General features: G+C 63.8%; 115 protein-coding genes and 1 tRNA gene (2 of these 116 cut by a window edge). 59 read left to right on the forward strand and 57 right to left on the reverse strand.

Annotated features, from left to right (window positions below; genetic code table 11):
• The 6 genes from BM136_RS17115 to BM136_RS17140 all read left to right on the forward strand — a co-directional run.
• Positions 1 to 1,720, forward strand: partial view of an MMPL family transporter gene (locus tag BM136_RS17115; RefSeq protein ID WP_092973380.1) — the 3' portion only. 701 nt of this gene lie to the left of the window's left edge; the window shows 1,720 of its 2,421 coding nt (coding positions 702-2,421); its start codon lies off the left edge, out of view; it ends in the stop codon at positions 1,718 to 1,720.
• Positions 1,717 to 2,580, forward strand: a complete 864-nt coding sequence (locus tag BM136_RS17120; RefSeq protein WP_092973382.1) for a polysaccharide deacetylase family protein — start codon at positions 1,717 to 1,719, stop codon at positions 2,578 to 2,580. Before BM136_RS17115 ends, BM136_RS17120 begins: the two co-directional genes overlap by 4 nt.
• 72 nt (positions 2,581 to 2,652) lie before the next feature.
• Entirely contained in the window at positions 2,653 to 3,870 is a 1,218-nt protein-coding gene (locus BM136_RS17125) for a beta-ketoacyl-[acyl-carrier-protein] synthase family protein (RefSeq protein WP_092973384.1), read from the forward strand.
• Positions 3,867 to 4,670 carry a beta-ketoacyl synthase chain length factor gene (locus tag BM136_RS17130; RefSeq protein ID WP_092973386.1) on the forward strand — a complete coding sequence of 268 codons (804 nt, stop codon included), beginning with the start codon at positions 3,867 to 3,869 and terminating at the stop codon, positions 4,668 to 4,670. Before BM136_RS17125 ends, BM136_RS17130 begins: the two co-directional genes overlap by 4 nt.
• On the forward strand, positions 4,667 to 5,128 hold the full coding sequence (locus BM136_RS17135; protein WP_092973388.1) for a hotdog family protein: 462 nt from the start codon (positions 4,667 to 4,669) through the stop codon (positions 5,126 to 5,128). The genes BM136_RS17130 and BM136_RS17135 overlap by 4 nt, the downstream gene beginning before the upstream one ends.
• A 23-nt stretch (positions 5,129 to 5,151) precedes the next feature.
• Entirely contained in the window at positions 5,152 to 5,412 is a 261-nt protein-coding gene (locus BM136_RS17140; protein ID WP_024976699.1) for a hypothetical protein, read from the forward strand.
• An 87-nt stretch (positions 5,413 to 5,499) separates the two neighbouring features.
• Here BM136_RS17140 and BM136_RS17145 read toward each other — a convergent pair whose 3' ends face one another.
• Entirely contained in the window at positions 5,500 to 6,060 is a 561-nt protein-coding gene (locus BM136_RS17145) for a single-stranded DNA-binding protein (RefSeq protein WP_092973390.1), read from the reverse strand.
• A 50-nt stretch (positions 6,061 to 6,110) separates the two neighbouring features.
• Positions 6,111 to 7,274, reverse strand: coding sequence for an MFS transporter (locus BM136_RS17150; RefSeq protein WP_175537167.1), 1,164 nt, complete (start codon positions 7,272 to 7,274; stop codon positions 6,111 to 6,113).
• Between the two features lie 242 nt (positions 7,275 to 7,516).
• Here BM136_RS17150 and uvrA point away from each other — a divergent pair, with 242 nt between their 5' ends.
• On the forward strand, positions 7,517 to 10,381 hold the full coding sequence (gene uvrA / locus BM136_RS17155; protein WP_092973394.1) for an excinuclease ABC subunit UvrA: 2,865 nt from the start codon (positions 7,517 to 7,519) through the stop codon (positions 10,379 to 10,381).
• A 64-nt stretch (positions 10,382 to 10,445) separates the two neighbouring features.
• On the opposite strand, the gene BM136_RS17160 is transcribed toward uvrA, so the two are convergent.
• The 3 genes from BM136_RS17160 to BM136_RS17170 form a co-directional block, all read right to left on the reverse strand.
• Complete coding sequence (locus BM136_RS17160) at positions 10,446 to 12,122, reverse strand: Na/Pi cotransporter family protein (RefSeq protein WP_092973396.1); 1,677 nt, start codon at positions 12,120 to 12,122, stop codon at positions 10,446 to 10,448.
• Positions 12,123 to 12,141: 19 nt separating this feature from the next.
• Complete coding sequence (locus BM136_RS17165; RefSeq protein WP_092973398.1) at positions 12,142 to 12,762, reverse strand: LysE family translocator; 621 nt, start codon at positions 12,760 to 12,762, stop codon at positions 12,142 to 12,144.
• 127 nt (positions 12,763 to 12,889) lie between these two features.
• A complete protein-coding gene (locus BM136_RS17170; RefSeq protein ID WP_175537157.1) occupies positions 12,890 to 13,498 on the reverse strand; it encodes an adenine phosphoribosyltransferase in 609 nt (202 codons plus the stop codon).
• 107 nt (positions 13,499 to 13,605) lie between these two features.
• On the opposite strand from BM136_RS17170, the gene BM136_RS17175 reads away from it, so the two are divergent.
• Positions 13,606 to 14,184: a DJ-1/PfpI family protein gene (locus BM136_RS17175; protein ID WP_092973400.1), complete on the forward strand. Its 579-nt coding sequence runs from the start codon at positions 13,606 to 13,608 to the stop codon at positions 14,182 to 14,184.
• A 41-nt stretch (positions 14,185 to 14,225) separates the two neighbouring features.
• Positions 14,226 to 14,630: a ribbon-helix-helix domain-containing protein gene (locus BM136_RS17180; RefSeq protein ID WP_092973402.1), complete on the forward strand. Its 405-nt coding sequence runs from the start codon at positions 14,226 to 14,228 to the stop codon at positions 14,628 to 14,630.
• Between the two features lie 9 nt (positions 14,631 to 14,639).
• Here BM136_RS17180 and BM136_RS17185 read toward each other — a convergent pair whose 3' ends face one another.
• Positions 14,640 to 16,619 carry a monovalent cation:proton antiporter family protein gene (locus BM136_RS17185; RefSeq protein ID WP_092973773.1) on the reverse strand — a complete coding sequence of 660 codons (1,980 nt, stop codon included), beginning with the start codon at positions 16,617 to 16,619 and terminating at the stop codon, positions 14,640 to 14,642.
• A gap of 310 nt (positions 16,620 to 16,929) precedes the next feature.
• Between BM136_RS17185 and BM136_RS17190 the strand changes: the two genes are divergently transcribed.
• The 12 genes from BM136_RS17190 (at position 16,930) to BM136_RS17245 (ending at position 26,752) form a co-directional block, all read left to right on the forward strand.
• Entirely contained in the window at positions 16,930 to 17,913 is a 984-nt protein-coding gene (locus tag BM136_RS17190) for a KpsF/GutQ family sugar-phosphate isomerase (RefSeq protein ID WP_092973404.1), read from the forward strand.
• A 16-nt stretch (positions 17,914 to 17,929) separates the two neighbouring features.
• Positions 17,930 to 18,514 (forward strand): KdsC family phosphatase, encoded by a 585-nt coding sequence (locus BM136_RS17195; protein WP_092973406.1) that lies wholly within the window; start codon positions 17,930 to 17,932, stop codon positions 18,512 to 18,514.
• A 4-nt stretch (positions 18,515 to 18,518) separates the two neighbouring features.
• Positions 18,519 to 19,151 (forward strand): LPS export ABC transporter periplasmic protein LptC, encoded by a 633-nt coding sequence (gene lptC / locus BM136_RS17200; RefSeq protein ID WP_092973408.1) that lies wholly within the window; start codon positions 18,519 to 18,521, stop codon positions 19,149 to 19,151.
• 59 nt (positions 19,152 to 19,210) lie between these two features.
• Entirely contained in the window at positions 19,211 to 19,798 is a 588-nt protein-coding gene (lptA, locus tag BM136_RS17205) for a lipopolysaccharide transport periplasmic protein LptA (RefSeq protein WP_092973410.1), read from the forward strand.
• A 30-nt stretch (positions 19,799 to 19,828) separates the two neighbouring features.
• Complete coding sequence (lptB, locus tag BM136_RS17210; protein ID WP_004633384.1) at positions 19,829 to 20,617, forward strand: LPS export ABC transporter ATP-binding protein; 789 nt, start codon at positions 19,829 to 19,831, stop codon at positions 20,615 to 20,617.
• Positions 20,618 to 20,713: 96 nt separating this feature from the next.
• On the forward strand, positions 20,714 to 22,225 hold the full coding sequence (locus BM136_RS17215) for an RNA polymerase factor sigma-54 (RefSeq protein WP_092973412.1): 1,512 nt from the start codon (positions 20,714 to 20,716) through the stop codon (positions 22,223 to 22,225).
• A 50-nt stretch (positions 22,226 to 22,275) separates the two neighbouring features.
• Positions 22,276 to 22,629, forward strand: coding sequence for a ribosome hibernation-promoting factor, HPF/YfiA family (gene raiA, locus BM136_RS17220; protein WP_004633388.1), 354 nt, complete (start codon positions 22,276 to 22,278; stop codon positions 22,627 to 22,629).
• 345 nt (positions 22,630 to 22,974) lie between these two features.
• On the forward strand, positions 22,975 to 23,430 hold the full coding sequence (ptsN, locus tag BM136_RS17225) for a PTS IIA-like nitrogen regulatory protein PtsN (RefSeq protein WP_012761097.1): 456 nt from the start codon (positions 22,975 to 22,977) through the stop codon (positions 23,428 to 23,430).
• 73 nt (positions 23,431 to 23,503) lie between these two features.
• A complete protein-coding gene (gene hprK / locus BM136_RS17230; protein ID WP_004633393.1) occupies positions 23,504 to 24,478 on the forward strand; it encodes an HPr(Ser) kinase/phosphatase in 975 nt (324 codons plus the stop codon).
• A 186-nt stretch (positions 24,479 to 24,664) separates the two neighbouring features.
• Positions 24,665 to 25,006, forward strand: coding sequence for a PsiF family protein (locus BM136_RS17235; protein WP_027678303.1), 342 nt, complete (start codon positions 24,665 to 24,667; stop codon positions 25,004 to 25,006).
• Positions 25,007 to 25,100: 94 nt separating this feature from the next.
• Positions 25,101 to 25,994: an RNase adapter RapZ gene (rapZ, locus tag BM136_RS17240; protein WP_027678304.1), complete on the forward strand. Its 894-nt coding sequence runs from the start codon at positions 25,101 to 25,103 to the stop codon at positions 25,992 to 25,994.
• A gap of 104 nt (positions 25,995 to 26,098) precedes the next feature.
• Complete coding sequence (locus tag BM136_RS17245) at positions 26,099 to 26,752, forward strand: LON peptidase substrate-binding domain-containing protein (protein ID WP_092973414.1); 654 nt, start codon at positions 26,099 to 26,101, stop codon at positions 26,750 to 26,752.
• A gap of 30 nt (positions 26,753 to 26,782) precedes the next feature.
• Here BM136_RS17245 and mutY read toward each other — a convergent pair whose 3' ends face one another.
• The 3 genes from mutY to mutM form a co-directional block, all read right to left on the reverse strand.
• A complete protein-coding gene (gene mutY, locus BM136_RS17250; protein WP_092973416.1) occupies positions 26,783 to 27,931 on the reverse strand; it encodes an A/G-specific adenine glycosylase in 1,149 nt (382 codons plus the stop codon).
• 103 nt (positions 27,932 to 28,034) lie between these two features.
• Positions 28,035 to 29,978 carry a dynamin-like GTPase family protein gene (locus BM136_RS17255; RefSeq protein WP_092973418.1) on the reverse strand — a complete coding sequence of 648 codons (1,944 nt, stop codon included), beginning with the start codon at positions 29,976 to 29,978 and terminating at the stop codon, positions 28,035 to 28,037.
• A gap of 287 nt (positions 29,979 to 30,265) precedes the next feature.
• Positions 30,266 to 31,147, reverse strand: a complete 882-nt coding sequence (mutM, locus tag BM136_RS17260) for a bifunctional DNA-formamidopyrimidine glycosylase/DNA-(apurinic or apyrimidinic site) lyase (protein WP_092973420.1) — start codon at positions 31,145 to 31,147, stop codon at positions 30,266 to 30,268.
• A gap of 101 nt (positions 31,148 to 31,248) precedes the next feature.
• Here mutM and BM136_RS17265 point away from each other — a divergent pair, with 101 nt between their 5' ends.
• The 8 genes from BM136_RS17265 (at position 31,249) to BM136_RS17300 (ending at position 38,076) form a co-directional block, all read left to right on the forward strand.
• Positions 31,249 to 33,186, forward strand: a complete 1,938-nt coding sequence (locus BM136_RS17265) for a tetratricopeptide repeat protein (RefSeq protein ID WP_092973422.1) — start codon at positions 31,249 to 31,251, stop codon at positions 33,184 to 33,186.
• Positions 33,186 to 33,809, forward strand: coding sequence for a lipoprotein insertase outer membrane protein LolB (lolB, locus tag BM136_RS17270; protein WP_092973424.1), 624 nt, complete (start codon positions 33,186 to 33,188; stop codon positions 33,807 to 33,809). The genes BM136_RS17265 and lolB overlap by 1 nt, the downstream gene beginning before the upstream one ends.
• Positions 33,810 to 33,823: 14 nt before the next feature.
• Positions 33,824 to 34,693: a 4-(cytidine 5'-diphospho)-2-C-methyl-D-erythritol kinase gene (gene ispE, locus BM136_RS17275; protein WP_092973426.1), complete on the forward strand. Its 870-nt coding sequence runs from the start codon at positions 33,824 to 33,826 to the stop codon at positions 34,691 to 34,693.
• Between the two features lie 50 nt (positions 34,694 to 34,743).
• Positions 34,744 to 34,820 (forward strand) — tRNA-Gln (locus BM136_RS17280).
• 82 nt (positions 34,821 to 34,902) lie between these two features.
• Positions 34,903 to 35,853 carry a ribose-phosphate pyrophosphokinase gene (locus BM136_RS17285; RefSeq protein WP_004633415.1) on the forward strand — a complete coding sequence of 317 codons (951 nt, stop codon included), beginning with the start codon at positions 34,903 to 34,905 and terminating at the stop codon, positions 35,851 to 35,853.
• Between the two features lie 152 nt (positions 35,854 to 36,005).
• Entirely contained in the window at positions 36,006 to 36,632 is a 627-nt protein-coding gene (locus BM136_RS17290) for a 50S ribosomal protein L25/general stress protein Ctc (RefSeq protein WP_004633417.1), read from the forward strand.
• A 169-nt stretch (positions 36,633 to 36,801) separates the two neighbouring features.
• Positions 36,802 to 37,404 (forward strand): aminoacyl-tRNA hydrolase, encoded by a 603-nt coding sequence (gene pth, locus BM136_RS17295; RefSeq protein ID WP_092973428.1) that lies wholly within the window; start codon positions 36,802 to 36,804, stop codon positions 37,402 to 37,404.
• A 24-nt stretch (positions 37,405 to 37,428) separates the two neighbouring features.
• A complete protein-coding gene (locus tag BM136_RS17300; RefSeq protein WP_092973430.1) occupies positions 37,429 to 38,076 on the forward strand; it encodes a DUF4124 domain-containing protein in 648 nt (215 codons plus the stop codon).
• A 66-nt stretch (positions 38,077 to 38,142) separates the two neighbouring features.
• Here BM136_RS17300 and BM136_RS17305 read toward each other — a convergent pair whose 3' ends face one another.
• The 5 genes from BM136_RS17305 to BM136_RS17325 form a co-directional block, all read right to left on the reverse strand.
• Entirely contained in the window at positions 38,143 to 38,406 is a 264-nt protein-coding gene (locus BM136_RS17305) for a YfhL family 4Fe-4S dicluster ferredoxin (RefSeq protein ID WP_004633424.1), read from the reverse strand.
• Positions 38,407 to 38,456: 50 nt separating this feature from the next.
• Entirely contained in the window at positions 38,457 to 38,960 is a 504-nt protein-coding gene (coaD, locus tag BM136_RS17310) for a pantetheine-phosphate adenylyltransferase (protein ID WP_004633426.1), read from the reverse strand.
• A 197-nt stretch (positions 38,961 to 39,157) separates the two neighbouring features.
• Positions 39,158 to 39,808, reverse strand: a complete 651-nt coding sequence (rsmD, locus tag BM136_RS17315) for a 16S rRNA (guanine(966)-N(2))-methyltransferase RsmD (protein ID WP_092973432.1) — start codon at positions 39,806 to 39,808, stop codon at positions 39,158 to 39,160.
• Positions 39,809 to 39,884: 76 nt separating this feature from the next.
• On the reverse strand, positions 39,885 to 41,237 hold the full coding sequence (locus BM136_RS17320) for a M16 family metallopeptidase (RefSeq protein ID WP_092973434.1): 1,353 nt from the start codon (positions 41,235 to 41,237) through the stop codon (positions 39,885 to 39,887).
• Positions 41,237 to 42,733 (reverse strand): M16 family metallopeptidase, encoded by a 1,497-nt coding sequence (locus tag BM136_RS17325; RefSeq protein WP_175537158.1) that lies wholly within the window; start codon positions 42,731 to 42,733, stop codon positions 41,237 to 41,239. The genes BM136_RS17320 and BM136_RS17325 overlap by 1 nt, the downstream gene beginning before the upstream one ends.
• Positions 42,734 to 42,793: 60 nt before the next feature.
• Here BM136_RS17325 and ftsY point away from each other — a divergent pair, with 60 nt between their 5' ends.
• Positions 42,794 to 43,978: a signal recognition particle-docking protein FtsY gene (gene ftsY / locus BM136_RS17330; RefSeq protein WP_092973438.1), complete on the forward strand. Its 1,185-nt coding sequence runs from the start codon at positions 42,794 to 42,796 to the stop codon at positions 43,976 to 43,978.
• Positions 43,979 to 44,058: 80 nt separating this feature from the next.
• Here ftsY and maiA read toward each other — a convergent pair whose 3' ends face one another.
• Positions 44,059 to 44,709: a maleylacetoacetate isomerase gene (maiA, locus tag BM136_RS17335; RefSeq protein ID WP_092973440.1), complete on the reverse strand. Its 651-nt coding sequence runs from the start codon at positions 44,707 to 44,709 to the stop codon at positions 44,059 to 44,061.
• A 26-nt stretch (positions 44,710 to 44,735) separates the two neighbouring features.
• Positions 44,736 to 45,437: a fumarylacetoacetate hydrolase family protein gene (locus BM136_RS17340; RefSeq protein WP_092973442.1), complete on the reverse strand. Its 702-nt coding sequence runs from the start codon at positions 45,435 to 45,437 to the stop codon at positions 44,736 to 44,738.
• Between the two features lie 148 nt (positions 45,438 to 45,585).
• On the opposite strand from BM136_RS17340, the gene BM136_RS17345 reads away from it, so the two are divergent.
• From BM136_RS17345 to ybiB, 7 genes are all read left to right on the forward strand, one after another.
• Entirely contained in the window at positions 45,586 to 46,224 is a 639-nt protein-coding gene (locus BM136_RS17345) for an ANTAR domain-containing response regulator (protein WP_092973443.1), read from the forward strand.
• Between the two features lie 446 nt (positions 46,225 to 46,670).
• Positions 46,671 to 47,951 carry a CmpA/NrtA family ABC transporter substrate-binding protein gene (locus BM136_RS17350; RefSeq protein ID WP_092973445.1) on the forward strand — a complete coding sequence of 427 codons (1,281 nt, stop codon included), beginning with the start codon at positions 46,671 to 46,673 and terminating at the stop codon, positions 47,949 to 47,951.
• Between the two features lie 53 nt (positions 47,952 to 48,004).
• Positions 48,005 to 48,856, forward strand: a complete 852-nt coding sequence (ntrB, locus tag BM136_RS17355; RefSeq protein ID WP_092973447.1) for a nitrate ABC transporter permease — start codon at positions 48,005 to 48,007, stop codon at positions 48,854 to 48,856.
• Positions 48,857 to 48,875: 19 nt separating this feature from the next.
• A complete protein-coding gene (locus BM136_RS17360) occupies positions 48,876 to 49,679 on the forward strand; it encodes an ABC transporter ATP-binding protein (protein ID WP_092973449.1) in 804 nt (267 codons plus the stop codon).
• Positions 49,680 to 50,148: 469 nt separating this feature from the next.
• On the forward strand, positions 50,149 to 50,739 hold the full coding sequence (locus tag BM136_RS17370; RefSeq protein ID WP_092973451.1) for a Crp/Fnr family transcriptional regulator: 591 nt from the start codon (positions 50,149 to 50,151) through the stop codon (positions 50,737 to 50,739).
• A 102-nt stretch (positions 50,740 to 50,841) separates the two neighbouring features.
• Positions 50,842 to 51,246 (forward strand): VOC family protein, encoded by a 405-nt coding sequence (locus tag BM136_RS17375; RefSeq protein ID WP_092973453.1) that lies wholly within the window; start codon positions 50,842 to 50,844, stop codon positions 51,244 to 51,246.
• 369 nt (positions 51,247 to 51,615) lie between these two features.
• A complete protein-coding gene (ybiB, locus tag BM136_RS17380) occupies positions 51,616 to 52,626 on the forward strand; it encodes a DNA-binding protein YbiB (RefSeq protein ID WP_092973455.1) in 1,011 nt (336 codons plus the stop codon).
• A 14-nt stretch (positions 52,627 to 52,640) separates the two neighbouring features.
• Here ybiB and BM136_RS17385 read toward each other — a convergent pair whose 3' ends face one another.
• Together BM136_RS17385 and BM136_RS17390 are read right to left on the reverse strand one after the other, a co-directional pair.
• Positions 52,641 to 53,510 (reverse strand): pirin family protein, encoded by an 870-nt coding sequence (locus BM136_RS17385; protein WP_092973457.1) that lies wholly within the window; start codon positions 53,508 to 53,510, stop codon positions 52,641 to 52,643.
• Positions 53,511 to 53,523: 13 nt separating this feature from the next.
• Positions 53,524 to 53,928 carry an OsmC family protein gene (locus BM136_RS17390; RefSeq protein WP_092973459.1) on the reverse strand — a complete coding sequence of 135 codons (405 nt, stop codon included), beginning with the start codon at positions 53,926 to 53,928 and terminating at the stop codon, positions 53,524 to 53,526.
• A 241-nt stretch (positions 53,929 to 54,169) separates the two neighbouring features.
• On the opposite strand from BM136_RS17390, the gene BM136_RS17395 reads away from it, so the two are divergent.
• Together BM136_RS17395 and rpoH are read left to right on the forward strand one after the other, a co-directional pair.
• On the forward strand, positions 54,170 to 57,088 hold the full coding sequence (locus BM136_RS17395) for a sensor domain-containing diguanylate cyclase (protein WP_092973461.1): 2,919 nt from the start codon (positions 54,170 to 54,172) through the stop codon (positions 57,086 to 57,088).
• 199 nt (positions 57,089 to 57,287) lie between these two features.
• Entirely contained in the window at positions 57,288 to 58,217 is a 930-nt protein-coding gene (gene rpoH / locus BM136_RS17400; RefSeq protein ID WP_092973463.1) for an RNA polymerase sigma factor RpoH, read from the forward strand.
• A gap of 68 nt (positions 58,218 to 58,285) precedes the next feature.
• Here rpoH and BM136_RS17405 read toward each other — a convergent pair whose 3' ends face one another.
• The 5 genes from BM136_RS17405 to BM136_RS17425 all read right to left on the reverse strand — a co-directional run bounded on the left by BM136_RS17405 (position 58,286) and on the right by BM136_RS17425 (position 62,497).
• Positions 58,286 to 58,891 (reverse strand): SCO family protein, encoded by a 606-nt coding sequence (locus tag BM136_RS17405; protein WP_092973776.1) that lies wholly within the window; start codon positions 58,889 to 58,891, stop codon positions 58,286 to 58,288.
• 69 nt (positions 58,892 to 58,960) lie between these two features.
• The gene (cyoE, locus tag BM136_RS17410) at positions 58,961 to 59,902 is read right to left on the reverse strand and encodes a heme o synthase (protein ID WP_092973465.1); all 942 of its coding nucleotides are present in this window, start codon (positions 59,900 to 59,902) and stop codon (positions 58,961 to 58,963) included.
• Between the two features lie 20 nt (positions 59,903 to 59,922).
• Positions 59,923 to 61,014 carry a COX15/CtaA family protein gene (locus BM136_RS17415; RefSeq protein ID WP_092973467.1) on the reverse strand — a complete coding sequence of 364 codons (1,092 nt, stop codon included), beginning with the start codon at positions 61,012 to 61,014 and terminating at the stop codon, positions 59,923 to 59,925.
• 3 nt (positions 61,015 to 61,017) lie between these two features.
• Complete coding sequence (locus BM136_RS17420) at positions 61,018 to 61,674, reverse strand: SCO family protein (RefSeq protein WP_092973469.1); 657 nt, start codon at positions 61,672 to 61,674, stop codon at positions 61,018 to 61,020.
• A gap of 52 nt (positions 61,675 to 61,726) precedes the next feature.
• Positions 61,727 to 62,497, reverse strand: coding sequence for an SURF1 family protein (locus BM136_RS17425; RefSeq protein ID WP_092973471.1), 771 nt, complete (start codon positions 62,495 to 62,497; stop codon positions 61,727 to 61,729).
• A gap of 69 nt (positions 62,498 to 62,566) precedes the next feature.
• Here BM136_RS17425 and BM136_RS17430 point away from each other — a divergent pair, with 69 nt between their 5' ends.
• Positions 62,567 to 62,776: a twin transmembrane helix small protein gene (locus BM136_RS17430; protein WP_024976747.1), complete on the forward strand. Its 210-nt coding sequence runs from the start codon at positions 62,567 to 62,569 to the stop codon at positions 62,774 to 62,776.
• A 126-nt stretch (positions 62,777 to 62,902) separates the two neighbouring features.
• Here the strand turns inward: BM136_RS17430 and BM136_RS17435 are convergent, their stop codons facing one another.
• The 8 genes from BM136_RS17435 to BM136_RS17465 form a co-directional block, all read right to left on the reverse strand.
• On the reverse strand, positions 62,903 to 63,763 hold the full coding sequence (locus tag BM136_RS17435; RefSeq protein ID WP_012761058.1) for a cytochrome c oxidase subunit 3: 861 nt from the start codon (positions 63,761 to 63,763) through the stop codon (positions 62,903 to 62,905).
• A gap of 90 nt (positions 63,764 to 63,853) precedes the next feature.
• A complete protein-coding gene (locus BM136_RS17440; RefSeq protein WP_024976749.1) occupies positions 63,854 to 64,066 on the reverse strand; it encodes a DUF2970 domain-containing protein in 213 nt (70 codons plus the stop codon).
• A gap of 4 nt (positions 64,067 to 64,070) precedes the next feature.
• On the reverse strand, positions 64,071 to 64,679 hold the full coding sequence (locus BM136_RS17445; protein WP_092973473.1) for a cytochrome c oxidase assembly protein: 609 nt from the start codon (positions 64,677 to 64,679) through the stop codon (positions 64,071 to 64,073).
• Between the two features lie 49 nt (positions 64,680 to 64,728).
• Positions 64,729 to 64,860 (reverse strand): cytochrome oxidase small assembly protein, encoded by a 132-nt coding sequence (locus tag BM136_RS25510; protein WP_009277177.1) that lies wholly within the window; start codon positions 64,858 to 64,860, stop codon positions 64,729 to 64,731.
• A 61-nt stretch (positions 64,861 to 64,921) separates the two neighbouring features.
• Positions 64,922 to 66,526, reverse strand: a complete 1,605-nt coding sequence (gene ctaD, locus BM136_RS17450) for a cytochrome c oxidase subunit I (RefSeq protein WP_092973475.1) — start codon at positions 66,524 to 66,526, stop codon at positions 64,922 to 64,924.
• 41 nt (positions 66,527 to 66,567) lie between these two features.
• Positions 66,568 to 67,824 carry a cytochrome c oxidase subunit II gene (gene coxB, locus BM136_RS17455; RefSeq protein WP_092973477.1) on the reverse strand — a complete coding sequence of 419 codons (1,257 nt, stop codon included), beginning with the start codon at positions 67,822 to 67,824 and terminating at the stop codon, positions 66,568 to 66,570.
• Positions 67,825 to 67,952: 128 nt separating this feature from the next.
• Positions 67,953 to 68,069 carry a DUF2244 domain-containing protein gene (locus BM136_RS25705; RefSeq protein ID WP_302848169.1) on the reverse strand — a complete coding sequence of 39 codons (117 nt, stop codon included), beginning with the start codon at positions 68,067 to 68,069 and terminating at the stop codon, positions 67,953 to 67,955.
• A gap of 382 nt (positions 68,070 to 68,451) precedes the next feature.
• Positions 68,452 to 69,393 (reverse strand): methyltransferase domain-containing protein, encoded by a 942-nt coding sequence (locus BM136_RS17465; protein ID WP_092973481.1) that lies wholly within the window; start codon positions 69,391 to 69,393, stop codon positions 68,452 to 68,454.
• Between the two features lie 108 nt (positions 69,394 to 69,501).
• Between BM136_RS17465 and BM136_RS17470 the strand changes: the two genes are divergently transcribed.
• Together BM136_RS17470 and trmL are read left to right on the forward strand one after the other, a co-directional pair.
• Positions 69,502 to 70,224, forward strand: a complete 723-nt coding sequence (locus BM136_RS17470; protein ID WP_092973483.1) for a ComF family protein — start codon at positions 69,502 to 69,504, stop codon at positions 70,222 to 70,224.
• A 111-nt stretch (positions 70,225 to 70,335) separates the two neighbouring features.
• Positions 70,336 to 70,806 carry a tRNA (uridine(34)/cytosine(34)/5-carboxymethylaminomethyluridine(34)-2'-O)-methyltransferase TrmL gene (trmL, locus tag BM136_RS17475; protein ID WP_092973485.1) on the forward strand — a complete coding sequence of 157 codons (471 nt, stop codon included), beginning with the start codon at positions 70,336 to 70,338 and terminating at the stop codon, positions 70,804 to 70,806.
• Positions 70,807 to 70,839: 33 nt separating this feature from the next.
• Here trmL and BM136_RS17480 read toward each other — a convergent pair whose 3' ends face one another.
• From BM136_RS17480 to BM136_RS17495, 4 genes are all read right to left on the reverse strand, one after another.
• On the reverse strand, positions 70,840 to 71,856 hold the full coding sequence (locus BM136_RS17480; protein ID WP_092973779.1) for an NAD(P)H-dependent glycerol-3-phosphate dehydrogenase: 1,017 nt from the start codon (positions 71,854 to 71,856) through the stop codon (positions 70,840 to 70,842).
• A 107-nt stretch (positions 71,857 to 71,963) separates the two neighbouring features.
• Positions 71,964 to 72,482, reverse strand: a complete 519-nt coding sequence (gene secB / locus BM136_RS17485; protein WP_024973710.1) for a protein-export chaperone SecB — start codon at positions 72,480 to 72,482, stop codon at positions 71,964 to 71,966.
• A 173-nt stretch (positions 72,483 to 72,655) separates the two neighbouring features.
• On the reverse strand, positions 72,656 to 72,913 hold the full coding sequence (gene grxC / locus BM136_RS17490; RefSeq protein ID WP_004633497.1) for a glutaredoxin 3: 258 nt from the start codon (positions 72,911 to 72,913) through the stop codon (positions 72,656 to 72,658).
• Between the two features lie 18 nt (positions 72,914 to 72,931).
• A complete protein-coding gene (locus tag BM136_RS17495; protein WP_092973487.1) occupies positions 72,932 to 73,354 on the reverse strand; it encodes a rhodanese-like domain-containing protein in 423 nt (140 codons plus the stop codon).
• Between the two features lie 174 nt (positions 73,355 to 73,528).
• Here BM136_RS17495 and gpmA point away from each other — a divergent pair, with 174 nt between their 5' ends.
• The 3 genes from gpmA to BM136_RS17510 all read left to right on the forward strand — a co-directional run bounded on the left by gpmA (position 73,529) and on the right by BM136_RS17510 (position 76,829).
• Positions 73,529 to 74,275: a 2,3-diphosphoglycerate-dependent phosphoglycerate mutase gene (gpmA, locus tag BM136_RS17500; protein WP_024976760.1), complete on the forward strand. Its 747-nt coding sequence runs from the start codon at positions 73,529 to 73,531 to the stop codon at positions 74,273 to 74,275.
• A 118-nt stretch (positions 74,276 to 74,393) separates the two neighbouring features.
• Positions 74,394 to 76,010: a S41 family peptidase gene (locus BM136_RS17505; protein WP_092973488.1), complete on the forward strand. Its 1,617-nt coding sequence runs from the start codon at positions 74,394 to 74,396 to the stop codon at positions 76,008 to 76,010.
• A 69-nt stretch (positions 76,011 to 76,079) separates the two neighbouring features.
• Positions 76,080 to 76,829, forward strand: a complete 750-nt coding sequence (locus tag BM136_RS17510; RefSeq protein ID WP_092973490.1) for a HesA/MoeB/ThiF family protein — start codon at positions 76,080 to 76,082, stop codon at positions 76,827 to 76,829.
• 66 nt (positions 76,830 to 76,895) lie between these two features.
• On the opposite strand, the gene bfr is transcribed toward BM136_RS17510, so the two are convergent.
• The 11 genes from bfr to BM136_RS25415 form a co-directional block, all read right to left on the reverse strand.
• Positions 76,896 to 77,375 carry a bacterioferritin gene (gene bfr / locus BM136_RS17515; RefSeq protein WP_004637092.1) on the reverse strand — a complete coding sequence of 160 codons (480 nt, stop codon included), beginning with the start codon at positions 77,373 to 77,375 and terminating at the stop codon, positions 76,896 to 76,898.
• A gap of 150 nt (positions 77,376 to 77,525) precedes the next feature.
• The gene (locus BM136_RS17520; protein ID WP_092973492.1) at positions 77,526 to 77,801 is read right to left on the reverse strand and encodes a (2Fe-2S)-binding protein; all 276 of its coding nucleotides are present in this window, start codon (positions 77,799 to 77,801) and stop codon (positions 77,526 to 77,528) included.
• 228 nt (positions 77,802 to 78,029) lie between these two features.
• Positions 78,030 to 79,781 (reverse strand): phosphoenolpyruvate--protein phosphotransferase, encoded by a 1,752-nt coding sequence (ptsP, locus tag BM136_RS17525; RefSeq protein WP_092973494.1) that lies wholly within the window; start codon positions 79,779 to 79,781, stop codon positions 78,030 to 78,032.
• 46 nt (positions 79,782 to 79,827) lie between these two features.
• Positions 79,828 to 80,097, reverse strand: a complete 270-nt coding sequence (locus BM136_RS17530) for an HPr family phosphocarrier protein (protein WP_004637085.1) — start codon at positions 80,095 to 80,097, stop codon at positions 79,828 to 79,830.
• On the reverse strand, positions 80,066 to 80,521 hold the full coding sequence (locus BM136_RS17535) for a PTS sugar transporter subunit IIA (RefSeq protein ID WP_027678360.1): 456 nt from the start codon (positions 80,519 to 80,521) through the stop codon (positions 80,066 to 80,068). The genes BM136_RS17530 and BM136_RS17535 overlap by 32 nt, the downstream gene beginning before the upstream one ends.
• Before the next feature lie 119 nt (positions 80,522 to 80,640).
• Complete coding sequence (gene gshB / locus BM136_RS17540; protein ID WP_092973496.1) at positions 80,641 to 81,612, reverse strand: glutathione synthase; 972 nt, start codon at positions 81,610 to 81,612, stop codon at positions 80,641 to 80,643.
• Between the two features lie 31 nt (positions 81,613 to 81,643).
• The gene (gshA, locus tag BM136_RS17545; protein WP_092973498.1) at positions 81,644 to 82,939 is read right to left on the reverse strand and encodes a glutamate--cysteine ligase; all 1,296 of its coding nucleotides are present in this window, start codon (positions 82,937 to 82,939) and stop codon (positions 81,644 to 81,646) included.
• Between the two features lie 367 nt (positions 82,940 to 83,306).
• Positions 83,307 to 84,854, reverse strand: a complete 1,548-nt coding sequence (locus BM136_RS17550; protein ID WP_092973500.1) for an ammonium transporter — start codon at positions 84,852 to 84,854, stop codon at positions 83,307 to 83,309.
• A 30-nt stretch (positions 84,855 to 84,884) separates the two neighbouring features.
• Positions 84,885 to 85,223 (reverse strand): P-II family nitrogen regulator, encoded by a 339-nt coding sequence (locus tag BM136_RS17555; RefSeq protein WP_027678364.1) that lies wholly within the window; start codon positions 85,221 to 85,223, stop codon positions 84,885 to 84,887.
• Positions 85,224 to 85,269: 46 nt separating this feature from the next.
• Complete coding sequence (locus tag BM136_RS17560) at positions 85,270 to 86,085, reverse strand: TorF family putative porin (RefSeq protein WP_092973503.1); 816 nt, start codon at positions 86,083 to 86,085, stop codon at positions 85,270 to 85,272.
• 383 nt (positions 86,086 to 86,468) lie between these two features.
• Entirely contained in the window at positions 86,469 to 86,606 is a 138-nt protein-coding gene (locus BM136_RS25415; protein ID WP_175537159.1) for a hypothetical protein, read from the reverse strand.
• Between the two features lie 12 nt (positions 86,607 to 86,618).
• Between BM136_RS25415 and BM136_RS17565 the strand changes: the two genes are divergently transcribed.
• The 3 genes from BM136_RS17565 (at position 86,619) to BM136_RS17575 (ending at position 89,304) form a co-directional block, all read left to right on the forward strand.
• The gene (locus BM136_RS17565) at positions 86,619 to 86,876 is read left to right on the forward strand and encodes an accessory factor UbiK family protein (protein WP_004637064.1); all 258 of its coding nucleotides are present in this window, start codon (positions 86,619 to 86,621) and stop codon (positions 86,874 to 86,876) included.
• A 168-nt stretch (positions 86,877 to 87,044) separates the two neighbouring features.
• Positions 87,045 to 87,557 carry a DUF1269 domain-containing protein gene (locus BM136_RS17570; RefSeq protein WP_092973505.1) on the forward strand — a complete coding sequence of 171 codons (513 nt, stop codon included), beginning with the start codon at positions 87,045 to 87,047 and terminating at the stop codon, positions 87,555 to 87,557.
• Positions 87,558 to 87,771: 214 nt separating this feature from the next.
• A complete protein-coding gene (locus tag BM136_RS17575) occupies positions 87,772 to 89,304 on the forward strand; it encodes a YifB family Mg chelatase-like AAA ATPase (protein ID WP_092973507.1) in 1,533 nt (510 codons plus the stop codon).
• A 64-nt stretch (positions 89,305 to 89,368) separates the two neighbouring features.
• Here BM136_RS17575 and BM136_RS17580 read toward each other — a convergent pair whose 3' ends face one another.
• Entirely contained in the window at positions 89,369 to 90,022 is a 654-nt protein-coding gene (locus tag BM136_RS17580; RefSeq protein ID WP_092973509.1) for a LysE family transporter, read from the reverse strand.
• Positions 90,023 to 90,118: 96 nt separating this feature from the next.
• On the reverse strand, positions 90,119 to 90,688 hold the full coding sequence (locus BM136_RS17585) for a hypothetical protein (RefSeq protein ID WP_092973511.1): 570 nt from the start codon (positions 90,686 to 90,688) through the stop codon (positions 90,119 to 90,121).
• A gap of 86 nt (positions 90,689 to 90,774) precedes the next feature.
• On the opposite strand from BM136_RS17585, the gene BM136_RS17590 reads away from it, so the two are divergent.
• The 3 genes from BM136_RS17590 (at position 90,775) to BM136_RS17600 (ending at position 92,827) form a co-directional block, all read left to right on the forward strand.
• Positions 90,775 to 91,290: an O-acetyl-ADP-ribose deacetylase gene (locus BM136_RS17590; protein ID WP_092973513.1), complete on the forward strand. Its 516-nt coding sequence runs from the start codon at positions 90,775 to 90,777 to the stop codon at positions 91,288 to 91,290.
• Between the two features lie 101 nt (positions 91,291 to 91,391).
• On the forward strand, positions 91,392 to 91,946 hold the full coding sequence (locus BM136_RS17595) for a TlpA disulfide reductase family protein (RefSeq protein ID WP_092973515.1): 555 nt from the start codon (positions 91,392 to 91,394) through the stop codon (positions 91,944 to 91,946).
• 143 nt (positions 91,947 to 92,089) lie between these two features.
• A complete protein-coding gene (locus BM136_RS17600; protein WP_092973517.1) occupies positions 92,090 to 92,827 on the forward strand; it encodes a DUF2278 family protein in 738 nt (245 codons plus the stop codon).
• Between the two features lie 57 nt (positions 92,828 to 92,884).
• On the opposite strand, the gene BM136_RS17605 is transcribed toward BM136_RS17600, so the two are convergent.
• The 3 genes from BM136_RS17605 to BM136_RS17615 form a co-directional block, all read right to left on the reverse strand.
• The gene (locus BM136_RS17605; protein WP_092973519.1) at positions 92,885 to 94,201 is read right to left on the reverse strand and encodes a sigma-54-dependent transcriptional regulator; all 1,317 of its coding nucleotides are present in this window, start codon (positions 94,199 to 94,201) and stop codon (positions 92,885 to 92,887) included.
• A gap of 25 nt (positions 94,202 to 94,226) precedes the next feature.
• Positions 94,227 to 96,245 carry a sensor histidine kinase gene (locus BM136_RS17610; RefSeq protein ID WP_092973521.1) on the reverse strand — a complete coding sequence of 673 codons (2,019 nt, stop codon included), beginning with the start codon at positions 96,243 to 96,245 and terminating at the stop codon, positions 94,227 to 94,229.
• A 95-nt stretch (positions 96,246 to 96,340) separates the two neighbouring features.
• Positions 96,341 to 97,630, reverse strand: coding sequence for a dicarboxylate/amino acid:cation symporter (locus BM136_RS17615; RefSeq protein ID WP_092973523.1), 1,290 nt, complete (start codon positions 97,628 to 97,630; stop codon positions 96,341 to 96,343).
• A gap of 450 nt (positions 97,631 to 98,080) precedes the next feature.
• Between BM136_RS17615 and BM136_RS17620 the strand changes: the two genes are divergently transcribed.
• The 4 genes from BM136_RS17620 to BM136_RS17635 all read left to right on the forward strand — a co-directional run bounded on the left by BM136_RS17620 (position 98,081) and on the right by BM136_RS17635 (position 100,697).
• Positions 98,081 to 98,410: a (2Fe-2S) ferredoxin domain-containing protein gene (locus BM136_RS17620; RefSeq protein ID WP_092973525.1), complete on the forward strand. Its 330-nt coding sequence runs from the start codon at positions 98,081 to 98,083 to the stop codon at positions 98,408 to 98,410.
• Positions 98,411 to 98,443: 33 nt separating this feature from the next.
• On the forward strand, positions 98,444 to 99,091 hold the full coding sequence (locus tag BM136_RS17625; protein WP_092973527.1) for an alpha/beta hydrolase: 648 nt from the start codon (positions 98,444 to 98,446) through the stop codon (positions 99,089 to 99,091).
• Between the two features lie 83 nt (positions 99,092 to 99,174).
• A complete protein-coding gene (locus BM136_RS17630) occupies positions 99,175 to 100,377 on the forward strand; it encodes a D-alanyl-D-alanine carboxypeptidase family protein (RefSeq protein ID WP_092973529.1) in 1,203 nt (400 codons plus the stop codon).
• 20 nt (positions 100,378 to 100,397) lie between these two features.
• Positions 100,398 to 100,697 carry a YbeD family protein gene (locus tag BM136_RS17635; protein WP_092973531.1) on the forward strand — a complete coding sequence of 100 codons (300 nt, stop codon included), beginning with the start codon at positions 100,398 to 100,400 and terminating at the stop codon, positions 100,695 to 100,697.
• 71 nt (positions 100,698 to 100,768) lie between these two features.
• Here the strand turns inward: BM136_RS17635 and BM136_RS17640 are convergent, their stop codons facing one another.
• A complete protein-coding gene (locus tag BM136_RS17640; RefSeq protein ID WP_092973781.1) occupies positions 100,769 to 101,731 on the reverse strand; it encodes a transcriptional regulator GcvA in 963 nt (320 codons plus the stop codon).
• Between the two features lie 150 nt (positions 101,732 to 101,881).
• On the opposite strand from BM136_RS17640, the gene BM136_RS17645 reads away from it, so the two are divergent.
• The 3 genes from BM136_RS17645 to lipA all read left to right on the forward strand — a co-directional run bounded on the left by BM136_RS17645 (position 101,882) and on the right by lipA (position 104,134).
• A complete protein-coding gene (locus BM136_RS17645) occupies positions 101,882 to 102,241 on the forward strand; it encodes a DUF2917 domain-containing protein (protein WP_092973533.1) in 360 nt (119 codons plus the stop codon).
• Positions 102,242 to 102,400: 159 nt separating this feature from the next.
• The gene (lipB, locus tag BM136_RS17650; protein ID WP_092973535.1) at positions 102,401 to 103,090 is read left to right on the forward strand and encodes a lipoyl(octanoyl) transferase LipB; all 690 of its coding nucleotides are present in this window, start codon (positions 102,401 to 102,403) and stop codon (positions 103,088 to 103,090) included.
• 42 nt (positions 103,091 to 103,132) lie between these two features.
• The gene (gene lipA, locus BM136_RS17655; RefSeq protein WP_092973537.1) at positions 103,133 to 104,134 is read left to right on the forward strand and encodes a lipoyl synthase; all 1,002 of its coding nucleotides are present in this window, start codon (positions 103,133 to 103,135) and stop codon (positions 104,132 to 104,134) included.
• A 78-nt stretch (positions 104,135 to 104,212) separates the two neighbouring features.
• On the opposite strand, the gene BM136_RS17660 is transcribed toward lipA, so the two are convergent.
• The 5 genes from BM136_RS17660 to BM136_RS17680 all read right to left on the reverse strand — a co-directional run bounded on the left by BM136_RS17660 (position 104,213) and on the right by BM136_RS17680 (position 109,327).
• Positions 104,213 to 104,641, reverse strand: coding sequence for a hypothetical protein (locus BM136_RS17660; RefSeq protein WP_092973539.1), 429 nt, complete (start codon positions 104,639 to 104,641; stop codon positions 104,213 to 104,215).
• Between the two features lie 246 nt (positions 104,642 to 104,887).
• A complete protein-coding gene (locus tag BM136_RS17665) occupies positions 104,888 to 105,190 on the reverse strand; it encodes a CBU_0592 family membrane protein (protein WP_092973541.1) in 303 nt (100 codons plus the stop codon).
• A gap of 65 nt (positions 105,191 to 105,255) precedes the next feature.
• Positions 105,256 to 106,065, reverse strand: coding sequence for a TorF family putative porin (locus tag BM136_RS17670; protein WP_092973543.1), 810 nt, complete (start codon positions 106,063 to 106,065; stop codon positions 105,256 to 105,258).
• The gene (gene betA / locus BM136_RS17675) at positions 106,065 to 107,786 is read right to left on the reverse strand and encodes a choline dehydrogenase (protein WP_092973545.1); all 1,722 of its coding nucleotides are present in this window, start codon (positions 107,784 to 107,786) and stop codon (positions 106,065 to 106,067) included. Before betA ends, BM136_RS17670 begins: the two co-directional genes overlap by 1 nt.
• A gap of 17 nt (positions 107,787 to 107,803) precedes the next feature.
• On the reverse strand, positions 107,804 to 109,327 hold the full coding sequence (locus BM136_RS17680) for an aldehyde dehydrogenase family protein (RefSeq protein ID WP_254775693.1): 1,524 nt from the start codon (positions 109,325 to 109,327) through the stop codon (positions 107,804 to 107,806).
• A gap of 269 nt (positions 109,328 to 109,596) precedes the next feature.
• Between BM136_RS17680 and BM136_RS17685 the strand changes: the two genes are divergently transcribed.
• Positions 109,597 to 110,799, forward strand: the 5' portion of a protein-coding gene (locus BM136_RS17685; protein ID WP_175537160.1) for a helix-turn-helix domain-containing protein. Its footprint extends 243 nt past the window's final position; 1,203 of the gene's 1,446 nt are visible here — the first part of the coding sequence; it begins with the start codon at positions 109,597 to 109,599; its stop codon lies beyond the right edge, outside the window.

A 110,799-nucleotide genomic window follows, 5' to 3' on the forward strand; every position in this document is an offset into this window, starting at 1 on the left:
GACCGGCCCAGGCGTGTTTTCCGTTGAATCGCGCGACACCATCAAGCGCGACGTCGAACGGCTTTCCACCGTCAGCCTCGTGCTCGTGGTGGCGCTGCTGCTGACGGTGTACCGCTCGCCGCGCACGGTGTTGCTGGGATTGCTGCCGGTGCTGTCCGGCGTGGCGGCCGGCGTGGCAGCGGTCAGCCTCACGTTTGGGGCCGTGCACGGGCTCACTCTCGGATTCGGCACCACGCTCATCGGCGAGGCGGTCGACTATTCGATCTACCTTTTCGTGCAATCTTCCCGCCTGCGTGGCGCCACCCCCGACGACAGTCTGCGAGCATGGATCACCACGTACTGGCCGATCATCCGCCTGGGTGTGCTGACCTCCGTATGCGGCTTTGCGTCGATGCTGTTCTCAGGCTTTCCGGGGCTCGTGCAGTTAGGGCTGTATTCGATTGTCGGGTTGGTGACGGCGGCACTTGTCACGCGCTACGTGCTGCCGCATCTGCGTGGTGCAGAAGTGGCGACGCGGGATGTGTCGCGTGTGGGGGCGTGGCTCGCACGGGCCACGCATGCTGCGCCACGTCTGCGCTGGGTGTTGGCGATGGTGCTCGTGGGCGCATGTGCGGCGCTCGCGCTGCATCGCGATGGCCTGTGGAGCCGCGAACTCGCTGCGCTGAGCCCCGTGCCCGCGAAAAGCCAGGCGCTCGACGCCAGTCTGCGCGCCGACGTGGGGGCGCCCGACGTGCGCTATCTGGTGGTGATTCCGGCCGCGACCGAGCAGGCCGCGCTTGAAGGCGCCGAAAAGGTCGCCGCGCAACTGCAACCGTTGGTGGACAGCGGCGTGCTGGCCGGCGTCGAGAACCCTGCGCGCTATCTGCCGAGTGATGCTACGCAGCGCGCGCGCCTCGCAAGCCTGCCCCCTGCGGATGCACTGGCCGCCCGCATGCGCAGCGCCGTTGAAGATCAGCCGATCCGCGTGAAGCCTGATCTCTTCGCCCCGTTTATCGCCGATGTGGACGCGGCACGCACCCAGCCCCTATTGCGGCGCGCAGACCTGAAGGGCACATCGATGGCATTGGCGGTGGACGCACTGCTGACAGAACGCGCCGGCCAATGGAGCGCCATGCTGCCATTGCGCGCACCATCAGCCGCGCCGGCCGCCACGAAGAACGCACTCAACTCATCCAGCCTGGATGCCGCGCCGATTCGTGCCGCCGTCGAGCATGCGGCCGTGCCGGGCGCGCTCTTCGTCGACATGAAGGCCGAGGCTGATCGGCTGTACGTGAACTACGTGCGGGAAGACCTTCGCCTGTCGCTGGCCGGTTTCGCGGCGATCGCCTTGCTGCTGCTCGTGGCGTTACGCTCACCGCAGCGGACGCTCCGCGCGTTGGCGCCCCTGGTGGCGGCGGTGCTGGTGGTGACGGCCGGCTTTGCGCTGGCACGCGTGCCGCTGACCATCCTGCATCTGGTGGGCATGCTGCTGATCGTGGCGGTGGGATCGAACTACGCGCTGTTCTTCAATCAACGCACGCAGACCATTGCGCCGCAGACGCTGGTGTCATTGCTGGTGGCCAATCTGGCGACGGTGGCCGGCTTCGGCCTGCTGGCATTCTCGCGGGTGCCGATGTTGGAAACGTTCGGGTTGACCGTCGGGCCCGGCGCCATGCTCGCGCTGGTGTTTGCTGCCATCCTCGCGCCACGCGCCGATCACGAACAGCACGCTGCAGCATGAACACGCCGATCACCCCACCACTTGGTACCGCCCGCCGCTGGACGCCGACGCCGCTGATCAGCGGCGCCCTGGCGCTGCACGCGGGCGTGGCGGTTGCCGTTGCGGCCGCCCCCTCAACATGGCCATGGGCGGGCTGCAGCGTCATCGCCTCGCATCTGGTGCTGATGGCCGGCGGTCTGTGGCCGCGCAGCAGCTGGCTCGGCCCGAACTGGACGCATCTGCCCGCCACGGCCGGCCAGCAGATCGCGTTGACTATCGACGACGGTCCTGACCCCGATGTCACGCCACGCGTGCTGGACGTGCTCGACCAGCACGGCGCCAAAGCCACCTTCTTCTGCATCGGCGAATTGGCGCAGCGACACCCGCGCTGCGTCGAGGCCATCGTCGCGCGTGGGCATGCGGTGGAAAACCACAGTCAGCGCCATCGGCATACGTTCTCGCTGCAGGGGCCGGGCGCGTTGCGGCGCGAGATTGCCGCCGCGCAGGACACGCTCGCGCAGATCACCGGCACGCGCCCGCTGTTTTTTCGGGCGCCGGCCGGACTGCGCAATCCGTTTCTCGAACCGGTGCTGTGTCAGCTTGGCTTGCAGCTGGCGAGCTGGACGCGCCGCGGCTTCGACACCCGCTCGCATAACGCCGACGCCATCGCCGAGCGCCTGCTGCACGGTCTGGCGCCGCAAGACATCCTGCTGCTCCACGATGGGCATGCGGCGCGCGATGCACACGGCACGCCCGTCATATTGACTGTATTGCCGAAGGTGCTCGAAGCCGCCGCCCGCGCGCGATTGCAGTGCACGACCTTGCGAGCTGCCCTCGCGCAGGAGCCCGTGCAGGCCACCCGCTCGCAAATGGCCATTTGATAAAATTTGTCAACGATTGGCGCCCCGTCTGCTCCGTCAGCTCACCCCACAATTGCCGCGACAATCTCTCCAGTGAAGCCCGTCCTGCTCACACATTTCACCGCCACAAGCTGCCTCGGACGCGGCCTTGACGCCACGCTCGACGCGTTGCGCGGGCAACGTGGCGGGCTCGCGCCGTGTCACTTCCCGCGCGCCGAACTCGACACGTGGATCGGCGAAGTGCCTGGCGCGGATGCCACGCCCGTGCGTGCAGACCTGCGCGAGTTCGACTGCCGCAACAACCGGCTTGCGCAGATCGGCCTCACACAAGACGGTTTTGCCGAAGCTGTTGAAGCCTCCAAGGCACGCCATGGCGCCGCACGCGTCGGCGTGTTCCTTGGCACCAGCACGTCGGGCATTCTCGAAACCGAACGCGCCTACCAGCAGCGCGATCCGCAAACGGGCGCGCTGCCGGCGAGCTTTCACTACGCGCAGACGCACAACATTTATTCGTCCGCCGCGTTTGTGCGGGCGTACTTTGGATTGAGCGGACCGGCCATGGTGATCTCGTCGGCGTGTTCGTCGGGGGCCAAGGTGTTTGCCTCGGCGCGGCGCATGCTGGCGGCGGGCCTGATCGATGCGGCGGTGGTGGGCGGCGTCGATTCGCTGTGCCTGACTGCGCTGTACGGGTTCAACTCGCTGGAACTGCTGTCGCGGCAACCGTGCCGGCCGTACGATGCGGCGCGCGATGGCATCTCCATCGGCGAGGCCGCGGCCTTTGCGCTGCTGGAGCGCGCCCCCGACGCCAGGAACGCGCTGGACGACCATGCAATCCTGCTGCTCGGCATTGGCGAATCGAGCGACGCGCATCACATGTCATCGCCGCATCCAGAAGGGCTGGGCGCACGTGCTGCCATGATGCAAGCGCTGGCCACAAGCGGCTTGGCCGCCACGGACATCGACTACATCAACCTGCACGGCACTGGCACGCCCAGCAATGACGCAGCGGAGGCGCGCGCCATCCAGGCGATGTTCGACGGCACGGCGTGCAGCTCGACCAAGGGTGCGACCGGCCACACACTGGGCGCGGCGGGTGCATTGGAAGCGGTAATCGCAGCGCTGGCGCTGCGCCATCAATTGATGCCGGCCGGCATCAACACCACGCAGCCGGACCCGACCTTGGCCATCAACTACCTGACGTCGAGCCGCCACGCTCCTGTTCGCACAGCGCTCAGCAACGCCTTTGGATTTGGTGGCACGAATTGCAGCCTGGTCTTCGGCCGCGCAGACCACGTGGGCCTGTCATCATGACCCGACTAAGCGCCTTCATCGAGAGCATCGGCGTGCTGGGCCCCGGTCTGCGGGATTGGCCGCACACCGCTGACGTGCTCACCGGTCGAACACCATACGCGCACGCACCGACCGAGTTGCCGCCGCCGGCCGGGCTGCCGGCGGTCGAGCGCCGCCGCACGGGGCCCGTAGTCAAGCTGGCGCTGGCAGTCGGCCACGAGGCCGTCGCAGCCAGCGGACGCGATGCCGCCACGCTGGCCACGGTCTTCAGTTCGTCCGGCGGCGATGGCCAGAACTGCCACGCCATCTGCGAAACCCTGGCGGGCGACGATCGCAAGCTTTCGCCCACGCGCTTCCACAACTCCGTGCACAACGCGCCGGCCGGCTACTGGAGCATCGCCACACACGCGATGGCGCCGTCCAATGTGCTGTGCGCGTACGACGGCAGTTTTGCCGCTGGGCTGCTGGACAGCCTCTGTCAGGTCACGATTGACGCCACGCCCACCCTGCTGATCGCATATGACGGCGAGTACCCGGAACCGTTGAACGCGGTGCGGCCCGTGCCCGATACGTTTGCGGTGGCGATGGTCCTTGCGCCCGAAGCTGGCCCGCGCACGCTCGCGCGCATTGACGTCGCGCTGACCGACGCGGCGTCGACTGCATTGGCACAACCCGGGCTCGGAGCGCTGTGGCACGGCAACGCCGCGGCGCGCGCGCTACCGCTGCTGGAAGCGTTGGCCGCAGGGCGAGCAGCCAACGTCGTGCTCGACTGTCTGCCCGAGACCCGCGTGCAGGTCGACATCATCTTCGGCACGCCATGACGTCAAGCGCGCAGCCATCTCCGCCGCTCGACCGCAACTGGATCGCAGCGCGCATTCCGCACAGCGGCACGATGTGCCTGCTGGACGCGGTCGTCGCATGGGACGACGCACACATCCATTGCAGCGCCACGAGCCATCGTGACACTGCCAACCCGTTGCGCTCGCACGGTCAATTGGCCGCGGTCTGTGGCATCGAATACGCCGCTCAGGCGATGGCCGTGCATGGCGCTCTGTGCGATGCTGCGCAAGCCCGCCCACGCGCCGGCTTTCTCGCCAGCGTGCGCAGCGTTGAAGCCCACGTCCCCCGGCTCGACACCATCGACTCGCCGCTCGACATCGAAGCCGAACGCATCGGTGGCGACGGCAACAACGTGCTGTACCGATTCACCGTGCGCAGCGGCGCACGCATCCTGTTGACCGGCCGCGCCGCTGTGGTGCTCGACGCGTCCGTTGCATGAACCTGTTTGTGAGGATTCCCGCCGTGAAAGGTCGTCTACTTTTGATCCCTGCGCTGCTGCTGGCGCTGCTCAGCCCCCTGGCCCATGCCGATTTGTCTGAGACCAAGGAGAACATCAAGCAGGACACGAAGGAAGCCGCCCGCAAGACCGGCCATGCGGCAAAGGAAGCTGGGCATGCGACGGCCAACGCTGCACGAGCCGTGGGGCATGGTGTGAAGAACGCGGCGCACGCGACCAAATGCGGGGTGAAGCACGTCTTCAAGAAGCCGTGTGAGAGTGACTAGAACGGCGGCAGGTCTGCCCGCTGAAGGCAACAAAAAACCCGGCGTCCTGGGCGGACTGCCGGGTTTTTGTTGTCGGGCGAGATGGACTTAAAACGGAATATCGTCGTCCATATCCTCAAAACCATTCGACGGTGCCGGCTGGCGACGTGCACCGCCGCCCTGACCACCACCTTCACCGCCGCGCGAGTAGCCGCCGCCTTGGCCTTGGCTTTGACCTTGGCTGCGGCCACCGCCGTAGCCACCACCACCACCGCCGCCGCCTTCACCGCCGCGCGAGTAGCCAGCACCGCCACCACCACCGCCACCACCCTCACCACCGCGGCCGCCGAGCATCTGCATTTGTTCTGCGACGATTTCGGTGCTGTATTGCTTCTGGCCGTCCTTTTCCCATTGGCGGGTCTTCAGGCGACCTTCGATGTAGACCGAAGAGCCTTTCTTCAGGTATTCGCCGGCGATTTCAGCCAGGCGGCCGAAGAAGGCGATGCGGTGCCACTCGGTGGCTTCCTTCATTTCGCCGCTGGCCTTGTCCTTGTAGCGGTCGGTGGTTGCCACGCGAATGTTGGTGACAGCGTCGCCGCTGGGCATGTAACGCGTTTCAGGATCGGCGCCGAGATTGCCGACGATGATGACTTTGTTGACGGACGCCATGATGAGTTTCCGAAGGTAAAAAATGAAGTGATGCCGCCGTGTTGCCCGGATTAGTGTCGGCGCAATGCCGGCATCTGCATGGGGCTCGCAATTATAAGCCAGGCAAAAGCCAGCGCGGCGCAGGTTAGGAATACGGCATGCTGCCCCGCATGCAGCAGAATCCAGCCGCCGCCCGCCCCGCCTGCAAACAGGCCCAGCGCCTGCGTCGTGTTGTACACGCCCATGGCCGCGCCCTTGCGCACGCCCGGCGCGTACTTCGATACCAGCGACGGCTGCGACGCCTCCAGCACGTTGAATCCGAGGAAGTAGACCAGCAGCGCAATCGCCAGCGCGGCGAGCGTCGGATTCATCTCGCCCAGCGCCAGTTGCGCCACCATCACCAGCGCCACAGCCGACAGCAGCACGATCTTCATCTTGCCGCGCTTCTCGGCGGCAATGATGGCCGGCACCATCAGCACGAACGACACGCCCATCACCGGCAGGTAGATCTTCCAGTGCGAATCGACGGGCAGGCCTGCGGCTTCCAGCATGTGCGGCAGCACGACGAACAACGCCGTCTGCGTGGCATGCAGGGCGAACACGCCAAAGTTCAGGCGCAGCAGTTCGGGGTTGCGCAGGACTTCACGGAACGGTGCCTTCATATGCTCGGGCGGACGCGGAGGGTTGGGCACAACCCACAGCACCACGCCGATGGCGACGATGGCCAGCACGCCAATCGCCGTGAACATGCCCGGCATGCCGACCCAGCGGAAGATGACCGGCGCACTCACGATGGCCACGGCAAACGACAGGCCGATGCTTCCGCCGATCATGGCCATGGCCTTCGTGCGATGCTCCTCGCGCGTGAGGTCGGCCACGAAGGCGATCACCGCCGACGAGATCGCCCCCGCGCCCTGGATGGCCCGCCCCACGGCAATGCCCGCGACGCTGTGCGAAAAAGCCGCCACCAGGCTGCCCACCGCAAAGATCACCAGACCCGTGACGATGACCGGCTTGCGTCCGAAGCGGTCCGATAGCCAGCCGTAAGGGATATAGAGCAGCGCCTGCGTGAGGCCATACACACCGATGGCGAAAGCGACGAGTTGGGTGTTGTTGCCATCGGGCAGCGTTTTCGCGAACACCGCGAAGACCGGCATGATCATGAACAAACCCAACATGCGCAGCGCGAAGATGCCGGCCAGCGAGGCAGCCGCGCGCAGCTCAAGGCCATTCATACGGCCGGAGGCGGAAGTCATGGATGGGGAAGCGGAGGACATGGTGCGGAAACCGCCGCGAAAACCAGGAAGAAAAGCGGCGACAAGAACACTTGAACGGTTTCACGGATTGCCCCATCTGGGAGCAGATACCAGCAAAACCGAAGTTCGGTATATTAGCAGGCTTACCCTTTTCCACCCTCCCGCCGATTGCCGCAGGCGGTCCGCACTCCGACGCCGCATTCAGCAGCACTCAGCCGCACATGGACGAAATCAAGATTCGTGGGGCCCGCACCCACAACCTGAAGAACATCAACCTCGATCTGCCGCGCAACCAGCTGATCGTGATCACCGGGCTTTCGGGGTCGGGCAAGTCGTCGCTCGCGTTCGACACGCTGTATGCGGAGGGGCAGCGGCGCTATGTGGAATCGCTGTCGGCGTATGCCCGTCAATTCCTGCAATTGATGGAAAAACCCGACGTGGACCTGATCGAAGGTCTGTCGCCGGCCATTTCCATCGAGCAGAAGGCCACCAGCCACAACCCGCGCTCCACAGTCGGCACCGTGACCGAGATCCATGACTACCTGCGTCTGCTGTACGCGCGTGCCGGTACGCCTTACTGCCCCGATCACGGACAGCCGCTGGAAGCGCAAAGCGTGTCGCAAATGGTGGATGCCGTGCTGGCGTTGCCGGCCGATACCAAGCTGATGATCCTGGCGCCCGTGGTGGCCAACCGCAAGGGCGAGCACGTCGACCTGTTCGAAGCGATGCAGGCGCAGGGTTTCGTGCGCTTTCGCATCCGCTCGGGCGGCGGTACCGCGCACGAGGCTGAAGCCAAGGTCTACGAAGTCGACAACCTGCCCAAGCTGAAGAAGAACGACAAACATTCGATCGAGGTCGTCGTCGACCGCGTGAAGGTCAACCCGGAACTCAAGCAGCGCTTGGCCGAGTCGTTCGAAACCGCGCTGCGCCTGGCAGACGGCCGCGCCATCGCGCTGGAAATGGACACGGGCAAAGAGCACGGCTTCAGCTCAAAGTTCGCCTGCCCGATCTGCTCGTACTCGCTGCAGGAGCTGGAGCCGCGGCTGTTCTCGTTCAACAACCCGATGGGCGCCTGCCCGCACTGCGACGGGCTGGGCCAGATCACGTTCTTCGATCCGAAGCGCGTGGTGGCCTTTCCGAATCTGTCGCTGGCGTCCGGCGCGATCAAGGGCTGGGACCGCCGCAATCAGTTTTACTTCCAGATGCTGCAGAGCCTGGCGGCGTTCTACGACGTCGACATCGATGTCGCGTTTGAAGACCTGCCGCCCGAGACCCAGCAGATCGTGCTGCATGGCTCGGGCAAGCAGCAGATCCCGTTCACGTACATCAACGAGCGCGGCAAGACCACGGTGCGAGAGCACGCGTTCGAGGGGATCATCCCCAACCTGGAGCGGCGCTACAAAGAGACCGACTCCATCGCCGTGCGCGAGGAGCTGGCCAAGTACCAGAACAACCAGCAGTGCCCGGAGTGCCACGGCACCCGCCTGCGCCGCGAAGCGCGCTTCGTCAAGATTGGCGAAGCCGACCAGGCACGCGGCATCTACGAGATCAACGGCTGGCCGCTGCGCGATGCGCTTACGTATTTCCTGACGCTGAACATGCACGGCGCCAAGCGCGAGATCGCCGACAAGATCGTCAAGGAGATCACTGCGCGCCTGAACTTCCTGAACAACGTCGGGCTCGATTACCTGTCGCTGGAGCGCAGTGCCGACACGCTCTCGGGCGGCGAGGCGCAGCGCATCCGCCTGGCGTCGCAGATCGGCTCGGGGCTGACCGGCGTGATGTACGTGCTGGACGAGCCGTCCATCGGCCTGCACCAGCGCGACAACGATCGGCTGATCGGCACGCTCAAGCACCTGCGCGACCTCGGCAACTCGGTGCTGGTGGTGGAGCACGATGAAGACATGATCCGCGCGTCGGACTACGTGGTCGACATCGGCCCCGGCGCCGGCGTGCACGGCGGCCAGATCATCGCGGAGGGCACGCCCCAGCAAGTCGAGCAATCGCCGGCGTCGCTGACGGGCGATTACCTGTCGGGCAAGCGCCGCATCGAGGTGCCCAAGCAACGCACGGCGCCCGATGAAGAGCGCTGGCTGCGCATCATCAACGCCAGCGGCAATAACCTGAAGAACGTGTCGGCCGATATTCCGATCGGGCTGCTCACCTGCATCACGGGTGTGTCGGGTTCCGGCAAGTCGACGCTGATCAACGACACGCTTTACCACGCGGTGGCGCGCCATCTGTATGGCTCGACGCCGGAACCGGCTGCGCACGATCGCATCGACGGCCTGGAGCATTTCGACAAGGTCATCAACGTCGACCAATCTCCGATTGGCCGCACGCCGCGTTCGAACCCGGCCACCTACACGGGCCTTTTCACGCCGATCCGCGAGCTGTTTGCCGGCGTGCCGTCGGCCAAGGAGCGCGGGTATGACCCCGGCCGCTTCTCGTTCAACGTCAAGGGTGGCCGCTGCGAGGCATGCCAGGGCGACGGCGTGCTGAAGGTCGAGATGCACTTCCTGCCTGACGTGTACGTGCCGTGCGACGTATGCCACGGCAAGCGCTACAACCGCGAAACGCTGGAAGTGCTCTACAAGGGCAAGAACATCACCGAAGTGCTGGAGATGACGGTGGAGCAGGCGCACGAGTTCTTCGCGCCGGTGCCGGTGGTACGCCGCAAGCTGCAGACGCTGCTGGACGTGGGCCTGGGCTACATCCGCCTTGGGCAATCGGCGACCACGCTGTCGGGCGGCGAGGCGCAGCGCGTAAAGCTGTCGCTGGAGCTATCGAAGCGCGACACAGGCCGCACGCTCTACATCCTGGATGAGCCGACCACTGGCCTACACTTCCACGATATCGAGCTGCTGCTGAAGGTCATTTACAAGCTGCGCGACCACGGCAATACGATCGTCATCATCGAGCACAACCTCGACGTGATCAAAACGGCAGACTGGCTGCTCGATCTCGGGCCCGAAGGCGGCGCCGGCGGCGGGCAGATCATCGCCAAGGGCACCCCCGAGGATGTGGCGAAGAGCAAGGCTAGCTTTACCGGCAAATACCTTGCGCCGCTGCTCAAGCGGAAGTAAGCGACATCATTCGGCAACAAAGAAGCGCAGTTTCGGCTGCGCTTTTTTTCGGCAATGCGGGGCGTCAGTGGCCCGCAGGCGCTGTCTCGGTTTCCACTTCATCTGCGTGTTTCATACGGCTGCGATTCAACGCGCCCGCTTCATCCAGCACCGGATATGCGGCCGCGCAGAACAACGAGTTCAACCGCTTGAAATCGCTGATGATGTCCAGATGCAGCGAACTGGTCTCGATGCTCTCGGCCGTCTGCGCGGACACCCGCGTGAGGTGACTGCGCGAGTAGCGTTTCTCTAGATCGCGGAAGTGCGCCTTTTCCAGCATCAGCTTCTGCGCGCTGCGCAGGTCGCCCGTCAGGAACACCGACAACGCCAGCTTGAGGTTCGTGACCAGGCGCGCATGCATGTCTTCCAGCTCTTCCATGCCGGCCTCGGAAAAGGCCAGCTTGTGTGCGATCTTCTTCTCGCGCACGTCCTGCAGCATGCGGTCGAGAATGTCGCCGGCGTGCTCCAGATTGATGGTGAGCGAGATGATGTCGGCCCAGCGTTTTCCCTCGCGCGCGTCCAGGGCTTCGTGGCTCAGCTGCGTGAGATAAAGCTTGATGGCGGTGTAGAGCGCATCGACCTCGTCGTCGATGGCGCGGGTGGTTTGCAACAGGCGCACGTCGTTGGTTTTGAGCACGCGCAGGGTGTTGTCGAGCATGTGCTCAACGCGATCGCCGATGCGCAGCACCTCGCGCGACGCATTGCCCAACGCCAACGTTGGCGTGGCCAGCGCAGAAGGATCGAGGTAGCGCGGCGCAACGAGATCGTCGATATGCGCGCCGCCCGGCAGGATGCGCGCACACAGGCGCGCCATCGTATCGGTGAAGCCGATCAGCAACACCGCCAACGCCACGTTGAACACCACATGAAACGCCACGACCACGTGCTGTGGCGCGACGCCCGCGTGCGGCGCCCACTCCGCCAGCTTGTCCAGAAAGGGCAGCGCCAGCGCGGCGCCCAGCATGCGCGAAAGCAGGTTTCCGAGCGTTGCGCGGCGTGCGGCTTGGCTCGATGAGGGCGTGGTCGCCAACGCGGCCACGGCACTGCCGATGTTTGCGCCCAGCACAATCGCAAAGGCCACCTTGACCGACACCGCAGCCGACGCTGCCAGCGTCGCGCAGAACAGCACGACAGCCAGACTCGAATAGCACAGCAGCGTGAGCACCGCGCCAATCAGCATGTTCAGGCCGGTGTCTGACGAGATGGAGCCCAGCAGCACACGCAGCGCATTGGCTTCCACCATCGGGCTCGACGCGATCGAGATCAGCTCCAGCGCCATCATGATCAGGCCCAGGCCGATCAGCACCCGCCCAAAATGCCCCACTGCACTGCCCTTGCGCGACAGATGCAGGATCACGCCAAAGAAGATCAGCAGCGGCGACAGCCACGACAAATCCAGCGCAAATATCTGCGCCATGATGGCGGTGCCCACGTTGGCACCCAGCAGGATCGCCAGCGCCGACGACACACCCATCAGCCCTTGCGCAACAAAGGCGCCGACGATGGTGGCCGTCGCGTTACTGCTCTGCACCAGACACGTCACGCCAATGCCGGCCAGCAGCGCAGAGAACCGATTCGACACGCTGCGTGACAACAGGCGACGCAAGTCCGCGCCGTAGAGGCGCAACATGCCAACTTTGACGGTCTGCGTGCCCCATACCAACAGGGCGACGCCAGAAAGCAGCTTAAGCAGGGTGATCATTGTTGCCGTGCAGTCTTGCTTATTTAGTCAGAGCCACCCGCAGGCCCAGCCCGATGAAAATGCAGCCGCTCACCCGGTCGAGCCACAGCGAGGCACGCGGCGTGCGGCGCATCCAACCGCCCAGCGCGGCCGCGCACCAACCGTAGATGCTGAACACAACGATGGTCTGCGCCATGAACACGCCGCCCAGCAGCAACATCTGCAGCGCCGCATGGCCGGCCTGCGCATCGACAAACTGCGGCAGGAACACCACGAAGAACAACGTCACCTTCGGGTTGAGCAAATTGGCAAAAACGCTCTGGCGATATACCTGCCACAGGTCGGGCGCCGCCTGCGCTCCAGCATGATTCAGGCCGATGCCTCCCTTGCTGCGCAGTGCCTGAATGCCCAGCCAGATCAGATACGCCGCTCCCAGCCAGCGGATCGCCTGGAACGCCACAGGGGACGATTGCAGCACTGCAGCCAGCCCAAGGGCCGCCAGCGTCGTATGAAACAGGCAGCCCGACGCAAATCCCGCCGCCGCCGACAGACCCGCTTTACGGCCCTGGCTTGCGCCGCGCGCAATCACTTGCAGGTTGTCCGGCCCGGGCATCACCGTGATGGCAATCGAAGTCAGCAGGAAGAGCAATACGTGAGGCATCGACGTCTCCCGGGGGGCGCAGGGGAAGTGGAAAGGATCATGCTACTGCGCGTGGCAGTAGTGCGTCATATTTTTGTCACATGAGCGTATGCGACTGGCGCATCACGCATAGGCAGCGGGTGGCCGCTCAGTGTCCATCAAAGCGGCAGACCGTGAAGAGCGGCAGCCCGCCCTCGATCAGCAGTTGTGAGCCGCCCAGCTCGGGCAGGTCGACAATCGCCGCGCCCTCCACCACCGTCGCGCCCAGCCGTTCAAGCAGGCGCTTGCCGGCCATCATGGTGCCGCCGGTGGCAATCAGGTCGTCGATCAACAAGACGCGATCGCCTGGCTTGCAGGCATCGGCGTGGATTTCCACCGTCGCGCTGCCGTATTCGAGCATGTACTCCTCGGCCACCGTGTTGAAGGGCAGCTTGCCTTTCTTGCGGATCGGCACAAAGCCGAGGTTCAGCTCATACGCCACGATCGAGCCAAGGATGAATCCACGCGCATCGATGCCTGCCACCAGATTCAGCCCCTGCCCCATGTAGCGATGGACGAACACATCCACCAGCACGCGCAGGCTCTTCGGGTCCTGCAACAGCGGCGTGATGTCGCGAAACATCACCCCGGCCTGCGGCCAATCCGGCACCGTGCGGATGCGGTCGCGCAGGTAACGCGATACATCGCCCAGTTCAGTGGAAGCGGGAATGGACGACGGCGTCAGTAGCGCCGCCTGGTGAGGAGGAACTTGGTTCATGGCAAAAACAGGAAAGCAGGAACGTGGTCTGCGGTAATGGGCTACCACCCGGGCCGAATGGCGCCGAACCACAATGGGCAAACCCAAACCATACAGGAGACACGGCGATGGCAAAGAAAATTCTGATGCTGGTCGGCGACTACGTGGAGGACTACGAAGTCATGGTCCCCTTCCAGGCGCTGCAGATGGTCGGCCACACGGTGCACGCCGTCTGTCCGGACAAGCGCGCTGGCGATTCCGTCGCGACCGCCGTTCACGATTTCGAAGGCTCGCAGACGTACTCCGAAAAACCCGGCCATCGGTTCACGGTCAACGCCACCTTCGCCGACGTCGACCCGGCAACGTATGACGCACTTGTCGTGCCCGGCGGCCGCGCGCCCGAATACCTGCGGCTGAACGCCCGCGTGCTCGACGTCGTGCGGCACTTCGCCCATGCGGACAAACCCATCGCGGCCATCTGCCACGGTGCGCAGTTGCTGTCGGCGGCGGGTGCGCTGGAAGGCAAGGCGTGCTCGGCATATCCGGCATGTGGACCGGAAGTCACGGCGGCAGGCGGCACGTTCCAGGACATCCCCGTCGACCAAGCCCACACCGACGGCAAGCTGGTCACAGCGCCCGCGTGGCCGGCACATCCGGCATGGTTGGCACAGTTTCTTGAAGTCCTGGGCACGCGGGTTCTACACTGATCCGGTTGCCCGCACGCCGGGCGCCCCAGGAGCCCCCGGCCATGTGCGAAATCTTCATCCGCGCCAATCCCCATTCCTACGACAGTCTCGCGCGTTCGCTACGCCTGCACGGCGTGGCGACCAGCGTGCGGCTGGAGTGCCTGTTCTGGGAGGTGCTCGAAGAGATTGGCCAGCGTGATGGCCTGACGGTCAACCAGCTCATCAGCAAGCTCTATGACGAGTTGTTTGAGCGTCGCGGCGAGGTGGCGAACTTCGCGTCGTTCCTGCGCGTCTGCTGCCTGCGCTATCTGATGCTGCAGCAGGAAGGGCGCATTCCGGCTGATACACGGGTGTCGATCAGCTCGCTCGATGCCGCGGCGGTGCTGGACGGCCTGCCGGCCAACATGGCGGATGCCCCGCCGCCGCGCCGCTCGCGCGGGCCGCTGCTGGAAACGTTCATCAAATAAGCGCTGGCATCAACGCGGCGAGAGCCGCTCCTCCGCCATCTGCAGCCCCTCGGGGGTGCCGCGCAGCACAACGATATCGCCCAGCTCCAGCACGGTGTCTGGATCAGGATCGAGCGCGCGAATGCCCTGGCGCCGGATCGCCGTGACCGAGGTCTTGAACGTCTCCAGCCCCATCGTGCCGAGCTTGTGGCCGATGGCAGGCGAGCCTTTGGCCAAAGGCACCGAATGCAGGCGCACGGCGTCGCGCTCCAGCATGTCTTCCTCGTCGTCCTGACCATGGAAGTAGCCGCGCAGCAGGCTGTAACGTGCGTCACGCATCTCCTGCGCGCGGCGCACCACGCGGCGCAGCGGCACGCCCAGCAGCACCAGCGCATGCGAGGCCAGCATCAGGCTACCTTCAATGATCTCGGGGACAACCTCGGTGGCGCCGGCTTGCTGCAGGCGATCCAGGTCGGCATCGTCGATGGTGCGCACAATCACGGGCAGGGTCGGCTCCAGCGCCTGCACGTGGTGCAGCACCTTCAATGCGGACGCCGTATCGGCATACGTAATGGCGACCGCCGCTGCACGGTGGATACCGGCAGCCACCAGCGACTCGCGCCGCGCCGCATCGCCATAGACGACATGCTCGCCCGCGGCCGCAGCCTCGCGCACGCGGTCGGGGTCCAGGTCGAGCGCGACATAGCCGATGCCTTCCTGCTCCACCATGTGCGCCAGGTTCTGGCCGCTGCGCCCGTAGCCGCAGATGATGACGTGGCGCTCGGTGGCGATGCTCTGCGCGGCAATCTTCGTCATTGCCAGCGATTGCATCAGCCAGTCCGTGCGCGACAGCCGCATGGCAATCACGTCGCTGTACTGAATCAGGAACGGCGCCAGCAGCATCGACAGCAGCATCGCCGCCAGGATCGCTTGGCCGAGCAACGGGTCGATCAGTTTCATCCCGTCAATCTGGTTGAGCAGCACGAAGCCGAATTCACCGGCCTGCGCCAGCCCGAGAGCCGTACGGATCGCCGCACCGCCACCGGAACCGAAGGCCCGCGCCAGCAGCGCAATCAGCACGAATTTGAACAGCACCGGCGCCATCACCAGGCCCAGCACCAGCGCCCAGTGCTCGAAGACCACGCGCGGGTCCAGCAGCATGCCGACCGTCACGAAGAACAGCCCCAGCAGCATATCCCGGAACGGCTTGATGTCTTCTTCCACCTGCAGCTTGTACGGCGTTTCCGACACCAGCATGCCGGCCAGAAATGCCCCCAGCGCCATCGACAAGCCCAGCCGCTCGGTCAGCGCCGCCATGCCCAGCGTGACCAGCAGCAGGTTCAGCATGAACAGCTCCTGCGAGCGCCGCGCCGCCACCAGGTGGAACCAGCGCGACAGCAGCTTCTGCCCCAGGAACAGGATCAGCACCAGCGCAACGGTGATCTTCAGAGCTGCAATCGACAGCGTCAGAACCAGGTCGCTCGGATTCTTGCCCAATGACGGCACCACGATGAGCAGCAGCACCACAGCCAGATCCTGGAACAGCAGCACGCTGATGATGTTGCGGCCGTGCTCGGTTTCCAGTTGCAGGCGCTCGGCCAGCATTTTCGACACGATGGCCGTGGACGACATCGCCAACGCGCCGCCCAGCGCCAGCCCCGCCTGCCACGACAGCGGGTACCAGCGCGAAAGCAGCATCGATACCGGAATCGTCAGCAGCACGGTCAGCACCACCTGTGACGCGCCAAGGCCCAGCACCAGCCGTCGCATCGAACGAAGCTTGGAGAGGTTGAACTCCAGGCCGATCGAGAACATCAAGAACACCACCCCGAACTCAGCCAGGTAGCGGGTCTGAGCAGAATCGGACTCCAGCCCCGTCGCCTTCGGCCCAATCAGCACACCCACCACCAGGTAGGCCAGCATCGGCGGCAACTGCAGCATGCGGAACAGCACCACGCCGATCACGGCGGCGGCCAGCAACACGAGGGTGAGTTCCAGCGGCGAATGCATGCGACGCGAAAAAACCAATCGAAAGGGGTTGGACAGGAGGGCCGGATGCCGCGCATCAAGACGGTGCGTGCGCAAGCGAGCACGCAGGCGCTGCAAGACCGATGCCAGGATGTAAACGAAGAACGCGATACGCGAGACGCCGCAGAGCAAAAAATGACGGCGTGGCGACGGGAAGAAAGTGATTTGGAAGCCGAATGCCGCGGCGCAGCAAAACGGAGCGCCCGCACGCTCCGCCCACTCCCCGCAAGTCAAGTCCCAATGCGCCACCAGCGGCCGAGGACTATGTCAATCGTTGTTATACTTCGCCGCCATGATAGCGAATTTCAATCCGGACCGAGCGCTTGCGCTGGCGCAGCAAACCTTCGACATCGAAGCGCAAGCCGTACTCGGTCTCAAAACCCAGGTGTCCGCCGACTTTGCGCGCGCGGTCGAAATGGTGCTCGGCTGCACCGGCCGCGTCGTCGTGTCCGGCATGGGCAAATCGGGCCACGTGGCGCGCAAGATTGCCGCCACGCTGGCCTCGACCGGCACGCCGGCGTTCTTCGTGCACCCGGCCGAAGCCAGCCATGGCGATCTCGGCATGGTCACCCGCGACGACGTTTTCATCGGCTTTTCCAATTCCGGCGAAGTGTCGGAGCTGAACGTCATCCTGCCGCTGGTCAAGCGGATGGGCGCCAAGCTGATCGCCGTCACGGGCAACCCGGAGTCCTCGCTCGGCAAGCACGCCGACGTGGTGCTCAACTCGCATGTCGATGTCGAAGCCTGCCCGCTGAACCTTGCTCCCACCGCCAGCACCACGGCGCAGATCGCGCTGGGCGATGCGCTGGCCGTGGCCGTGCTCGACGCACGCGGCTTCGGTGCAGAAGACTTCGCACGCTCGCATCCGGGCGGATCGCTTGGCCGCAAGCTGCTAACGCACGTGCGTGACGTCATGCGCGCCGGCGACGCCATCCCCCGCGTGGACCAAGACACGCCGCTGTCGCAGGCGCTGATGGAAATCACCCGCAAGGGCATGGCGATGACCGCCGTGGTCGATGCCGATGGCCACGCCGTGGGCGTCTTCACCGACGGCGACCTGCGCCGCCTGCTCGAAACCCCGCGCGACTGGCGCACGGTGCCCATCCACGAGGTCATGCACCGCAACCCGCGCTCGGTCGGCCCCGACCAGCTCGCCGTCGAAGCCGTCGAAGTCATGGAAACGCACCGCATCAACCAGTTGCTGGTGGTCGATGCCGCCGGCCTGCTGGTCGGCGCGCTGCACATCCACGACCTGACGCGGGCCAAGGTCATCTGACCCGCCCACGCCACTGATGACCACCCCGGCCGATCCTGTCCACAGCAACATCGACGCACGCTTTCCGCAGGCAATGGAACGCGCCGCGCGCGTGCGCCTGATGGTGTTCGATGTGGATGGCGTGCTGACCGACGGCCGCCTGCTCGTGGGCCCCGAGGGAGAAATCAGCAAGGCGTTCGACACGCTCGACGGCCACGGCATCAAGCTTCTGGCACAGGCCGGCGTCACGCCGGCCATCATTACCGGACGGCAATCCGAAATCGTCGCCTGGCGCGCCGGGGAACTCGGCATCGAACATCTGTACCAAGGCGTAGCCGACAAGCGCGAGGCGTTTGCCCACCTGTTGGCGGCCACGCAACTTGAGGCCACAGACGCCGGCTACATGGGCGACGACTGGCCCGACCTGCCGGTGATGACGATGGTGGGCTTTACCGCCTGCCCCGCCCAGGCCCATGCCGAACTGCGCAGCCGCGCCCATTACGTGGCCCAGGCTACGGGCGGGCGAGGCGCCGTGCGTGAAGTCGCCGACCTGATCCTCAAGGCCCAAGGCGCCTACGACGCCCTGCTCGCGCAATTGCTGCAAGCCCCGCAAACCTTCTGACTCCATGGCCAGCGAACGCTCCCAACGCCTCGTCTCCACCGTGCTGCAAGTCATGCTGCGCGGGCTGCCGATCCTGCTGATGGCGATTGTCTGTGGCGTCACGTTCCTGCTCGTGCAGGTCAACACGCCACAAACCGACGAAACCGCCACCCAGCCCAAACGCCACATCGCCGACTACACCATGGACGGCATCTCGGCTACGGCGCTGGACGAGACCGGCACGACCAAGTACCGCTTCACCGGCGTCCACATGAATCACTATGAGGACGACCTGACCTACGACGTCACGTATCCCGCGCTGCGCGTATATGCGCCCGACCGCCCCCAGGTCACCGCCCGTGCGGACCTGGGCAAGATGAACGGCGACGGCACCATCATCGATCTCTACAACAACGCCAAGGTCATCCGCGCGCAGGGACCCGACGCCCGCCAGGACCCGCTGATGACGGCCGATTCGACCTACTTCCAGGTGCTGCTCAACGACGACATCGTGCGCACCGACAAGCCCGTCGAGCTGCACCGTGGGCCGTCGATCATGAACGCCAACGGCCTCACCTTCAATAACGTGACGCGGCAAGTACAATTGCTGGGCAATGTGCGCGGCCGAATCGAAGGGCTGGGGGCGCCGAAGCAGTAAACTCTGCCCCCGACACCTGACAACGCCCACCGACCGCGCCCTTCTCCGACGTGATCCCCATGACTGATTCCCTCCGTGCTGCCGGCCTCGCCATTGTCGCTGCGCTGCTGCTCCCGGCCCTGCCCGCGCACGCTGAGCGCGCCGACCGCGACAAGCCGCTCGTCCTTGAAGCCGACAACGCCAGCTACGACGATCTGAAGCAGGTCTATCACTTGACCGGCAACGTGGTGCTGACCAAGGGCACCATGGTGCTGCGCTCCGATCAGGCCGATCTGCGCACCGACCCCGAGGGCTACAACTACGCCGTCGCCACGTCCAAGCCCGGCAATCTCGCCTTCATTCGCCAGAAGCGCGACAACGTCGACGAATACATCCAGGGTTGGGGCGAGCGCATCGAATACGACGGCAAACAAGAGATTTCCAAGCTGATCGCCCGTGCACGCATGGAGCGCCTGCAAGGCGCAACGCAGCTCGACGAGATCCGCGGCGCCGTCATCACGTACGACGGTCAGAAGGAGTTCTACACGGCCTCCGGCGGCGCGGAAAACGCCACCTCGGCCAACCCGTCGGGCCGCGTGCGCGCGGTTCTCGCACCGCGCACAAGCACGCCTGCCGCGCCGGCATCTACCCCGGCCGCCAAGCCCTGATCCGCACTGCCTGTCTTTTCTGTTTCGCTTATGTCTGCCACCACCCTCGCCCCCAAAACTGCAGCGCCGCAGGCCACGACTTCCAGCACGCTGGTCGTCCGCCATCTGAAGAAGCGCTACGGCACGCGCACGGTGGTCAAGGACGTGTCGCTTGACGTGAAAAGCGGCGAGGTGGTCGGCCTGCTCGGCCCCAACGGCGCGGGTAAGACGACTTCGTTCTACATGATCGTCGGCTTGGTGGCGCTGGACGCCGGCGACATCGTGCTCGACGGCGAGCACATCAGCCGCCTGCCGATCCACCAGCGCGCGCGCATGGGCCTGTCGTATTTGCCGCAGGAAGCGTCGGTGTTCCGCAAGCTCAACGTGCAGGAAAACATCCGCGCGGTGCTCGAGCTGCAGGAGCAGAACGGCAAGAAGCTGTCGCAAGACGAAGTCAATCGCCGCCTCGACGGCCTGCTCGACGACTTGCAGATCGCCCACTTGCGCGACAACCCCGCACTGTCGCTCTCGGGTGGTGAACGCCGCCGTGTGGAGATTGCCCGCGCGCTGGCCTCATCGCCACGCTTCATCCTGCTCGATGAACCGTTTGCCGGTGTCGATCCAATCGCGGTAGGCGAGATTCAACGCATCGTCAGCTTCTTGAAAGACCGCAACATCGGCGTGCTGATTACCGATCACAACGTGCGAGAAACGCTGGGCATCTGCGATCACGCCTACATCATCAGCGAAGGCACCGTGCTGGCCGCGGGCATGCCAGAGCAGATTATCGAAAACGAGGATGTACGCAAGGTGTATCTGGGCGATAACTTCCGGATGTAAGCCACGACGCACGCTTACGCCTTAAGGACGTGGCAAAGCCGCACCTTAAAGCAAAATCCGTTCCATCGGCCGAGTGTTGGGCATAGAATAGCCCGCATGAAACAGTCGCTCCAGCTCCGCCTCTCTCAGCATCTCGCGCTTACGCCGCAGTTGCAGCAATCGATCAGACTGCTGCAGTTGTCGACCATCGAACTGCAGCAGGAAGTTGAGCAGGCCTTGACCGAAAACCCGCTGCTGGAGCGGGAAAACGAGTGGCTCGACACCTCTGCGCGCATTGGCGCAGACGGCTCCGTGAACGCGCTGCAAAGCAACAGCGCCACACCCCTGCCCACCGAATCACCCCCGCCCGTACCCAACGGTGCCGACAGCGGCGACAGCTCGGAAAACAGCTACGAAAACGGTCACGACAGCGGCGCCGATTTCGACAGCGATTACGGCTCCGACCGCTCCGACTGGAGCCTTGACGACTTCGCCCGCAAACCGCAATCCGACGAAGACGACCGCGCCCCGCTGCAGTTACGTGAGGCCGAGCAAAGTCTGCGCGAATTCCTCATGGAACAACTCGCGCCGCTCAAGCTGTCCATGCGAGACAAGGGCCTCGTCATCTTCCTGATCGAATCCCTCGACGACGAAGGCTACCTCTCTGGCACGCTCGACGAAATCCTCGCCGATCTGCCTGCCGAACTTGAAGTCGAACTCGACGAACTGCAAGCCACGCTGCGCATGCTGCAGAGCTTCGACCCGCCTGGCGTCGGCGCGCGTTCAGCTGCTGAATGCCTGTCACTGCAATTGCATCGGCTCGATTCGCCCGCGAAGGCGCTGGCGCTCACCATCGTCAATCAGCATCTCGAACTGCTGGCCGCGCGAGACTACACACGCCTGAAGAAAGCGCTGTCCGTCGACGAGCCAGCGCTGAAGGCAGCGCATGAGCTGATTCGTTCACTGGCACCGTTTCCGGGTCATGCATTCGGGCGTGCTGAAGCGGATTTCGTGGTGCCCGACGTGATCGTGCGCAAGACCAGCGCAGGCTGGATGGCGCAACTGAACCCCGACGTCATGCCGCGCCTGCGCATCAACGACATGTACGCGCAAATCCTGCGCAGCAGCCGCGGTGAATCGGGCGCCGCCAATCTGCAGCAGAAGCTGCAGGAAGCACGTTGGCTGATTAAGAACATTCAGCAGCGCTTCGATACGATCCTGCGTGTCTCGCAAGCCATTGTCGAGCGTCAAAAGAGCTTCTTCACGCACGGCGAAATCGCCATGCGCCCCTTGGTTTTGCGGGAAATAGCCGATACACTGGGTCTACACGAGTCCACGATCTCCCGTGTGACGACCAACAAATACATGGCGACCCCGATGGGGACGTTCGAGTTGAAGTACTTCTTCGGCAGCCATGTATCGACGGAAACCGGCGGGGCCGCGTCATCCACTGCGATACGCGCGCTCATCAAGCAACTTGTAGGAGCCGAAGACCCGAAGAATCCTCTGTCCGATAGCAGAATTGCCGAGCTGTTAGGCGAACAAGGATTCGTGGTGGCCCGTCGGACGGTGGCCAAATACCGCGAAGCCCTCAAGATCCCTGCAGTGAATTTGCGCAAGTCTTTATAGCCGCATCGCGGGCAGTTCCGGTGCGGCTCATCTTGAGAAGGAGAACCGCTATGAACTTCAAACTCAGTGGACACCACCTGGACATCACGCCCGCTTTGCGTGAGTACGTGGAAACGAAACTGGAGCGTGTGATCAGGCACTTCGATCAGGTGATTGGCGTCAGCGTGTTGCTATCGGTCGATAACCACAAGGAGAAGGATCGGCGTCAGTACGCGGAAATCAACTTGCACCTCAAGGGTAAGGACGTCTTCGTCGAATCACACCATGAAGATCTTTATGCGGCCATCGACCTACTCGTCGATAAACTGGACAGGCAAGTGATCAAGTACAAGGACCGCGTGCAGGGGCACGATCGTGACAGCATGAAGCACCAAGCCTTCCAGGCCGTGCAGATGCAGCAATAGCAGGACGGCACCGCAAAAACCGCGCCCCGAGTTGGCGCGGTTTTTTTATGCCGTGGTGCATTCGTGACGAATCCGATTGCAACGGATTTAAGTCGGGCTAAAATCTGACGAAAGTATGAATGCTGGCGTGGCGCGGCTTTTGGCGCGATGCTGGCTAAAACAGGGTCGATGCCGTGCGCACAGTGCCGGCACCGGCTGATCGCAGCCCTGGGGATTCGCCTCTCTGCCCTGCGTGGTGCACCGCTGGTGCACCGCACAAAGCTGCGCGGCACGTGGTCTATAATGACCTCATTGTCCGCGCGCCATTTTGGTGCAGAAGGACGCCGCTCATTTCACGCATTGCACATGAATCGCTTGGCCAAACTGCTGCCGCCCGGGAACATTGCCCTCGACGTCAGCGTAACCAGCAAGAAGCGGGTATTTGAACAAGCTGGCCTGCTGTTCGAGAACAACCACGGCGTGACGCGCGCAGTCGTCACCGACAACCTGTTCGCGCGCGAGTCGCTTGGATCCACGGGTCTGGGCGCCGGCGTGGCGATCCCGCATGGCCGCATCAAGGGGCTCAAACAACCGCTGGCAGCCTTCATGCGCCTATCCGAACCGGTGCCTTTTGAGTCGCCGGACGGCAAACCTGTCTCACTGCTGATCTTTCTGCTGGTGCCCGAACAGGCCACCCAGCAGCATCTGGAAATCCTCTCTGAAATCGCCCAGCTGCTGTCCGACCGTGACATGCGCGAAGGCCTCGCCACCCTGCCGTCGCCCGAGGCGATTCATCAGCTACTGACCGACTGGCGGCCCTGATCGCGGCGCGATCGGTGGCAAGCGCAACCGATTGCGAACGCGCTATGCCCCGTCGGCACCACTGTGCCCTGCTATGGAACTGACCGGCGTCATCGCCCAATCGATCTTTGACGACAACGCAGCTGATCTAAAGCTGTCGTGGGTCGCCGGCCTGGAGGGCGCGGACCGCGCGTTCGATGTGGATTTCGCCAAGGAGGCGACATCTGCAGCTGACTTAGTCGGGCACTTGAACCTCATCCACCCGAATCGCATACAGGTGCTCGGCAAGCCCGAGATCACCTACTACCAGCGCTTGTCGGAAGAAAACCGCAAGCGCCAGATGGGCGAGTTGATCCTGCTGGAGCCACCCTTTCTGGTGGTGGCCGACGGCGTGGATCCGCCGCCCGATCTGGAGCTGCGCTGCACACGCTCGTCCACGCCGCTGTTCACGTCGCCGATTTCATCGGCCGCGGTCATTGACCATCTGCGCTTGTATCTGTCTCGCATCTCGGCACCGCGCGTGACGATGCACGGGGTGTTTCTCGACATCCTCGGCATGGGCGTGCTGATCATGGGTGATTCGGGCCTGGGCAAAAGCGAATTGGGCCTGGAGCTGATCTCGCGCGGTCACGGTCTGGTGGCCGATGACGCGGTCGATTTCGTTCGCCTCGGGCCGGACTTTATCGAAGGCCGCTGCCCGCCGCTGCTGCAGAATCTGCTGGAAGTGCGCGGGCTGGGCCTGCTCGATATCAAGACGATCTTCGGTGAGACGGCGGTGCGCCGGAAGATGAAGATCAAGCTGATCGTGCAGCTCGTGCGCCGCAACGATGGCGAGTTCGAGCGTCTGCCGCTCGATTCACAATACCTCGATGTCCTCGGTCTGCCGATCCACATGGTGAAGATCCAGGTGGCAGCGGGCCGCAACTTGGCCGTGCTGGTCGAGGCGGCCGTGCGCAACACGATCCTGCGCTTGCGCGGCATCGATACGTTGCGCGACTTCATGGACCGCCAGCGCGCCGCCATGCAAGCCGAAGCCGCTTCCCACTCGCCTCAGGGTCGTCTGCTTTAACAAAGCCGCCACAAAGTTTCGTATTCAGACCGGTTTACCCTAGTTTTCGCTGCGAAACGTCAACCCGACGTGCGGCCGCCCCGTTGTGGGAGGGAATGCGCCGAGCACACAACGCGGCGGCGTTCATCGCGAGCGCGGCGGCTTGTTTTCGCCCGCTCTTCTGACGGTACCAAGGAGAATACGACGATGAAACAACTGATTGCCGCTTGCGCCCTGGCGCTCCCGTTCCTGGCCGGCCAAGCTTTCGCCCAAGGCAGCGCACCCGCAGCCGCGCCGGCGGCACCTGCTGCCGCCCCGGCAGCCAAGAATTCGCAGCAAGACAAGATGAAGCAATGCAACATGGACGCCGCTGGCAAGAAGGGCGACGAGCGCAAGGCTTTCATGAAAGGCTGCCTGTCGGACAAACCGGCCGCGGCCGCCAAGCCGATGACGCAGCAGGAAAAGATGGCAGCCTGCTCCAAGGCCAACAAGGGCAAGAAGGGCGACGAGTACAAGAACGCCCAGAAAGCGTGCCTCTCGAAGGGCTGAGCATTCCCTTAACCTCGCTCGAAAAAAGGCGGCCGGATCGGTCGCCTTTTTTGTTGGTCGCTGCTTTGCAACACAGGGATGCTATCCTCGCGGCATGCGGATCATTCTCATCACCGGTATGTCGGGTTCAGGGAAATCGGTCGCCCTGAACGTGCTCGAAGACGCAGGTTACTACTGCGTCGACAACCTGCCCGCGCAGTTCATCCCCGAACTGGCGCGCTATCTGGCGGACCAGGGTTATACGCATCTGGGCGTGGCCACCGACATCCGCAGCCGGGAATCGCTGCGCAAGGTGCCCGAGACGGTCACCGTGCTGCGCAAGGAACACGACGTGCGCATGCTGTTTCTGACAGCAAGCACGAATGCCCTGGTGCAGCGCTATTCCGAGACGCGCCGCCGGCATCCGCTGTCGATCCGTAACGGCCGCCCCGATACCGCTGCCAACGTGCAAGCGGCCGCCAAGGGCCTAGACACCTCGCTCATCGAAGCAATCGAAATGGAGCGGGAGCTGCTCAGCCCGCTGGCCGATCCGGCGCATCGCATCGACACCAGCACGCTGCGCACGAACGCCCTGCGCGCGTACATCAAAGAGTTCATCAGCGACGAGCCGCATGACATCACGTTGATGTTCGAATCGTTCGGCTTCAAGCATGGCGTACCGACCGATGCCGATCTCGTCTTCGACGTGCGTTCGCTGCCCAACCCGTACTACGACACGCAACTGCGCCCCCTCACCGGGCGCGACCAGCCCGTCATCGATTTCCTGCAAAGCCAACCGATGGTGCTTGCGATGGCAGAGGACATCCGCGCCTACGTCGAAAAGTGGCTGCCGAGTTTCATCGCCGACAACCGCAGCTATTTGACCGTCGCGATCGGCTGCACGGGCGGTCAGCATCGTTCCGTGTACATCGCAGAACGGCTTGCCACGTACTTCCGTGCGCATGGTAATGTGTTGGTCCGCCACCGCGAATTGGCCGTAGACGGCTGAACCGCGCGCCAGACACATTCACCGCGCCGGCCAGCCTCATTTGGATGCGGCTTCTTGCGCGGCGCCACGCGAAAGTCTTGCCGCCGTCTGCTGAAAGCCCGTCCATGCAAGAAGACATCGCTCTCTCACCGTTCTCGCCGTTGCCGCCGCTGCCCACCGAGCTGTCGCTGTTTCCGCTGCATACGGTGCTGTTTCCCGGCGGCCTTCTCCCCCTGCGCATTTTCGAAGCCCGCTACATCGATATGGTGCGCACGTGCCTGCGCGACAAGACGCCGTTCGGCGTCTGCCTGATTGAGCGCGGCAACGAAGTGGCCACCACAGACGGCACAACCGTACCAGTCGACGTGGGCTGCATCGCCCACATCGTCGAATGCGACATGGAGCAGCTCGGCCTGCTGATGATCAAGGTGCGCGGCTCGCAGCGCTTCAAGGTACTGTCGTTCGAGACTACGCCCGACGGCCTCATGCGCGGTACGGTCGAGCCCATCGGCGCAGACGTGGAAGACTGCAAGGGCGAACTTTTCGACGACTGCGTGGGTGCCCTGCGCCGCATCATCACCACACTCGGATCACGCGAAGATGGCAACGTCCCGATGGCGGAACCCTATGAGTGGACCAGCCCGAGCTGGGTCGCGAATCGACTCTGCGAACTGCTACCGGTGCCACTCAAGGCCAAGCAGAAGCTGATGGAACTGATGGACGCCGGCATGCGCATCGAGATCGTCCATCGCTACATGAAGCAGCATCACATTCTGTGATGCCGTATCAGCCAACCCGGGCCGGGTTGGCTAGATCAGGCTTGGCTGCACCAGCGTCTCCAGCGCCAACTTCACCGGCGCGGGCAATCCCACTGAATTGAGTTGGGCAAGCGGTACCCAGCGCCAGTCGTCGTCGAGCTCGGCGGGCGTGCCGATCTCTGCGCGCAGCAAGTGCATATGCAGGCGGAAGTGCGTGAAGGTATGCGTGAGCGCGCCTGCCATTTCCACGGTCGAGACCGCGCCATATACCTGCGCGGCGCGACGCACGGTGCCCACATCCAGCGGATGCTCATCCAGCGCGTCGTCCATCTCGCCCACCAGCGGCAAAGACCACAACCCGCCCCAGATACCGCGTTGCGGACGACGCTGCAGCAGGACCGCGTCGGCGTGCAGCGCGATGACGAGCGTCGCGGCACGCTCGGGTATCGCCTTACGCGGGCGCGGCACGGGCAATTCCATCACGCGATCGGTACTGCGCGCTTCGCATAGCGATTCGAGTGGACAGGCGCGTTCGCCCGTCAGGCATGCCGGTTTGCCACGCGTGCAGACGGTGGCCCCTAGGTCCATCAAACCCTGCGTGTACGGCTGAATACCTTCGGCTGGCGGCAGCACGGTTTCAGCGACGCGCCACATGGTGTCTTCCACGCGCTTGTCGCCAGGAAAACCGTCGATGCCGAACACACGGGCAAACACGCGTTTGACGTTGCCGTCCAGAATGGCCGCGCGCACGCCGTACGAAAACGCGGCGATGGCCGCCGCAGTCGAGCGGCCGATGCCCGGCAGCGTCGCAAGCACGTCGGGATCGCGCGGGAAGATGCCGCCGTGCTCCGCCACCACGATCTGCGCGCAGCGATGCAAGTTGCGCGCGCGCGTGTAATAGCCGAGGCCGGCCCACGCTGCCATCACGTCGTCTGCCGGCGCAGCGGCCAGCGCCTGCACGGTCGGGAAGCGCTCGATGAAGCGTGCGTAGTAGCCCAGCACCGCGCTCACCTGCGTCTGCTGCAGCATGATCTCTGAGAGCCACGTGCGATATGCATCGCCCGTGTTCTGCCACGGCAAATGGTGACGGCCATGACGCTGCTGCCAAGCGATGACGCGCACGGCGAAATCATCTGGTAGCGAAGGCAGAACGGCAGCAGGTTGCGCGGCGCGGCGCGTGCGGCGGGGGGTGGCGGTCATGCGTGTGATGAGGAAACGGCGAACTGAAGATGCGCGCTGGCGGCGATCCTACCAGAACGAAAAAAGCGCCCGCAGGCGCCTTCTCCGTGACCAACGATACGCGTCAGGCCGCGACGGACTGCCGCTCCAGAATCGTCCCGGCCGCGAGAATGCGGTCGGTGTACTGGGCGATCATGCCGCTGCGCTCATCCAGCGTATTGAGCAGCGCCTCGAGTTCGGTGATTCGCGCTTCCAGCGTATCGGTCGCCTCGTGAATGCGCTCGATCGAATCCACGCGCTTGCGCAGTTGCTTCTGGTGATCGCGCACCTGAGCTTCCAGCGGTGTCATGACGGACTTCAGCCAGATCTCGATGTCACGGTTCATGTCCTGAAAGGTATCCAGCACGCGGCTGGCCACCGTCGAGAACGCTCCATGCACGAGTTGCGGCTTCGGACGGGTCAGGAAGCTGAACGCGCCAAAGTGGTTGTGCGCGAGCATCAGCGTTTCTTTCAGATCGGCGTCGTAGCGCGTGCCCAGGAAACGCAGCGGCGGCGACAGCGTGAAACCGTGCTCGGCGTTGAACTTCTTGTACATGCCGTCGACCATCTGGTGCAGTTGGTCGATGCGGTTGGCGGCATCGCGCACCAGGCCCGTCAGGTGGCCGAAGAGCTTGTCCATGTCGTCGCGCAGGCCGCGCGAGAACACGCGCTCCTTCATCTTCTCGCGCGCCTCACGCATCGTCGAGCGAATCTGCTTGAGTTGCACACTCTTGATGATCTCCGCGCTGTGGCGGCCGAACACCGTACGCAGCGCCTGGAACTTGGCGATGCTCTGCTCGAACTCTTCCTTCTCGCCCTGCACGCGCATCAGCATGTGCTTGACCATCGTGTGGTTCTTGCCGCGCAGGCCGCGCAACTCGAACAACTGCTCGACGATGTCGCGGCGGCGCATCTGCAGCAGTTGCTGCGCGCCGGTGGCCATGTCCTTCACCGCCAGTTGAACCTGCTCGGTCACAATCTCGCGACGCTGCGGAATCAACTGATCCGACAGCACCGACTCCAGCTCCGGCAGCCGGCTCTTGGCCAGCAACTCATGGTCATGGCTGACCTTGGCCACCAGACCCTTCTGCGCCGACACTGGATACACGCGCTCGACATCGATATCGAGCACCTGCGCCGTCGTCATAATCTGGCGGCTGACTTCGTTCTCGACTTCCTCTTCGGACTTGAGCGGATCCCACAGGCCATCGACCTTGTTGAGCACCGCGATGCAGCCTTTGCGCTGGCCACCGCCCACGTGCGAGCGCCACAGCTCCAGATCGCTCTTGGTCACGCCGGCATCCGCTGCCAGCACGAACACGACGACGTGCGCATCCGGAATCAGGCGCAGCGTCAGCTCCGGCTCGGTACCAATCGCGTTCAGGCCCGGCGTATCCAGGATCACCAGGCCCTGCTTGAGCATCGGGTGCGGGAAATTGATGATCGCGTGACGCCACTTCGACACTTCGACCGTGCCTGCGGCATCCACCGAGAACGCAGCGTCGGGATCGGCGTCGTTATATAGACCCAACTGCTCGGCTTCTTCCTTGGGCACGCGCACGGTTTCCACCACGTGGCGGAACGCTTCGAGCATGCCTTCGGGCGACGACGGATCGAGCGGCACCGACAGCCAGTGGCTGCCCGCATCGCGAAAATCGGCCGTCGATGCATCATGCAGACGCGTCTCGATCGGCAGCAGGCGGATCGACGGCGGATAGCTTTCGTCGTACATCAGCTCGGTCGGACACATCGTGGTCCGGCCCGCCGACGACGGCAAGATGCGGCGGCCAAAGTCCGCAAAGAAGATGGCGTTGATCAGCTCACTCTTGCCGCGAGAGAACTCGGCAATGAAGGCGACTTTGAGCTTGTCGCTGCGCAAGACGCCGCGGATGCGCTGCGCGCGCATGTCAGCCTGCGCGTCGTACAGCTCCTGGGCTTGCAGCCAGTCTTGGAATTCCCCCACCGACTGCAGTACCGAAGCGCGCCAGGCGCTGTACTGCTCGAACTGTGTGCTCAGTGTGTTGTTCATCGTTCTGTCTTATTGTGTGCGCGACCCGACCGCAACAAAATGCGCGCGCCCCTCGACATCGCTGTTCCGCTCAATTACGGCACAGAAATGCACAAATTTAGGTGGAACGATACAGGGAACCGCCAGCTTCCGGGCGAACTTTCCGCAAGGTTCTCCAGCCCGGGCAGACAAGTGTTGCGGGATGCCATCGGCGGCCAGACACCCCACTTCAAAAACCTTGCGAAATGACGACCAGATCGCTCCAGCGCGACGTCTCCAGGCGGCTTTCGATGCCCCTGGCAGGGCGGTCAGCGCTGGCAGGTGGGGCAGTAGAAAGTGGAGCGCTGCCCCTGGACGATCTGGCGGATCGGCGTGCCGCACACTCGGCACGGCAGACCAGCGCGGTCGTACACGAAGGCTTCGAGCTGGAAGTAGCCGCTTTGTCCGTCTGACCCGACAAAATCGCGCAGCGTGCTCCCGCCCCGTGCGATGGCATCGGCCAGCGTGGTGCGAATGGCATCGGCCAGCGCCGCATAGCGTGGCCGGCTGATGCGGCCCGCCGCCGTGGTCGGCCGGATACCGGCGCGAAACAGACTCTCCGAACAATAGATATTGCCGACGCCGACCACGATATCGCCTGCCAGCAGCGCCGACTTGATGGCAACCCGGCGCCCGCGCGTGCGGGCAAACATCCAGTCGCCGTCGAATCGCGCATCGAACGGCTCAATGCCGAGACTACGCAGCAGCGGGTGTTCGGCCAAGCCGGCTTCGTCGCCGGCGTGCCAGAGCACGGCGCCAAAGCGGCGCGGGTCCCGATAGCGCAGTGTGATGGGTACGCCAGTTGCGTCGGCGAGTTCGATATCGACGTGATCGTGCGGGCCGGGCGGCACGGGCGCCTCCAGCACGCGCAACGTGCCGGTCATGCCCAGGTGGATCAACAGCCAGCCGCCTGTGGCCTCGGCATCGGCGTGGCTTGCGGATTGGCTTACCGCGGGCATGCATTCGATGAGCAGGTATTTACCCCGGCGCAGCAAGCGCGTGACAGTGAGGCCCGCGAGCAACTCCGGCAACGCCGGATCGATCGGCCAGCGCAAGCCGTGATGGCGCACCACCGCGCGCACGATACGTCGCCCCGTAATATGCGGTAGCAAACCCAGGCGAGTGACCTCGACCTCCGGCAACTCAGGCATCGAACCTCCATCCCATGTGCTGCTCCAACCTTTTTTACGATGCGGGCGATTGTAGCGGTCAGGCTACAATGCCCCGAACCCCCATCCGGAGCTTCGAGACCATGCCTCACGCCCTCTCCCGTTCGCCCGCGACGCAACGCCCGCGGCGATTCCTGCGCAGCCGAACGGCCCTTCTGGCCGCGCTGGTGGCGGGGGGGCTGACGAGCCTGCCGGCCTGGTCGTCGCAGTCGGTTGCCAGCACCCCGCTCCTTGCCCAGGCGGCACAGGAAGGCGGTACGGGCGGCCGCGCAGCCATCCAGATTGAACGCTCGCGCCCGCGCACCGGCCTGCTAAATTCGGAGCGCACCGATCTGCCGCGCGTCGCGCTCACTGAAGACATCATGTACCGCGTGCTGGCGTCGGAAGTGTCGCTGCAGCGTGGGCTGGTCGAGCCGGCATATCGAACCTACCTCGCGCTCGCACAGGACACGCGCGACCCCCGCTTTGCCCAGCGCGCCACCGAAATCGCATTTCTCACGCGCTCCCCCGCACAAGCCCTGACCGCCGCGCGCCTGTGGGTGGAACTGTCGCCGACGTCTATGCCGGCACGCCAGGTGCAGCAGCTCTTGCTGGTGGCGACGGGCCAGTGGTCGGACGTCGAGCCGATGCTGCAGGCGCAGTTGAACAAGGTCTCGCCCGGCCAGCGTGCCGATGCCCTGCTGCAATTGCAGCAACAGATGTCCAAGAGCAGCGATCCGGCGGGCGCCGTAGGCGCGCTGCAGCGCATCGCCTCGCATGACATGCAGCGCCCCGAAACGCATCTGGCCTTGGCTCGCGCGAAGGTTGCCGCCAAGGATGTTCCCGGCGCGCTGACGGAACTGGACACCGCGCTCAAGCTGCGCCCCGGTTATGAAGACGCCGCCATCCTCGCCGCCGAACTACGTGCCGACGGCGACCCGGATGCCGCCATCGCCGGCTTGCGCAGCTTCCTGAAAGCAGCACCAGCGTCCATCGACGGCCACTTGGCGCTCGCCCGCATGTACCTCGTGCGCAATCAGCAGGACAAGGCGCGCGCTGAATTCGAAACGCTCAAGAAGATCGCGCCCAACGATGCGCGCATCACGCTTGCCCTGGGCCTGCTGAACCTGCAACAGCGCCAGTACGATGACGCCGAGCGTTACCTGAAGGAATACGTCGCCGCCACCGCCAAGTCGCCCACGCTGAGCCCCGAACCCGGCTACCAGGGCCTTGCTCAGTTGGCCGAGGAAAAGCGCGACTACGCTGGCGCGCTGGGCTGGGTCGACAAGATCACCGGTTCCGCCAATGGCGACGCCGACGGTCAGACCGCACTGGCAGCCGGCATCAAGCGAGGCCAGTTGCTCGGCAAGCTGCGTCGCGTTGACGAGGCACAACAGACCTTCGACGAGCTCGTTGCCGATTCCGAAGACGTGCCCGACGGCCCGCGCCGCCAGGCCCTGATGGATGGCATCCGCCAGGCCGAAATCGGCATGCTGATGGACGCCAAGGCCTACGGCCGTGCCCGCGCCCGCGTCAACGAGCTGCTCAAGAGCGATCCGGACAACGTCGAATACACGTACCAACTGGCAATGCTCGAAGAGCACGACGGCCACTACGACAACATGGAAACGCTGCTGCGCAAGGTGATCGACCTGCGCCCCGGCCAGGCCATCGGCTACAACGCGCTCGGCTATTCGCTGGCCGATCGCAACGTGCGCCTGCAGGAAGCGCAGGAGCTGCTGGAGAAAGCCGTGTCGCTGGCGCCGGATGATCCCTACATCGCCGACAGCCTGGGCTGGGTCAAATACCGTCGCGGCGATCTGCCCGCCGCCACAGACATCCTGCGCAAGGCGTGGGCCGCCGCCCCGCAAGCCGAAATCGGCGCGCACCTGGGCGAAGTGCTGTGGCAATCGGGCAAGCAGGACGACGCGCGCCAGATCTGGACCGAAGCATCCAAGCTCGACGTGAACGACACCACGCTGCGCGACACGCTGCGCCGTTTCGGTCAGCCGGTGCCCAATGTTCCCGTGAGTGCAAATTGATGGCGATGCGGTTCACGCGCGCGCTTGGCGCGCTGATGCTCGGCGCCGGCTGCGCGCTCTTCAGCGGCTGCACAAGCTTGCGGCCAGCCAACGATCTCTTTGCCGGCACGCAAGACGCCGATGCCACCATCACACGCTATCAGGGTCGCTTCTCCGCCCGTTACACGCAGAACAACGCCGCGCAAAGCGCCGTCGGCAGCTTCCTCTGGCGTGAGCGCGGGCCCGACGTGCAGCTTGAATTGATGTCGCCGCTGGGCCAGACGCTGGCCATCGTCAGCCAGAGCAACGAGGGCGCCACGCTCGAACTGCCGAACCAGCCGCCGCGCCGCGCCCCCGAAGTCGACACGCTGATGCAGGATGCGCTCGGCTTTTCGCTGCCGGTCTCGGGCCTGCGCGACTGGCTACGCGCTCGCCCTGCCCCCGGCACACCGGCACGCGTCGCACGTGATGCGCAATCGCGCCCCGAAACCATCGAGCAGAACGGCTGGACTGTCCATTACGTCGCCTGGACTGACGACGGCAACAATTCCGACGGCGCCAAGGCCAGCATCCGCCGACTCGATCTTGACCGCCCGCAGGGCACCAATGGCCCGCTCTCGGTGCGGCTCGTGCTCGACCAGTAACGCCTCGCTTCGTCATGTCTTCCGCACCCTTCGAGCTGCGTGATTGCCCAGCGCCCGCCAAGCTCAACCTTTTCCTGCACGTGGTCGGCCGCCGGCCCGATGGCTACCACCTGCTGCAAACCGTCTTCCAGTTGATCGACTGGTGCGACACGCTGCATTTCATGCGCCGCACCGACGGCCGTCTCGTGCGCATCACCGATATTCCGGGCGTGCCCGCCGATGATGACCTCGTGATCCGCGCCGCGCGCCTGTTGCAAGCGGAAACGGGCTGCACCTACGGCGTCGACATCGCCATCGAAAAACGTCTGCCGATGGGCGGTGGCATTGGCGGTGGCTCGTCTGATGCCGCCACCACGCTGCTCGCGCTCAATCGCCTCTGGGGCCTTGATCTGCCACGCACGCAACTGATGGCGATCGGCCTCAAACTTGGCGCCGACGTGCCCTTCTTTGTGTTCGGCCAGAACGCCTTCGCCGAGGGCATCGGCGAAGAACTCACGCCCGTCACGCTGCCGCCGGCTGCCTTCGTGGTGATTCACCCACGTGTGCATGTGCCCACCCCCGCAATTTTTTCCGATGAAGGGTTGACACGCGATACACCACTCACCATAATTACGGACTTTCCTGACCAACAAATTGTTTTCGCTTACGGTCGCAACGATCTGCAAGCGGTGGCGGAAAGGAAATACGGCGAAATCGCCCGAGCACTTGTCTGGCTGCGTCAATTCAGCCCTCTGGCAAGAATGACCGGATCCGGTGCCTGCGTGTTTGCTCCGTTCGACAACGTCGAGCATGCGCAAGCGGTAGCGGATCAGGTGCCTTCCGAATGGGAAGGTCGGTATGCGGCAGGTCTGACGCATCACCCGCTCGCAGGATTTGCTGTGTAAGGTTTGCAGTTATCGCTTCTGCAATGGAGGCGGTAACCAATAGGTTGTGTAGGGGCGTCGCCAAGCTGGTTAAGGCACCGGATTTTGATTCCGGCATGCGTAGGTTCGAATCCTTCCGCCCCTGCCATTTTCTTCCTCATGTTCCCAGCAATAGCCCGGTTGGTGCTTTAACTGACCGGCGCGTCTGAAGTCGAAAAACAGGTGCCCCGATGAGCAGCGAAGGCTTGATGGTTTTTACCGGCAACGCCAACCCGAAACTCGCCGAAGCTGTCGTCAAGCACCTAGGCATTCCCCTAGGCAAGGCCCTCGTCGGCCGATTCTCCGATGGTGAAGTCCAGGTCGAGATTCAGGAAAACGTGCGCGGCAAGCACGTGTTCATCCTGCAATCCACCTGCGCCCCGACCAACGACAACCTGATGGAACTGATGGTGATGGTCGATGCGCTCAAGCGCGCGTCTGCCCGCCGCATCACGGCCGCCATCCCCTACTTCGGCTATGCCCGCCAGGACCGTCGCCCGCGTTCGGCGCGTGTGGCGATCACGGCCAAGGTCGTGGCCAACATGCTGGAAGTCGCCGGCGTCGAGCGCGTGCTGACGATGGACCTCCACGCTGACCAAATTCAAGGCTTCTTCGATATCCCGGTCGACAACATCTACGCGTCGCCGATCCTGCTCGAAGACCTGCGCAAGAAGAACTACGAAGACCTGCTGGTGGTGTCGCCCGACGTTGGTGGCGTGGTGCGCGCACGTGCACTCGCCAAGCAACTCGGCGTGGATCTGGCGATCATCGACAAGCGTCGCCCGAAGGCCAACGTGGCTGAGGTGATGAACATCATCGGTGAAGTCGACGGCCGCAACTGCGTGATCATGGACGACATGATCGACACCGGCGGCACGCTGTGCAAAGCCGCGCAGGTGCTCAAAGAGCGCGGTGCCAAGCAAGTGTTTTCGTATTGCACGCATCCGGTGCTGTCGGGCGGCGCAGCTGCCCGCATTGCAGACTCAGCGCTTGACGAAGTGGTCGTGACCGACACCATCCCGCTGCGCGAAGACGCCATCAAGTGCGGCAAGATCCGCCAACTCTCGACCGCGCCGCTGCTGGCCGAGACCTTCACCCGCATCGTGCGCGGTGATTCGATCATGTCGCTGTTTGCTGAATAATTCGGTACCCGAGCGGCTTACTGTTATAATTCAAGGCTTTACTGCAGAAAACGTCGGTTAGACGGCACTTCTGCGGTGTCTGCGGGGCGCAATATGGCGCCCCGTTCACCAGACGGCTTGGTCGCGAGTCGTCTTTTTCGTTTGGAGCAATCATGAAAGTTGTCGCTTTCGAGCGTAGCGTTCAGGGCACTGGTGCGAGCCGCCGCCTGCGCAATTCCGGCAAAACCCCGGCCATCATTTACGGCGCTGGCGCCGAGCCGAAGCTGATCGAACTCGATCACAACGCGCTGTACCACGCGCTGAAGAAGGAAGCCTTCCACTCGTCGATCCTCGACATCGAAGTGGCTGGCAAGGTGGAAAAGGCGCTGCTGCGTGACTTCCAACTGCACCCGTTCAAGCAACTGGTTCTGCACGTCGACTTCCAGCGCGTGTCGGCCAAGGAAAAGATCCACGTCAAGGTGCCGCTGCACTTCCTGAACCAGGAAACCGCACCGGGCGTGAAGCTGGGCCACGGCATCGTGAACCACATCCTGAACGACGTTGAAGTGTCGTGCCTGCCGGCCGACCTGCCGGAGTTCATCGAAGTGGATCTGGGTACGCTGGAAATCGGCCAGACCCTGCACATCGCTGACCTGAAGCTGCCGAAGGGCGTGACCATCCTCACCCACGGTGGCGATGAGAACCCGGCTGTTGCCAACATCAGCGTGCCGGCTGGCGAGAAGTCCGCTGCCGCCGAAGAAGGCGCTGCTGCTGCAGGCGAAGACAAGCCGGCAGCCTAAGTTGCCGCACCTCGCACTTCGGTGCGAGCGAAAAAAGCCCGCCGAGCCTGTCTCGCCGGGCTTTTTTTCTGCCTGAGCGGGACGAGCCGTACCGCTTTCAGGCTGCGGAAAGCAGCTATGCTTGTACGATCGAGGGGCGCTTCCTGCACCTCAACCTGATACGAATCGCATGATCAAACTCATCGTCGGCCTCGGCAATCCGGGCGCCGAATATGCGGCGACACGACACAACGCCGGCTTCTGGCTGGTCGACCAACTCGCGCGCATCGGCAACGTGACGCTGCGCAGCGAGACGCGCTTTCACGGCTATGCAGCCCGCGCCAACCTTTGGGGCAACGAGGTGTGGCTGCTGCAGCCGCAAACCTTCATGAACCGCTCCGGCCTGGCCACCGTAGCGCTGGCCCGCTTCTACAAAGTAATGCCCGATGAAATCCTAGTCGTGCATGACGAACTGGATTTGCCACCCGGCGCTGTCAAGCTCAAGCTCGGTGGCGGTTCCGGCGGGCATAACGGCCTGAAGGACATTGCCGCACACCTGACCACGCAACAGTTCTGGCGGCTGCGGCTGGGCATCGGCCACCCGCGCAATCTGCTGCCGCCGGGCTCGTCACCATCCGGCCAGCATGACGTTGCCAACTTCGTGCTCAAAGCGCCTCGCAAGGAAGAGCAGGACCTAATCGACCGCGCCATCGATCAGAGCCTGGATGCGCTACCCGAGCTGATCGCCGGCAACGCCGAGAAAGCCATGATGCGCCTGCACACAGCGCGCTGATCCGCCGACACTGACGGCACTGCCATGACACCGTTTGCCAAACTGATCTCTCGCGCCGCCGTGCTGGCGGGTCTGGCGCTCGGCCTGGCGGCCAGCCCGCCGGCGCAAGCGCAGGTGTATCGCTGCAGCGAGAACGGCCAGACGACCTATTCCGACCATCCCTGCGGTACGCGCGCGCAGCCCGTGCCCATGATCGACAACACGCCCAGCGCCGCCGATCAAAAGGCTGCCCGCGAACGCGCCAGCGCCGAAGCCGCCGAAGTGCAGCAGATGGAAACCGCGCGCCGCAAAGCGCAGGCGGCGGAAGACGCTCGCCAAGCCCAGATGGCGGCGCAGGCGGCCGAACAGGCACGCCGCGAGCAACGGCAGAAAGTGGTGGTTGCGCAGGAAGGCGTGCGCTACTGCCATCGCATCTACGTGGGGCCGTTGCCGTATCCGGCGCCTTACCCGCAACCCTATCCGACGCCGATGCCGGTAATTCGCCAACCTCCCGCACCGCCCGCTGGCGCGCTGCGCCAACCTAGCAATGGCCCGAAGCCGTTCGCACAAGCGCCGGTGGCGCCCGCACCCATCGTGCCGCGCCCGCCACGTCCGCATTACCCGCACTACCGCATCGTCTGCGAGCCGGGCTATGCGTACGAAGGGCCGGAAGACCTGCTGCCAATCCAGTAAACGGGCTGCCAACGAAACGGTAGGCACCAATGCAAAGAGACGGCCAAAGCCGTCTCTTTTTTTTCCTCACGCCGCCCGTGGTGGTGCTGAGGTGAGCTGGGTGTACTTCTGCATCAACTGCTCGTGCGTTTCCTCATGGGCCGGGTCCTTGGGGATGCAATCCACCGGACAGACCTGCTGGCACTGAGGTTCGTCAAAGTGGCCGACGCATTCGGTACATTTGCCCGGGTCAATCACGTAGATCTCCGGGCCCATCGAAATCGCGCCGTTGGGGCACTCAGGCTCGCATACGTCGCAATTGATGCACTCATCGGTGATTATGAGCGCCATGATGCCTTCCTTGAAATGGCCAGCGAGCCCGCGCTCGCCAAAACGTCATTTTATTCCGATTTCCCCGACCCTTCCGTCTTGCCGGTCTTTTCCTTGAGCCACTTTTCGACCGAGGGGAACACGAATTTGCTCACATCGCCGCCAAGCACGGCGATTTCGCGCACGAACGTGCCCGAGATGAACTGGTATTGATCCGACGGCGTGAGGAACATGGTTTCTACGTCCGGCAGCAGGTAGCGGTTCATGCCGGCCATCTGGAATTCGTACTCGAAGTCCGACACGGCACGCAGGCCCCGCACGATGACGCGCGCGCCGTTCTTGCGCACGAAATCCTTCAAAAGACCAGAAAAGCCTTCGACCCGCACGTTCGGGTAATGGCCGAGCACTTCACGGGCGATCTCGATGCGCTCTTCCAGCGCAAAGAATGGCCGCTTGTTCGGACTCTGCGCCACCCCGACGATCAGCTCGTCGAAGATATTGGACGCCCGCCGCACGAGGTCTTCGTGGCCGCGCGTGAACGGATCGAAAGTGCCGGGATAAACCGCGATCACCATGGTTCCTCCACCAAGGGGAAAAGAGCATCCGCAAGCGTCGGCGTGGGACATGGCCGCGCCGGTACTGCATTCGGACACCGTTGCGTTATCGAGCACGGCAGGTCCCGAGCCTGCCGCCTGTGCCACCGATGCGGGCCGAGCGCACCCGCGTTGCAGGTGCCGCTCGATGCTCATGCATCGGTTGCGAGCGGCGTAGTTTAACCGTTTTTGCGGAGCAGCAAATGCGCATGCACAGCACCGGCGCGCAGGTGTTTGTGAAGCACCATATCGGCAGGCAGCGCGATGCCGGCGGCCGGCTGATCGCCATGTGAATCAGTACTCACATCCACTAACGGCTGCGACGCTTCAACGTAAATCACGCCTCCTGGCTTGACCACCCGGGTTGCAGCTTCCAGTGCGCGCACCGTCCAGTCCTGTGCAAACGGCGGATCGATGAAAACCGCATCGAGCGCGGCATCGGGCTGGCGAGCGAGCCAGGCGAAGGCATCGCCGGAGACGATGTCGACCATGCGTGCGCCGAGCTTGTCGCGAATCGCATGCAACGCGCGCACGGCCGGGGCATGGTTTTCGATGAGCGTCACGTGCGCGGCGCCGCGCGAAGCCGCCTCAAAGCCGAGCGCGCCGGTGCCGGCAAAGATGTCGGCGCAGCGCCAGCCCGTCAGATCCTGACCGAGCCAGTTGAAGACGGTTTCGCGGACGCGGTCGCTGGTCGGGCGCAAGCCGTCGGCGTCGACCACCGGGAGCGGCGTGCGCTTGTATTGCCCGCCGATGATGCGCACCTGCTGCGGTGCGCGCGCATGCGACGTGGTGGTCTTGGCCTTGGGGCCTTTGGAAGTACGAGGTGCCATGGGCGCGATTGTAGTGCCAGCGCAAACAAAAACCGGCGGGAGATGCCGCCGGTTTTTCGGATTCAGCCACCGTGCGTCAGTTCGCAGCGACGTTCCCCGGACCGCCCACCACGATCGTCGCCATGGTCTGCGGTTGCAGCGCGCGCTGGAATGCCGCACGCACCTGGTCACGCGTGACAGCCGCGATGCGCTGCGTCCACGTGTCCAGGTAGTCGAGCGGCAGGTTGTACCAGCCGATGTTGGCCACGTTGTCCAGCAGCTTGCGGTTGCTGTCCAGGCGTAGCGGGAAACCGTTGACGAGGTTGTCCTTGGTGGCCTTCAGTTCCGCGTCGGTCGGGCCGTCAGCGACGAACTTGGCAATGGTGTCACGCACGACGCCCAACGCTTCTTCGGTCTGGTCCTTGCGCGTCTGCAGCGCCAGCTCGAACGGACCGGGCTGCGCGGCCGGCGCAAAGTAGCTGCCGATGCTGTACGTCAGACCGCGCTTCTCGCGGACTTCGTTAGTCAGGCGCGCACTGAAACCGCCACCACCGAGCACGTAATTACCGACCAGCAGCGGAAAATAATCCTTGTCGCCGCGCGCAATGCCCGGTTGCCCGAGGATGATCGTCGCCTGCTGCGCCGGGTGCGGTATGCGGATCGTCTCCGCCTTCGCCAGCGGCATCTTCACGTCGGGCAGCGCCGGCGGCGTGGCACCGTCAGCGGGCAGGCCACGCGTGATCTGCTCGGCGATGGCCTCGGCTTCCTTGCGGCTGATCGCGCCGATCAGCGTTACCACTGCGCGCTTGGCCGTGTAGTTGGCCTGGTAGTAGCGCACGATGTCGTCACGCGTGATGCTCTCCACCGTTTCCGGCGAAGCGGTCTGCCCGTATGGATGCGTGCCGTAGATGGCCTTGCCGAACGCGCGCTCGGCCAGCACAGACGGCTTGGTCAGCGATTCGCGGATGGCCGCGACCAGCCGCTGCTTGTCCCGCGCGAGCACGGTGTCGGGGAAGGTCGGCGCTGAGATGATCTGCGTCATCAGCGCGATGGCCGGGCCGCGCTCAACGGGGTCGGACAGCGTGCGCAGGCGCAGGCTCGTGCGATCACCACCGGCGCCACCGCCAAAGCTCGCGCCCACATCGGCGAACGCATCTGCAATCGCCGCTTCATCGCGGGCGGGCGCGTTGCCCTGCGCCGCGACGCCCTTGTCGAGCATGCCCGCTGTGAGCGAGGCCAGGCCCACCTTGGCTGCCGGCTCATAGCGCGAGCCCGCATCCACGTCGAGATTGATGTCCAGCATCGGAATCGACGGGCTCGGCACGAAGAACACGCGCGCGCCGGTCGGGGCCGTCCAGTGTTCGATAGGCAGCGCGGCCAGAGCACTCTGCGCCGCCGCTGCAACAATGGCGACCAGCGCCATCTTCAGGGTCAGAGACATGGCGCGCATCAACGCAGCCCTCCTTCATCGCGCATGCCGGGAACAGGCTTGCGCGCCGGTTTGTTGGGATCGATCGGTTGCGGCAGCAGCGTGGCGACGACGAGGTTGTCTTCGCTGAAGTAGGTCTGCGCCACGTGCTGGATCTGCGCCGACGTTACGGCCTTGATCTTCTCGAGCTGGCGATCGATGGAGCGCCACGACAGGCCGCTCATCTCGTTCATGCCGATCTCCATGCCCTGACCGAAGACCGAGTCGCGCTTGTAGATCTGCGCGGCCACAACCTGTGCCTTCACGCGCTTCAGTTCGGCATCGGTCACGCCTTCCTTGGCGATGCGCTCGATCTGCGCGCGCAGCGCCTGTTCGATCTCGGCGGTGGTATGGCCGTCGGCAGGCGTGCCGTCCATCAGGAAGATCGACGGGCCGCGGTTCAGGCCATCGTAGCCGGCGTTGACGTCGTCGGCGATACGCTTTTCACCCTTGACGAGCTGGCTCGACAGGCGCGCATTGTCATAGCCATCGAGCACGGCCGACAGGACTTCCAGCGCATACGGATCGACGTCCTTTTCCACATCGTTCAGGCGCGGCACCTTGTACGCCAGCACAACGTATGGGTTCTCGGCCGGCGCCTTCACCCAGATGCGCTTCACGCCGATCTGCTTGGGCTCCTCCTGCGCATAGCGGCGCGGCAGCGCATGCGGCTTGAGCTTGCCGTAGGTGCGCTGTGCGAGGCGGAAGACTTCATCGGGGTTCACATCGCCCGCGACGATCACGGTGACGTTGTTGGGCGTGTACCAGGCGTGGTACCAGTTCTGCGCGTCCTGCACCGTCATCGTGTCGAGGTCGCCCGGCCAGCCGATGGTCGGGTTCCGGTACGGCGCGGCGTTGAACAGCGTGGCGAGCATCTGCTCGTAGACGGTGGAACGGGCGGAGTCGTCGATGCGCATGCGGCGCTCCTCCTTCACCACGTTCATCTCCGGCTTGAACTCCTTGTCGGTCAGCTGGAGATTGGCCATGCGATCGGCTTCAAGCCCCATCACATCGGCCAAGTGCGATTTCTCGATCTGCTGGAAGTACATCGTGAAATCGCGCGTGGTCATGGCGTTTTCACGGCCGCCCAGCGCTGCCACGCGGCGGGAGAACTCGCCGGGGCCAACAGCTTTCGTGCCCTTGAACATCATGTGTTCAAGCATGTGGGCGACACCCGTGGTGCCGTTGTGCTCGTCGATGCTGCCGGCGTGATACCAGACCATGTGCGCCACGGTGGGAGCACGGTGGTCTTCCTTGACGATCAGTTGCAGCCCGTTGGGCAGCTTGTATTCGTGCGTGTCGGACTGGCTGGCGCCCACTTTGGCGCCGCTGGCGGTAGCCACCGGCCGCCCGGGCGCAGCAGCAAGTTCCTGCGCGCCAACATGGCCGGCCAGCAGGCCTGCCGCCAGGGCCGCCGCAGCCAATTGCCAGACTCGCGACCGAGCCCGGTTTGAAACGATTCGCATGGAAGAGCGCATAAGGGCTGTCTGATAAAATTCGACGCTTGATTCTAACGGCGAAATAGACTGCCTTTTACGATGTTTAGTTTCTGGAAGAAGCGCAAGGCAGAGCCCCAACCGGCCGCCGAACCCACGCCCGCAGCGGCGCCCGAAGCCGCGCAGGCACCTGCCCTGGCTGCGATCCCTACCCCCGCGCCCGTACCCGCCCCGGTTGCGGCCCCCCAGCCCGTCGCTGCACCTGCTCCCGTACCTGTTGCCCTCCCGGCTCACATTGCCGTGCCGGACGCGCCTGCCGTGCAGCCTGCACTCGACGTGCAAGCCGACGATGTCGAGACCGTGCCCACGCCCGCCGTGATCGAACAGGCCCGCAAGGGCTGGATGTCGCGCCTGCGCTCCGGCCTGTCGAAGACGAGCAAGGGCCTGACCACGCTGTTCGTTGGCGTGAAGGTCGACGAAGCGCTGTTCGAAGAACTGGAGACCGCGCTGCTGATGGCCGACGCCGGGGTCGACGCCACCGAATACCTGCTGGGCGAACTGCGCCGCCGCATCAAGGCTCAGCGCATCGAAACTGCCGAAGGCGTGAAGACCGCCCTGCGCGACTTGCTGGTCGAGCTGCTGCACCCCTTGGAAAAGACCATGGTGCTCGGCCGCGAACAGCCGATGGTGATCATGATCGCGGGCGTGAACGGCGCCGGTAAGACCACCAGCATCGGCAAGCTGTGCAAGCACTTCCAGACCTACGGTCAATCTGTGCTGCTGGCCGCGGGTGACACGTTCCGCGCCGCCGCGCGAGAGCAACTCGTGGTCTGGGGTCAGCGCAACAACGTCACGGTGGTAGCGCAGGAATCGGGCGACCCCGCCGCGGTGATCTTCGATGCAGTAAATGCCGCACGCGCACGCGGCATCGACATCGTCATGGCCGACACCGCCGGCCGCCTGCCGACGCAGTTGCACCTGATGGAAGAACTCAAGAAAGTGCGCCGCGTGACCGCCAAGGCGATGGCCACCGCGCCGCACGAAACGCTGCTGGTGATCGACGGCAACACGGGGCAGAACGCCCTCGCACAAGTCAAAGCCTTTGACGAAGCACTAGGCCTCACGGGCCTGATCGTCACCAAGCTGGATGGCACTGCCAAGGGCGGCATCCTGGCCGCCATCGCGCGGCAGCGGCCGGTGCCGGTGTACTTCATCGGCGTGGGTGAGCAGGTGGAAGACCTGCAGCCATTCTCTGCGCGGGAATTTGCGGATGCGTTGTTGGGTTGACCACCCTCGCGCGCAACGCTTCAACGTAGAAACGCCCTGACTTGATCAGGGCGTTTTGTTTTGTGCGGTGACGCTGCAGATTACGCGGAAGCCGCATCCGGCTGCGCAGCAGGCGCAGCCCGCTGAAACGCCTGCTGCGCCATGCAGTGCTCAAAGATGCGCGCCAGCGTCGGGTAATCCTCCACCGCCACATCAAACCGCTTGCCGTTGAACACCTGCGGCACGAGGCACGCGTCGGCTAGCGTCGGCGTGTCGCCAACACAGTAGGCGCCCGTCAGCGGCGACTGTGAGAGCCGCGCCTCAAGCGCCGCAAACCCCAGCTTCACCCAGTGGCGATACCAGTCGTTGCGCGCTTCTTCTTCCACGTTGAACGTGTTCTTCAGATACTTCAGCACGCGCGGATTGTTCAGCGGATGGATCTCGCAGGCGATGGCCAGCGCAATCGCACGGATGTGGGCGCGGTTGCTCGGCGAGCCCGGCAGCAGCGTGGGCTCGGGATGCGTCTCTTCCAGGTATTCGACGATCGCCAACGACTGGTTCAGCACGTCGTTGCCGTCGCACAGCACAGGCACCAACGCATCAGGGTTCAGTTTGACGAAGTCCGGCGCGAGTTGCTCGCCCTTGAGCAGGTGCACCGGGGCGTAGTCGTACGGCAGGCCCTTGATCTCCAGGGCAATGCGCACACGGAACGACGCCGAGCTGCGGAAATAGTTGTACAGCTTGATCGACATGGCTTCTGACTCTTCTATCGGGTCTATCAGATGACCTTCACGTGCAGCTCGCCCACGCCCTCGATCTTGCCAACCATCAAGTCGCCGACGACGACCGGGCCGACGCCTTCGGGCGTGCCGGTGTAGATCAGATCGCCGGGGCGCAGTTCGAACAGACGCGACAGATACGCAATGGTTTCCGGCACCGACCAGATCAGGTCCGACAGATCACCGCGCTGGTGTTCGCGGCCATTGACCGACAGCGTGACGGCGCCCTTGTCTGCGTGGGCGACATCCTTGGCCGGCACGATCGGGCCGATGGGCGCCGAGCCGTCGAAGGCCTTGCCGGTCTCCCACGGGCGGCCGCCCTTCTTGGCGGCGTTCTGCAGGTCGCGGCGCGTCATGTCCAGGCCGATGGCGTAACCGTAGATGTGGTTGGCCGCGGTTTCCACGGAGATGTCGCGGCCGCCCGTGCCGATGGCGACCACGAGTTCGATCTCGTAGTGGCAATCCTTGGTTTCCGTCGGGTAGACGAACTGGCCGGTCTCACCGTCGGCAACGTAGCGCACCGCATCGGCCGGCTTGCAGAAGAAGAACGGCGGTTCGCGGTCGGGGTCGGAGCCCATCTCGCGGGCGTGGGCGGCGTAGTTGCGGCCGACGCAATACACGCGGCGCACCGGAAACTGGCCATGCCCGCCACGGACGGGAATGCCATTGACGGCGGGCGGGGTGACGACGAACTCGGTCATGCGGGTCTCCTGAGGCTAAGCTGGATTGGAACAGGTGGGGACACTGCGGCCACCGCCCCCCGGCGACCGACGAGTTTGCGAGAATACACCCGCACCGGCCCGGCGCGGTTCTTGCATGAGTGGCGTGCACTCTGCCCCACTTTGCACCATGCAAACGAAACCACCCGCCCCATCTGCCCCGCCCGCCGCCCCGCACCCGGCTGCGCCGATGCGCGTGCTGCTGGTGCGCGATCCGCTCGATGCTGAACAGATCAACCTCGAGCTGATCCGCGCCGGACTGGCCGAGGCGGGCTTTGTGGATGTGGGCCTGGCGGATGCCGACCTGACGCTGCCAGAGCGCATTGCCGAGACACAGCCCGACATGGTCATCGTCGCGTCCGAATCGGCCGCGCGGGACACCATCGAGCACGTCTGCGTGGCCACGCAGCACGCCCCCCGCCCGATCGTGCTGTTTACCGACAACGACGACGCCACGCGCATCAAGACGGCGTTTGCCGCCGGCATTACGGCCTACATCGTCGACGGCATCAAGCCCACGCGCGTCAAGGCCGTGCTGGATGTTGCCTACGCTCGCTTCGAGCATGAGAGTGCACTGCGCGCCGAGCTGGACACCGCCAAGACGCAGCTGGCCGAACGCAAAGTGCTGGAACGCGCCAAGGGCCTCCTGATGAAGCAGATGAGCCTGTCGGAAGACGACGCCTTCAAACGCCTGCGCAAGATGGCGATGGACCGCAACATCAAGCTGGTGGAAGCTGCCCAACGCGTGATCGATGTGATGGCCAGTTGAGCGGTCGGGCCGCCGCCCAGTTTTGGTGCGCCGCACAACTCCGGCGCTGGAAACGCACCAGTCGCGCGCGGCGTTCCGAACCTCACACGCCGAGTTCCGAACCCCAACCGTCAAGCTAAAAGCCTCACGCGCGGAGCTCCGAACCCCAATCGTCGAGCTAAAAGGCTCACGCGCGGAGTTCTGAGCTCCAATTGCCGAGCAAAAAGCCTCGCACGCGGAGCTCTGAGCTCGGGGCGCCGAGCAAAAAGCTCGGCCCGTGGAGCTCCGAACGCGAAACGCCGAGCCCCATCCCTCAACGTTGGCATACCCCTTGCAAGTGTCGCTGCGAAGCCGGTGCCAACGTGGGTATCGGCACGGGACAACGGCGTCCCGATGCACGGCAGCGCGACCCTCTTTGCGGATGGGCGGCGGCCGTGCGTCGGGACGCTTTTTCTTTGGAGCCATGGATGGCCGCGCCAGACAAGACCGACGCTCTCGTCAACCCGATCAACCCCAAGCGCCGCAGCATCATGAAAGCCGCGGCGACGATTGCAGGAGGCAGTGCCGTGGCATTGATCGATCCGCTGGTGCGTGCCGGGGCCTGGGCCGCCGGCTCCGATGCGCCCGAGAAGACGGAGCTGAAGGTCGGCTTCATCCCGCTCACGGACTGCGCCTCGGTGGTCATGGCGTCCACGCTGGGCATCGACAAGAAGTACGGCATCAAGATCACGCCGTCGAAAGAAGCCTCGTGGGCGGGCGTGCGCGACAAGCTGGTGTCGGGCGACCTGGATGCGGCGCACGTGCTGTACGGCCTGATCTACGGCGTGCAGCTCGGCATTGGCGGGCCCAAGAAGGACATGGCCGTGCTGATGACGCTCAACAACAACGGCCAGGCGATCACGCTGTCGTCCAAGCTCAAGGAAGCAGGTGTCAAGGATGGCGCGTCGTTGAAAGCCGTCATGGCGAAGGACAAGCGCGAATATGTGTTCGCGCAGACCTTCCCGACCGGCACGCATGCGATGTGGCTGTACTACTGGCTGGCCGCGCACGGCATCCACCCGCTGCAGGACGCCAAGGCGATCACCGTGCCGCCGCCGCAGATGGTGGCCAACATGCGCGTGGGCAACATGGATGGCTTCTGCGTGGGCGAGCCGTGGGGCGCACGCGCGATTGCCGACAACATCGGCTTTACCGCCGAGACAACACAGGCCATCTGGAAAGACCACCCCGAGAAGGTGCTCGGCACCACGGCGGAGTTCGTGCAGAAGTATCCGAACACGGCGCGTGCGCTCACCGCCGCGGTGCTGGAGGCAAGCAAGTTCATCGATGCGTCGGCCTCGAACCGCCGCAAGACGGCCGAGACCATCGCCGCCAAGTCCTACGTCAACACCGACATGGACATCATTCTCGACCGCATGCTGGGGCGCTACTCGAACGGCCTGGGCAAGACCTGGGACGACCCGGACCCGATGCGCTTCTATCACGATGGCGCGGTCAACTTCCCGTACCTGTCGGACGGCATGTGGTTCCTCACGCAGCACAAGCGCTGGGGGTTGCTGAAGGCGCATCCGGATTACCTGGCCGTCGCCAAGCAGGTCAACCGCATCGACATCTTCAAGCAGGCGGCAACCGCCACCGGCACGCCGCTGCCCAAGAGCGACATGCGCACGGCCAAGTTGATCGACGGCGTGGTGTGGGATGCGAAGAACCCCGCCGCGTATGCGGACGGCTTCAAGCTGAAAGCCTGACGCCGTTGCCCTCCTGAATTCTGATTGCGGTCCTCACGTCGATGGAGCCCGACATGAACACGCTCGTCAAAACGTTGTCCGGCGTGCAGTCCGACGCCGCCCCTGAACGTCGCCGGTTCGTTGCGCGCGACTGGTTTGTCGCTGCCGTGGTGCGCGGCTTTCCGCCGGTGCTGGGCTTGGTTCTGTTTGTGCTGGCGTGGCAGGGCATTGCCACGGCCATCCCCGCATTGCCGACACCGGCGGTGACGTGGAAAGCGGCCGTTGCGCTCTTCGCCGATCCGTTCTATCGCAATGGGCCGAATGACCAGGGCGTAGGCTGGAACGTGCTCGCATCGCTGGCGCGCGTGGGTGCGGGCTTTGGCATGGCGGCGGTCATCGGCATTCCGGCGGGCTTCCTGATCGGGCGCTTTGCGTTTCTCAACGCGATGGCCTCGCCCATCATCAGCCTGCTGCGGCCGGTGTCGCCGCTGGCGTGGCTGCCGATTGGGCTGCTGCTGTTCAAGTCCGCCAACCCGGCGGCCATCTGGGCGATCTTCATCTGCTCGATCTGGCCGATGGTGATCAACACTGCCGTGGGCGTGACGCGCGTGCCGCAGGACTACCTGAACGTGGCGCGCGTGCTGAACCTGTCCGAATGGAAGGTGTTCACGCGCGTGCTGTTTCCGGCGGTGCTGCCGTACATGCTGACGGGCGTGCGGTTGTCCATCGGCACGGCGTGGCTGGTGATCGTAGCGGCGGAGATGCTCACCGGCGGTGTCGGCATCGGCTTCTGGCTGTGGGACGAATGGAACAACCTGAAGGTCGAGCACATCGTCATCGCCATCTTCGTGATTGGCGTGGTGGGCTTGCTGCTCGAGCACGCGCTGCTGGCGATTGCGCGGCGCTTCTCGTACGACGCGGTTTAAGGGAAATGGGGGGAGCGCCATGACAGACAAATTCCTGCGCATTGAAAACGTCGGGCAGACGTTCAAGACCAAGCGCGGCCCGTTCGTCGCCCTGCGCGACATCGACCTGACGGTGGCGCGCGGTGAGTGCATCGCGCTCATCGGGCACTCGGGCTGCGGCAAATCAACGTTGCTCAATCTCATTGCCGGCCTCACGCGGCCGACCACGGGTGGATTGATCCTCGCCGAGCGCGAGATTGCGGGGCCGGGGCCGGATCGGGCGGTGGTGTTTCAGAACCACTCGCTACTGCCGTGGCTCACGTGCTTTGACAACGTGTATCTCGCCGTCGAGCGTGTGTTTGGGAAGACGGAGACGAAGGGGCAGTTGCGTGAACGTACGCATGCGGCGCTGGCGCTGGTGGGACTCACGCATGCAGAGCAGAAACATCCGCACGAGATTTCTGGCGGGATGAAGCAGCGTGTCGGGATTGCGCGGGCGCTGTCCATGGAGCCTAAGGTGCTGCTGATGGATGAGCCCTTTGGCGCCCTGGATGCACTGACGCGGGCGCATCTGCAGGATGAGCTGCTGAAGATCGTGGCCGCTACCGGCAGCACGGTGGTGATGGTCACGCACGATGTGGATGAGGCGGTGCTGCTGGCGGATCGCATCGTCATGATGACGAATGGGCCGGCTGCGACGATTGGCGAAGTGTTGACGGTGGATTTGCCGCGGCCGCGGGATCGGATGGCGTTGGCGGAGGATGCGACTTATCACGCTTGCCGGACGGCGGTGTTGGATTTTCTGTATCGGAAGCAGAGGCATCCGGTGGCGGAGGCGGCCTGATTTTTTGGTTTTTGATTTTGGCCTTGGTGGTCTGACTCCCTTTCATCCCCCGCCGGGGCTGACCCACTTTCTTTGTCTTGCCAAAGAAAGTAAGCAAAGAAAGGCGCGCCCGAGATGGCGACATCCCCTTGAATTTATGTCGCAGGGAGGGAAGGGAGGCAAACTCGCTTCGCTCAAACAGGCCTCCCTTCTTTTTCCTCCCTGCAACAGAAATTCAAGGCGCCATCTAGGGCAGGAACTTCAACGGCCAAACCGGCGTGGTTTGGCCGTTTGCGTAAACCTCTAGCGTTGGTGGTAGGTGGGCGGTTCGCTTCGCTCCCTGTTTGGATGCCCTGGACACTTCATCTGTGTTGATGCTTTCTCTGGCTGGGTTGGTGGAAAACCGTTCTGGTACAAATGCGGGGGCGAGCTTTGACCCTGCAGCTTTCCCTCGGGGTAGTTCGCTTTGCCAAGCCAGGAGAGTGATCGAGTGGACACGGAAGCGTTCTTCAAGAAAGTCCGGACCTATGCGGAGATCTCGGAAGAGGCTGAGCGGGCGTGGGCTTCTCTGCTGCAACCCAGGCAATACCGGAAGGACGAGTCGCTCGTGGCCGCGGGCGAAGTGCCGACACGGTTTGCGTTTGTTCTTGAGGGCCTGTTCTTCCAGCACTATGTCGGGCCCGAGGGAGACATGGTCATCAAGTATTTCTTTCCGGAGGGCCGGATTGCCGGCTCGGTCAGTGCGACGCTGCTTGGCAAACCCAGCCAATTTACGATCACCGCCATCGAAGACTGCAGCGTCCTGGAGTACGACTTCGCCGCGTTTCGGTCGTTGACGGCGCGCTTCCCGGATATCGCGGCGTTCTACATCCATTACATGGAGCGCCACTGGATCATCGAAAAGGAGCCGGTTGAAATCGCCTTCCGCCACGACAGCGCCATGAAGCGCTATCGCAATTTCATCAGCAGTGAACCCGATCTGCACAGGCGTCTGAAGCAGCATCACATCGCCGCCTGGCTTGGTATTACTCCCGAGAGCCTGAGCCGTCTGAGAAAGGCGATTGCCCTTGGTGTTGGGTGAGCTGGGTCGCGTCTTACCAATAGTCAATGCGCCTACGATCTTCGCGCCCGTATCGTTCAGGCAGGCAAGCGCGGTGCTCGCCCTCAACCAAGGAGACCTGTCATGACGAAGTCGATCTTTGTGAACCTTCCTGTCGCAAACCTGCAGCAATCCAAAGCCTTCTACGAAGCCCTCGGCTTCGCGAACAACCCGCAATTCACCGATGACACGGCCGCCTGCATGGTGTGGAGCGAGTCGATCTTCGTGATGCTGCTCACGCACGCAAAGTGGCAAACGTTCACCAGCCGCCCGCTCCTGCAAAGCGGGTCGAGCGAAGTGATGCTCGCCCTGACCTGCGACAACAAAGACGCCGTCGACCAAATGAACGATGCAGCAGTGAAATGCGGCGGCACGGCCGACATCAACCCGAAGCAGGACCTGGGATTCATGTACGGCCGCGCCCTGGCCGACCTGGACGGCCACATCTGGGAAGCCATCTGGATGGATCCCGCCGCCATCAGTTCGTGACACCCGGCGCCAACGCAACGACGTGCACATCGCCACGCCCGGCCCACCGCCGGTGTGGCCGTTGAAGTTCCTGCCCTAGATGGCGCCTTGAATTTCTGTTGCCGGGAGGAAAAAGGAAAGGAAACTGTCTGAGCGAAGCGAGTTTTTCCCTTCCCCTCCCTGCGACATAAATTCAAGGAGTCTTTCGCCATCTCGGGCGCGCCTTTCTTTGGTTACTTTCTTTGGCAAGACAAAGAAAGTGACTCAGCCCCGGCAGGGGATGAAATAAGAGATGCACCACCAACAAAGAACATCCCACGTCCCACGCTAGCGCCAGCGCAAACCCCAGCGCTATGATCAAACCCAAGCAAACACCCCCGCCACATCCTGATGCCCGCTCCCCCCATCCTCCCCGCCACCGCCACTGAAGACGCCTTCGCCAACGGCCCCTTCCCCGCTGCCCGCTTCATCAAGGAAATCGGCCGCGGCGCAGACGGCGCCCGCGCCCTGGTCAAGCACGACGCCCGCGCGCTTTTCACCGCCATGCTGGAAAGCCGCATCTCCGACGTGCAGCTCGGCGCCATCCTCATGGCCTACCGCATCAAAGGCGAGACCCCGGAAGAACTCGACGGCATGCTGGAAGCCACGCATGCGCACTGCCGGCCGCTGCCGGCACCGGATACGCCCGAGCGCGCGTTGCCGGTCGTCATCCCGAGCTACAACGGCGCCCGCCGCCAGCCAAACCTCGTGCCGCTGCTGGCCAAGCTGCTGGCGCGCGAAGGTGTGCCGGTGCTGGTGCATGGCATCCGCCGCTTCGACGGCCGCATCACCACGGCGGCGCTGTTCGAAGCACTCGGCTGGCCCGTTTGCGAACACATGGACGACGCCCGCGAGCGCCTGGAGAGCGATCGCCTGGCCTACGTGCCGATCGACGTGCTATCGCCCGAGCTGGCGTCGCTGCTGGACAAGCGCGAGATCGTCGGCCTGCGCAATTCGGCCCACACGGTGGTGAAGATGCTGCAGCCCATTGGCGGACACGCCCCGCACGAGGCGCTACGGCTGGTGAGCTACACGCACCCGGAATACCGCGACACGCTCACCGACTACTTCCTGCGCCATCCGGCCAATGTGCTGCTCGCCCGCGGCACCGAAGGCGAGACCGTGGCCGATGCTCGGCGCGGCAGCGCGGTGGAGTGGCTGCACGACGGATCACACGAAACCGTGATTGAAGCGGTGGAAGGGTCAAGCGATGCGCCGCCTGAATTGCCTGCGGGGACGGACGTGGCGGCAACGGCGCGGTGGATTGAAGCGGTGCTCAACGGCGAGCAGCCGGTGCCGGAGCCGATCGCCAAGCAGGTCCGCGCGATCGTGCGGTGTGCACGACCGGCGCAGGCTGCCTGATCGATCGCTCGGTCTTACTTGGACGGCAGCGGAATGCGCTCCGTCTCGCCCGGCACGTGGGCGAAGGCGTCGGCCTCCCAGCGCTGCTTGGCGTCTTCAATGTCGGCCTTGTCGCTGGCGACGAAGTTCCAGTAGATGTGGCGGTGGCCGTCGGTCGGGTCGCCGCCCAGCAGCATCACGCGTGACGATGCCTGCGCGGTGAGCGTTACGTCGCCGCCGGGTTCCAGCACGGCGAGGTGCTGCGGCTCGAGCACCTCGCCGTCGATGGTGACGGCGCCGTCGACGAGATACAGCCCGCGGTCTGCATGCTCAGGCGGAATCACCAGCGACGCACCGGCCGCCAGTTCCAGTGCCACGTACAACGTGCGCGAACTCACCTTCACGGGCGACGTCAGCCCGAACGCATCCCCCGCAATGACCACGCCCTGCACGCCAGGGCATTCGAGCTTGGGCAGCGTGTCGGCGGCGTGGTGGGCGAAGCTGGCGTTCACCTTTTCCTGATCCTTCGGCAGCGCCACCCAGGTCTGGATGCCATGCACGCGCGCGCCTTTTTCGCGTCCCTCGGGCGAGGAGCGCTCGGAGTGGACGATGCCGTTGCCGGCCGTCATCCAGTTCACGTCACCGGGCGTGATGGTCTGCACGCTGCCAAGGCTGTCACGGTGGACCATGCTGCCGTCGAACAAATACGTGACGGTGGCCAGGCCGATATGCGGGTGGGGGCGCACGTCGATGCCCTCGCCCGGGGCGAAATCCACGGGGCCCATGTGATCGAAGAAGATGAACGGCCCGACCGTCTGGCGCGCCGCCGAGGGCAGCACGCGCTTGACTGAGAAACCGCCCAGGTCGCGCACGTGCGGACCGATGATGTGCTGAATGGAAGTCATGGTGGAAAGCTCCTCAGACGCGCTCGGCAAGTTCGGTGTCGACGCTGATCTCAACTTCGGTCATCAGCTTGTGAACGGGGCATTTGCCGGCCACGCGCAGCAGGTCGGCGCGCTGCTCGTCGCTCAGATCGCCGTGCAGGGTCAGCACCGTGCGCAGCTTGTAACGGCCCTGGCGCTCCTGGGTGCCGTCGTGCTCGACGGCCACATCGATCGAATCGAGCGGGTACTTGCGCTGGCGTGCATACAGCGTCACGGTCAGCGCCTTGCAGCTTGCCAATGCTGCATCAAAGTAGGCGTGCGGATCGGGCGCACTGCCCTCGCCCGCCGGCTTGGGCACGTCGGTGTAGGTCACGCCTTCGGGGAAGGTGATCTTGTGACGGAAAAGGCCTTCGGTGTCCTTGCTGACGACGATGGTCATGACGGCTCCTGTAACGGTGTCTGCGATGTCCGGGCAGTGTAGCTAACTTGCGTGACGGCACGGGACGTGAGCCCATGTGCGGGGTGCACCGCATTCAATGACCCGTCGATCACGCGACATTGCAGACATGGCAATTTGGCCCACCCATTTGGGTGGAAACGCTCAAGCGGCGCGGTTTTACGCCGATCTTCCGGTTAGAAGACATCCCGCCCTGAAACCGCCCCGCTTACGCCTCACCTGCATGGTTCCTCGCCGGCCGCTTGTCGCCATTGCCGGCGGCATCGGCTTCCTCCTCGTCCTTGTCGGGCTGACCGTGATGGTCGGCTGGCTGCAGCATTGGCCATGGGCAGTGAAGCTGGGCACGGACCGGCTGCTGATCGTGTTCGCCACGGGGATCAACCTGACGCTGCTGGGCGCTGGCCTGGGGGCGCTGCTGGTCGGGACGGTACGACCCAACGCCCGCTGGGCAGACCTGACGGCACGCGGGCTGAGTGGCGCGGTGGCGTTGCTGTCTACGCTGCGACTGGCCGAGATGATCACGGGATGGTCGATCGGGCTCGATTTTCCTGGCCTGCACGCCTGGTTCGACCGCCAATGGGTGACCGGATGGATTGGCGGGATGCACCCCAGCCACGCGCTGGCGATGGCCGCATCGGCGACGGCCCTAAGCCTCGTCCCCTCGCTGCACAAACCGCACCGCGCGCGGTGGTTCTGTGGGCTCCTCGGCCTGGCGATGCTGCTCTGCGCGGGCGACCTGCTGGGCCGCGCCATGGCACTCGAATATCTGTATCCGGCGTGGCTGCGGTGGCGCGCCTCGGACGTGGCTGCCGTCTGCTCGCTGCTGGTGGTCACGGGCGTGCTGTGCGCCGCGGTGGCCAGGCATCCTGGCCTGTTGCGCCTGCGCTTGTCGCCGGAAGACACCATCGTTTGGATCAGCGGCGGCTGTGTGGTGGTGGCAGGGCTGGGGGCCACCATCACGGCATTCATCATCCAGGTGGATAGCGCCACCCTGACATTCGGTACCACGCGGGCCCGTGCGCTTTCCAGCTACGCTGAAGAATTCGACCAACTGCTCGCCATGCGTGCAGAAAACCCGCGCCTGGTGGCTGCTGCCACGCACATCCAGGAAGTACTGCGCCATCCGGCCGACAACGCAGCGCGCCTGCGCAGCGCGAGCGCGCTGCAGGCGTATCGCGAGCAAGGCTACTCGTACCTGCAACTGCGTACGCTCGCCGGCGAGGGCATCGTCAGCCTGGGGACGCAAACGCTTGAACCCGAACTGTCGATACCGCTGCACGCCGGCCTCGCGCCCGAGCGCGTCACGCTGCAATGGGTACATGGCTTTGCCATGCGCACCGAAACACCGGTCATGGCAGACGGCATGCAGATCGGCTGGCTGGTCGCCGAGCAACCGCTCGCCCACATGACAGGCCGCTACACCAACCAACGCGGCACGGGGATGACGGAAACACTGGCGATGTCGGGCTTTGATGCGCGCGGCCGCGCCATGTCGTTTCCGCAGCGCTTTGACGCGTATGTGTTCGAGCTGCCGCTGCTTACGGTCGATCATCGGCCGCTGCCGTCGCGCTTGGCGCTGGCGGGTCAGGCCGGCTACGGCCAGTGGCAGGACATCCACGGCATGCCGACGTCGTTCAGCTACACGCCCATCGGCCACACAGGTCTGGCGCTGATCAGCAAGATCGCCAGCGCCGAGCTGTATGCCCCGATGCGTGTGCAGTTCGAGCGGCTTGCGGCCTTGATGCTGTGTCTGATGATTGGCAGCGTGCTGGCCATTCGCCTGACGGTACGGCCGTTTGCCAACCGGCTCGCCGCGTCCGAACGTGCGCTGCGCACCGCCAACGAAAGCCTCGAGCGCCGCCGTGACGCCCTGCGCGCCAGCCGCGAACAACTGCGCCTGGTGGCCGACAACGTGCCCGCGCAGCTCAGCTATGTCGACCCTGACGGCATCGTCCGCTTTGCCAGCCGCACGCTGCTCGAAGCCTTCGGCCGCAATGAAGACGAGCTGCTCGACCGCCATGTGCGCGACATCTACGCCCCCGAGGACTACCGCGCGCTGCTGCCCTACATGACGGAGGTGCTGGCCGGTTACCCGGTGCAATTCGAGATCCAGTCCATGCGCACCGGCGTGCCCCGCTACCTGAGCGGCCACTACTTTCCTGACTATGATGATCGCGGCACGCTGCGCGGCTATTTCTCGGTGCTGCAGGATCTGACGGCCCGCACGAGCGCCGAGCTGGCCCTGGCGCGCAGTGAACGCGCACTCAAGCTCGTGCTCGACAACGCGCCGCTGCTGGTGTCGCACATCAACCCCGACGGCGTCTTCACCTTCTGCAACGTCACGCATGCACGCTGGCTGCAGCGCACGCCCGAGGAGGTCTGCGGCCAGATGCCGGAGCGCGTGTTCACGCCGGGCACGTACGCCTTGCTGGCACCGTATCTGGTGCGCGCCCGGCGCGGAGAATCCGTCCAATTCGAGATCACCGCGCCTTGGTACGAAAAGCCGCACGCCAACGGCCCGCGCAGCCGCACCCGGCATTTCCGCGGCCAGCTCGTCCCCGATGCCGGAGAAGCGCGCGACGGCCGCTGCGGTTTCTACGCCTTCGTGCAGGACGTAACCGAAGCCAAGCGCAGCGAGATGGAGCTTTCGCGCATGGCACGCTTTGATGCCCTCACCGGCCTGCCCAACCGCTACGAACTCTACGAGCGCCTGCGCGCCGCGCTGGAACGCCGGCAGCGCCTGCCCGCGCCGCTGGGCGTGCTCTATCTGGACGTGGATCACTTCAAGCACATCAACGACACCTACGGCCACGCCGCCGGCGATGCTGTGCTGGTGGAGGTCGCGCACCGCCTGCAACGTGCCGTGCGCCGCACAGACACCGTCGCCCGCCTCGCAGGTGACGAGTTCATCATCCTGCTCGACCCCATCGACGCCCCGGACGATGCGCTGCACACCGCGCAGAAGATCGTTGGCGCGATCCGCCCCCCGATTCACCTGCCCGATGGCACGGTGCTCCACGTCACAACGAGCATTGGCGTGGCCTGCCCGGGCCCCGAAGTACGTGACCCCGACGCCGCCCTGCGCGAAGCCGATCGCGCACTTTACTGGGCGAAGTCACGCGGCCGTAACACGGCGGCATAGTCGAGAACCGATACCGCCCACTGCGGTCTATGACTGGGTGCGGCGCCCTTTTTGTTGCGCCGCAAACATCACACTATTGAAGAATCAACCCTGATTTACGGGAACTATTAACCGGACAAAAATGTCCTATTAGCACTCATCCGGTTGGAGTGCTAAGATGCCTTTCCAAACCTCTACTGGATTTCGACAGGAGTCCTGAGTGAACGCAGTCATCCCCGTGAATACCGTTTCCGCAATCGCCACCCAGCCGTCCGGCAACGCCGGTAATGGATGGGCGCTGGCGTTCCCCGGCAACCTGGGCAACATCGACGCTTATATCCAGAGCGTCAACCGTGTGCCGATGTTGACGGCCGAAGAAGAACAGCGTCTGGCCCGCGAATACCGCGACAACGACAATCTCGATGCCGCCCGCCGGCTGGTGCTCTCGCACCTGCGCCTCGTGGTGTCGATTGCCCGTGGCTACCTCGGTTACGGCCTGCCGCATGCCGACTTGATTCAGGAAGGCAATATCGGTCTGATGAAGGCCGTCAAGCGCTTCGACCCGGATCAGGGCGTGCGTCTCGTCTCGTACGCGATGCACTGGATCAAGGCCGAGATGCACGAGTACATCCTGAAGAACTGGCGCATGGTCAAGGTGGCCACCACCAAGGCCCAGCGCAAGCTGTTCTTCAACCTGCGCAGCCACAAGCAGGATGCGCAGGCGACCTTCACTTCGGATGAGATCGACGCCGTAGCGGCCGAGTTGAACGTCAAGGGCACTGAAGTGCGCGAGATGGAAACGCGCCTCTCGGGCGGCGACATCGCGCTGGAAGGCCAGATGGACGACGGCGAAGAGTCGTTTGCCCCGATCGCCTATCTGGCGGACACGCACAACGAGCCGACCCGCGTGATCGAAGCTCGCGGCAACGACCGCATGCAAAGTGAAGGCATCGAAGCTGCCCTCGCCAAGCTGGACGACCGCAGCCGCCGCATCATTGAAGCCCGCTGGCTGAACGTGAATGACGACGGATCGGGCGGCTCGACGCTGCACGAGCTGGCTGACGAGTTTGGTGTGTCAGCCGAGCGCATTCGCCAGATCGAATCGGCCGCGATGAAGAAGATGAAGGGTGCGCTGCAGGCCTTCGCCTAAGCTGCCCGCCTCGCCATAAAGAAAGCCCGCCAATTTGGCGGGCTTTTTCTTTGCGCGGCGACCGGAGATCAGTCGGCCAGCAATTGCTTGATGTCGTGGGCGATCGGCTCGGGGCCCTGGCCGTGCTTGATGAACAAACGCAGGTTGCCCTTTGGGTCAAACATGTAGCTGCCGGCAGTGTGGTCCATGGTGTAGTTGTCGGGCGAGCTGCCCGGCACCTTGCTGTAGAACACCTTGAAATCAGACGCGACCTTCTTGAGTTCAGCTTCGTTTGCCGGACGCAGGCCAATGAAGCGCGGATCGAACGCAGGCACGTACTTGGCCAGCAAGTCTTGCGTATCGCGCTCCGGGTCGACGGTGACGAACAGCACCTGGACGCGATCGGCGTCTTTGCCGAGGGTTTCCATCACAGCGCGCAGTTCGGCCAGCGTGGTCGGACAAACATCGGGGCAATGCGTGTAACCGAAGAACATAACGACGACCTTGCCGCGGAAATCTTCGAGTGTGCGGCGCTTGCCGGTGTGGTCCGTCAGCGAGAAATCGGTGCCAAAGCTCTTGGACCCGGTGATGTCGAGGTTCTTGAAGGCGGGCTTGTCGCTGCACGCCGTCAGCGCCAGCACAGCGACGGCCAGCATGGCGAAGAGCGCGGCGCGGAAGTGTCGGAAAGAGAGCATGGTCATCGTGTTGGAAACAGACCGCCTAGCGTACCGCCAACGGCACACGCTTGCTGGCGGTGCTGTGCGTCACAGCGCCGCGCTTTGCATGAGCGCCGGGCCGAACTTGAAGTAGTGATCCACCAGTAGTGCGGCAAACAGGATCGACAGGTAGATGATCGAATAGCGGAAAGTCTTCTGCGCCAGTGCGTCCGAATATTTGCGGTACATGCGCCACGCATACGACAGGAAGCCGAAGCCGAGCACAAGCGCTGTCGCCAAATAGATATAGCCGCTCATGCCGTAGACGAACGGCAGGATGGTCGCGGCAATCATGATGAGGGTGTAGAGCAGGATATGCAGCAGCGTGTATTTCTCGCCGTGCGTGATTGGCAGCATCGGCAGGCCGGACTTTGCGTAGTCTGCGCGGCGGTACAGCGCGAGCGCCCAGAAGTGCGGCGGCGTCCAAGAGAAGATGATCAGCACCAGGATCCACGCCTCGGCAGGCACGCTGTTGGCGACGGCCGCCCAGCCCAGCGCTGGCGGCATCGCCCCCGAGAGGCCGCCGATCACGATGTTCTGCGGTGTGGCCGGCTTGAGCAGCAGCGTGTAGATGATCGCGTAACCGATGAAGGTCGCGAACGTGAGCCACATCGTCAGGTCGTTGGCGAACACGTGCAGCGTCCACATGCCCGCACCGCCCAGCACCACTGAAAACACCAGGATCTGCCGCGTGCCCAGCTCGCCGCTGGCCGAGGGGCGCCACGCCGTGCGGCGCATCATCGCGTCGATCTTGCGCTCGACCAGGCAGTTGATGGCGAAGGCGGCGCCGGCAAACAGCCAGATGCCGACCGCGCCGCCGACCAGTACCGGCCACGGCACCATGCCCGGCGTGGCCAGGAACATGCCGATCACGGCGCAGAACACGGCAAGCTGCGTGACGCGCGGCTTGGTGAGCGCCGCATACTGCGATGCGGTCGTTCGCCAGCCAGGAAGTTGAGTGGAAGTTGTTGGGGTTGCCACGGTATTCATAAAAGACGTTCAGACGGCATTCAGACGACGGCAGCCGCCACAGGCATCGGCGCCCGCGCTTGCGCGAGCCCGATCAGGTAATGCAGACGCACCATCAGCAACAGCAACACGGCCGCGCCGCCGTTGTGCGCCACGGCGGCCAGCAGCGGCCACCCCAGCACGATGTTCGAAAGTCCGGTCGCCAATTGCACGGCCAGCACAACGAGCAGCACCGTCGCGACACGGCCAATGCCGTCGATGCGACGCGCACGCAGGCCCAGCCACGCCAGGTAGCTCAGCACAGCGACTGCAAACACGCGGTGCGTCCAATGGATAGCCACCAACGCATCGTGCGAGATAAAGTCGCCGCCGGCGGTCTTGCCGAGTTGGCGCCAGAACGTGAAGCCGTGCGCAAAGTCCATTGGCGGAACCCACTGGCCGTTGCACAGCGGGAAATCGGTACAGGCCAGCACAGCGTAGTTCGTGCTGACCCAGCCGCCCAGGGCAATCTGCACAACGAGCAGCACGAGCCCGATGGCCGCCGCCATGCGCAACGAGGCGCCACGCTCGTCCACCACACGCGGCACATCGTTCTTGCAGCCGAGCCGGATCAGCGCGGCGAGCAACGACATGCCGAGCAGCAAGTGTGTCACCACGATGGCCGGCTGCAGCTTGAGCGTGACCGTCCACGCGCCAAAGGCACCCTGCACACACACCAGCGCCAGCACGGCCGTCGCATACCAAGGCGATTGCTTCAGCTCCTTGCGCTTGAGCCACGCCAGCACCACCAGCGTGATGATCAGCACGCCCAGCGCGAGCGCGAAGTAGCGGTGCGTCATCTCGATCCACGCCTTCATCCACGTGACCGGGCCACTCGGCATGGCGGCCTGTGCGGCATGGATGTCGTCACGGGCGTGGAACGGGTTGGACGTGCCGTAGCAGCCCGGCCAGTCCGGGCAACCGAGGCCTGAATCCGTCAGACGCGTGAAGCTGCCGAACATGATCAGGTCGAGCGTGAGGAAAGCGGTGATCCACACCAGCTTGCGGTACTTGTTGCGATCCCCCTTGACCAGCACGTAGCACAGCGGGATCAGCGCGATCAGGATGCCGATGGAAGCAAGTTGCAGCAGCATGGCTTATCCGATGCGCGAATACTTCAAGAGCCGCGTCATGTCTCCACGCACCTTCTTCGGGTCCGGATCTTTCGGGAACTGCATCATCAGGTTGCCAAGCGGATCGACCAGGAAGAGGTGGTCCGTCGGCGGCGTCTTGCCGTCGGCAAGCCAGTTCTTCGGCAGATCGGGGGCGCGCAGGAAGCGCACGGCACCGTAATCGTCGTTGTAGGCCTTGATGAGGCGGGGGTCGATTTCACCGCGGTCGGTCACCAGCCAGACGGGGACGATGCGGTCGCGGTCCGGGCCTTGGCCGATGCGCAGCTGGCGCATAGTGAACAGCTTGCGCGCGCAGTTGTCGTCGCAGGCGCTGCTATCCACCGACACCATCAGCCATTTGCCCTTGAGGCTGGCGAGCGGCACTTCAGCGCCGTGCTCGTCCTGCACCATCAGGCCGCTCGGGATGGGGCGCTGCGGATCGACCAAGGCGCCGTACGCCGCCTTGCCGCCGGCCGGGGTGAACACGTAATACGCGAGGTACGACGCGATCACCGGAGAGGCACACACCAACAGAAGCAACAGCATCATCCAGCGGCCCCGACGTGTGCGCGCGTCGATGCGCGGGTCTTCGGACGCCCCGAGTGTGCCCGGCGCGCCGGGTGCGGATTCCTGATTCACCATGTGATTCCCAATACATTCCGCTGCGGCACTAAGCCGCAACGCGAGTTCGTGTTCAGGCGGGCTCGGAGGTGCCCACCAAGCGGCGATAACGCCGCACGCTGTAGAAGACCATCAGCCCAAACACTGCCGCCGCCATCGCAAACCATTGGAATGCGTAGCCGTAATTGCGCTCAGCGCCGAGGTCTGCGCGCGGCCAATCGCGCAACAGGCCGTCCTCCACGTCGGATTGCTGCTGCACCACGAACGGTTGGAGTGGCACGCCGATTTCGCGCGAGAAGGTGTCGAGGTCGATATTCTGCCTAAGTCGCTGGCCGACTTCATCAGCGCCGCCCTTGCTGCCCAGACTGAAGACCCGGCTGGCATGCGGCACCGCCATCCCCTCGACCTGCACTTCGCCCGCTGGCGTGGTGTACGGCGCGATGCGCGTGCGGTCGGCCGGATCGCGCGGCAACCAGCCCCGGTCGACCAACACGGCGCGCCCGCCGGCGCCTTCCAGCCTCAGCGGGATGAGCACCTCGAAACCCGGGCGCGATACGTCGTTGGTGACGTGCGGACGGTTCTCAAGCAGCACCGTGTGCGCCACGTCGAACGTTCCACGCAGCAGCACCGGCCGGTACATCACGGACTCTGCTGTCACGGGCTGCGCGGTGATGCGCTGGGCGGGTGCATTTTCCAGCGCCACGATGCGGGCCTGGCGCTCGATGCGCTCGTGCGCACGCGAAAGCTGCCAACGCCCGAGCGAGCACGTCAGCGCGATCAGCGCCACGCCTGCCAACATCGGCACAGGCGCAAACCACTGCCGCATCGGCACGCGCCCGGTCATCGCTCGGCCCCGGTGCGATAATGCTCGGCAGTCATTTTCAACCCGTCATTGCCCAACCGGCAGCCCTCCATGCGCATCGTCGTTGCCATTGCGTTTCTGCTGATCCTCGGCAGCCTTGCCTCCGCGCTGTTCTTCCTGATGCGCGACAAGGGTCACAGCAACCGCACCGTTCGCTCGTTGATGTTCCGCGTCGGTTTCTCGATCGCGCTGTTCATCTTCATCCTCGTCGCGAACCGTCTGGGGTGGATCCACAGTACCGGCATCCGTTTCGGCCAATAACCCAAGTCAAATCAGTCAGGCCAGAAAAGCGAAAACGCCGCAGCGGTGTCCCGTCTGCGGCATTGTCTTCGCCGGCCGTTGGCCAGGTCATAGAGCGACGCTGCGCCGCCCCAATCCGATGCTGTCTTACAGCCAGTACACCACCACGTACAGGCCCAGCCACACCACGTCCACAAAGTGCCAGTACCACGCAGCGCCTTCGAATGCGAAGTGATGCTCCGGCGTGAAGTGGCCCTTGATCACACGCCCTAGCACCACCGACAGCATGATGGCGCCCATGGTCACGTGGAAGCCGTGGAAGCCCGTCAGCAGGAAGAACGTCGAACCGTAGATGCCCGACGTCAGCTTCAGGTTCAGTTCGTGATAGGCGTGGATGTACTCGAACGCCTGGAAACCCATGAACGTGAAGCCCAGGAGAATCGTCAGCAGCAGGCCCTGGATGACCTGCGCGCGCTTGCCTTCACGCAGCGCATGGTGTGCCCATGTGAGCGTCACACCCGAAGTCAGCAGCAGCGCCGTGTTGATGGTCGGAATCGGCCACGGGCCCATCGTCGTAAATGGAGCGACCGTGCCGGCCGGCCCAGCGTTCGGCCACAGCGCGTTGAAGTCAGGCCACAGCAGCTTGTTGTTCAGATCGCCCAGCCACGGCATGGCAATCGTGCGGGCATAGAACAGCGCGCCGAAGAACGCCGCGAAGAACATCACTTCCGAGAAGATGAACCAGCTCATCGACCAGCGGAACGACGCATCCACGCGGTCGCCGTATTTGCCGGTCTCAGACTCGGAGATGGCGTCAGCAAACCACGCGCGCAGCACGAAGAGGAACCACAGCAGGCCGACCAGGAACGTCCACGGGGCCCAGGGCTGAGCATTCACCCATGCAGCGGAGCTCAACAGCACGATCAGCAGGCCGAGGCTTGCCGTAATCGGATGCCGCGACGGCCCGGGCACGAAGTAGTACGGAGCGTTTGCTCGATTCGCACTCATCTCTTTTTCTCCAGCTCTATTTTTTTTAAGAATCCAATCGATGTTGCCCGGCCCATGCTGCTCGGGCCGTCTCCTCAACCTTCTCAATTCTTAACCGACTACTGCCCGCACGATCAACAGCAGCACAACGATAAACATGACCGCCGCCAGAATGCCCGCAATGATCACGTGCACGGGATTCAACTGCGCCATGTCACGGTCATGATCGCGGCCCTTGCGCACACCGAAGAAGGACCAGAACACCGCCTTCATCGTCTGTGCGAATGATGCGCGTCGCTTGGTCGCTTCCTTCAGTTCGTCCATGTCCTCACGTTCCCTTGTTCGGCATCGCCGGCGCAATAGCCGACGGCGCGTGGATTTCAAAGAAAGTGTAGGACAAGGTGATCGTCTTCACGTCCTTGGGAAGATCCGGATCAATCACAAACACCACCGGCATCTCACGTGATTCGTTGGCCGTCAGCGTCTGCTGCTTGAAACAAAAACACTCAATCTTTTTGAAGAACTCGGTTGCCTGCTTGGGCGCGTAACTTGGGATGGCCTGCGCCTCGACCGTACGCCCCTCCTTGTTCACCACCTCGTAGACGATCTGGTTGATCTCGCCGGGATGCACATCCATGCTGTTCTTCACAGGGCGGAAGCGGAACGGCCCTTGGCTGTTCGAATCGAATTCCACCGTGATCGTGCGCGTCTTGTCGACCTGCGAATTGCGCAGCGCGCCGCCATCTTCATCCCGTGTGTTCAACACGTTGATGTTCGTAAGCTCGCAGATCTTTTTGTACAGCGGCACCATCGCGTAGCCGAAGCCGAACATGATCACGACCACAACGGCCAGCTTGCCGAGCATGGACCGGTTGAGGCCGCGCTCGAGGGCTTTGTCGTTTTGGGTCGGATCCGGCTGCGCCGGTGTCTGGCTCATAGAGGTCTCGCGAAATCTCGGTTCAGCGACCAGCGCGTCGCTTGCCCGGCTAGCCGCCGAATACCACGCGCTTGAAAATCACACCCAGAAAGAAAACCAACGCGATGGTGCCGAGGATGAGACCCAGACGGCGGTTGGCAGCGCGTTGCTCGGGCGTTGGGCTTTTTTCTGGATTCGACATCGTTGTCCGGAGGATCACGGAGCCAGCGCCAGTATCGGCAGCCGGCCCCGCGACACCTGCATTACTTGACGTGCGGCGGTTCTTCAAAGGTGTGGAACGGCGCCGGCGACGGCACGGTCCACTCCAGGCCTTCCGCGCCATCCCACGGCTTGTCGGCGGCCTTCTCGCCACCGCGGTACGACGGCAGCACCACGAAGAAGAAGAAATACACCTGCATCAGGCCGAAACCCAGTGCACCGATCGACGCCACGGCGTTGAAGTCGGCGAACTGCTGCGGATAGTCGGCATAGCGACGCGGCATGCCAGCCAGCCCCAGGAAGTGCATCGGGAAGAACGTGAGGTTGAAGGTGATCATCGAACCCCAGAAGTGGATCTTGCCCCGCGTCTCGCTGTACATGTAGCCCGACCACTTCGGACCCCAGTAGTAGAAGCCCGCGAACAGCGCGAACAGCGAGCCGGCCACCAGCACGTAGTGGAAGTGCGCCACCACGTAGTAGGTATCCTGCAGCTGGATGTCGATCGGGGCCACGGCCAAGATCAGGCCAGTGAAGCCGCCCACCGTGAACACGAAGATGAAGCCGATCGCGAACAGCATCGGCGTCTCGAACGTCATCGAGCCGCGCCACATCGTGGCCACCCAGTTGAAGATCTTCACGCCGGTCGGCACCGCAATCAGCATCGTCGCGTACATGAAGAACAGCTGACCGGTGACGGGCATGCCGGTCGTGAACATGTGGTGCGCCCACACGATGAACGACAGGATGGCGATCGACGCCGTGGCGTACACCATCGAGCTGTAGCCAAACAGCGGCTTGCGCGCGAAGGCCGGCACGATCTGGCTGACGATGCCGAACGCCGGCAAGATCATGATGTACACCTCGGGGTGCCCGAAGAACCAGAAGATGTGCTGGTACATCACCGGATCACCGCCGCCTGCAGCCGAGAAGAAGCTCGTGCCGAAGTGGCGGTCGGTCAGCACCATGGTGATCGCCCCAGCCAGCACCGGCATCACAGCAATCAGCAGGTACGCCGTGATCAGCCACGTCCAGCAGAACATCGGCATCTTCATCAGCGTCATGCCGGGCGCGCGCATGTTCAGGATGGTCACGATGATGTTGATCGCGCCCATGATCGACGATGCGCCCATGATGTGGATCGCGAAGATCGCCATGTCCATGCCCGGGCCCATCTGGACCGACAGCGGTGCATAGAGCGTCCAGCCGGCAGCCGTGGCGCCGCCCGGTGCGAAGAATGAGCCCACCAGCAGCAGCGCCGCAGGCGGCAACAGCCAGAAGCTGAAGTTGTTCATCCGCGCAAAGGCCATGTCGGACGCGCCGACCTGCAGCGGGATCATCCAGTTCGCAAAGCCCACGAAGGCCGGCATGATCGCGCCGAACACCATGATCAGGCCGTGCAGCGTGGTGAACTGGTTGAACAGCTCCGGATGGAAGAACTGCAAGCCGGGCTGGAACAGCTCAAGGCGGATCAGCAGGGCCAGCGTGCCGCCCGAAAGCAGCATCATGAAAGAGAACAGCAGGTACAGCGTACCGATGTCCTTGTGGTTGGTCGCAAACAGCCAACGGCGCCAGCCGTGCGGATGGTCGTGCGCGTGGTCGTCTCCATGACCGTGCGCGTGATCTTGCGGGTGCGTAACAGCGGTGCTCATCGAGGAACTCCTAGGGTTCGGTTCGTCACGCAGACGATCAATCAGCCAGCGTTGCGGTCTTCGGCCGCATTCGCTTGTTGGGACGCCACCTTGCCGGCGGATTCAGTTGCAGCGGTCTTGGCACTGCCACCTTCGGGCATCTTGCCGCCGCGCGCATCCTTCACTTGCGTCGGCTGCAGCAGGTCACCGGTGTGGTTGCCCCAGTGGTTGCGCTCGTAAGTGATGACGGAAGCGATTTCGACATCGTTCAGTGCCGAAGCCCAAGGCGGCATGGCGCCCTTGCCGTGCAGCACGATGCCAACGTGGTCAGCCAGCGGGCCATTGGCGATCTTCGAACCATCAAGCGCCGGGAACGGACCGCCGCCCTTGCCGTTCGGCTGATGGCAGACCGCGCAGTTGGCGGTGTAGACCTTCTCGCCGCGCGACTTCAGCTCTTCAAGCGTGTAGGTCTTGTTCGGGTCATCGGCCTTGGCGGCCATTTCCTTTTTCTTGCCGTCGACCCACTTGGTGTAGTCGTCCTGCGAAAGCACGCGCACGACGATCGGCATGAACGCATGTTCCTTGCCGCACAGTTCAGCGCACTGGCCGCGATACACGCCGACCTTCTCAGCCTTGAACCATGCGTCACGCACGAAGCCCGGAATCGCATCCTGCTTCACGCCAAACGCCGGAATCATCCACGAATGGATCACGTCGTTGGCGGTCGTGACGATGCGCACCTTGCGGTTGACCGGCACGACCAGTTCATTATCGACTTCGATCAGGTACGTGTTCGACTTGGGCGCCTGGTTGTTGATCTGGTCACGGGGCGTGGTCAGCGTGGAGAGGAACGAGATGCCCTCGCCTTCGCCCTTCAGGTAGTCGTAACCCCACTTCCACTGGTAGCCGGTGGCCTTGATGGTGAGGTCAGAATTGGTGGTGTCCTTCATTGCGACCACAGCCTTGGTAGCCGGCAGCGCCATCCCGATCACGATCAGGAACGGCACGATGGTCCAGATGATTTCAACCGTGGTGCTTTCGTGGAACGTCGCCGGTTTGTGGCCGACCGACTTACGGTGCTTGAAAATGGAGTAGAACATCACCCCGAATACACCGATGAAGATCACGATACAGATGATCAGCATCATCCAGTGCAGCCAATGGATCTCGGCGGCGATCTTGGTGACCGGGGGCGCGAGATTGAGCTGCCGCACTGCGGGGCCGCCCGGCATGTCTTCCACTGCCAGGGCCGTTTGACTGAGGGCGAGGAGAGAGCCTGCCGCCAGCAAACTTGCCAATGTCTTATTCAACATTTTCATTTTTTATCTACCCAATTGACAGATTCCACTCTGCCCCGGTGCGCGGCTCATGAGACCTGGGTTGGTTGCCCGTGTCCCAAACACCGGGAAAGCTCGTCCGCAAGCTTGCGCCGCCTGACGCTCACCTGCTAGATCACGAGCCGGCCGTCTTCCAGCCAGACTTGCCCGTAATCGGAGGCGTGGCGGGCATAGTACAGCAATGCCCATCCGAGAATCGCGACCTCCAGCCCCGCGTCAGGCAACACCAATCACGCGCATTGCCAGACAGAAAACCAAGCGATTACGAACGGGGGAATGACAACCAAGGGGGTGGACCAGCCAATCTGGCGGGTTGAAAGCGAGCAGTTTCGCTTCATGAGCCAGTTCTTGCGCGGCGATTCCGAGATGGTGGACGCGCCGCATGCTGGGTGGAGCGCGGTTTCAATGTCGTGCATTGAACCACTCCTGCCTCGGATGCATACCCGAACGGTTCGCCCGTGGCAAAAAACGGGATAGGCCTTTGGGGGGACTGCTGCGACAAACTGGCGCATTATATGGCCGCGATTGACCCCAAACAAGGTAAAGCGCCTTTATGCAAGTCCCGGCTTGACAAGGTGCGCCAATGCCGTTTTCGCATTAAAAAACATCTCAGGCGCGCGGTTTGCGGCCGATCTGATCGATCGGAATCATGGCTCTCCCCTCCTCGTCCAGCGCCTGCCGCTGGGTCGGCGCAAGCTTCCAGGCGTGGCCGTAAACGATTTCGAAGGTGAGCGGTATCAGTCCGTCGGGATTGCGTTGCGCATCCAGTGCGTCGAATAGCTGCTGGCGCCAGCGCGGCGTGTGCAGACCGGCGCCAGCAAGGCCGCGGCCTGCTTCGTCCGTCAAGCCAGCCATACCGCCAAGCAAATGCACATCGGCCAGCAGCGCCTGCGGCGTTTCGTAGGTGATTGTGAGCTGTTCCATGTCCATGACGGGCGTGGACCAGCGGCTGTGCACCAGCATGTCGCCAATGTCGTGCATATCGACAAAGCGCAGCGTATGGACACCCGCGTCGATGCCGGCCAAGGCACTGCGCAGCTCGCGCAAGGTGTCGGGGCCGAACAGGCTGAACATCAGTAGGCCGCCTTCCGTGGTGATGCGGTGCCATTCCGGAAAGATCGCGTGCGGCGCCGGGTCCCAGTGCAGCGCTAGGTTCGACCACAGCAGATCGAATGACGCGTCGGCAAACGGCAGCGCGCGGAAATCCGCCTGGGCAAAATCAAAGACCGGTCGCTTCTTCAGCAGCCGGCCGAGCCACCCCGCATCGGTGCGCTGCGGATCGAGTTTCTGCGCTTGCGCCAGCATGGCGGACGACCAGTCGATCCCGCAAATCTGCGCGTCCGGATATTGCGCGCGCAGTACTGCCAGGCCTTGTCCCAGGCCGCAACCCAAATCCAGCGCACGCGCAGGCGTGGCTTTGATGTAGGACAGCCGGTCCTGCATGCGACTGCCCACTTCGCGCAGCAGGAAATCCACGTCGGCGAAACGCGCGGCGCGGCGATCAAAGGCGCGCCGCAAGGCGGCAGGACGGGCAAGAGCGGGATCAGACATCGACAAGGCGGGACGGAATACTGCGGTTGCCAAGTATACCGGCCCGCAGTTTGAGGCGCCGTCCGATAGCGCAGCGGCCGCAAATCGGCTTGGATAGTGGCTTTTTGCATGCATAAACACGCGTTATCGGCATGGTTTCGCACCGGCCTGCGTCATCTGTTGCCGTGCGCCTGCGCGCTGTGCGGCGCGGTGCAGGGCGGCTTGGTGTGCACGGGCTGCACGAGCGATCTGGCGCCGCAGTTGCACAGGCGGCGCTGCATCCAATGCGCCATTGCGCTGGAAGCGCGGCACGCCGCCCGACATTGCCGCACTTGTTTAGCCGGTGCGCCCGACTTTGACGCGACCATCGTCATTGCCGACTACGACTGGCCGCTTGACCACCTTGTCACCGGATTGAAATTTCGGGCGCAATTGCCGTTGGCGGCTTGGTTGGCGCACCAATTGGGCAACGCACTCGCCGCTGCGCCGGGCGACTTGCCGGACGTGCTGCTGCCGGTGCCGCTCTCGCCTGCACGCCTGCGCTCGCGCGGCTACAACCAGGCGTGGGAAATTGCCCGCCGGCTGGCGCGCCAGTTGGACATTCCCGGTCATGCGAATGCCCTGCACCGTGTGCGCGACAACCCCGCGCAGGCCATGCTGGACCGCGCCGAACGGCTGACTAACCTGCACGGTGCATTCGTTGTCGCCGAACCTGCGCGCATCGCGGGGCGCCATGTCGGCGTCGTCGACGATGTGATGACCACCGGCACGACCCTCGGCGAGATCGCCACGCAACTCAAACGCGCCGGCGCCACCCGCGTCACCAACGTTGTCGCCTTGCGCACGCCCTGATTCCGTGCTTATGCGACATTGTGTCGCGCCACTTATGCCAAGCTGTGGCGGGGTGACAACCCTTCCCAATGTGGATAAGCTCGCCGCCGAAATTCCTCCTGCCGCCCGATCATGTTCAACGTCGTCCTTGTCGAGCCCGAAATCCCGCCCAACACGGGCAATGTGATCCGCCTGTGCGCCAACACGGGCGCCCAGCTGCATCTGATCGAACCGTTGGGTTTTCCGCTCGAAGATGCCCGGATGCGCCGCGCGGGGCTCGACTATCACGAGTACGCGACGATGCGCGTGCATGCCGATTGGGACGCCTTTCTGCGCGATGCGCAGCCCGATCCCACGCGCATGTTCGCGCTCACCACGCGCGGCTCGACGCCGTTTGCCAGCATGGCGTTCCAGCCGGGCGACTGGTTTGTCTTCGGATCGGAAACGCGCGGGTTGTCGGAAGAGCGGCGCGAGTGGTTTCCCGCTTCGCAGCGGATTCGCCTGCCGATGCGGCCGGACAACCGCAGCCTAAATCTATCGAACACGGTGGCGGTGGTGGTGTTCGAAGCGTGGCGGCAGAACGGGTTCGCGGGCGGCGCCTGATTCAGACCAAACGCACCGTTGATTGCGACGTGGCTAGCGTGCCGATTCGGATTTGGCGTCGCGCTGCAGCAGACGCTCGACCGCTTTCGCAGCAGGAAGCCCTTCGAACAGGACTTCGCAGACGGTAAAGGTAATCGGCATATCCACGCCCTTGGCGCGCGCAAGCGCCGCCACCGCCCGCGCACAACGCACGCCCTCTGCAACGTGACCCAGGCTGTGGAGGATGTCGTTCAGCGTGCGGCCCTGCGCGAGCTGCATCCCGACCGTGCGATTGCGTGACAGGTCGCCGGTGGCGGTCAACAGCAGATCGCCCATGCCGGTCAGCCCCATGAAGGTTTCCGGTCGACCGCCGAGCGCCAAACCCAGGCGCGTCATCTCGGCCAGCCCGCGCGTCACCAGTGCGGCACGCGCGTTCAACCCCAGGCCCAGGCCATCGGCGGCGCCTGTCGCAATGGCCAGTACGTTCTTCACGGCGCCGCCGACTTCCACGCCGACAAGGTCATCGCTGGCGTACACGCGCATCGCGTGATGGTGAAAGCCCCGCTGCGTGAGCTTGCACAGCGCCTCGCTGGTGGAGGCGACGGTCATGGCGCACGGCAAACCCTGCGCGACTTCCTTGGCGAAACTCGGCCCCGACAGCACACCGACAGCAAGGTCGGTACGGCCCGACGCCTTCAGCACATCGGCGACGATGGCGTGCGGCAGTGCGCTGGTCTCAGGGTCGAAACCCTTGCATAGCCAGATCACGTTGCGCACACCGCCGTGTGCCGCAATCGTGCGCGTCAGGTCGGCGAGCCCGGCGACGGGTGAAGCGATGACGGCGAGCGCATCATCGCCCGCGGCATGGTCGAGCGCGGCTTGCAAATCAGCAGAAAAACGCAACGACGCCTGCAGCGTCATGCCCGGCAAATACGGCGCGTTGATGTGCGTGGCGGCCATCTGCGTGACAAGCTTTGCGTCACGCCCCCACAGCACGACGTCGTGCGATTGCGCGGCGTGGCTGGCCAGGGCAGTGCCCCAGGCACCGGCACCCAAAACGGAAATTCGCATGCGCGTGTTCAGCATCGGTCAGGCAAAGGTCGAGCAACAGGTCGGGCAAAAAAAAGCCCGCGCAAGCGTGCGGCTGGCGCGGGCGTCTGGCGCAGTGCGCCTCGTACTTAGTGGGTGGCCTTCGAGCCGTCCGGCATCACCAGACCAGCGCCGCCGGCTTGGCCTTGCTGCTCCATGGCAGCGGCCAGGCGTTGTTCGTACAGCGCCTGGAAGTTGATCTCGGCCAGGTGGATCGGCTGGAAGCCCGCACGGCCGATGGTGTCGGCAATGTTCGAGCGCAGGTACGGGTACACGATGGTCGGGCAGGCGATGCCCAGCAGCGGGTCCATCTGTTCGGCCGGCACGTTGCGAATGTCGAAGATGCCCGCTTGCTTGGCTTCCACCAGGAACGCGACCTTCTCTTGCACCTTGGTCGTCACCGTACCGATGACAGTCACTTCAAACACGCCTTCCGCCAGTTGCGAAGCGGCGACATCCACCTGCACTTCCACAGACGGCTGTTCCTGCTCGAGGAAGATGTGCGGCGAGTTCGGTTGTTCCAGCGACAGGTCCTTCAGATAGACGCGCTGGATGTTGAAGAACGGCTGGCCATCCTGGCCCGGTTGCTGCTGTTGCTGGTCGCTCATGACTCGCCTTCAAATGGGATGTGGTCAGTGCTTGGCGGAAGCGTCCGCCGCGCAAGACGCGTATGGTACATGACCAAATGGAGCCCGCTATGAGAGCCGGCCCAAAAGTACAACGCCCGGTCTAAGCCGGGCGTTTTTGTGTGGTGCGCAGGTCGCCAGATCGGGCCGCCGAATCAGGCAGCCAGCAACGGAACCAAGCCACCCTCGCGGTCCAGCGCAGACAGATCATCGAAGCCGCCGATGTGGCGCTCGTCGATATAAATCTGTGGAACCGTGCGGCGATTCGTACGCGTCATCATCTCTTCGCGCTTGCCGGGTTCGCGATCGATCAGGATCTTTTCGATCTGCTCGACACCGCGCTGCTTCAGGAGTCGTTCCGCTGCCACACAATAGGGGCAGACGGTGGTGCTGTACATGACCACGTGCGCCATAACTTCAACCTCGTATCTTTATTTCACAACCGGAAGGCCCGCTTGTTGCCAGGCGGCCAATCCGCCCTCGAGCGAATACACCTCACTGTAACCGGCCTGCTTCAGGACTGCTTGCGCCCGGCCGGCACGCTGACCCGTCTGGCATACGAGGATGATGGGGGTCTCTTTGTTCTTTGCAAGCCCGGCAGCCTTGCCTGCAAGTTCCCCGAGCGGCGCGTGCTTGGCTTGCGGCAGATGCCCGGCGGCGTATTCACCGCTTTCACGCACATCCACCACCACGGCATTGCGGCGATTGATGAGCTGGGTGGCCGCCGAAGCACCCACCTTGGCACCGCCGCCGCCCGCGATGCGGCGCTGGATGGGCGCCCAGAGCAGCAGCAGACCCGAAACGATGGCGACGGCAAGCAGTGCGAGGTTGTTGTAATCGGCGAAGAACTTCACGGTATCGGTTTCCTGGGATGGGTCGGGCAAGTCTACTGGGCGAACATCAGCCGAACGATTCGGGGGCCCAATGCCCGCGGCATTATAAAATAGTCGGTTTCAGCGGCTGCACGATGACGTACGACACGTCGCCGCAGCCGCCCGCAGGTTTTCTCACTTCTCATCATGGCAGTCATGCACAAGCTCGTCCTCATCCGCCACGGCGAATCGACGTGGAATCTGGAGAACCGCTTCACCGGCTGGGTCGACGTCGACCTGACCGACACAGGCGTCGCTCAGGCCCGCCAAGGCGGCAAACTGCTGCGCGAAGCCGGCTTCACGTTCGATCTGGCCTACACCTCGGTGCTCAAGCGCGCGATCCGCACGCTCTGGCATGTACAGGACGAAATGGATCTGATGTGGATTCCGACCCGCAATGAGTGGCGCCTGAACGAGCGCCACTACGGCGCGCTGTCGGGCCTGAACAAAGCCGAAACCGCCGCGCAATATGGCGACGAGCAAGTCCTAGTATGGCGCCGCAGCTACGACACGCCGCCGCCCGCGCTGGAGCCCGGCGCCGACAACGACGCCTTCGGCAACCCCCGCTACGCGGGTCTCACGCGCGAGCAGGTGCCCCTGACCGAATGCCTGAAGGACACCGTTGCGCGCGTGATGCCGCTGTGGGATGAATCGATTGCACCGGCCATCAAGAGCGGCAAGCGCGTGGTGATCGCCGCGCACGGCAATAGCATCCGCGCGCTGGTGAAGTACCTGGACGGCATTTCCGACGCAGACATCGTCGGCCTGAATATCCCCAACGGCACGCCACTTGTGTATGAGCTGGACGCCAACCTCAAGCCGATCCGCCATTACTACCTGGGCGACCAGGAAGCGATTGCCGCTTCGCTCGCGGCGGTCGCCAGCCAAGGCAAGTCGAAATAAACCGTAACGGGCGCTACGGCACTCCAACGCCTTTATACTGTCGAAGCCTGTAGCCCGGGATGTGCGCGAGCCGTCCCGGGCCATGTTTATCTACTGTTCCCACGTCCACGCTCGACACATGCGAACTTCGCTCAAGAACATCAGCTTGATCGCCATCGGCCTCGTCACCGGGGTTCTGGCGACGCTCCAGCTCTCCGCCACTGCGCAAAACGCGACGGTCGGCCCGCTCCCGCTGGAGAAGCTCAGGCTCATGGCGGACATCTTTGGCCAGATCAAGCGTGAATATGTCGAGCCGGTGGATGACGACAAGCTGCTGACCGAAGCCATCAAGGGCATGGTCGCCAGCCTCGACCCGCATTCGGCCTATCTGGACAAGAAGGACTTCCAGGAACTGCAGGAAGGGACCCAGGGCCGCTTCGCCGGTCTGGGCATCGAGATCTCGCAGGAAGAAGGCCTGGTCAAGGTCATCAACCCAATCGAAGACACTCCGGCGTTCCGCGCCGGCGTGCAGCCGGGCGACCTGATCACCCGTATCGACGATAAGCCCGTGCGTGGCATGCCGCTGGAGCAAGCCGTCAAACGCATGCGCGGCGCGCCGGGTACCAAGGTCACGCTCACGATCTACCGCAAGAAGGAAGAGCGCACGTTCCCGCTGACCATCACACGCGCCGAGATCCAGGTGCAGTCGGTCAAGGCCAAGATGCTGGACAACGGCATCGCGTGGGTGCGCATCACGAGCTTCCAGGAACGCACCGTTCCGGACCTGGCCAAGAAGCTCAATGACCTGGCCAAACAGGACGCGCACCTCAAGGGTGTGATCCTGGATCTGCGCAACAACGGCGGTGGCGTGCTGCAAGCTGCGGTTGGCGTGTCGGCTGCGTTCCTGCCGCCGGACGTGACGGTGGTATCGACGAACGGCCAAGTGCCGGATGCCAAGCGCACGTACAAGGCGACCTTCGCCAACTACCGCTTGAGCAACTTCGACTCCGATCCGCTGGTCGGCCTGGACCCCGAGTTCAAGACCGTGCCGATCATCGTGCTGACTAACGCCTACACGGCTTCGGCCTCTGAAATCGTGGCTGGTGCGCTGCAGGATCATCACCGCGCCAAGACGATGGGCAAGACGACGTTCGGCAAGGGCTCGGTGCAGACCGTACGTCCGCTGTCGAACGACACTGGCATCAAGCTGACCATCGCGTACTACTACACGCCCTCGGGCAAGTCGATCCAGGCGAAGGGCATCCGCCCGGATATTCCGGTTGACCAGAACCCGGACGGCGACCCGGACGACGCGCTGATCACGCGCGAAATCGACACCGAACGCCACCTGCATAACAAGCAGGAATCGGAAGAAGCCGAGATGACGGAGCGCGAAAAGCGCCGCGTTGAAGAGTTGCGTCGTCTGGAAGAGGAAAACGCCAAGAAGACGCCCGAGCAGCGCGAGAAGGAGCGCAACAAGAAGCCGATCGAGTTCGGTTCGGCTGAAGACTTCATGCTGCAACAGGCCATCGCCGACCTGAAGGGTCAGCCGGTCAAGCGCTCGAAGTCGGTGTTGGAAGCGGCCGCTGCCGCGGTGCCGGACAAGGCGGTGAAGTCGTCGGCGGCCAAGGAATCGAGCGCCCCGGCCAAGCTGCCGAAGGGCAAGGCGGCACCGGCCTCCGAGCCGGCAGCTCCGAAACCCAATGTCCCGGCCAGCGGCGTGCAGCCTGCACCGGAGCCCACCGGGGCCCGTTAAGACACGGGCCGGCAAACACTGGCAAACTTACGAGGCCGTGCACTGCACGGCCTTTTTCATTGCACCACCATGAACGACGATCAACTGCTGCGGTACTCACGCCATATCCTGCTCGACGAAATCGGCATCGAGGGGCAGACGCGCCTGCTTGAGAGCCATGTACTCGTCATCGGTGCGGGCGGGCTTGGCGCTGCGGCCCTGCCCTATCTGGCTGCGGCCGGCGTGGGCACGCTCACCATCGTCGACGACGACACGGTGGACTTGACCAATCTGCAGCGCCAGATCATCCACACCACGGAATCGGTCGGACAACCGAAGGTGGGATCGGCCCAGGCGGCCATTGCCCGACTGAATCCGGACGTGCGCGTGAATGCATTACAGCGCCGGCTCGATGCCGATGCCATTGGCGCGCTGCTTCAAGGCGTAAGCGTAGTGCTGGACTGCTCCGATAACTTCGGCACTCGCCAGGCCACCAACCTTGCCTGCGTGCGGGCTAGGGTGCCGCTGGTGTCGGGCGCCGCCATCCGTTTTGACGGGCAGATCAGCGTGTTTGACAGCCGCGACGGCGGCCCCTGCTACGCGTGCCTGTTCCCGCCCGACGAGCCCGCGCCCGAGGTCGCGTGCGCAACGATGGGCGTGTTCTCGCCGCTGGTGGGCATGGTAGGTACGGTGCAGGCTGCTGAGGCGCTGAAGCTGATCGCGGGTATCGGTCAATCGCTTGCCGGTCGCCTGTTGATGCTCGATGGTCTATCGATGGAATGGACGACGATGCGCATCGCGCGCCAGCGGTCATGCCCGGTCTGCGGCGGAGCGCACTGAGACGCCCGAAACCGCGCAACAAAAAGGAGGCCGAGGCCTCCTTCTTTTTTTGTCGCCTGACGAGACTTACTCGCCCTCGGGCTCCATCTGCGATTGCAGGTAGTTCTGGATGCCGACCTTGTCGATCAGCTCGAGTTGCGTTTCCAGCCAGTCGATGTGCTCTTCGGTGTCGTCCAGGATGTCGACCAGAATTTCGCGGCTGACGTAGTCCTTCACCGATTCGCAGTAAGCGATGCCCTCGACCACGGTGCCGTGTGCGGCGCGCTCCAGCTTCAGGTCGCACTCGATGATCTCTTTCGTGTCCTGGCCGATGAAGATCTTGCCCAGGTCCTGCAGGTTAGGCAGGCCGTCGAGCATCAGGATCCGCTCGATCAGGCGATCGGCATGCTTCATCTCGCCGATCGACTCCTTGTACTCGTGGTCCCCGATGCGCTTGAGCCCCCAGTGGCCGTACATGCGCGCGTGGAGGAAATACTGGTTGATGGCGGTCAGCTCATTCTTGAGCTGGGCGTTCAGATATTGGATGACCTTCTTATCGCCTTTCATTCTTGGGGCTCCAGCAAAGTGCAACTGCGGTGATGGACGCACGCACGCGTCCGTTCAAGGCGAGCCCTTTGCCTGACCAGCAAGCAACAAATGCCGCCGAGGCTTAACGCCTGGGCGGCAATTCGCGGCGACAGGAAAAGACGGGGGGAATCAGGCAGCCAATGCTCCAGGCAAAATGGCCTGATCATTGGCAACGGGCTCGTCGCGACGCTCGATTATGGCATGCGTGCTGGCACGGCCCAAAATCTGGTCGACGGGGACGCAACTCACCGCTTCGGCAAGCACCTGCTTGGCGCAGTCCCGGCATTGTCCGCAGCAGGTGCCCACGCCGAGCGTTTCGGCGAGTTCGTCCATCGTCGACACGCCCAGACGGGCGGCGCCATGGATTTCGCGGTCGGTCACTTGGTTGCAGATGCAGACGTACACGGGATTCCTCCGCAGCGCTCGGAACACGCTGTAAAACCAGAATAACAGAGAATCGAAATGAGAACAATTCTTGTTCTACCCCATTCTGAGCGGAGGGTCATGCAGGTGTACGCAAGCCGTCTTTTCAGAGAAAGAGGTGAAATTTCAATCACTTATGGAAGCCACACCTTAGGAAAGCGATGCGCCGGCGCGACACTGGATACGGCCGGCGCTTTGAGGACGCGCGACTCAGGCCCGTGCGAGCGCGCCCAGCGCTTCCTCGATTTCGGCTGGCTCGCAGGCGTGCAGCAGGCGGTCCGCTTCGCGCATCAGGCGAGGGCGGTCCGAGCGCAGGATCTGCTGCTTAACGCTCAGCAACTGCGACGGATGCATCGAGAATTCGGTCAGGCCCATACCCAGCAGCAGGCGCGTCATGGAAGCGTCCCCCGCCATCTCGCCGCACACTGAAACCGGCTTGCCTGCCTGATGCCCTTCGCGAATGGTGCGCGCGATCAATTGCAGCACCGCCGGGTGCAGCGGGTCGTACAGATGCGCAACCGCGTTGTCGGCGCGGTCGATAGCGAGCGTGTACTGAATCAGATCGTTCGTGCCGATCGAGAGGAAATCCATGCGGCGTAGGAACACCGGCAGGATCAGCACGGCGGCCGGAATCTCGATCATGGCGCCGACCTTGATGGTCGGGTCGTAGGCCACGCCATCGGCGTCGAGCGAGGCCTTGGCGCGTGCCAGCAACTCAAGCGTTTGGTCGATCTCGCGGGCGTGCGCAAGCATCGGCACAAGAATCTTGATGGGCCCAAACGCAGACGCCCGCAGCAGCGCGCGCAACTGCGTCAGGAACATTGCCGGCTCCGAGAGCGACCAGCGGATCGCGCGCAAACCAAGCGCCGGATTCGGTGCGGTCTCGAACACGTCGTCGCGGATGTCCAGCGGCTTGTCAGCCCCGATGTCGATGGTCCGGATCGTGACGGGCAGGCCCATCATCGATTCAACGGCGGTGCGGTACGCGCGAAACTGCTCTTCCTCGTCGGGCAGCGCACCGCGACGGTTCATGAACAGGAACTCGGAGCGGAACAGGCCCACGCCCACGGCACCGGCTTTGACGGCCGCGGCCGCATCTTCCGGCATTTCGATGTTTGCGTGCAGATCGATTTGCGTACCGTCGAGCGTGACGGTGGGTGTATGGCGCAGGCGTTCGAGGCGCTTTTTTTGCAATTCGCCTTCGCTGCGGCGGTGGCGGTATTCCTCGAGAATGGACGCGCTCGGATCGACGATGACGATGCCGTTGTCGCCATCAATGACGACGATGTCGTCCTGGCGAATCAGCGTGCTGGCGTTATGAACACCCACGGCCGCCGGGATATCGAGGCTACGCGCCACGATGGCGGTGTGCGAGGTGCGACCGCCCAGGTCGGTCACGAAGCCAGCGAAGGTTTGGCCCCGGAACTGCAGCATGTCGGCCGGCGCAATATCGTGCGCCACGACGATCATCCCAGCATCCGGATCGCAACCGACCGCCACCGGCGCAGGCGCCAACGCGGGCGCGCCGGCCAGCACCTTCAGAATGCGTTCGACCACCTGCTCGATGTCGGCCTTTCGCTCGCGCAGGTATTCGTCTTCGATTTCGCCGAACTGGCGGATCAGTTCTTCAAGCTGCGTTGTGAGCGCCCACTCTGCGTTGTAACGCCGCTGGTGAATCAACGTCTCCGGCACCTGCGAGAGCAACGCGTCATCCAAAATCATCGCGTGCACATCAAGGAAGGCGCCCATCTCTTCGGGCACATCGGTGGGCAGATCACGCTTGAGCGCAGCCAACTCGGCACGCACGGTAGCGCGGGCACTGCGCAAACGCTCGACCTCAGCGTCGACCTTGTCTTCGTCGACCAGGTAATGCGACACATCGAGCGCCGCGCGCGCCAGCATGTGAGCGCGGCCGATGGAGATGCCGCGCGAGACCGGAATACCGTGCAGGGTAAAAGGCATAGACGCTGGCCGGAGCGGCGTTGAAGTGGGGTGCGGCTGGGAGGGGTTATTCGCCTTCGCCGAAGCGGTCATTGATGAGCGCGACGAGACCATCCATGGCATCGTGCTCGTCGGGGCCGTCGATCTCCAGCGTGACGGTGGAGCCGATGCCCGCGGCCAGCATCATCACGCCCATGATGCTCTTGGCGTCGACCTGACGGCCGTTGCGCGACATCTTGATCTGGCTGTCGAACTTGCTGGCGAGCTGCGTGAGTTTGGCGGAGGCGCGGGCATGCAGCCCGAGCTTATTGATGATGGTGATATCCCTCTGCAGCATATTTGTCTGGATGATTGGCAACCTGGTTCTGAACGGCTGTCGAGCCGACCTGCAGTACGCCTTGCGCGCCGCCGGCCAGAGCCTTGGCGGCAAGTTGTTCGAGTTTTTCGGAGCGATAGCAGATGGCGCGCACGAGCATCGGCAGGTTTACGCCGGCCAGCACGCGCACACGGCCCGGATCGGCCAGGCGCGAGGCGATATTGGCGGGCGTGGCCCCGAAGATGTCGGTCAACACCAGTGCGCCGTTGGCTTCAATGAGTTCGGCGAGCTTGTCGCGCGCCTGAGCCAGCACGGCAGCCGGCTCGGCATCGGGCAGGACATCGATTGCGCCCAGCCGCTCGGGCTGACCGCAATAGACGTGTGCAGCGCAATCGCGCAGTGCGCTGGCCAGCGGCGCATGAGCGATGATCAGAATCCCTGCCATGATCGAAAAGCGAATCGGTATAACGCTGATTGTATCAGGGCCATTTGGCGCAATTGTGCGGCCGTGTGCCGAACCTCCCCCTTGTGGAGGACCCTCGGCAGAGGGGCCATTCCGCCAAATCAGGCGGGCTTGCGCCCCAGTCCGCTGTTCTTGCCTGCGGCGCGCTCGAGTGCATCGATGAACATTCCGGCCACATTGAAGCCCGTCTGCTGGGTGATTTCCTGGAAGCACGTCGGGCTGGTGACGTTGACCTCGGTGAGGTAATCCCCAATGACGTCCAGACCGACAAGCAGCAGACCGCGTTGCCAGAGCACGGGCGCAAGTGCATGCGCAATCACCTGATCACGCTCGGACAGCGGCTGAGCCTTGCCCGTCCCGCCAGCCGCCAGATTGCCGCGGACCTCGCCGGCCATCGGCACGCGTGCCAATGAATGCGGCACCGGCGAACCGCCGATCAGGAGAATGCGTTTGTCGCCCTCGCGGATCGCAGGAATGTACTGCTGAGCCATGATCGTGCGTGCGCCGTTGTCGGTGAGCGATTCGATGACCGCCCCGAGGTTCATGCCGTCCGGCCCCACACGGAAGATGCCCGCACCGCCCATGCCGTCGAGCGGCTTGAAGATGACGTCGCCCTGCTCGGCGTGGAATTCGCGCAGGCGCTTGGCATCGCGCGACACGATGGTCGGCACGGTGAACTCGCGGAACTGCGCGATGGCGAGTTTCTCCGAGTGGTCACGAATCGCCTGCGGCTTGTTGAACACGCGTGCGCCCTGACGCTCGGCAATCTCCAGCAACCATGTGCTGGTGACGTACTCCATGTCGAACGGCGGATCCTTGCGCATCAGCACCGCGTCAAAGCCGGTGAGCGGTAGCAGGCGCGCATCGCCGGCGCGATACCAGTCGTGCTCGTCGCCGGTCAAGGCGATCGGTGTGGCCACGGTTTCGACGACGTTGTTCGCCAGCGTGAGCTGTGACTGCAAGCACGTGTAGATGGCATAGCCGCGCGCCGCCGCCTCGCGCATCATCGCGAAGGTGGAATCCTTGTAGGTCTTGAACGTCGACAGCGGATCGACGATGAACAGGATGCGCATGGCGGTTCCTTCTACAGCGTTTTATGGCCGATCAGATCAGCGGGTTCGGGTCGGTCTTCTCAAGCTCGAGCGATGCAGCCAGCAGCGCCAAGCGCGCCACCACACCGTACATATAGAAGCGGTTAGGCTCGCCGGCGCCCGGCTTGGCATGGCTGTCCGGCAGCGAATTCGACGCAAACGGCAGCGGCACGAAATGCATGCCCGGCGCGTTGAGATTCTCGTCCACGCCGCGGCCCGTGTGAACCCGGTAGAAACCGCCCACGACATAGCGGTCGATCATGTAGACGACCGGCTCGGCCACCGCCTCGTTGATCTTCTCGAAGGTGTGCACGCCTTCCTGCACAATCACTTCGGAGACCTCGAGGCCCTCCTTGACCACGCTCATCTTGTTGCGCTCCTTCCGGTTGAGGCCCTTGACCTCGGAGGGATCGCGCACCGTCATCACGCCCATGCCATAGGTGCCGGCGTCGGCCTTGACCACCACGTATGGGGTCTCGGTCACGCCGTATTCCTTGTACTTCTTGGCGGTTTTCTTGAGCACCGTTTCCACGGCGTGGGCCAATTCTTCCTCACCGGCCCGCTCATGAAAGTCCAGCCCGCTGCATTTGGTGAAGTACGGGTTGACCATCCACGGGTCGATGTCGATCAGCTTGGCAAACTTCTTGGCCACTTCGTCGTAGGCGGCAAAGTGGTTGGTCTTGCGACGCTGCGACCAGCCGGCATGTAGCGGCGGCAGCAGATACTGCTCGTTGATGTTCTGGAGGATGGGCGGCACGCCGGCTGACAGATCGTTGTTCAGCAGGATCGAGCACGGATCGAAGTCTTCCATGCCCAGGCGACGGCCTTTGGTACCGATGCGCTTGATCGGCTCGACAACGAGGCGCTGCCCATCCGGCAAATCGATCGGCGTCGGCTCGGTGATGTCCTCAGAGAGAGAACCCAGACGCACATTCAAGCCGGCTTGACGCATGATCTGGGACAGGCGCGCGACGTTCTGCAGGTAGAACATGTTGCGCGTGTGGCGCTCGGGGATCAGCAAGAGGTTCTTGGCGTCCGGGCAAATCTTTTCGATGGCGGCCATGGCGGCCTGCACGGCCAGCGGCAGCATCTCGGGCGCAAGGTTGTTGAAGCCGCCCGGGAACAGATTCGTGTCGACCGGCGCCAGCTTGAAGCCGGCGTTGCGCAAATCGACAGAACAGTAGAACGGCGGCGTGTGTTCCTGCCACTCCAGGCGGAACCAGCGTTCGATGGCGGGCGTGGCGTCAAGAATCTTCTGCTCGAGCTCGAGCAGCGGCCCGTTCAGCGCGGTGATCAAGTGCGGAACCATACCCTTCCTATTGATGTTATTTATCGCCCGCTCCGATTGTAGAGGAACAGGCAATAGCTTGCAGACGACAGCGGGCTATCGATATGCGGTCAGGAAAGAGGATTCGCAAGAGGCGAAGTGCGGCGGTGCAGCAAGCCACACAAAAAAGGCGGACAAAAAAAAGCGCGGGGCTGCCGCGCTTGGGGAATAGCCTGACAGATACGGGGAGCGTTCTGCAGGTGGAGGAAACCACGTCTGCAATGTAAGCGTCCGCATAACGAGAGGCAATTGAAGGTTTTTTACATCGGAGTTAAGGACGTCCGGCTCAGGGGCGCCGGAACAAAAGACCCGGCGCGCAGCCGGGTCTTTTGCAAGGTGAGTGAGCGGATCAGTCTTCGTAGGCGGTTTCGCCGTGGGACGTGATGTCCAGACCCTCGCGCTCCTCTTCTTCCGGCACGCGCAGGCCAACAATGGCATCGACGATCTTGTACGAAATGAACGCCACCACTGCGGACCAGATGACCGTGGTCACCACGCCCTGGAACTGGATCCACAGCTGGCCGCCGATCGAGTAATCATCTGCAACCTTGTTGGCGACATAGTCGTAGATGCCGGTGCCGCCGAGGCTCGGTGCCGCGAACACGCCGGTCAGCAGCGCGCCGAGGATACCGCCCACGCCGTGCACGCCGAACACGTCCAGCGTGTCGTCCATGCCCAGCATGCGCTTGAGGCCGTTCACACCCCACAGGCACAGCAGGCCGGCGATGAGACCGAGCGCGATCGAACCCATCGGGCCGACAAAGCCGGCAGCCGGCGTGATGGCCACAAGGCCAGCCACGGCGCCGGATGCAGCACCCAGCATCGACGGCTTGCTCTTGCCGAACCACTCGCCGAAGCTCCACGACAGCACGGCCGCAGCGGTTGCCAGCAGCGTGTTGACGAAGGCCAGCGCGGCGCTGCCGTTGGCTTCCAGGGCCGAACCGGCGTTGAAGCCGAACCAGCCGAACCACAGCAGCGAGGCACCGACCATCGTCAGCGTCAGGCTGTGCGGCTTGAGCGCCTCACGGCCAAAACCGATGCGCTTGCCGAACAGGAAGGCACCCACCAGACCCGCCACGGCTGCGTTGATGTGCACCACGGTACCGCCCGCAAAGTCCAGCGCGCCCTTCTGGAACAGCCAGCCCGACTTAGCAGTCATCACCTCGGCCGCCTTGGCGTCGGTAAAGCCGTCCGGACCCGGCCAAAACCAGACCATGTGCGCGATCGGCAGGTAGCTGAAGGTGAACCACAGCACCACGAACAGCAGGACAGCCGAGAACTTCGCACGTTCGGCGAAGGCGCCGATGATCAGCGCGCACGTAATCGCCGCAAACGCGCCCTGGAAAGCGAAGTACGCGTATTCCGGCACCACCACGCCCTTGCTGAAGGTGGCAGCGACCGAATCCGGCGTCAGCCCCTTGAGGAACAGACGATCAAGCCCGCCGAAGAAAGCGTTGCCTTCAGTGAACGCGAAGCTGTAGCCGTAGACAGCCCACAGGATGATGATGAGCGAGAAGATGCCCATGCACTGCATCAACACCGACAGCATGTTCTTCTTGCGCACCAGGCCGCCGTAGAACAGCGCCAGACCCGGCAGCGTCATCAGAATGACGAAGGCTGTGGAGATCAGCAGCCACGCCGTGTCGCCCTTGTTGGGGACGGGCGTAGCGGCGGCGGGCGCAGCGGCAGCCGGAGCAGCGGCGGCGGCAGGCGCTGAAGCCGGGGCAGCGGCAGCCGGTGCGGCAGCGGCCGGCTCGGAAGCGGCAGCCGCGGCAGCCGGCGCCGAAGCTTCAGCCGCCGGCTTGTCCTGTGCAACGGCCGGCGCCGACACTACGGCGCCTGCGAGCACGGCAGCGACGGCCCCAGCCGTCAGGAATCGTGTGAACCAGGTTTTCATGTTTTGACCTCTTCCTTGGCGGATTGGGGCTTATAGGGCGTCGCCGCCGGTCTCACCGGTGCGGATGCGGATGACTTGTTCGACCTCGGCCACGAAGATCTTGCCGTCGCCAATCTTGCCGGTGCGCGCAGATTTTTCGATGGCCTCGACGGCGCGTTCGACCACGTCGTCGGGCACGGCCACTTCGATCTTCACTTTAGGCAGGAAGTCGACGATGTACTCCGCGCCGCGGTAAAGCTCGGTATGACCTTTCTGGCGTCCGAAGCCTTTGACTTCCGTGACGGTAATGCCCGACACACCGACTTCGGACAATGCCTCGCGGACCTCGTCGAGCTTGAACGGCTTGATGATGGCCATGATGAGTTTCATGCTGGTTGCTCCTCGGTCGGCGGCACCGGAGCGCCGCCGCGCATCGTTATTGGAAAGTCTTGGTGATCGACAGCAGGGCCGTGGCCTTGCCCATGTAGTTGCCGCGCGTGTTCGTATAGAACGCGCGCGAAGCGTTCGTATCGATGTAGGCCAGCGATGCCGCCCAGCCGTTGCCGAAGTCTTTCGTCACACCGACCTTCCAGTCGGCATATGAGGCGCGCACGGTCTGATGCGGCACTTGCTGGTAGCCAGCATGCAGGTTCAGCGTCAGGCCCCAGAAGCCGGTGTCGAAGTTGCCCGACAGGTCGAAGTACTGGCTGTGATGCGAATCGGGCGTGCCGAACAGGTTCGAAAACGCGTGCGAATACTTGAACGTGACCGGGCCGTAGCCGATCTGGGCATAGCCTTCGGTGGTGTGCGGACGCGTGAAGCCGTCGGGGTAGCTGCCCGGGTAGTAATACTGGAGCACGCCCACGTCGATCGGCACGTCCTTGATGATCTCGGTCTTGTAGCCGCCGTAGAAGTCCATCTCGATCGGCGCGGAGACGTTCGAGTTCGAATCGCTCAACCAGCTGATCGACGAGTTCCAGTTACCGATGTAGAAGCCTTCGGGCAACACACCGCCCGGAATGGCGTAGTCAAAGCCGCCCTGGATGGCCGGCTTGTTGTTGGTCTGCATGATGCCGCGGTAGCGGTATTGGCTGGCCAGCGTCACGTTGGCCGTGAGCGCAGCAGGCGCCGGGGCGGGCGCGGCGGCCGGTGCGTCAGCCGCAGGTGCAGACTGCGCGATGGCGGATTGGCTCACACCGGCAACGGCACCGGTCAGGAGTACAAGGCTGGCTGCGTACGCAAACTTCTTCATAACGGCTCTCCCCCTTTAGAAAGTCGCAACGGCAATGGAAAAAAAATCGCACCAGTTCTGCAACTGTCATGCCATGTCGATGTCGTCGGATTGGAGGGCGTCTTCGGTTACAGCGGCGCGCGACGCCAAGGTACGAAAGCGCAGGAAATTGGGGACGGGTCGCTCCTGGCAGCGCTCGCTGCCCGCCAACGGTTGCAGCAGGCGGGTCCACGCCAAGTGGTCTACACCGTCATGGCGCGATAAAAACCATGTGATAGAGTGATTTCAGCCCCATGCAGTCGCTCGCACGGCCGGGCGCGGAAACTGCGGCGGCCCGTTCTGTCCCCGTTTGTATGGCGCCGCCAATGCCGCATCGCAGCGAGATTTGACGCAAGGTGTGCCGTTTAGAGCGCCCAGCCGGTACCATCGCGGCCGGCAGCACCGAAACCACGCGCCACGCGCAGGCCTTCGCACCACGGCACAGCAATTTCCACGCACAGCTTCGGTGCATGCACCGGCTTGGCGCAGATAGCACGACCCACGGAGCAAATGACATGAAACCGACCGATCTCTTTTCCGACTTTCAAAACCGCGTCAGCGAAGCCCTGCGTAACTCGCCGGCGGCCGACATCGAGAAGAACGTCCGCGCGATGATGACCCAGGGCTTTTCCAAGCTCGATCTGGTCACCCGCGAGGAATTCGACGTGCAATCGCAAGTGCTGGCGCGTACGCGCGCGCGTCTGGAAGAACTGGAAACGCGCGTGGCCGCGCTGGAAGCCCAACTGAAGTCCGCTGCCCCGGCAGATCAGTAACCCGCGGCCCGGTGTTGCGCCGGGCACGCATCTGCGTGGCTGCTGTGCCGGCCGCCGCACCCCTGCTGCGGCGCACAGCGAAAAGATCCATATGCCGCCTTGTTGCGGCTGGCGAACTGATCTAGAACGTCCTTAAGACGCGCGTGCACCGCGCTTGAGGAGAAGATCATGCAGCATCGCCTCTACTTCCTGATGCCGGACGTCGTCAGCGCCCGCCGCGTAATGAACGACCTCCTGCTGGCGCGCATTACCGAGCGCCACATCCACTTCGTCTCCAGGCCCGGCGTCGATCTCACCGGCCTGCACGAGGCCAACATCCTCCAGACTTCGGACATCGTCCACGCCACCCAGAATGGGCTGGTGATTGGCGGGGGTGCGGGCGTGCTGGCAGGCATCGTGGCGGCCATCTTCCCGGTCATCGGCGAAGGACCGCAGTGGGGCATGGTCGGCATTACCACCGTGGTGGGCGCGCTCTTTGGCGCATGGGCCTCGAGCATGATCGGAAGCTCCGTGCCAAACAGCCGCCTCAAACCATTCAAGCAGGCAGTGGAGGATGGGCAGATCCTGCTGATGGTCGATGTGCCGCGCTCGCGTGTGAAAGAGGTACGTGCGCTGCTGCAGAAGACGCATCCCGAAGGCCACTTCAGCGGCGAAGACACGGCCATGCCGGCCTTCCCCTGAGTTGATCTGCCGACAACGAAGCCGGAGCCCAGTGCTCCGGTTTTTTTTGCCCGTTTCTCATGCCGACGACGATCGTCAAATTTGGATGCCGGTGAACATGGCGGCGCAACGCGGCTGGCACAGTGGAGGGTTCCGCAACCGCCATGCTCCGTCACGCCATGCACCGATGCCACGCCCTCCGCCTTGCTCGTGAGTTCTCCCGGAGGATCGCGCGATGAGCCTCGCTGTACTGCGTTCGCGCGCGCTCTCGGGAATCGATGCGCCAGCCGTCTCGGTGGAGGTCCATCTGGCGAATGGCCTGCCATCGTTCACCATCGTCGGCCTGCCCGACACCGAGGTGAAGGAGAGCAAGGACCGCGTACGCGCGGCGATCCAAAACAGCCGCTTCGAGTTTCCGGCGCGGCGCATCACCGTCAACCTCGCGCCCGCGGATCTCCCAAAAGAATCGGGCCGGTTCGATCTAGCAATCGCGCTGGGGATCCTCGCTGCAAGCCGGCAGATTCCGCACACGCATCTGGATGCGCATGAGTTTGCGGGTGAGCTGTCGCTGTCCGGCGATCTGCGGCCGATTCGCGGTGCGTTGGCGATGGCGTATGCGTTATCGCGCAACCCCGTCCTCGCCGACGGCGACGCACCGCTCGCCCGCGCCTTCGTGCTGCCCGCCGAGAACGCCGCCGAAGCCGCACTCGTGAGCGGCACAAAAGTCCTCCCGGCCCGCACGCTCATCGAGGTGTGCGACCACCTGAGCGCGCCGGACCGCAAGCTCGCCCCCGCGCTGCCCGCACCGGTCGACGCGGATATCCGCTATCCCGACTTGGCTGACGTGCGGGGACAACCGCAAGCACGGCGCGCACTGGAAGTGGCCGCCGCCGGCGGTCATTCCATGCTGATGATCGGGCCACCCGGAACGGGCAAGTCGATGCTCGCACAACGTTTTCCCGGCTTGCTGCCGGACATGAGCGATGACGAAGCGCTTTCTGCTGCCGCCGTGATGAGCCTCACCACGCGCGGCTTCGACGCGCGGCGCTGGAAGGTGCGGCCGTTTCGTTCACCACACCACACAGCGTCTGCAGTGGCGATGGTGGGCGGGGGCAACACGCCAAGGCCGGGCGAAATCTCGCTGGCGCATCAGGGCGTGCTTTTCCTTGATGAACTTCCAGAGTTCGAGCGCCGCGTGCTCGAAGTCCTGCGTGAGCCATTGGAGACGGGCCACATCACCATCTCACGCGCCGCGCATCAGACAGACTTCCCTGCCAGCTTCCAACTGATTGCCGCAATGAACCCGTGTCCGTGCGGCTATCGCGGGCATCCGCTGCGAGCGTGCCGCTGCACGCCAGATCAGGTAGAGCGTTATCAGGCACGCATTTCGGGGCCGCTGCTTGATCGCATCGATGTGCAGATCGAAGTGCCAACACCCTCGCAGGAAGAGTTGCTCGACGGGCCGCCTGGCGAACCGACGCTCAACGTGGCTGAGCGGGTTTCTGCTGCGCACGCGCGACAACTTGCACGGCAAGGCAAGCGTAACGCCTTGCTGGGCGGTCATGAAATCGATCTGCATTGCAGCCGCACCGATGCGGCCGATGGCTTGCTGCGCCACGCGATGACGCGCTTTTCGTGGTCTGCACGCGCCTATGCGCGCGTGCTCAAGCTCGCCCGCACGATTGCCGACCTGTCCGGCGATGAGCAAATCGATGCTGCGCATGTGGGCGAGGCAATTCAGTATCGGCGCGGCGTGAAGGCCGATTAGCCTTCATCCACGCGCTGCGCCTCCAACCCAGTTGGCTAGTCGCCCTGGGGGTGGCGTTTGAAACTCAGTTGGTCTGCCGCTTCACAAAGAACAGCGCGGCGCCAATGCTCATCAGCATGCCGCCGAAGAAGCGGCTCTGCCAGCGAAGCGCGCGCGGATTGCGGAACAGGCGCTGCGCCCGCGAGGCCAGCAGCGCATATCCATGCATGACGATCAGGTCGACGAACACCATCGTCGCCGCCAGGATGCCGAGTTGCGAAAGCAGCGGCTTGGCCGGATCGATGAACTGCGGCAGCACGGCCACCATGAACAGAATGCCTTTCGGGTTCGTCAGATTGGTCAGCAACCCCACGAGGAAGCGGCGGTGCGCGCCACTGCCAGACACCCGAGGCGCTACGTTCGTGGGCTCGCCCTCAGCCGGCTTGGCGATCTGAATGGGTGTGCGCCATTGCACGATGCCCAGGTAAATCAGGTACATCGCGCCGATGATCTTGATGGCCGTAAAGGCGTGCTCCGAGGCGATCAGCAATGCGCCGAGCCCGGCACCCGCAATGAACAGGATCACGACAATGCCCAGTTCCAGTCCTGCAATCGTGACCGACGTGCGGCGCACGCCATGCGTCAGGCCGTGGCTCATGCACAGGATGGCGCCCGACCCCGGCGAGATGGCGATCACCCAGGCGGCCAGAAAGAAGGCCAGCCAGACTTGCAACGTCATGATGGTTCCCCGTGATGTGGTGAATTGTGTAGCGGTAAAGCGGAAGACGTCGATTGTGCACCGGCTGCGGCGAGTTCGCTCGGGCGTGCTCAGGGTCTAGTACGGATGGAAGCTGGAGAGGAATTGGTCGACCTGCTCGTGCTGGCGGGCATCGCGTGCGGCATCGCCCGATTCCAGCACGACGGCCTGGTATGCGCGCTTGCCCGTGGCGACCACGCGCGCGGTCAGCCGGCGCGGCGCGGGATCGTCCCCGCCCGCCCCCTGGGCAATCAACTCTACCGCCGGCAATGACAAAGGCGGCTGTGCGGCGGTCTGCACGGCGATGTCGCGCTCGGTTACGCGGCCCTTCAAGTTGGCGGACAAGCCATTGCGCAGCGCTTCCACCGCGCGCTGCCGCCAGACTGGATCATCCGCGGGCAGTTCCACCACGCCGATGGCGAACAGCGTGCCGTCGATGCTGGCGGCCTGCATCGTCATCGGCATGCGTTGGCCGTTGATGGCGATAGGCCGGGCTTCTGCGGTGGGCTTGGCGGGGTAATCCACGGCGTAGGCGCCATCGTTGGAATGGACCGTGCGCCAGTCGTACTTGGGCGAGCAGGCCATCAACAGCGCACTCGCCACCGCGCCCAACCCGATCCGCCACCCTGCCGTTGCTGTGACTGCCACGTCTCCTCCTGTAGGTTTTCTGTCCGTTTCCGAGCCGCCTATTATCGGACAGAGACGCCCACCCGCTGCCTGCCAAGGACCGCACCATGCCAATCCCGTCCGTCACCTTGCGCGCCCTTCGCGCCGACATCACCACGCTGGACTGCGATGCCATCGTCAACGCGGCGAACAGCTCGCTGCTTGGCGGAGGCGGCGTGGATGGCGCGATCCACCGTGCGGCCGGGCCGGAACTGCTGGCGGCGTGCCGCGCCCTCCATGGCTGCCGCACCGGTGAGGCCAAGCTCACGCCCGGTTTTCGATTGCCGGCCCGCTACGTCATCCACACCGTCGGGCCGATCTGGCGCGGCGGCCGGCAAGACGAGGCGGAATTGCTGGCCGCCTGCTACCGCAACAGCCTGGAACTGGCGCGCAAGCACGAGGTGCGCACCATTGCGTTCCCATGCATCAGCACCGGCGTGTACGGCTTCCCGCCGCAATTGGCGGCGCCGATTGCCGTGCGTGCCGCGCGAGAACACGGCGCCAGCCTGGACACCGTCACCTTTTGCTGCTTTTCCCCCACGGACCTGGCCTTGTACGAAGCTGCTCTCGCCAATGGGAAGTGACGCGCAAATCGCTCTCCGGACGGATTGTCGCGGTTGACATACGGCGCTGGCACGGCGGGCCTACAATACATGTTTGATTCCCTTCCAGATCCGTTGCCGACATGGCCTCGACCCTGACTTCCTCCGCAGCCCCTGCTACCGCCATGTCTGGCGGGCGCCGCTGGCTGCTCCCTGTGATCGTGCTGGTGCTGGCTGTGGCCGGTTGGTTCGGCTGGCGTGCGTTCTCGCCATCGCAGAAGGTGCCCGCGGCCACCTTCACACTGCTGGATGGGCAAAAGCTCTCGACGCAAGACCTGAAGGGCAAGGTCTATCTCGTCAACTTCTGGGCCACGAGCTGCGCCACGTGCATCAAGGAAATGCCCAACATGATCCAGACGTACAACAAGTACAAGGGCGAAGGACTGGAATACGTGGCCGTGGCGATGAGCTACGACGCGCCAATGTACGTGATGAACTTCAGCCAGACGCGCCAGTTGCCGTTCAAGGTCGCAATGGACGCCGACGGCTCCGCCGCTAAGGCCTTCGGCGACGTGCAGCTCACGCCGACCACATTCCTGGTCGACCGCGACGGCCGCATCCTCAAGCGCTACGTGGGCGAACCGGAATGGTCGTCGTTCGACGCGCTGCTCAAGCAGACGCTGGGCAAGCAGGCCTGAGCGGTCCGCGCCTCCTCGCAGTTCAAACGAAACGCCCGGTCAACGCCGGGCGTTTTTGTTTCTGGGCGACGCGCGTTCCACACTGGGTTCACGCGGGCCTGTTGCAATGGCGGTCCGTCAATCCTAGGTTCGATGGAGTTTGCATGGCCAATCACTACTGCATGTTCAAGGGCAAGCTGAAATTCGGCGTGCCCTACCTGGAGGGCTACAACGGCAATCCGCATTACGCGATCGTGGTGGAAGCGCCGGATGGTTCGGAGTTCGTGGTGCTCGCCAACGTGAAATCCGACTCCAGCATGCCGGGTGCGGGTGCCGCCGGTTATCACGTGCTGTATCAGTGGACGGCCGATCTGCGGTTGCCGATCACCGCCGATCTGGCTGCGCTGGCACCCGGGCTGCACGAGAACGGTTTCCCGCGCCTGGATTACGTGCGCGACGCCGGGCTGGTCGACTTTCCGAACATGCGGCCAATCGCGCTGGATACAGAGACCGAGCACAACGACATCAACGCGCTCGTTGACGACATGCTCAACCTCGACCGCACCGCCACGCCGGTCGACTACGTCTACCACGGCAGCTCCGGCGACGACGACCGCAAAGGCTGGCCGCCGCGCACCGACGTGATGGTTTACGGCTTTGGCTTCCTGTTTGAGCCGCAGCACAACGGCCTGCACGAAACCCACATGAACCAGGGCAACCCGGTCGTGCATACACCGGGGGTGAAGGACCATTCGCGCGAGAACGGCACACAGCAGGACGGTGCGGTCATCGTGGAAATCGACGGCAGGTTTCAGGCACTGCTGATCGCATTCCAAACCCAGCGGATTCCGACGGACGACCGTGGATATCCGGTAGCAGATGCCCATCCGATTCTGGGTTGAGCGCGAAAAGAAAACGCCCAGTTGATGCCGAGCGTTGTTGGGCGCGGGCGTGCCAAGTCAAAGGCCGTATCGCTTGATCTTGTCATACAGCGTCGCTCGGCCAACCTGCAGAATATCCGCCGCCTGGTGCACCGAGCCGCCCGTGCGCGCCAGGGTTTCCGCAATAACGGTGCGTTCGTAGCGCTCGACGCGCTCCTTGAGCGGCATGCCGTCTTCCGATGCATCCGGCACGACCGGCGTGCGGCCCACGCCAAGCACAAGGCGATCAGCCGCATTGCGCAGTTCGCGCACGTTGCCGGGCCAGTTCGACTGCATCAGCTCGTGGCGCTGACGCTCGGCCAACATCGGCAGCGGGCGCTGATAACGCACGGCGGCTTCGAGCAGGAAATGTTCGAACAGCGGGATGATGTCTTCGCGGCGTTCGCGCAGCGGCGGCAAATCGATGACGACGACGTTTAGCCGGTAATACAGATCGCGCCGGAAACCGCCCGCTTCAATCAGCGCTTCCATATCGCCCTTGGCGGCCGCAACGATGCGCACGTCGATGCGCACCGAAGCATTCGAGCCCAGCCGCTCCAGCGCGCCCTCCTGCAGCACGCGCAGCAGCTTGACCTGCAGCGCGATCGGCATGCTCTCGATCTCGTCGAGGAACAGCGTGCCGCCCGAGGCATGCTCGAGCTTGCCGATGCGCCGCTTGCCCGCACCGGTGAAAGCACCAGCTTCGTGGCCGAACATCTCGCTCTCGAAAATTTGCTCGGGCACGGCGCCGCAGTTCAGCGCGATGAACGGCTTGTCGTGACGCGGCGAGAGCGTGTGAAGACTGCGCGCGACCAGCTCCTTGCCCGTGCCGGTCTCGCCGTTGATGAGCACCGGCGCATCGGTGGTCGCGACGTTCTCGATCAGCGCGCGCACAGCGCCCATCGCAGGCGAGCGCCCGATGATGCGCGTGCCTGCCGCCGGGCCGGCCAGTTCACGGCGCAGTGCTCGGTTTTCCAGCTCCAGCGCGCGACGCTCGACGGCACGGCGTACGGTCTCGGTCAGGCGCTCGGCGGGAAACGGCTTCTCGATGAAATCGAACGCGCCTTCGCGCATCGCCTGCACGGCCATGGTGATGTCGCCGTGGCCAGTGACGAGCACCACGGGAATTCCCGTGCCAAACGACTGACAGTGCGCGAGCACGTCCAGGCCGCTTGCGCCCGGCAAGCGCAGGTCGCTGACGACCACGCCGGGGAAATTTGCGTCGATCTTGCCGACTGCTTCTTCGGCGCTGCCGAACGCCTGGACGTTGAAGCCGGCCAGCTCCAGGCTCTGCGCGGTGGCCTGGCGCACAGGCGGGTCGTCTTCGATGAAGAGAACGTTCAAGCCTTCGGACATGGTTCGTGTCTGTGTAGAAAACGGATCAGATGGACGCCGCGGAGGTGACGTCGGCGCGTACCAACGTCAGCGTAAATTGCGCACCGCTACCCGGCATGTTGGCAGCCGACAGCGAGCCGCCAAAATCGCGCGCGATGCTGGTGGAGATCGCCAGCCCAAGGCCGAGCCCCTGGCCGATCTCCTTGGTGGTGAAGAACGGCTCGAACAGGTGCGGCATGGCGTCGGGTGGAATGCCCGGGCCGTTGTCGCGCACGGCGATGGTCAGTTGGTTCGATTGCGCCGGCACACCCTCGGGGGGCCCGATGCTGATGTCGATGCGTCCGGGGCGGGCGGGTTCATTGGTGTTGATCGCATCGAGCGCGTTGCCAATCAGATTGATCAGCACTTGCTCCAGCTTCAGTTCATCCGCACGAACGACGGCATCTGCTTCGGGGATATGCCAGTGCAGTTCGAGTGCCACGTCGCCCAGGCGCGGACGCAGTAGCGCGAGCGTGTGATCGAGCGCCACGCGCACCTGCACATCCACCACCTTGCGCCGTGAGCGGCCCGCGAACAGCTTGAGCTGCGCCGTGATCTTGCCCATGCGTTCGGTCAGATCGGCAATCGCCTGCAGGTTGTCAGTGGCGGCGCCGTGCTGGCCGCGTTCGAGCAGGATGCGCGTGTTGTCGGAAAACGTGCGCAGCGCGGCCAGCGGCTGGTTGAGTTCGTGCGTGATGCCGGCGGCCATCTGACCCAAGGCGGCAAGCTTGCTGGCCTGCACGAGTTCATCCTGCGTTGCACGCAACTCGGCCTCGGCGCGCGTGCGGTCGACGATCTCGTGTTGCAGTTGTTCGTTGGTGGCCATCAGATCGGCCGTGCGGTCTTCAACGCGGCGTTCGAGCTGGTCATACGCGGCTTCGAGCAGGCGACGGCTGCGCAGCATCTCCATCATGCGCAGGCGGCGCTGACGCCAGTAGAAAAGCAGCAGGCACGCAAACGCAAAGGCAAACGCCGCCGCCACGGTGGCGCTGCGCGCCGCGCTCATCACGGGATCCACCGGTGTGAGGTACATCAGCGTCCAGTCGGGCTCGACGAGGTCACGCGAAACCTGCAGATAGCGCGTGGCGTTCGTCCGCTCGCCAACGCGGATCAGTTCTGCACCTTCCGGCAACCGTCCGGTCAATCGCAGAAAGGCCGGCGCCTCCGGCTGCAGCGGCAGTGGCGTGATCTGCTTGCGGTAATACTGGCGCGTCGCTTCCAACTGCGCCTGCAGCTTGGATGTGAGCGGCTCCACCGTGCGGTACTGCCACGCGGGCACGGACGACAGGAAAATCACACCGTTCTCATCCGCCACCATCACCGGCTCCGACGCGTCGTGGCTGGCGCGGCCGAACCATTCGAGGTTCAGCTTGACGACCGTCACGCCGATCACGCGACCGTCCTGCATAACCGGCTGCGAGATGTAATAGCCGGGCTCTTCACGTGTGATGCCAATGCCGTAAAAGCGCCCGACGTGCCCTTCCGCTGCCTGCTGGAAATACGGCCGGAATAGATATTCAGCGCCGACGAAGCTGTCAGGCTGGTTGTAGTTGGACGCGGCCAGAGCCTTGCCGCTGGGAGCGATCACATAGGTGGCGGTGGCGTGAGCGCGATCGTTGACTTCGCGCAGATAGCGGTTCGCGCGGTCGACGTTGGCTGGCGTCGGATTGGCGAGCAGATCGTGAATGAACGGATGCAGCGCCACCAGCGCCGGCAGGTATTCGTAGCGGTCGAGCGTGCTCTTGAGGTTGGCGGCATAACGATCGACCCGGCCGCCGGCGGCCTGCTGAGCCTGCGTGAGCCCCCGGTTCCACGCCACCACAAATGTGGTCGCGCACACCACGGCCATCACCACCACGAGCCCGAGCGCCACCAGCCACCAGAAGCCGCGTCGCGAGCCGGAGGCGCTGGTCAAGGAGAAATCGGGATCGGACATCGGCTGGAGGTCGGCGGCAGAGAGTGTTGCCGTGCCTTCCAACGCCGCGCCCGCAGTCGGCATGCCGCCGAGGTGCTTCACGAGGTGCATCCCAAAAAAGAAGCGGGGCCGTCTGGAAGGACAGGCCCCGCAATCATACGCTTTGCGCTTTCAAGCGCCCGCGGGCGCCAGCCAGATTCGAACGATCAAACTGCCGGGGAGGCCGGCACGCCCTCATCGCTACGGTCGCCCGACAGCACGCGGGTCAGCTTGGCGCGATCCAGTTCACGTTCCCAGGCCGAGATCACCACGCAGGCCACGCCGTTGCCCGTGATGTTGGTCAGGGCACGGCATTCGCTCATGAAGCGGTCGATACCGAGAATCAGCACCATGCCCGCCACCGGAATATCCGGCACCACGGCCAGCGTTGCGGCCAGCGTGATGAAGCCCGCGCCGGTGATGCCCGAAGCGCCCTTCGACGTCAGCATGGCAACGGCCAGGATGGTCAGTTGCTGCGTCCAGGTCAGCTCGATGTTCAGCGCCTGCGAGATGAAGATCACCGCCATCGTCATGTAGATGTTGGTGCCGTCCAGGTTGAACGAATAACCGGTCGGAACCACCAGGCCCACCACCGACTTCGAGCAGCCCAGCTTCTCCATCTTTTCCATCAGGTGCGGCAGCGCCGATTCCGACGAGCTCGTACCCAGCACGATCAGCAGCTCTTCCTTGATGTACGACACAAAGCGGAAGATGTTGAAGCCGACCAGCCGCGCAATGATGCCCAGCACCACCACCACGAAGATGATGGCCGTCAGGTAGAACGTACCGACCAGCTTGAGCAACGGCACCAGCGAGATCACGCCGTACTTGCCGATGGTGAATGCCATAGCGCCAAAGGCACCGATCGGGGCCACGCGCGTGATGATGTGCACGATGCGGAAGAACACGTGCGAGATCTGGTCGATGAAATCCGTCACCACCTGTGCACGGTCACCGATGGCGGAGAGCGCACCGCCAAACAGCAACGCGATCAGCAGAATCTGCAGGATGTCGCCCTTGGCGAAGGCGTCCACCACCGTGCTCGGGATGATGTTGAGCAGGAAGTCGACCGTGCTGGCCGAGTGCGCCTTGGCGGCGTACTGGGCAACAGCCTTGGCGTCGATGGTGTTCACATCAACGTTGAAGCCCGCGCCCGGGTTGAAGATGTGGCCTGCAGCCAAGCCGATCACCAGTGCGAAGGTCGAGACGATCTCAAAGTAGAGCAACGCCTTGCCGCCCACGCGGCCCACCTTCTTCATGTCGCGCATGCCGGCAATGCCGGAGACAACAGTACAGAAAATGATCGGCCCGATCACCATCTTGATCAGTTGGATGAAGCCATCGCCGAGCGGCTTCATCTTCACGGCGAGTTCGGGCGAGTAATGGCCAAGCAGAACGCCGATGACGATCGCCGCCAGCACCTGTACGTACAGGATTTTGTAGAACGGTTTTTTCATGTCTTCCTCGAGTGTCACAGACCGGCCGTGCGCTCAACTGCTCGCCCGGTCCGACCCGCCCTGGTGTGGTCTCTCTCCTGCCTCGATACGCTGATGTGTCCGGCGTTTCCCGCAGCAGGTCGGTCGTTATTGCAAGGGCTATGCCAACACCAATTTCTACCGCTGGCGGCCCGCCAGCCCTTGTACCAGCTTGGTGTGACTACGATGGCACCCGCCCCAGCCGTCGTCAATCCCGGAATCCGCGCAGAGGGGCGTCCAGACATCCGGAAAACGTGTTGCGACGCAGCATCGCGCGTTGCGCCGAGCCAGCTTGTTGGAAGGGAGCGCGACATCGGGGTCGTATAATGCCGGCTCGTTACGCAAATCCACATATGCGCGCGACGCCAGGAAGCCTGTCATGTCCTGTCGCGCGTACCGTCACGCAGCCCTGCCAGCCTTCTCGGTCCGCCCATGAGCAGCCACTACCAGCACCACGTTTTCTTTTGCCTGAACGAACGCGAGGACGGCTCGCGCTGCTGCGCCGACTTTGGCGCGAAGGCCATGCAGGAATACGCCAAGAAGCGCTGCAAGGAACTCGGCATCAACGGCGAAGGCCGCGTGCGCATCAACAAGGCCGGATGCCTGGACCGCTGCGAACTCGGCCCGGTCATGGTGGTCTACCCCGAGGCCGTCTGGTACACCTTTGTCGACAAGGAAGACATCGACGAAATCATCCAGAGCCATCTGGTTGAAGGCAGACCGGTCGAACGGCTGATGGTCGACCGCCCTGCCAACGCGTGAGCCCGGCTTTACTGCATCTGCTTTCCCTTTTCCATGAACGTTCATACCGAAGAACGCCTGATTCCCGGCCCGGTCGGGCAGATCGACCTGTCGATCGACCAGCCGGACACCGCGCCACGCGGCCTGGCGCTGATCGGCCACCCGCATCCGCTGTTCGGCGGCACCAAGGACAACAAGGTCGCGCAGACGCTGGCACGCACCTTCGTCGGCCTGGGCTACGTGACGGTGCGCCTGAATTTTCGCGGCGTGGGCAAGACCGAAGGCACGCACGACAACGGCATCGGCGAGCAGGACGACATGCTGGCCGTGCTCGACTGGATGCGTACGCAGACCGAATGGTCCGCCGACGTGGCCACGCTGCCGCTGGCGCTGGGTGGTTTCTCGTTTGGCAGCTTTGTGGTGTCGCAAGTGGCTCGCCGCCTGGCCGAAGCCGGCACGCCCGCCGAGCGTGTGGCGCTGGTCGGCACGGCCACCTCACGCTGGGATGTCGCGCCAGTGCCGGCCGACACCATCATCATCCACGGCGAACAGGATGACACCGTGCCACTGATCGACGTGCTCAACTGGGCGCGCCCTCAGGAACTGCCCGTGATCGTCATCCCGGGCGCCGATCATTTCTTCCACCGCAAGCTGCATCTGATCAGGCAGCTCATTACCGGCGCCTGGGCGCCGCGGCCGTAACACCAACCCGTTGATTTTTCCGGATGCCGTGCCTCCCCCGGTGCACGGCGCCATTGAACTCCAAGCAGACCGCAGGACCCGACATGCAGACCCGCTTCGCCCATTTCACGCCCCTCGCCTTCCATTCCGCCGCCGCAACCGCTGTGGCAGCCGCCGTGCTGGTCACCGCACTGCCCGCCATGGCGCAGCCAGTGCCCGCCCCGCAAGTCGCGGCCCGCTCGTGGATGCTGACTGACGTGACCAGCGGCCAAGTGCTCGGCGGCGCGAACATGGACGAACGCATCGAGCCCGCCTCGCTCACCAAGCTGATGACGGCCTATCTGGTCTTTGAAGCCGTGCGCGACGGCAAGCTCAAGTACGACCAGATGATCACGCCCACCGAGACCGTGCGCTCGGTCAAGACCGACGAATCGCGCATGTTCCTGCAAGCCGGCAAGCCCGCCTCGGTGCGTGAGCTGACGCAAGGTCTGATCATCCAGTCGGGCAACGATGCAGCCCTGGTGCTGGCCGAGGCCGTCGGCGGCACCGAGACCAACTTCGTGATGCTGATGAACCGCGAAGCCGAGCGCCTGGGCATGAAGAACACGCACTTTATGAATGCCGCGGGCCTGCCCGACCCGAATCACTACTCGACCGCACGTGATCTTTCGATCCTGACGTCAGCGCTGATCAAGGATTTCCCGCAGGACTACAAGTTCTACTCGCAGAAGGATTTCACCTATAACAACATCAAGCAGTCCAACCGGAACCGCCTGCTGTGGCTCGACCCGACTGTCGATGGTGGCAAGACCGGCCACACCAAGTCGGCCGGCTACTGCCTCGTCACCTCGGCCAATCGTCCGCTGCCGGATGTGCCCGGCGCGAACCGGCGTCTGCTGTCGGTCATCGTCGGCACCAAGAGCGACGCTATCCGCACACAGGAGAGCCTGAAGGTCCTGAACTACGGCTATCAGTTCTTCGATACGGTTCGCTTGTACAAGGCCAAGGAAGCACTGCAGACGCCTGAGGTGTACAAGGGTCAGGCCAAGAGCGTGAATCTGGGCGTGCCGGAAGACAAGTGGATCACGGTGCCCAAGGGCGCAGGTGCGCGCCTGAAGCCGGTGCTGGAGCGCAAGGACCCGCTGATCGCCCCGATCGCGCAGGGCCAGCAACTGGGCGCGGTCAAGGTGATGGACGGCTCGACCGTGGTGTCGGAGTTCCCGGTGGTGGCGCTCGAAGCAGTGCCGGAAGCCGGCTTCGTCGGCCGCACGATCGACGCGGTCAAGCTGTGGTTTAAAAAGAAGTAATCACCCCCATTTACTTCGACATGACCTCCTCTCACACCACACCGCCGGGCCACATTCCGCCCGAACAGTCGCTCATCGAGTACCCGAGCGATTTCCCCATCAAGGTGATGGGTCCGATGCATGACGATTTTGCCGCCACCATTGTCGAGGTGGTGCGCCTGCACGATCCGGAGTTCCACGAAGGGCGCCTCGAAAAACGCCCGTCTTCGAGCGGCAATTACCTGGGCCTGACGGTGATCGTGCGTGCAACGAGCCGCGAACAACTCGACGCGCTCTATCAGGCGCTTACGAGCCACCCGATGGTGAAGATCGTGCTGTAACGCGTCTCTGTGCAGCCAAGCAAAACGCCCCGGTCATGCCGGGGCGTTTTGTTTTGTGCGGCGATACCGCGTCAGCCTTTGGCCACGTGCCCCAGGCAGACCGTGTTGTCATCCATCAACCGCGCCAGCTTCAGCTTGAACGCCGCAATCTCCGGCAGCAGCCACGCGCGGAACGCCTGCATCTTGGGCGTCTGCAGCGCGCTGTGCGGGCAGACGAAGTAGTAGTTCCACGGGCACGGTGTCGTTGTCTCGAACAGGCGCACCACGCGGCCGGCCAGCAATTCGTTGAACGCCAGCGTCGGACGGATCAGCGCAATACCCTGGCCCGCCGCCGCTGCCTGCAACAGCAGCGACGAGTCCTGGAACATCAGCCCGCCACGCGGCTCCACAAACCCTGAGACGCCAGCAGCCTCGAACCATGGCTCCCAATCCTCACCCTCGCTGCGCAGCAGGGTCATGGTCGCCATCTCGGCCACCGTACGCGGCAGGCGCCCGCCGTTGAACGACGGACTGCAGACCGGAAAGAACACATCGTCGAGCAGCTTTTCCACGTACAGGCCCGGATAGTTGCCCGAACCCATGCGCAGTGCCACGTCCATCTCTTCGCGCCCAAAGTCGACCAGCGCAGGGCTGGAGAACAGCTCCACTTCCAACTCGGGATGGCGCTCGATGAAGGTGCCGATATGTGGCGTCAGCCAACGCGCGGCAAACGACGGCATCGTGCTGATGGCTAGGCGGTTGTCGCGGTTGCCGGCGCGCAGCTGGTGCGTGGCCTGGGCGATCTGGTCAAGCGCCTCGCGCACGCGATCGGCGTAGGCACGGCCCGCGTGGGTGAGCATGACGCGCTTGCCGCGCCGCTCAAACAGCGGCACGCCCAGCTCGTCCTCCAGGGTGCGCATCTGATGGCTGACGGCGCCGTGCGTAACGAACAGCTCCGTCGCCGCACGCGAAAAACTCTCATAGCGGGCCGCCGCCTCGAACACCCGCAGCGCGCCAAGTGACGGCAAGCGCATCGGTTCGCGGATTTCGGTCATCTTTCCCTCCGGATTTTCGTAGCGCGACATGGTTTTTATGTGAGCCGTGCTATCAAGAAACGCAATATATATCGTTTGGTACAAGGCAACCAAGCGCCTAGAATTCCTTCAACGGCAAGGCCCCATCCCACTGCCGTGAAGGAGCCGATCATGAAAGCTGTACTAACAAAAATTGTATTCACTCTGCAGCCCGGCGAAGTGGTGGCATTGCGCATGCCGGCCAACCAGAATCTGCGCGTTGAAGAAGCCTACGGGCACGACGTATGGATCACACACGAAAACAAAGCCGGCGACGAATGGCTGCACGCGGGCGGCACCGTTGCCGTGAAACGCGGTGAAGAAATCGTCGTCTCGGTGGACCCGAAAGCCCTCGGCCCAGTCGCGTTGGCCGTGGAAGCCACCGATGGCCACATGCCGCGCCAGCCGTGGCACGTCACCAACGGATGGCGCCACACACTCGCCGCACTCGGCTGGAACGAGCACGCCGACACGCCGGTCGTGGCCGCCTGAGCCCGAAACCTGTTCCTAGCCTCCTTTGCGGCATCTGCCGCAAAAGCCGACGCCGGCGCCGATGCCTCCCATCGCGCCGGCATTTTTTTGCGCAACCCTGCGACCGAAGCGGGCAAAGGCGCGGGGCGCCGTTAGCAGCCCTGCGCTACACTCGCGGGCATGATTCCGATTGACATCGTCGAGCGCGGCTTGCAGGACTACGCCGCCTGCTTCGACGAAATGCAGACATTCACCGCGCAGCGGGGCCCCGATACGCCCGACACGATCTGGCTGGTTGAACACCCGCCGGTGTTCACGCTCGGCCTGGCCGGCGATCCGGCGCATCTGTTGGCTCCCGGCAACATCCCGCTGGTGAAAGTTGATCGTGGCGGCCAGATCACCTACCACGGCCCCGGCCAAGTCGTCGCTTACCTTTTGCTGGATTTGCGCCGCCGCGGGCTGTTCGTGAAGGCGCTGGTCGACGCCATCGAGGCGGCCGTCATCGAGACGCTCGCCACGTATAATGTCGCCTCCGAACGCAAGGCTGGCGCCCCCGGCATCTACCTGTCGAGCGGGCCGCATGCTGGCGCCAAGATTGCCGCGCTGGGCCTGAAGATCCGCAACGGCTGCAGCTACCACGGCGTGAGCCTGAACTTGGCGATGGACCTGTCGCCCTTCACGCAGATCAACCCGTGTGGCTATGCCGGCCTGGAAACCGTCGATATGGTGACCGCCGGCGCCCGTGATGCGTCCGGACGCGCCGTCGATGCGAACGACTGGCAAACCGTTTCCCGCGACCTGGCCGATGCGCTGGTCGCCCAATTGCAGCAACGCGCGCAAGCGCATCCCGCCGAGGCCGCTACTGCATAGCGCCCTGAAATGCACGAGCCGCAAGCCCGTGCGGAGAACACGATGACCGATTCCGCCGCTGGCGCCACTGAAGTCGCCACCCCTGCCACCCCGTCGAACAAGCCGTACGACGCGACGGCCAAGCAGAAGTCGCTCGACAAGACCGCGCGCATTCCCATCAAGATCGTGCCGGCCGAGAAGCTCAAGAAACCGGATTGGATTCGCGTGCGCGCCGCCACCGGCAACTCGCGCTTCTACGAAATCAAAGACATCTTGCGCGCCAACAATCTCGTGACGGTGTGCGAAGAGGCCAGCTGCCCGAACATCGGCGAGTGCTTCGGCAAGGGCACGGCCACGTTCATGATCATGGGCGACAAGTGCACGCGCCGCTGCCCATTCTGCGACGTCGGGCACGGCCGCCCAGACCCGCTCGACGTGAACGAGCCGGAAAACCTTGCCAAGACGATCGCTGAACTCAAGCTCAACTACGTCGTCATCACGAGCGTCGACCGCGACGACCTGCGTGACGGCGGCGCCCAGCATTACGTCGATTGCATCGCGCGCACGCGCGCCCTGTCGCCGGCCACGCGCATCGAAGTGCTGGTGCCGGACTTCCGCGGCCGCCTGGAAAAGGCGCTGGACATTCTGCAGGAATGCCCGCCCGACGTGATGAATCACAACCTCGAAACGGTACCCCGCCTGTACAAGCAGGCCCGCCCCGGTGCGGACTACGCGCACTCGCTCAAGCTGCTGAAGGATTTCAAGGCCCGCAACCCGAACGTGCCGACCAAGTCCGGCTTGATGGTCGGCCTGGGCGAGACCGATGAGGAAATCCTGGAAGTCATGCGCGACATGCGCGAGCACGACATCGACATGCTCACGATCGGCCAATATCTGGCGCCGTCGGGCCACCACCTGCCGGTGCTGCGCTATGTGCATCCGGACACCTTCAAGATGTTCGAAGAGAAGGCGTACGAGATGGGCTTCACGCACGCGGCCGTGGGCGCCATGGTGCGCAGCTCGTACCACGCGGATCAGCAGGCACACGAAGCCGGCGTGGTCTAATCACGAAGCAGGAACGCTGCACAAATAAAAAGGGCCTTGGGTTGCACCCCAAGGCCCTTTTGCTTTGATGCGGTTCGATCAGGCGCGCGAAGCGGCATCCTTCGGATACGAGGCATCGCCGTTCCACGACAGATAGCCGTAGGTATCAGCCTGACGATCCGCACCCTGCGTGTAGACGTCGTACTTGGCGGCAGCGCCGTCGGTGTACGGATCGGCCTTCGCGATTGCGCCATCGGTGTATGGGTCAGCCTTGCCGACAGCACCTTGGGTGTACGGATCGAAGCGGTCGTTCTTCCACGACAGATAGCCATAAGTATCAGCCTGGCGATCCGCACCCTGCGTGTAGACGTCGTACTTGGCGGCAGCGCCCTGGGTGTACGGATCAGCACTGCTTTGGACGGCGGCGGCGGCCGGCTGGGCCGACAGCAGAGCGGCGGAAGCCGAAACCGTGGCCACCAGGGCCAGCAGAGCGTTACGGGAGAAAGCGGTTGCGAGACGGGTGTTCATGATGGGCTCCTGATCTGTCTGGATATTCGGTTGCGCTCAGTTCGTTGCGCTTGTGATCAGAATAGATCGTTGCCAACGACGAATAAATACTCAATTGAAGAAAATACTGTTCTTCATGCATCAACAATTGTTCAGCACCTGTACCGAAAAAAGGGACTCTTGAGGCACATCTTTCGCGGCGATCCTCAAATCGGTCCCGCAAAAAAACCGCGTACGTCGACGCGGTTTTAACCGTGAGCGGCGAACCTACTGCTGCGCTGGATGCCCCGGGCGTGGTGCGCCAGTGGGTTCCGCTACCGGCCGCCCCGCCTGCTTATTGCGCCACCAGCCCATCAACGTCAGCGCCAGCCAGAAGAACTGGGTGAGAAACGACGCAAGATTGAATGAGCCCATCAGCGAAATCAGGATGCAAATCGGTCCAAGCAGGTTGAGGCGAACGGCGAATGCGCCGGTCGGCGGCTTATGCAGGACCTGCACGCCAAAGTGCGCAGAAACATAAGCGGCGACGCCGACCAGACCGACAACGTCGGTAAAACCCAGGGAGGCCATGGTGTGTGCTTTGAAAGCAGAGGTTGTAGAAAAAGGGTTGTGGGTAGAGCGCCGTCGCCTGCCGCTCAATACGTGGCCGTCAGCTTGAGTGCGACCGTGCGTCGGCCGAGCGTCATGCGATCCGTGCCGTTGCGCGCGGAGAGCTGATGCGCATAGGCCGATGCATCGGCACCAGTCAAAGCAGCAGACAGCGTCAGAAACTTGTTGATGGGCCGCGAGAGTTCGATGCGGTAGTCGGTAAAACTGAACGCGCTGTGGTTGCGCACGTGCTCATGGCCGATGTGCAGGCCGAGTGTGAAGTCATTCGGCAACGGCACAGCCCAGTTGGCTTCGGCGTAAGTGGAGCCGCGGCTGCCGCGGTCGATGCCGTCAGCCAGCGAATTGCCATCGAAGCCGAAGTAGTTCGACAGCGTGGTCCATAGCTTGACCGACACGCCGCGCCAGCCGGCGCCAACCATCCATTCCGTGTAGTCGTAGCCGGTGGCAGGGCCGCCGCCGATAGCCTTGTCGTAGCGTGCACCGGGATACCAGTAGCGATAGAGCCCGGTGGTCAACTCGACGCCAGGCGCAACGGTGGCGGCATAGCCGAGGTAAGTATCAACCTCAGCATGCGCGCCTGCGATGACGTGATCGCTGACTTGGGAGCTCCACACACCGGCATAGAAACCGCTTGGCGCGGTGTAATCAACGCCGGCTTGCAGGGCAGGTTTTCCCCATGTCTGGCGCAGGCCGCGCGAGACGTATTGCGAGACAACCGATGTATTGGCCGACCAGCGCTTGTCCTCGCCGGCCGGCACTTCCGCTGCCGGTGCGGGCAGCGCAGCAGCGCACGCCGCCGCCCCGCCCAGCATCGTCGCGACCTTGCGCCAGCGCATCAGGCCACCACCAGTTCATTGGCGACCAGCGGCTTGGCCGGCGCCTGCAGCGGCGATTTGCCATGCACATAGAACGCCGCATCCGAGCGCGCGAGCGGGGCCACACCGCGAATCTGGTCGGCGATCTTCTCCGCCATCATGATCGTCGGCGCATTCAGGTTGCCGGTAACGATGCGAGGCATGATCGACGCGTCGACCACGCGCAGGCCCTCCAAGCCGTGCACGCGGCCTTCGTTGTCGACCACGGCCATCGGGTCGTCTGCGGGCCCCATCTTGCAGGTGCAAGACGGATGGAGTGCGGTCTCGGCATGGCTTCGCACAAAGGCGTCGATCTCGGCGTCGGTCTGCACGCTCGGCCCGGGGCTGATTTCGCGACCGCGATATTGATCGAACGCACGCTGCGCGATGATGTCGCGCGTGATCCGCACGCCAGCGCGAAACTCGCGCCAATCCACGTCGTGCGCCATGTAGTTGAACAGGATGCGCGGCTTATCACGCGGATCGCGCGAAGCGAGCTTCACGTAGCCCGTGGATGGCGAACGCATCGAACCCACGTGGCACTGGAACCCATGCATCTTCACCGGGTTGCTGCCGTCGTAGTTCACGGCCAGCGGCAGGAAGTGGTACTGAATGTTCGGCCACTCGAAGCTGTCATCGCTGCGGATGAAGCCGCCCGCCTCGAAATGGTTGCTGGCGCCGGGACCCGTGCCGTGCATGTACCACTCCAGCCCGACCTTCGGCTTGTTGTACCAAAGCGTGTTTTCGTAGATCGACACCGGGCGCAGGCACTCGTACTGGATGTACATCTCCAGATGGTCCTGCAGGTTCTCGCCCACGCCGGGCAGATGTGCCACCGAGTGGATGCCCAGGGCGCGCAGCTCGTCGGCATTGCCCACGCCCGAGCGCTGCAGCAACTGCGGCGACGCGATGGCACCACTGGTGACGATCACCTCACGGCGCGCCCGCCACGTTTCGCGATTGCCATCCATCAGCGCCTCGACGCCCACGGCACGCGTGCCGTCGAAGATCACGCGATCGGCCAGCACGCGCGGCAACACCGTCAGCGTGGACCGCTTGCGCGCGTTGTCGAGGTAGCACAGCGATGTGCTGGCACGGCGGCCCTTGGCGGTCACGGTGCGATCCATCGGCCCCAGACCTTCCTGGCGGTAGCCGTTCAGATCGTCCGTGGCCGGAATGCCGGCTTGCTCACCGGCTTCGATAAAGGCGTGGAACAGCAGGCTGTTGTCGTGCTTGGGCGTGGTGACCTGCAGCGGGCCGGCATCGCCGTGCCAGTCGTTGGCGCCCTTGTCATACGTTTCCGATTTTCGGAAGTACGGCAGGCAGTCGGCATAGGTCCAGTCGTCCAACTGAAAATCGCTCGCCCAGCGCTCGTAGTCCATCGCGTTGCCGCGAATGAAACACATGCCGTTGATGAGCGATGAGCCGCCCAGCCCCTTGCCGCGGCCCTGCGACATGTGGCGATTGTTCATGTGCGGCTCGGGCTCGGTTTCGTAGGCCCAGTTGTACGTGGTGCCCTGCAGCGGATACGCCAGCGCCGCCGGCATCTGGGTGCGGAAATCCCAGCGGTGGTCGGGGCCGCCCGCTTCGAGCAGCAGCACGGTCACGTCCGGATCCTCAGTCAGGCGCGCAGCCAGCACGCAGCCAGCCGAGCCCGCGCCCACGATGATGTAGTCGTATTCCTGTGCGGTATTCGTGGTCAAAACATGCCCTCCCGTTCTTACTCAGCGTCCGCACCGAACCAACCCATCGGCTGCGGAGCGAGGTTGATGTAGCTGTGCTTGAGTTCGGTGTATTCGTCCAGGCCACCGCGGCCAAGCTCACGGCCGATGCCGCTGGCCTTGTAGCCGCCCCACGGCGCTTCGGGAAAGTACGGGTGATAGTCGTTGGCCCACACGGTGCCGAATCGCAGTGCGCGGGTCACACGGTTGGCGCGGTTCAGGTCGGCCGTCCACACAGCGCCGGCCAAACCGAACGGCGTGGCGTTGGCGCGGCGCACCGCTTCTTCTTCGGTGGAAAAGCGCTCAACGGTCAGCGCCGGGCCAAAGATTTCTTCGGTGGCGATCTTCATGTCGTCGCGCACGTTGGTCAGCACGGTCGGCTCGAGCCAGAAGCCTCGCTGGAATGCATCGCCTTCCGGCACCTTGCCGCCACAGCGCAGCACAGCACCTTCCTGCACGCCCGCCTGGATCATGTTGATGATCTTCTGGCGCTGGAAGGCGGATTGCACCGGCCCCATCTCCGTACCCTCAGCAAAGCCGTTGCCTACGCGGATGCGCTTGACGCGCTCGACCAGCGCATCGACTAAGCGGTCGTGGATACCGTCTTGCAGCATCAGGCGCGATCCGGCCGAGCACACCTGGCCCGCGTGGAAGAACGCCGCGTTGACTGCGTAATCGACGGCGGTATCGAAATCCGCATCGTCGAAGATGATGTTCGGGTTCTTGCCGCCCAACTCCAGGCCGATCTTCTTGAAGTTGCCGATGGCCGCGCTCATGACCGCCGCGCCGGCAACCGCGCCACCCGTGAACGAAACGAGGTCGACGTCCAGATTGCGCGACAGCTCGGCACCGGCTTCACCCGCCCCCGTGACGAGGTTGAACACGCCCGCCGGCAGGCCAACTTCAACCAGCAGCTCGGTAAAGCGGTGCGAGGTCAGCGGCGTCAGGTTGCTCGGCTTGACGATGACAGTGTTGCCCGCACCCAGCGCCGGCGCGATCTTCCATGCGGCTTGCAGCAGCGGGTAGTTCCACGGCGTGATGAGGCCGCATACGCCCACCGGCTCGCGCAGCGTGCGGCTGATGACGGTGTCCGGAGCCTCGTTAATTAGGCCGGATTCCGTGGCGACCAAGCCCGCGAAGTAGCGGAACGTCGCAGCAATGCCGTCCATGTCCCAGCGGCTTTCGATAATGGTCTTGCCGGTGTTGAGCGATTCGAGCGTCGCGAGATTCTCGGCGTCGGCGTCGATGGCGTCTGCAATGCGGTTGAGCAGGCGCGCACGCTCGCGCGCGCCAGTCTGGCGCCACGGGCCCTCGTCGAATGCTCGGCGGGCGGCAGCAATGGCGCGCTGCGCATCGGCCACGGAGGCGTCGGCGGCCTGCGTCAGGACGTTTTCAGTGGCGGGATCAACGATGTCGCGGTACACGCCGCCTTCGGGCTGCACCCACTGACCGTCGATGTAGAGATCAAGACGAGGAGCCAGCATGGCGGAACGGAAATCGGTGGAAAGGGAAGCTTGCGTCATATCCAGTACCCCTATGGATGGTGGGCGCACAAAGAAGTCGGCGCCCGAAATGCCGGCACGGTGGCGTCTTGTCAGACGCCAATCCAGTGCGGCGACCCGTAAATTCACTGATGGTGTTTTTATTTACCTTTGGAGAATTTTGGACTAGTCTAGGAAAAATTAGTTGCTTCGGGCCAATCGTTATGACCTAACACAACAGATATTCAATAAATTTCTCCTATTTATGCCGCGCTATACTGTCGCGAATCACTTCCAGTCAATCCGCCCCCATGACCGCCGCAGCACTTCCGCCGTCCGACGGCCCGCTTGATGACGACAGCTTTGCCGGCCGCCTCAAAGGTGTGCTGACACGCGGCCGCATCCAGCTCAAGCAAGTGGCGGCAGCGCTAGGCGTGTCGCCCTCGGCGGTCCACAAATGGACGCGTGGCGGCGAGATCGAATACGCCAACCTGCTGGCGTTGGCCCGCTTCCTGAACGTGAACTGGCTTTGGCTGCGCTACGGCGACCGCGCCCTGGCCGACCTTGAAGCGAGCCTGACGACCGACGCCCGCGCCCGCGAAGGCCGCCAAAAGCACATCGCCGCGATCATGGAAAGCGAGGCGCGCATGACCTTCGCGCAGGAGATTTCCGGCGTGGTCACGTGGGAGTGGAACCTGTTGACGGACGCGGTCGCCTATTCGCCGAATGTGGCGCGCCTGTTTGGCCGGCCGATCCGCACGTTGGAAGATTTCTGGCAATGCGTGCTCGCCGAGGACGTGCCCGGTGTGCAGGCCGCGGTCTCGCAGAACCTGAGTGCGGGGGGCGTCTACGAGCATGAATTCCGCATTGCGCCGGCGCCAGACGTGGTCCGCTGGATCGTCTCGCGCGCAACGCTCGTGCGTGATGCGCAGGACCGCCCGGTCAAGATGATCGGCCTGAGCCTGGACACCACGGAGCGCCACACGGCCGAAGCCGCGTTGCGTGATTCGGAGGCGCTCCTGGCCAAGGCGCAACAGATCGCACACCTCGGCAGCTGGATTTGGGAACCCGGCAGCGACGCCTGCCGCTGGACGGATGAGGCTTACCGCATCTTCGGCTGGGCGCCGCAATCCACGCCGGTGACGATGGTGCGCTATCTGGACGCCATCGTTCCCGCAGATCGCGCCCGTGTGCAGGCCGTACTGGACCGGGCCGTGGCCTCACGACAGCCGTATCGCGTCGAATACACCATCACCCTGCCCGATGGCTCGCGCCGCCACCTTCGTGAGGAAGGCGAAGCGCAGGACCCTTCTGCGGCCACGCCTACGATGATCGGCGCGGCGCAGGACATTACCGCGGAAGTGCAAGCGCAAGCCGCCTTCCGCGACAGTGAGTCCAAGCTGCGCACACTGTTCGAGCAAGCGCCGATCGGTATCGCGCAGGTGAGCCTGGAAGGCCGCTGCCTGAGCGCCAACCCGTGGTTATGCACGCTGCTGGGCCAGTCCGAAGCGGCG

Source organism: Ralstonia sp. NFACC01, assembly GCF_900115545.1.
Lineage (GTDB): Bacteria > Pseudomonadota > Gammaproteobacteria > Burkholderiales > Burkholderiaceae > Ralstonia > Ralstonia mojiangensis.

Bases quoted from the DNA above. Each gene is read 5' to 3' on its own strand.
- BM136_RS17120 (WP_092973382.1), top strand. From the start codon at position 1,717: ATGAACACGCCGATCACCCCACCACTTGGTACCGCCCGCCGCTGGACG.
- BM136_RS17130 (WP_092973386.1), top strand. From the start codon at position 3,867: ATGACCCGACTAAGCGCCTTCATCGAGAGCATCGGCGTGCTGGGCCCC.
- BM136_RS17135 (WP_092973388.1), top strand. From the start codon at position 4,667: ATGACGTCAAGCGCGCAGCCATCTCCGCCGCTCGACCGCAACTGGATC.
- BM136_RS17145 (WP_092973390.1), bottom strand. From the start codon at position 6,060: ATGGCGTCCGTCAACAAAGTCATCATCGTCGGCAATCTCGGCGCCGAT.
- BM136_RS17150 (WP_175537167.1), bottom strand. From the start codon at position 7,274: ATGAATGGCCTTGAGCTGCGCGCGGCTGCCTCGCTGGCCGGCATCTTC.
- uvrA (WP_092973394.1), top strand. From the start codon at position 7,517: ATGGACGAAATCAAGATTCGTGGGGCCCGCACCCACAACCTGAAGAAC.
- BM136_RS17160 (WP_092973396.1), bottom strand. From the start codon at position 12,122: ATGATCACCCTGCTTAAGCTGCTTTCTGGCGTCGCCCTGTTGGTATGG.
- BM136_RS17165 (WP_092973398.1), bottom strand. From the start codon at position 12,762: ATGCCTCACGTATTGCTCTTCCTGCTGACTTCGATTGCCATCACGGTG.
- BM136_RS17170 (WP_175537157.1), bottom strand. From the start codon at position 13,498: ATGAACCAAGTTCCTCCTCACCAGGCGGCGCTACTGACGCCGTCGTCC.
- BM136_RS17175 (WP_092973400.1), top strand. From the start codon at position 13,606: ATGGCAAAGAAAATTCTGATGCTGGTCGGCGACTACGTGGAGGACTAC.
- BM136_RS17180 (WP_092973402.1), top strand. From the start codon at position 14,226: ATGTGCGAAATCTTCATCCGCGCCAATCCCCATTCCTACGACAGTCTC.
- BM136_RS17185 (WP_092973773.1), bottom strand. From the start codon at position 16,619: ATGCATTCGCCGCTGGAACTCACCCTCGTGTTGCTGGCCGCCGCCGTG.
- BM136_RS17190 (WP_092973404.1), top strand. From the start codon at position 16,930: ATGATAGCGAATTTCAATCCGGACCGAGCGCTTGCGCTGGCGCAGCAA.
- BM136_RS17195 (WP_092973406.1), top strand. From the start codon at position 17,930: ATGACCACCCCGGCCGATCCTGTCCACAGCAACATCGACGCACGCTTT.
- lptC (WP_092973408.1), top strand. From the start codon at position 18,519: ATGGCCAGCGAACGCTCCCAACGCCTCGTCTCCACCGTGCTGCAAGTC.
- lptA (WP_092973410.1), top strand. From the start codon at position 19,211: ATGACTGATTCCCTCCGTGCTGCCGGCCTCGCCATTGTCGCTGCGCTG.
- lptB (WP_004633384.1), top strand. From the start codon at position 19,829: ATGTCTGCCACCACCCTCGCCCCCAAAACTGCAGCGCCGCAGGCCACG.
- BM136_RS17215 (WP_092973412.1), top strand. From the start codon at position 20,714: ATGAAACAGTCGCTCCAGCTCCGCCTCTCTCAGCATCTCGCGCTTACG.
- raiA (WP_004633388.1), top strand. From the start codon at position 22,276: ATGAACTTCAAACTCAGTGGACACCACCTGGACATCACGCCCGCTTTG.
- ptsN (WP_012761097.1), top strand. From the start codon at position 22,975: ATGAATCGCTTGGCCAAACTGCTGCCGCCCGGGAACATTGCCCTCGAC.
- hprK (WP_004633393.1), top strand. From the start codon at position 23,504: ATGGAACTGACCGGCGTCATCGCCCAATCGATCTTTGACGACAACGCA.
- BM136_RS17235 (WP_027678303.1), top strand. From the start codon at position 24,665: ATGAAACAACTGATTGCCGCTTGCGCCCTGGCGCTCCCGTTCCTGGCC.
- rapZ (WP_027678304.1), top strand. From the start codon at position 25,101: ATGCGGATCATTCTCATCACCGGTATGTCGGGTTCAGGGAAATCGGTC.
- BM136_RS17245 (WP_092973414.1), top strand. From the start codon at position 26,099: ATGCAAGAAGACATCGCTCTCTCACCGTTCTCGCCGTTGCCGCCGCTG.
- mutY (WP_092973416.1), bottom strand. From the start codon at position 27,931: ATGACCGCCACCCCCCGCCGCACGCGCCGCGCCGCGCAACCTGCTGCC.
- BM136_RS17255 (WP_092973418.1), bottom strand. From the start codon at position 29,978: ATGAACAACACACTGAGCACACAGTTCGAGCAGTACAGCGCCTGGCGC.
- mutM (WP_092973420.1), bottom strand. From the start codon at position 31,147: ATGCCTGAGTTGCCGGAGGTCGAGGTCACTCGCCTGGGTTTGCTACCG.
- BM136_RS17265 (WP_092973422.1), top strand. From the start codon at position 31,249: ATGCCTCACGCCCTCTCCCGTTCGCCCGCGACGCAACGCCCGCGGCGA.
- lolB (WP_092973424.1), top strand. From the start codon at position 33,186: ATGGCGATGCGGTTCACGCGCGCGCTTGGCGCGCTGATGCTCGGCGCC.
- ispE (WP_092973426.1), top strand. From the start codon at position 33,824: ATGTCTTCCGCACCCTTCGAGCTGCGTGATTGCCCAGCGCCCGCCAAG.
- BM136_RS17285 (WP_004633415.1), top strand. From the start codon at position 34,903: ATGAGCAGCGAAGGCTTGATGGTTTTTACCGGCAACGCCAACCCGAAA.
- BM136_RS17290 (WP_004633417.1), top strand. From the start codon at position 36,006: ATGAAAGTTGTCGCTTTCGAGCGTAGCGTTCAGGGCACTGGTGCGAGC.
- pth (WP_092973428.1), top strand. From the start codon at position 36,802: ATGATCAAACTCATCGTCGGCCTCGGCAATCCGGGCGCCGAATATGCG.
- BM136_RS17300 (WP_092973430.1), top strand. From the start codon at position 37,429: ATGACACCGTTTGCCAAACTGATCTCTCGCGCCGCCGTGCTGGCGGGT.
- BM136_RS17305 (WP_004633424.1), bottom strand. From the start codon at position 38,406: ATGGCGCTCATAATCACCGATGAGTGCATCAATTGCGACGTATGCGAG.
- coaD (WP_004633426.1), bottom strand. From the start codon at position 38,960: ATGGTGATCGCGGTTTATCCCGGCACTTTCGATCCGTTCACGCGCGGC.
- rsmD (WP_092973432.1), bottom strand. From the start codon at position 39,808: ATGGCACCTCGTACTTCCAAAGGCCCCAAGGCCAAGACCACCACGTCG.
- BM136_RS17320 (WP_092973434.1), bottom strand. From the start codon at position 41,237: ATGCGCGCCATGTCTCTGACCCTGAAGATGGCGCTGGTCGCCATTGTT.
- BM136_RS17325 (WP_175537158.1), bottom strand. From the start codon at position 42,733: ATGCGCTCTTCCATGCGAATCGTTTCAAACCGGGCTCGGTCGCGAGTC.
- ftsY (WP_092973438.1), top strand. From the start codon at position 42,794: ATGTTTAGTTTCTGGAAGAAGCGCAAGGCAGAGCCCCAACCGGCCGCC.
- maiA (WP_092973440.1), bottom strand. From the start codon at position 44,709: ATGTCGATCAAGCTGTACAACTATTTCCGCAGCTCGGCGTCGTTCCGT.
- BM136_RS17340 (WP_092973442.1), bottom strand. From the start codon at position 45,437: ATGACCGAGTTCGTCGTCACCCCGCCCGCCGTCAATGGCATTCCCGTC.
- BM136_RS17345 (WP_092973443.1), top strand. From the start codon at position 45,586: ATGCAAACGAAACCACCCGCCCCATCTGCCCCGCCCGCCGCCCCGCAC.
- BM136_RS17350 (WP_092973445.1), top strand. From the start codon at position 46,671: ATGGCCGCGCCAGACAAGACCGACGCTCTCGTCAACCCGATCAACCCC.
- ntrB (WP_092973447.1), top strand. From the start codon at position 48,005: ATGAACACGCTCGTCAAAACGTTGTCCGGCGTGCAGTCCGACGCCGCC.
- BM136_RS17360 (WP_092973449.1), top strand. From the start codon at position 48,876: ATGACAGACAAATTCCTGCGCATTGAAAACGTCGGGCAGACGTTCAAG.
- BM136_RS17375 (WP_092973453.1), top strand. From the start codon at position 50,842: ATGACGAAGTCGATCTTTGTGAACCTTCCTGTCGCAAACCTGCAGCAA.
- ybiB (WP_092973455.1), top strand. From the start codon at position 51,616: ATGCCCGCTCCCCCCATCCTCCCCGCCACCGCCACTGAAGACGCCTTC.
- BM136_RS17385 (WP_092973457.1), bottom strand. From the start codon at position 53,510: ATGACTTCCATTCAGCACATCATCGGTCCGCACGTGCGCGACCTGGGC.
- BM136_RS17390 (WP_092973459.1), bottom strand. From the start codon at position 53,928: ATGACCATCGTCGTCAGCAAGGACACCGAAGGCCTTTTCCGTCACAAG.
- BM136_RS17395 (WP_092973461.1), top strand. From the start codon at position 54,170: ATGGTTCCTCGCCGGCCGCTTGTCGCCATTGCCGGCGGCATCGGCTTC.
- BM136_RS17405 (WP_092973776.1), bottom strand. From the start codon at position 58,891: ATGCTCTCTTTCCGACACTTCCGCGCCGCGCTCTTCGCCATGCTGGCC.
- cyoE (WP_092973465.1), bottom strand. From the start codon at position 59,902: ATGAATACCGTGGCAACCCCAACAACTTCCACTCAACTTCCTGGCTGG.
- BM136_RS17415 (WP_092973467.1), bottom strand. From the start codon at position 61,014: ATGCTGCTGCAACTTGCTTCCATCGGCATCCTGATCGCGCTGATCCCG.
- BM136_RS17420 (WP_092973469.1), bottom strand. From the start codon at position 61,674: ATGGTGAATCAGGAATCCGCACCCGGCGCGCCGGGCACACTCGGGGCG.
- BM136_RS17425 (WP_092973471.1), bottom strand. From the start codon at position 62,497: ATGACCGGGCGCGTGCCGATGCGGCAGTGGTTTGCGCCTGTGCCGATG.
- BM136_RS17430 (WP_024976747.1), top strand. From the start codon at position 62,567: ATGCGCATCGTCGTTGCCATTGCGTTTCTGCTGATCCTCGGCAGCCTT.
- BM136_RS17435 (WP_012761058.1), bottom strand. From the start codon at position 63,763: ATGAGTGCGAATCGAGCAAACGCTCCGTACTACTTCGTGCCCGGGCCG.
- BM136_RS17440 (WP_024976749.1), bottom strand. From the start codon at position 64,066: ATGGACGAACTGAAGGAAGCGACCAAGCGACGCGCATCATTCGCACAG.
- BM136_RS17445 (WP_092973473.1), bottom strand. From the start codon at position 64,679: ATGAGCCAGACACCGGCGCAGCCGGATCCGACCCAAAACGACAAAGCC.
- BM136_RS25510 (WP_009277177.1), bottom strand. From the start codon at position 64,860: ATGTCGAATCCAGAAAAAAGCCCAACGCCCGAGCAACGCGCTGCCAAC.
- ctaD (WP_092973475.1), bottom strand. From the start codon at position 66,526: ATGAGCACCGCTGTTACGCACCCGCAAGATCACGCGCACGGTCATGGA.
- coxB (WP_092973477.1), bottom strand. From the start codon at position 67,824: ATGAAAATGTTGAATAAGACATTGGCAAGTTTGCTGGCGGCAGGCTCT.
- BM136_RS17465 (WP_092973481.1), bottom strand. From the start codon at position 69,393: ATGTCTGATCCCGCTCTTGCCCGTCCTGCCGCCTTGCGGCGCGCCTTT.
- BM136_RS17470 (WP_092973483.1), top strand. From the start codon at position 69,502: ATGCATAAACACGCGTTATCGGCATGGTTTCGCACCGGCCTGCGTCAT.
- trmL (WP_092973485.1), top strand. From the start codon at position 70,336: ATGTTCAACGTCGTCCTTGTCGAGCCCGAAATCCCGCCCAACACGGGC.
- BM136_RS17480 (WP_092973779.1), bottom strand. From the start codon at position 71,856: ATGCGAATTTCCGTTTTGGGTGCCGGTGCCTGGGGCACTGCCCTGGCC.
- secB (WP_024973710.1), bottom strand. From the start codon at position 72,482: ATGAGCGACCAGCAACAGCAGCAACCGGGCCAGGATGGCCAGCCGTTC.
- grxC (WP_004633497.1), bottom strand. From the start codon at position 72,913: ATGGCGCACGTGGTCATGTACAGCACCACCGTCTGCCCCTATTGTGTG.
- gpmA (WP_024976760.1), top strand. From the start codon at position 73,529: ATGCACAAGCTCGTCCTCATCCGCCACGGCGAATCGACGTGGAATCTG.
- BM136_RS17505 (WP_092973488.1), top strand. From the start codon at position 74,394: ATGCGAACTTCGCTCAAGAACATCAGCTTGATCGCCATCGGCCTCGTC.
- BM136_RS17510 (WP_092973490.1), top strand. From the start codon at position 76,080: ATGAACGACGATCAACTGCTGCGGTACTCACGCCATATCCTGCTCGAC.
- bfr (WP_004637092.1), bottom strand. From the start codon at position 77,375: ATGAAAGGCGATAAGAAGGTCATCCAATATCTGAACGCCCAGCTCAAG.
- ptsP (WP_092973494.1), bottom strand. From the start codon at position 79,781: ATGCCTTTTACCCTGCACGGTATTCCGGTCTCGCGCGGCATCTCCATC.
- BM136_RS17530 (WP_004637085.1), bottom strand. From the start codon at position 80,097: ATGCTGCAGAGGGATATCACCATCATCAATAAGCTCGGGCTGCATGCC.
- BM136_RS17535 (WP_027678360.1), bottom strand. From the start codon at position 80,521: ATGGCAGGGATTCTGATCATCGCTCATGCGCCGCTGGCCAGCGCACTG.
- gshB (WP_092973496.1), bottom strand. From the start codon at position 81,612: ATGCGCATCCTGTTCATCGTCGATCCGCTGTCGACGTTCAAGACCTAC.
- gshA (WP_092973498.1), bottom strand. From the start codon at position 82,939: ATGGTTCCGCACTTGATCACCGCGCTGAACGGGCCGCTGCTCGAGCTC.
- BM136_RS17550 (WP_092973500.1), bottom strand. From the start codon at position 84,854: ATGAAAACCTGGTTCACACGATTCCTGACGGCTGGGGCCGTCGCTGCC.
- BM136_RS17555 (WP_027678364.1), bottom strand. From the start codon at position 85,223: ATGAAACTCATCATGGCCATCATCAAGCCGTTCAAGCTCGACGAGGTC.
- BM136_RS17560 (WP_092973503.1), bottom strand. From the start codon at position 86,085: ATGAAGAAGTTTGCGTACGCAGCCAGCCTTGTACTCCTGACCGGTGCC.
- BM136_RS17565 (WP_004637064.1), top strand. From the start codon at position 86,619: ATGAAACCGACCGATCTCTTTTCCGACTTTCAAAACCGCGTCAGCGAA.
- BM136_RS17570 (WP_092973505.1), top strand. From the start codon at position 87,045: ATGCAGCATCGCCTCTACTTCCTGATGCCGGACGTCGTCAGCGCCCGC.
- BM136_RS17575 (WP_092973507.1), top strand. From the start codon at position 87,772: ATGAGCCTCGCTGTACTGCGTTCGCGCGCGCTCTCGGGAATCGATGCG.
- BM136_RS17580 (WP_092973509.1), bottom strand. From the start codon at position 90,022: ATGACGTTGCAAGTCTGGCTGGCCTTCTTTCTGGCCGCCTGGGTGATC.
- BM136_RS17590 (WP_092973513.1), top strand. From the start codon at position 90,775: ATGCCAATCCCGTCCGTCACCTTGCGCGCCCTTCGCGCCGACATCACC.
- BM136_RS17595 (WP_092973515.1), top strand. From the start codon at position 91,392: ATGGCCTCGACCCTGACTTCCTCCGCAGCCCCTGCTACCGCCATGTCT.
- BM136_RS17600 (WP_092973517.1), top strand. From the start codon at position 92,090: ATGGCCAATCACTACTGCATGTTCAAGGGCAAGCTGAAATTCGGCGTG.
- BM136_RS17605 (WP_092973519.1), bottom strand. From the start codon at position 94,201: ATGTCCGAAGGCTTGAACGTTCTCTTCATCGAAGACGACCCGCCTGTG.
- BM136_RS17610 (WP_092973521.1), bottom strand. From the start codon at position 96,245: ATGCACCTCGTGAAGCACCTCGGCGGCATGCCGACTGCGGGCGCGGCG.
- BM136_RS17615 (WP_092973523.1), bottom strand. From the start codon at position 97,630: ATGAAAAAACCGTTCTACAAAATCCTGTACGTACAGGTGCTGGCGGCG.
- BM136_RS17620 (WP_092973525.1), top strand. From the start codon at position 98,081: ATGAGCAGCCACTACCAGCACCACGTTTTCTTTTGCCTGAACGAACGC.
- BM136_RS17625 (WP_092973527.1), top strand. From the start codon at position 98,444: ATGAACGTTCATACCGAAGAACGCCTGATTCCCGGCCCGGTCGGGCAG.
- BM136_RS17630 (WP_092973529.1), top strand. From the start codon at position 99,175: ATGCAGACCCGCTTCGCCCATTTCACGCCCCTCGCCTTCCATTCCGCC.
- BM136_RS17635 (WP_092973531.1), top strand. From the start codon at position 100,398: ATGACCTCCTCTCACACCACACCGCCGGGCCACATTCCGCCCGAACAG.
- BM136_RS17640 (WP_092973781.1), bottom strand. From the start codon at position 101,731: ATGACCGAAATCCGCGAACCGATGCGCTTGCCGTCACTTGGCGCGCTG.
- BM136_RS17645 (WP_092973533.1), top strand. From the start codon at position 101,882: ATGAAAGCTGTACTAACAAAAATTGTATTCACTCTGCAGCCCGGCGAA.
- lipB (WP_092973535.1), top strand. From the start codon at position 102,401: ATGATTCCGATTGACATCGTCGAGCGCGGCTTGCAGGACTACGCCGCC.
- lipA (WP_092973537.1), top strand. From the start codon at position 103,133: ATGACCGATTCCGCCGCTGGCGCCACTGAAGTCGCCACCCCTGCCACC.
- BM136_RS17660 (WP_092973539.1), bottom strand. From the start codon at position 104,641: ATGAACACCCGTCTCGCAACCGCTTTCTCCCGTAACGCTCTGCTGGCC.
- BM136_RS17665 (WP_092973541.1), bottom strand. From the start codon at position 105,190: ATGGCCTCCCTGGGTTTTACCGACGTTGTCGGTCTGGTCGGCGTCGCC.
- BM136_RS17670 (WP_092973543.1), bottom strand. From the start codon at position 106,065: ATGCGCTGGCGCAAGGTCGCGACGATGCTGGGCGGGGCGGCGGCGTGC.
- BM136_RS17680 (WP_254775693.1), bottom strand. From the start codon at position 109,327: ATGACGCAAGCTTCCCTTTCCACCGATTTCCGTTCCGCCATGCTGGCT.